Source organism: Flavobacterium arundinis, assembly GCF_038289855.1.
Lineage (GTDB): Bacteria > Bacteroidota > Bacteroidia > Flavobacteriales > Flavobacteriaceae > Flavobacterium > Flavobacterium arundinis.
Window position 1 is genome coordinate 56611 of the sequence record NZ_JBBYHR010000004.1, and the last position, 113665, is coordinate 170275.

The following is a 113665-nucleotide window of genomic DNA, read 5'->3' on the forward strand; positions in this document are numbered from 1 at the left end:
GTAGCTTCAGCCTATAAATTACAAGATAGTTTCTCTATAGTAAACACAGGATAATAGGAGCGTCATCAGCGCCTTTTTAAAATTCGGCAAGTTTTTCTTTTACATGATGCTGCATATCAATAAAGAATTCCCTGAATTCCTTTTCGTAATCATCATAAAATTCAAGCAATTCTTTAATGGATTTCCCCATGCCTGAACTGTTTTTGGTACGGTGGTCCATCTGGGTAAGTATCCTGGCAATGCCTTCGGTCGTGGCATAGCTTCCGAGCCAGTCATATTGTATCATGTGCGGCATCATGCCTTTTGCACGTTCGGTAAGGATGTCGTAATTATCTTCAAGCGACTTGTAAAAAGCGGCTGTAAATTTATGTAGTGGTTCTGTGCTGTATTCCTTCCAGTTCTTCGCCAGGAAATGGTCGTAAAAAATATCCATGATCACGCCTGCATAATGATGGTAAGCCGCATGCAGCCGCTTGGTGCCCTGGCGGAAAATCGGGTGGGCATCGGTGTACGTATCAATGGCACGATGAACGATAATACCCTTTCGCACATCCGGCGGAAAATCGTCCGGCTTCCCGTGAATGCCGTCTGCAATAAAGTTGCCTATCTTTATAAGGTCGTTTTCACCCGAAAGGTATATGTGCGCGAGGAAATTCATATCCCGAATTTAGGCATTACTTTTAAGGCGGCAAAATCTCCCGTCTTAAATCTTGAGGCAAATGTTAAAATCCTTATATTTGCCTCACCAAAAAATCAACCAAAATGACCTTAATTAAATCTATTTCAGGCATCCGCGGAACTATAGGCGGAAAGACAGGCGATAACCTTACACCTGTTGATGCCGTAAAATTCGCTTCGGCATACGGGACGTGGCTTAAAGGCCATGCCGGCAAGGAAAAACTGACTGTTGTAATAGGCCGCGATGCACGTATTTCGGGCCCTATGATACAAAACCTCGTGGTAAATACGCTTGTTGGGCTTGGCATCGATATCATCGACCTTGGACTTTCTACAACGCCTACTGTTGAAGTTGCCGTGCCGCTTGAAAAAGCCGATGGGGGAATCATTCTCACTGCGAGCCATAATCCAAAACAATGGAACGCACTGAAATTGCTTAATGAAAAAGGCGAATTCCTTAGCGGAGCTGATGGCGCAAAAATACTTGACATTGCCGAAAATGAAGCATTCGATTTTTCGGATGTGGACAGCCTTGGCGAAATCACCGTTAATGATGCTTACATGGATATCCATATCGATGAGGTACTGAACCTGCCGCTTGTTGATGCTGAGCTGGTTAAAAAGGCAGGCTTCAAAGTAGTGGTAGATGGCGTGAACTCATCAGGAGGCATTATCATCCCGAAACTGCTGGAGCAAATGGGAGTGGAGGTTGTCAAATTATACTGCGAGCCGAATGGCCATTTCCCGCACAACCCGGAGCCGCTGAAGGAACACCTTGGCGATATCTGTGAGCTTGTGGTTAAGGAAAAAGCGCACTTCGGTATCGTGGTTGACCCGGATGTAGACCGCCTTGCCTTTATATCCGAAGACGGCGAGATGTTCGGCGAAGAATATACGCTTGTGGCCTGCGCCGATTATGTGCTGAGTAAAACGCCGGGCAATGCGGTGAGCAATATGTCATCGTCACGCGCACTTCGTGATATTGCCCAAAAGCATGGCGGCAATTATGAAGCCAGCGCTGTAGGCGAGGTGAATGTTGTGGAACTAATGAAGAAGAACAATGCTATCATCGGTGGAGAAGGCAACGGCGGTATCATTTACCCTGAATTACATTACGGGCGCGACTCGCTCGTAGGTGTGGCCTTGTTCCTTACCTATTTGGCCGAAAACAATATCACCTCTGTAGCTGCATTGAGGGCTTCGTACCCGCAATACTACATGAGCAAAAATAAGATCGAGCTTACCCCGCAGATCGATGTAGATGCGATACTTGAAGGCATGGCTGCGAAATACAGCAATGAGCAGATCTCGACCATAGATGGCGTGAAGATCGATTTTGCTGAAGAGTGGGTACACCTTAGAAAATCGAATACCGAGCCGATCATCAGAATCTATACCGAAGCCCAAACGCAGGATAAAGCAGATGCGCTGGCTGTAAGGATCATCGATGAGATAAAAGCGGTGGCGGGAATATAATCTGCTACAGCATATTATTTATACTAATTCCTCCGTTATATAATGGAGGAATTTTTATTTTAGCCGGTATGAAAAACATTATTACTATACTTATTTGCTTTATAAGCCTTGCCGGCTTCTCGCAGGAATACAAATGCGGCTATTATGGAAAAAAAACGGTAGAACAGCGCAATAAAATGTTTCCTTTTAATAAAACTAAAAAGGCTGTACTTGTTTCTTATTCTAATCATGTTTTGCAAAACCCCGACGCAGAACTAACTGATGAGCTTACGCTGGATGAGGCTAAAGTAATCAATCCCAAAATTATTGGGAAATATGAATTTAAACTTGAAGGTTCAGAACGAACAAGGGTTTATTTTATTACTGAAGAAAAAGAACTGGATGTCAACGGGAAAAACGAAATAAGCAATATTTTGTGCAATTATACTATGGAGAAGCAACCAGGAAAATTTTCTGCGGTCGGTACTATGTGTTATTTTCCACGCAATTCGGTGTTGTTTTTCGATGCGAATGATACTATAATATGCTGCTTTGAGATATGTTTTGAGTGCCAAAATACCGCATTCTGGCCGGACCCTAACGGTATAAATAATTATTCTAAAGCTACAGCATGTGAGGGCCGTTTTGATGTATTAAAGCATTTTTTCGGTAAAATGGGTATTGTGTACGGAATAAAAGAATAGGATTGATGCACAACTTGAACCCCAACCCTGTACCTGAAACTTACTCCTCCTTAAACCACCTGTAATATAATCTCCCCACATATTCATGAAACGCTGTTTCAGTATACGTAAAATTCATGGACGAAGGCTTCCATGGGTACAGGCCGCTATCGGGTTCTTTTTGTATCAGATAGTTGGCAGGGGCGGGAACAGGCTTCAGGCCCAGTTTACGGAACGCCTCCACTGCCCGTGGCATGTGTGATGCGCTGGTTACTAAAATAAATTCCTTTTCCGTACCAAAGCGTTTCTTAAAGCAAAGCGCCTCTTGCCAGGTGGTCGCCGGTTTTACCATCATCATGGTGTCCTGTGCCGCTACACCCAACGAAAGCGCCGAACGCGCCATTATCACAGCACTGGGTGTTTTGCCCGATTCAGAATAACCAGATAAAATGATTTTACTGCCGGGATAGCGTTGGTAAAGCCGTACACCTTCTACCAGCCGCGACAGGGCAGGAGGGGAAAGGCGGTGTATATAGTTCATGGAGGGATCGTTTGTATGGCCCCCTCCCAAAATCAATATCGGCATGTGCTCATTATTGCCGGTGGGGTTATATGGGACATAATGCTGTTCCAGTTGCCGTACCATCCATATTGGAAGCGGTGTAACAGAAAAGAGGAAAAGAAAGATCAATGCGGTTGCTGTAAGTACCTGTGACATTTTTTTCCGCTTAAGCTTGTAGCATATAAAAGATAGTGCGAGTAAAAGCCAAAAAATGGAAACAGGATTCATAGGTGTGGTTTTAGGGGCTAATGTAAGAAGTTTTAACAAAAAAATCCTGCCTCTTTTGGGAGGCAGGATAAAAAAAATTAAAAAGTAAACAACTATTCAACGAGTAATTTCCGTGTAATGCCTTCAGCGGTTTTAATTAGGTAAATACCGGAAGCCATTTTTGAGGTGTCTATAGTAAGCGCCTGTTTTTGTGAAAGGATCAGCTTGCCGCTGTAATCGTATACTTCAATATCGGCAGCGCGGTTGAAGTAAGCAATGCCGCCAACCGACGGATTAGGGAACACACTGAAAGCTTTCGGGCTGTTATTGAATTCCCCAGTACTAAGATTTTCAGTATTTATTTCAAATATGGTAAGCGTTCCGCTGATCTCATTTGCTACAATAACATAAGGCTTGCTGTCAGGGCTATCGGTACCGTTAATGTAGATGATGCCTTCAGGGCCGTGGTCGCCTTCATAAGCCGATACGCTCCTGCTGTTTTTATAATCCACAAATTGTACATTATTAGGGTTGGTTACATCGTATACCATTATCCCACCAATACGCTCAAGGCCAATGAACGCAAATGTCCTGTCCATTATAGTAGCTGTTGTTACACCTTCCGGCTCAGGGCCTTTGGCACGGCTCCTTGACTTTGGTGTGTTGCTTTCACTATCGGCATTAAATAATGTTGGCAGGGCTGCTGAGGTGTACATCTCAAAATCGTCACCACTGTCATAAGCAATTGTTTGCGTATCGGCATTGAAGATAGAGAATGAACGTGTACCCACGCTGTAGATCTGCTCAAATTCGGCATCAGCATCGGTGTTACCGTTAAGGTTGGTTACCCTCATCCTTCCGGCATTGTAACTCTTTTTAAGCATTGCCGCCTGTGGGTAAGTAGCTGCGTCAAGCAGGTAACTTCCGGCACCGATGGTTGTCCTTTCTTCAAAGCCTGTATATTCTTTTTCGTCACCTTCGTTAGCAGTGATGATATAGTTGGTTCCGCCCACATTGTAAGTAGCAACGCCATCAGGTATAAAATACGACTGTATCGGCCAGTTGGCAATCAGTACTTCGTTATTATTATCCGAGATATCAAAACCATTGCCGGGCAGGCTCATGTCTTTGGTACCCAATGCCCAAACATCAGTAATGGTGTTGTTACTAAGGTTTATCTCTGCAATTGCGTTGTTTTCCTGAAGTGTAACCCATGCCTTTTGCGAATCGGCACTGGTTGAAATGTATTCCGGCTCAAAGTCTTGCGACATTGTGCTTGTAAGCTTCAGTTTCCTTACGCCCGAAGCGATAAGCGCCGCCTCCTGTGAATTATATGCGGTAAACAGCAATGTAGTCACATCATCCTGTGTAAGGGCATCTATACCGCCCGATATATCAATGATGCTCACAGAACCTTCCGGGTCTATGCTGTAATCGCTGTTCGGCTGGCCTTCATTAGCGGTAAGAACTTTTGTACCGTCCGGTGTAAAAGAAATATTGTCAGGAAGTGCACCAACAGTTACCTGCTTAAGGAAAGTACCCGATGTGTTGAAGAATACCACTTTACCGTCAAGGTGTTCCTCAGCATTTGGTGAAGCTACGGCAACAATACCGTTCTTAACCGCAACGCTTGTCACGCCGCCATAAACCGACATATCTATCGAACTGATCGTCACCGGCGCTTCAGGGTTGGCAAAGTTTATGATATCCAGCCTGTCTTCTATGGCGCTTGTAGAGAATAATTTTTTGCTTGCCGGGTCATATACCACAATTTCGCAAGTACTCTCGTTTACACCCGATGGGTCAAAGCTTGTAACGTATTCCAGCTGTATATCCTGGTTAGGCACCGGGGCAAGGCGGTCATTATCCTTAATATAGATCGTTGCAAGTGTTTCGCCTGTAATCGTCAAACCAACAGGGTTTTCAAGGCTTAGTACAAAATATTCAGCTTGTTGCTCTTCTGTTGTATCGTCGATAATCGGGATGCTGATGGTTTGCGTAAGCGCGCTTGTACCTGTAAAAGTCAGCGTCTGTGTTGCAAGGGTAAAGTCGATGCTGTCAGCTGTGCTGAACGGTGCGGCTTTTACCACAAGGTTTACCGAACCTGCCGCAGGGCTGGCAAGGTTGATCACAAAATCAAGTGTACCCGCATCTTCATTTACTACGATAAAATCATCTGCAAATGAAACGGTAGTTGAATAGGTGAAGTTGAAAGTATAAGCACATGCCATAGTAAGGCCGTTCTCATCTTCGATATTGTTTACTGTAAGAGCATAAGCCGTATTCGATGCAAACGGGGTAGTGTAGGTTAATGTCACCGTGTTTCCCGCAGCTACCGCAGTTCCAAGGCCGGTAATCCCGGTATAGTTGGCATTGGCTGCAGCCGAAACCGCATCAAGCTCGTTGTTGAAAACCAGTTGTATCGTAGTACTGTTCACAACAGTGGCGGTCTGTACATTTGGTGAGCTTGGGAAAGTCCATGCCGGCCATGTTTGCGGGGCAGTAGCAGCGGCAACACCTGTCCAGTTGGCAGGGTTTAGTATAGCAGTCCTTAGTACAGCAGGCGTACCTGTTTGCACTCCACTGTAGAAAGCGTTTACGGTATTTCCTGTAACGTTACCCGGTGCCGTGCTTGTGTTAAGGGCGCTTGTAACATCTGTAAGTGCGGCAGGAAGCATAGAGCTGCTTCCGCTGCAGCTTGTATTCGCAGCCACCCATCCGTTAGATGAAAGCGCTGTAATATAATTCGGTGAAGCAGCAGTACCTGTGTAAACAATTACCTGGTCACCGCTGGAGCTTAGGCCAAAACCACTTCCGGCTACGGTACCTGTATTGGCAACAAGCCCTTCGGTCTGGATGGTTATTACTGTTCCGGCAGGCACGCAGCTTGTGGCGGTCCATACAATTCCGTTAGGGCATTGTGGCTGTGCATTGGTAGTATATTTTGAATCGGTAAGGTTGATGAATGTTCCCGGTGCAATATCTACAAATGTAAGAAGCGCTACCTGGTCTTCTGCTCCTGTGGCATTCATCCTGTATCCTACAAAAACCATATCACCTGCGCCAATAGCTGTCTGCGTTGCAATAGTTGTAAAAGACGATGATTGTACCGTTGCTATCGCGTTATCACTCATGTCTTCTATAGTATTCTCTAAAAGCGCAACGTAATATTGCTGGCTGTTTAGCAGTGCCGTAGTTGGAATGATAGTTATCGTGTTATCAGCAAAAGTAGCATCGAAGGGAACTACTGTACCTGTTGCATTGGTAAGCCTTAATTCAACAAGCGCATCAACATTAGTATTATTAATAGGAGAATCATTAACAAGCCTTACATTTTCATTGAATGTGATGGTTGGGTTTATACCCGTTGTAATGTTTACACCATTAGCAGCAGGGGCAATCACAACGGTTGGAGCCGTGGTATCTTCTGTACCTTCCATAGCTTCGGCATGTACGGTAAAGTTGTCAAAGCGGTTATTGCCTTCCACGCCGCCTGCACCTTGTGTAAATTCTACCTTCAATTTAAAGTTAGGGTTGTTATCTGCGGCAGCAATATCCGAAAAATCAAGCGTAGCCAAAGCCGGGTCGCCACTAATAGGGTGGATGGTTGTGAAAGCAGTATAATTTGTCCCATCCGTAGAATACGACCACAACTGGTTTTCTGCGCCCTGTGCCGAACGGCGGGTAGCAAATTTTACAATGATATTTTCATATCCTGTAGTAGGCACTGTAAATACAAGCGCACCACCTATAGGGTTATTGAAACGCAAATGGTTGCCTGCTGGATCGCCATTTTGGGCATTCAGGTTCAATACATTAAAATTCTGGCCTGTTCCGGGAACCTCAATAGCGCTTGTTCCGCCGGCAATTGCAACAATAGAAGAACCTCCAACAATGGTTTCTGTTACTGCCAAAACATCCGGTATAGTAGTCCCTGCGTTAAAGTTCCAGTAGTGTATTAGGACAGGTTCTGCGATTTCGGTACCGTGTGCCGTAAAGTTGTCAAAGCGGTTGTTGCCTTCTACACCACCTGCGCCTTGGGCGAATTCTACTTTCAGTTTAAAGTTCGCGTTGTTATCAGCGGCTGCGATTTCAGAGAAATCAAGTGTTGCCAAAGCCGGGTCACCACTGATGGGGTTGATGGTGGTAAAAGCAACAAACGTTGTCCCGTCTGTAGAGTACGACCATAATTGGTTTGCCGCTCCCTGGGCCGAACGACGGGTAGCAAACCTCACGATAAGGTTTTCATAACCTGTAGTAGGCAATGCAAAAATCAACGCACCGCCAATAGGGTTGTTCAAACGCAAATGGTTGCCTGAAGGATCGCCGTTTTGGGCATTCAGGTTTTGTACGTTAAAATTCTGGCCTGTACCGGGAACCTCGATAACGCTTGTTCCGCCTGCAATCGCAGTTAGAGATGCACCGCCTACAGTTGATGTGGCGGTAGTAACTTCCGTTGCTGTGGCACCGTCATTAAAATTCCAGTAATGGAGCAGGGTCTGTGCTCCCGACAAGTGTGTTATCATGCAAATCGCAAATAACAACAACCCTTTTTTTGTGTAGTTGTGTAACATTGGTTGTAGTTGTTTAAGTAAGGCACAAAAGTCCGTGTTGTATTTTATGCTGGTATTATCGCAACGCCAAGGAACTGTTACCATGAAGATGATTTATGTTTTTTAATTGTTAATCTGTTAATAAAACCTTAATATTTAGTATGTTTGCGCCCTATGTAACTGAAAGTAGATGCCGTTACCACTGTAAAAAGCGGGACATTATCCGAAGAGCCTGAGTAAAAACTTAACCAACAAAGTATATGAACACTAATTTTTTTGATTCTAACAGCTATTTTATTGACGAGAAAGTAAATTTCTTAAAATTCGAAAATGCCTATACGCTTTATAATGATAAAGGCGAAAACATTGGCGCCATCAAGCAAAAGTTAAGCGGCGGACAAAAAGTGCTGCGCTTATTCTTAAACAAAGCGATGCTGCCTTTCCACCTTGAGATACGCAATGCCAACAACGGCCTGGAAGCTACCATTTCGAGAGGATGGACATTCTTTATGTCAAAAATTGTGATCCAGGATGGGAATGGCCTGCCTGTAGGCAACATTAAGCAGAAGTTCAAGTTGTTCAAGCCTACCTTCACAATAACTGATATGGCGGAAAATGTGGTTGGCCGTATATCGGGCGACTGGAAAGCATGGAACTTTGTAATTAAGGATGCCCGTGAGATGCAGATTGGCGCCATCTCTAAAAAATGGGCCGGGGCAGCAAGGGAGATATTCACTTCCGCCGATAAATACAACGTAATGATCAACCCTGATTATTCCGATAAAAAGAATAAAATGATCATACTGGCTGGCGCTATCACTATTGATATGGTACTTAAGGAGAGCAAATAATAGATGAAATATTCCCTATGGATTGTCTTTATAATTCTGCTTTTCCCTTTTACAGGAGAGGCGCAGGATATTGATTCCTTCAGGCAGAAATTTATTAGTGCTGATTCAATACAGATAGTGAGCCATGAAGATTTGGATCTTATGAATAAGAAAACCGGTACTATCGCTTACAGGAAAATTTTTCCGGGAAACAAACCCAACTATGCCATAGTAAAGGAAGTAGTAACGTTAGATAAACATAGATCGGATCAGCTTTATAAGCTGTTAGTGTCGGGCAAAACCGAAGAATACGACAGGGCATCGTGTTTTGTTCCGCACCACGCTATCTTTATATTTAAGGATGGTGTTTGCTATGGCCTTGATTTTTGCTTTGAGTGCCGGGGAACTGCCAGGACCGATAATTACACGATTGATGTCCCAATCTTCCACAATGAAAAAGTATGGACATCGGTTTGTGATTTTTTCAGGGAGCAGGGTATACAATATGAAATGCCACCAGCAGGCAGGTATGGATATTAAAAAAATGGCAACTCATTTGAGTTGCCATTTCTATTTAAAGACTATTGTTAGTAAAATTCAATATCCATCTGAGTGAAGCTCCTCCCTCTCCTTTGGAGAGGGCCGGGGTGAGGCCTATATCCCATTCACGATCTCAAGGAAATCATTCGCCTTAAGCGATGCACCACCAATAAGTCCTCCATCAACATCCGGCTTGGAGAATATCTCGTTTGCATTGTCAGGCTTAACACTTCCGCCGTATAATATAGAAGTTTCTTCTGCGATCTTGTTGCCAATGTTGTTGCGAAGCAGGGTGCGGATAAACGCGTGCATTTCCTGTGCCTGTTCCGGTGAAGCGGTTTCGCCTGTTCCTATAGCCCAGACCGGTTCGTAGGCCAGTACGACGCTTCCCCATTCGCTTTCGCTGATGTGGAACAAGCCTTCTTTCAGCTGCGATTCTACCACCGCAAAATGATTGCCCGACTGCCTGTCGGCCAACTCTTCGCCAAAACAGAAAATAATAGTAAGGTTGTGTGCCAATGCCGTATTTACCTTTTGGGCAAGAAGCGCGTTAGTTTCGCCAAAGTAAGCCCTTCTTTCCGAGTGGCCTAAAATAACGGTATTTACATTAATGCTTTTCAGCATCCCTACAGATACTTCACCGGTATACGCGCCGCTTTCAGCCTGGTGCATGTTTTGTGCTGCAACAATAATGCTGGTTCCGTGAGTTTGCTCAACGGCAGCCTGCAGGTTTATAAAACTTGGGGCGATAACAATTTTAGCAATGGTATTTTCCGGTTTTTTAGCCAGTAATTCCGCTATAAGCACTTCGGTCTGGGCACTGTCGTTATTCATCTTCCAGTTTCCTGCAACGATCTTTTTTCTCATTATTTAAGGTTTTTTAAAGTAGCAATAAGTTTTTCGTCATCGGCTTCAATAGCTTTAAACAGGGCAATCTTCCCGTTTTTATCTACCAACATGTAGCGAGGTATCCAGTCGAGTTTTATTGCGGGTGCGAAATCACCCTGCTTCATACTGGTTCCGGCGTGGTAGTGATGGTATTTTTGTATCCCATGTTTTTCGATGCCTTTTTTCCAGGCATCATCTGCACGGTCATAGGACAGGAACAAGTAAACCGCATCAGGGAATTGCTTTTGCAGGGCGTGCACTTTAGGCATGCCTTTCACGCAGTCCGGACACCACGAGGCCCATACGTCTATCACTATGGTTTTTCCTTTGTATTGCGCAAGTATATCTTTAAAAGCGATTTCTTTTCCGTCCAGTCCCGACATTTTTGCATTAAGCGCTTCCTTGGAAAAAGAGGTTTCCTGCGCTTCGGTACAGCCTATCATCCCGAAAAGTATAAGTGGCAGCAAGAGTAATTTTTTCATTTTTTTGGATTAAGAATATCAAATTTACAACAACTGCCTGAAACAATTATGCGATACCTTCTGTTTTTTAGGGTAAATTATGAATGATCCGCAGCTATTTCGTTATAGTTAGTAGCAGTAATCTATTCGCTTATTGCTACACGCCGTCCCGTGCTGCGCTACATCTGCCTTTCGTGCCTCAGGCAGGATGCCGCTTCGCCCGGGGCTAAAGGGCAGAGGCTCGTGTGTTTTTGCTTTCGCCATTCAGCGGTAAGTTTTTATTCACCCGAGGGCACCTTCTGAATTTTGTATACTTCCTTAAAATCAGTAAGCTCCCCATTTTCAATCGTAAACTCACCCGTTACCAAAAGCCCTTCATCTGACTTGAAATGCAACTTGTCTTCCGGGATATATTTTGCCAGCGATTCCGGGTCGGAACCCGAATCCATATAACTGTAGTTCACTTTATGCAGGGCGCTGTCATATTCTATTTTTCCAAGATCGGATGCCCACCACGGACTGAATATCGAGAACTGCGGCTGCTGGTAATCAACGAACCTTTGCAGGGCGGGTTCAGCCTCAGCAGCATAAATCAGGGGATGAAAGGTAAGGCTATTATTTTCAATGGAAAACAAACTTAAAGACAGGGTATTGCCTCCAATAGTTCCGCCTGACCAGCTGGAATCTATTGAAATATAAGTGTCCTTATCATATTTTTCAAGCGAAAGAATATCAGCAAAACCTACATCGTCAGACACTTTCCCTGAAGCGAATTGGACATACGACTCGAAAATATTGCTGCAATGCGCCCCGCAGCTATCACCAGTGAATACAAATATCTTAAAAAGCCCGTCAGGAGAGTAGTGCACATTTCCTTCATAATAGCCGCCGTTAATCGAACCGGATATCTTATTTTCCTCGTCAAAATAGTCGAGGGCCATTTCTCCGTTTAACTTGTCCAGCCCGCGTTGTATAATAATGCTGTCATACTTAGCAGAAAAATCGGTACCCTCAAAAACAGTAATATTGCTTTTTGTAGCTCTGTCAAGGCGAACGATGCGGTTATCCTCTGTTATGCCGGCCAGTTGGTTATCATAATTTTCACCAGAAGGTATAAGCAGGTTTTGACTGTCTTTAAATTGCAGCTGTTTCTTTTTAGTGAAAGCTTTTACGGTTAGTGTTGATGGCTTAACCAATGTATCTGTGTATATATTGTGTCCAAGGCCAGTGTCAAACGATTTTAAAACTACAGTATTAGCAAATGATAGCACGAGTGTCTCTTTGTTTAATACATACCTTCCGGATGCGAGGGTTTCAATGCGGTTGCAGCGGGTAGTAGAATAGAAAGTGCTGTCAGCATTAAAGAGTATGTGTTGGAGGCTGCATTCGGAAGTGGTGTTCTTTGCAGTAACCGCTTTTTTGTCCCCGAATTTGTAAACGGTATTGGCAAGTGGATTAAGTTCCTGGGCCGCTAGTGAAAGCGCGCTGATTAAAGATAATAGTATAAATAGCGCTTTCTTCATAGTTCTAAAAAATTACCCCAGTCTGATCTTAGGGTCGAGCCACGCATAGATTAGGTCAACAAGTATATTGATGATAACGAATGTTGCCGCAATGACCAGCACTGATCCCATAATAACAGGCAGGTCGAGCGTGTTAAGTGCTTCTACAACTTCCTTGCCAAGGCCGTTCCACCCAAAAATGTATTCTACAAAAACTGCCCCTGCGAGCATCGAGGCAAACCATCCCGATATGGCAGTAACCACAGGGTTGAGCGCATTTTTCAAGGCATGCTTACGAATGATGCGTACCTCACTAAGGCCTTTTGCCCTTGCGGTGCGGATGTAATCCTGACCCATAACCTCAAGCAGTGAGTTGCGCATGAGCTGTATCACTACGCCTAGCGGACGTATACCCAACACAATGGACGGTAGTATAATATTTTTCCATTTAATATACGACCCTTCGCCAAAATCGTCAACTTCATAAAGGCTTCCGGTCATGTCAAGATGTGTATATTTATGCAGCAGGAACCCAAACAGCCATGCAAAAAGGATGGCCGCAAAAAAGGAGGGGAGGCTCATGCCCAGCGTACTCACCAATGCAATAGTGCGGTCTATCCATGTGTCTTTATACAACGCCGAAACGATACCGAAAAATATCCCGACAACAATGGCGATAATTATTGCAAAGAAAGCCAGTACAACGGTATTAGGCAAAGTATCACCTATTACCTGTGTCACCTTCTTACCGCTTTTCTGGAAACTTTCACGAAGGTATGGTGCTTTGATCACTGTAGTTGTATTACCTATGGTAAACAGCTTCGCGGTAGTATATTTCCCTTCGGATAAAAAAGTATAATCGCCTTCAGTCGTACTGTGGAAGGAAATGGGGGAAAGGTCGTTCAGGTAATAAAAATACTGTGTGGAAACCGGTTGGTCGAACCCGTATTTTTTCTTGATAATGGCCAGCTGCTCTGAGTTCTCGTTCTGGTCGAGCATCATCCGCGCAGGATCGCCCGGCAATACCGTAAACAAAAAGAATATAACCGTAACCACACCAAAAAGCGTGAGCAGTGCATATCCTGTTTTGTATATAAAGTATTTTACCAATGGATTTCAGATTTTAGATTTCAGATTTTAGATTCCACTCTTACCCTTAAAAAGGATACTAAAAGTTATTCAGCATGAGTGAAGCTCAATCTGAAATCTGAAATCTACAATCTGAAATAATTAATTTAACGGAATATATTCAATATCTTTCCAGTGCGCCTTTTGTTTTATGGTACCGTTTTCAAGGATTACGATACTTGGGTTAGCCCTTTCAATGGTTTTGAGGGTAGTGGAATCACAGAAATAATAATCGAACGTCAGCCCGAATTGTTTTTTCTTCTGCTCGATAACAGTAGTGTCGGAAGCTGTCACGCCTATCACCATATAGCCTTTATCCTGTGCATCTTTAGAGAATTTTTCCAATTGTGCCAGGCCGTCATCGCTGGCTTTTGTGAGGTCGTAAGAGATCAACATAATGAGCTTTGGCTGCTCCAGTACCGAATCAGTATAGTCTTCTCCGTCTTTTTCTATCGTAAAATCATGTATTGGCGGTACATAGCCTTCAACGATAACTTTTTCTTTACGGTCTATATATTCCGCATTTGCTGGTATCTTATCAAGCTCCTTATCAGTGAATTCTTTTTCAACACCATTCACTTTATAAAGGAAAACAATTTCATATTCCGACTTAGGAGCGCCTTCCGGTACGCTCATACCTTCCTTAATATTAGTCCCCACTTTATACGTCCTGAAATCAATAGCCGGCAGATGGTTCAGTACATAATAACCGAAAAGGATACATAAAGCCAGGCTCGCATAAACGACCACATTTACGGCTACTTTTCCAAACAGGCGTTTGATGTGCTTCTTGTTGAAGAACAGGATAAGGATAAGCGCCAGCAGCACAACATCTTTTGTAAAGGACTGCCATGGTGTTAGTTTAAGCGCATCACCAAAACATCCGCAATCGGTTACTTTGTTAAAATAAGCCGAATAGAACGTGAGGAACGTAAAGAAAACGATCATGATGAGCAGGCTCCATAGCGTGAACTTTTTCTTGTATCCTACGAGCAGCATTACGCCCAGCACCGCTTCAAAAATAACAATGACTACCGCCAGTGCGAGTGCATAAGGTACCAAAAATTCAAGGTTCAGCACATTCGCGCTAAAATATTCTTCAAGCTTAAAAGAGAATCCTATAGGGTCATTGAGCTTGATAAGCCCTGAAATGATGAATAGTACCCCGACAAGAATCCGGCAAATATTTGTTATTATCTTCATTAGTTCTTTTTTGTAAGGTGTTACAATTTTTTTTCCAGTATCAGTGCGAATACTGCATAATTTATCATGTCCTGGTAATTGGCATCAATGCCTTCAGATACCAGGGTTTTTCCTTTATTGTCTTCAATTTGTTTTACACGGAGGAGTTTTTGCAGGATCAGGTCGGTTAGCGAACTCACCCGCATGTCGCGCCACGCCTCGCCATAATCGTGGTTCTTGGCTTCCATCAGTGTTTTGGTAAGGAGTACTTTCTCGTCATACAGCCTTGTTGCTTCTTCTACTTCAAGGTCGGGCTGGTCGGCAACACCCTTATCGAGCTGTATCAATGCCATGATGGAGTAGTTGATAATACCAATAAATTCCCCGGTTTCGTCCTCATCAATTTTGCGTACCTCGTTTTCCTGCAGGCTGCGGATGCGTTGTGCCTTAATAAAAATCTGGTCGGTAAGCGACGGCAGCCTTAGTATGCGCCAGGCACTTCCGTAATCTTTCATTTTATTGATGTATAGCTGCCTGCAAACTGCAATCACGCTGTCATATTCCCGGGAGGTAGAACTCATTTAAGTAGTATCTTTGTATTTTAATTTTTTCAAATGTACTAAAAAAGACCCCCAAAGGCAAGGGCGGTTTTAAAAAAGAATAACCATGTTTATCAACTGTAAAGGCACGCTGGTCGATTTGTCAAAACCCAAAGTAATGGGCATCCTCAATGTTACACCCGACTCTTTTTTTGATGGCGGAAAGTATAAAGACGAAGCGAAATTGCTGAACCACGCTGAGAAAATGCTTGCAGAAGGTGCCGACTTCATTGACATCGGTGCCTACTCGTCCAAACCCAATGCCGAATTCGTTAGTCAAACCGAAGAGCTACAACGGATAGTGCCTGTGGTTGAATTGATACGGAAGCATTTCCCTGCTACGCTTATTTCTATAGATACTTTTCGTGCGGTTGTAGCCAAAGCCTGCGTGGAGAGCGGCGCGGCAATAATAAACGATATCTCTGCCGGGATGCTCGATGATAAAATGCTGGAGACTGTCGGGCAGCTAAAAGTCCCATACATCATGATGCACATGCGTGGCACGCCGCAAACCATGGTAAAGCTGACGCAGTATGACGACATAGTAAAAGAAATGCTGTCCTATTTTGCCGAAAGGATCAACACTGCAAGAACCTTTGGCATCAACGATATTGTAATCGACCCGGGATTCGGGTTTGCCAAAACACTTCAGCAAAATTATGAAGTGCTCAGTAAAATGGAGCTTTTTAAAATAGCAGGCTTACCAGTACTCGCAGGAATGTCACGCAAGTCAATGATCTACAAACTACTTGGCACCACCCCGCAGGAAGCGCTGAATGGTACTACGGTATTGAATACTATTGCTTTAAGTAAAGGAGCGAATATACTTCGTGTACACGATGTTAAGGAAGCGAAAGAAACGGTAAAAATATTTCAGATTTCAGAATGTAGATTTGCTTCGCCTGTTCGGGCTTTGCCCTCGGGTCAGATTTAGCTTCACTCTTGCTGACGAAACTTCTATACCATTACTAAGTATGAGTGTAGCTCAATCTGAAATCTGAAATCTGAAATCAAAAATCTGAAATGGTTACTGATGATGATAAGGCTCATTCCTCAATATCGTAAATGCCCGGTACACCTGTTCGATAAAAAACAGGCGTACCATCTGATGGGAGAATGTCATAGCTGATAAGGAAATCTTGCCTTGTGCTTTATTATACACCTCCTGCGAGAAGCCGTATGGCCCGCCGATCACAAATACCAATGTCTTTATTCCCGAGTTCATCTTCTTCTGTAATTCTTCTGAAAAGCCTATGCTGCTGAACGACTTCCCATTCTCATCCAAAAGGATAAGCTGGTCGGCAGGGGAGAGCTTCGACAATATGAGTTCGCCTTCCTTTTCTTTTTGCTGGGCTTCGCTAAGGTTCTTTACATTCTTAATGTCGGGAATAATTTCAAGGTCGAATTTTATATAGAAAGACAGCCGCTTCATGTAGTCGTCCATGAGCTGCTGCAGTGCTTTGTTGTCGGTCTTTCCTATGGCGATGAGCTTGATGTTCATTTTAATTTTAAGTTTCAAAGTCGCAAAGTTACAAAGTAAAGAACAGGCTGCTACAAAAAAACTTTGCCACTTTAAAACTTTGCTACTCTGCCACTAATCCAATAAACTCCTCCTCACTAATGATCTTTACACCCAGCTGATTCGCCTTTTCAAGCTTGGCAGGTCCCATATTATCTCCTGCAACAACACAATCCGTTTTGGAAGAGATGGAACTTCCTACTTTTCCGCCGTTATCTTCAATGGCTTTTTTGAGGTCATCGCGGGAGAATTTTTCAAATACACCCGATACTACAAATATTTTTCCGGCCAGCTTGTTGCTTACGGTAGTATCGGCTTTAGCCAAAGCTTCCAGTTGCACCCCATAGCTTTTAAGGCGCTCTACAAGTTTTCTGTTTTCTTCATTCTCAAAAAACTCAATCACGCTTTGCGCAATGCGTTCGCCTATCTCATCTACTAAGACCAAGTCCATTAGCGAGGCATTCGCCAGATTGTCAATGTTTTTATAGTGCTTGGCGAGTTTTTTGGCAACGGTTTCGCCAACATAGCGTATCCCCAATGCATAAAGCACACGCTCGAACGGTATTTGTTTGGAAGCGGCAATGCCGTTAACAAGGTTCTCCGCCGATTTGTCAGCCATACGCTCCAACGGCACCACCTGTTCTTTTTTAAGTTCGTATAGGTCTGCGTAGTTGTGCACCAGGCCTGAATTATAAAGCAACGCAACGGTTTCGCCGCCAAGGCCTTCAATATCCATCGCTTTGCGCGAAATATAATGCTGTATGCGCCCAATGATCTGTGGCGGGCAGCCATAATAGTTAGGGCAGTAGTGCTGTGCCTCGCCTTCCTTGCGTTCCAGTTCGGTAAAGCACTCCGGGCATTTGTCAATATAAATGGTCGGTTTTGAATTTTCCGGCCTTTTCGTAAAATCAACCGCTATAATTTTCGGGATGATCTCCCCGCCTTTCTCTACAAATACCTCGTCGCCTTCGCGAATGTCCAGCTTTTCTATCTGGTCGGCATTGTGGAGGGAAGCACGTTTTACTGTAGTACCTCCAAGCTGAACCGGTTCCAGGTTGGCAACCGGGGTTATAGCTCCCGTGCGTCCCACCTGGTAGGTGATGGCTTTAAGGCGTGTTAATGCACGTTCTGCCTTGAATTTATAGGCTATGGCCCAGCGGGGCGATTTGGATGTAAAGCCTAGTTCTTCCTGCTGGTGGATGTCGTTTACTTTTATCACTACGCCATCAGTTTCATAGGGCAGGTCATGGCGGTGCGTGTCCCAATGATCAATGAACTGCATCACTTCTTCCATACTATTGGCTAGACGGGCTTCCTTAGGGACTTTAAAGCCCCAATGGCGCGCCTTGCCCAGGCCTTCAAACTGTGTTTTTACCGGGAGGTTATTCCCAATGAGGGAATACAATAAACAGTCCAGCGGACGTTTGGCCACTTCAGCACTGTCCTGTAGCTTTAGTGAACCTGATGCAGTATTGCGTGGATTAGCATAAGCCGTACCTCCATTTGCCAGTATTTCCTGGTTCATTTTCGCAAAACCTTCAAGAGGCAGGATGATCTCGCCGCGTATCTCGAATTTTTCAGGATAATCGCCTTTTAGCTTAAGCGGTACCGCACGAATGGTTTTTATATTGGTAGTCACTTCATCGCCCTGGAAACCGTCGCCACGTGTTACGGCCCTGCTCAGTTTACCATTCTCGTAAGTGATGCTTATTGAGGCGCCGTCGTATTTTAATTCGCAGGTATATTGTATATCAGTAGTGCCGATGCCTTTCTGTACACGCTTTTCCCATTCTAAAAGTTCTTCTTTAGAATAGCTGTTGTCCAGTGAATACATCCGGTATTCATGCGGTATTGTATTGAAGTTTTTGGTAACGGCACCGCCTACACGCAGCGTAGGGGAGTCGGCATCGAAAAATTCAGGGTGCTTTGCCTCCAGCTCCTGTAGTTCCTTCAGTTTTATGTCAAAATCAAAGTCGGATATAGTCGGGGCATCAAGTACGTAGTAATTATGATTGTGCTGGTTGAGTTCTTCGCGAAGTGCGTTTATCTGCTGTTCGATGTTCATTGGCTGAAATTTGTTTGCTCCGCTAATTTAGCCAACTTTTTTGAAAAATTAAAAAGAACAGTTATAGTTTATAAGGGTTAATTATTTTTAATCCCTTGATATTTCTGAAATCTTTTTCATTAGAAGTGATAAGAGTGAAATTATTTGCCACTGCTGTTGCAGCTATAATAGCATCTGGAGTTTTGATGTTTTTCCTTCTTCGGATATTTACAGATATTTCAACAATTTCCGGTGTTATACCAAATACTATCCCGTCAGATACAAAGTCTCTTACAACATCTTCAACATCTGTAGATGTTTTCCAACTTAGTATTTCTATCTCAGTGATTACTGATATGTTTGGAATCAGATTAGTTACAATATCTAAAAAATCCAGTGAATTTTCACTGAACAATTCAGAGAAATAACCTGAAATGACATTAGTGTCAATTAGATATTCCTGTCCCATTCGTTCCGGCTGTCTTCAATGTGTTTATTAAGTTTTTCTCCTTCTTCTTTACTGATGCTTCCCCGATATTTATCAGAAAGCTTTTGTTTTGGGGCAATATTTTCCTTTATGACTTTGATGATTTTAAGATCTTCAAGGTCACGCAACAGCTTTGCAGCTTTTTTATCTGTCAATTGTATCAGCATTGTATCTTCCATGGCAGTATTTATTATAAAACGATATAAAGATATTAAATATTGTTGTAAGTAGCTAAGGTTCTTAGTCCCTAAGTCCCTATGCAACTCAGCCCCTTCTTCTAAAACATATCTTCCAACTGCTTATACAACGTCCCGTCACTCAAAATTGCGCCCTGCTCGATGAGGCTGAATATCTCGTCATTCCTTTCCTGGCTGAAAGGCTTGGCACCGCGTTGGATCTGCACTTCGTCCGAAAAGATATTTTCATTGAGCCATTGCAGTCCGCCTTCGGTAAGGAAATCAGCTACAGGCGTATGCGCATGGATAACAATGCTTTCCATTTTCTCCTGGTCGAGCTTAAAAAGGAAAATGTGGTTTTTAGAATAATGTTCCAGCCATTCCGCTTTAGAGACTACATTTTCCCATATCAGGTCGGAGAAGATATCAATCTCCTGTTCGGCTACTTCGGGCTTCTCCTGCTTCAGGGTATCCCATTCCTTTTTATCTATAGACTGTGATGCGAGGAAGTTTATAAATTCCGGGTGCAGTTCCTCAAGTTGTTCTTTGGTAAGTCTTGCGTATTTCATTGTAAGTTCTAAAGTTTCAAAGTGGCAAAGTTACAAAGTTGTGTGGGTATGTAAAACAAAAAAAGCCTTCCGTTTGGAAGGCTTTCTAGATATTTCAGAAAATTATTTTTCCTGCTCAGCAACGATCTCGTAAGGAAGGTCTACGATCACATCCCTGTGAAGCCTGATGCTTGCAGAGTATTTACCGGTACGTTTAACGATACCGCTTGTGATGAATTTCCTGTCGATAGTTTGTCCTGCTTTTTCAAGCGCTTCAGCGATATCAGCATTGGTTACAGAACCAAATAGTTTTTCGCCGCCTGCTTTTGCAGTTAGTTTTATTTCAAGTGCTTTAAGCGCTTCAGCAGTTGCTTTAGCTTCGTTTACCACTTTTTGCTCTTTAAAAGCCCTTTGTTTAAGGTTTTCAGCCAAAACTTTTTTAGCTGTAGGAGTTGCCATATGTGCAAAACCTTGTGGAATCAGGAAGTTACGGCCATATCCGGCTTTCACGGTAACTACATCATCTTTAAAACCTAAATTCTGTACGTCTTGTTTAAGTATAAGTTCCATAATATTGACTCCTTTTTATTTTAATAAATCAGCCACATATGGCATTAATGCTAAATGACGTGCCCTTTTTACAGCTACAGATACTTTCCTTTGGTATTTAAGGGAAGTTCCTGTTAAACGGCGCGGAAGCAATTTTCCCTGCTCGTTTACGAATTTCAGTAAGAAATCAGGATCTTTGTAATCTACATATTTGATACCTGATTTTTTGAAACGGCAATACTTTTTAGTCTTGTTCGTCTCTATGTTCAAAGGCGTAAGATACCTGATATCCCCGTCTTTTTTTCCTTTAGCTGACTGCTCTATTGTTGACATAATTAGTTCGCTGCTTTAGTTTTTAGTTTTTCTCTTCTTCTTTCTGCCCATGAGATGGCATGTTTGTCAAGGCTTACGGTTAAGAAACGCATAACCCTCTCGTCGCGGCGGAATTCGGTTTCAAAGCCGATTAGCACCTCGCCCGGAGCCTGGAATTGCAATAGTGTGTAAAATCCGCTTTTCTTGTGCTGGATCTCGTAAGCTAATTTTTTCAATCCCCAGTCTTCTTTAGACACGATCTGGGCACCTCTTGAAGTAAGATAATCTTCAAACTTGCTTACTGTTTCCTTTACCTGGGTTTCAGATAAAACGGGATTCAAGATGAAAACAGTTTCATAGTGATTCATAATAAAAAATATTTATTTGTTATAAAATTGGGTGCAAATTTAGTGATTTATATTTAATGCGCAAGGGATAAAATTGCTTTTTTTCGAATTGTTAAAAGTGTTTTTTTTATTTATATTTGTCTTATCCCAAACTAAAAAAACGAAATAAAATTACTGAACATTATAACAGAGCATGACAAATGAAACTTAACTGTGTTGTTGTTGATGATAGCACAATACATAGGATTACTGTAGCCAAACTTGTTAATGAGCACCCGGAACTGACACTTGTTGGAGATTTTTCAAATGCGTCAGATGCCCGTAATTGTATTCTTAACAAAACTGTCGACCTTCTGTTCCTGGATATCGAAATGCCGGTGCAAACAGGTTTTGACCTGCTTGACGGACTTAAATCCAGGCCGCAGATCATCTTTGTGTCGTCAAAATCAGATTATGCCCTTAAAGCTTTTGATTATGCTGCGGTTGACTATTTGCATAAACCCGTCAACAAAGAGCGTTTTTATAAGGCGGTGCAAAAAGCCATAGAAATGCACCAGATGAAAAATGAAGGTTCCGAAGAGGAAGCCGAATTTATTTTTGTAAAAAGCAACCTCAAAAATTTTAAGGTCTACATAGCAAAAATAAAATGGATCGAGGCTTTTGGCGACTATGTAAAGATCAATACCGAAGACGATACACACCTAGTACTTTCTACTATGAAATCTTTTGAAAACGACCTGCCTGCCGATAAATTCCTGAGGGTGCATAAATCCTTTATAATAAATATTGACAAAGTGCAGCGCTTCAACAGTAAATTCGCTGAAATAGGGAAGACCCAAATTCCCCTGAGCCGAAATAAAAAAGAGGATTTGGCCAAAGTGCTAAACAAGCCTTCTTAATAGTCTGAATAAAAATTACATTGGAAAATGTCATATTGAGCGCAGTCGAAATGCGGCATTTTCCAATGTAATTTTTGCTTCCCGACTTCCAGCCAAAGCAACTGTTATTCCTGGAATTATCAATACGGATCCGCGTTTAGCGTTACCCTTACAGCCCTGTATTGTGGTACGGCATCAAAGCTTGCCAGTATTCTCTCTATAGCTTTTTTCGTGCCCCCCAGCGCAGCCCCCTGTGGTATCTTTATCATTATAGTACGGATATACTCATTGCGTATCCTGTTGATGCCCGGCTCTTCCGGCCCCAGCACTGTTACGCCCAACTGCTGCGATAGTACATTGAACAGCCAGATAGCCGCATCCTTTACCTTTTCATAATCCTTGTGCCGCAATGTTACCCGCACCAGCCTGAAGAAAGGAGGGTACTTAAAATTATGTCTTTCATACAGCTGCTCTTTATACATTCCTTCGTAATCATTGTCCGTTACCTGGCGGATGATGTTGTGCAGTGGGTTGTACGTCTGTATCAATACTTTTCCGCGCTGGTCTTTCCTGCCTGCACGCCCTGCAACCTGAACCATCATTTGGTAAGCACGCTCAAACGCCCTGAAATCAGGCTGGTAGAGCATGTTGTCGGCATTGAGTATCCCAACAAGGGCCACATTGTCAAAGTGCAGCCCCTTGGCGAGCATTTGTGTACCTACTAAAATATCGATCTCCCTGTTTTTAAAGGAATCTATTATCTTTTCGTATCCATGCTTGCCGCGGGTAGTGTCCTGATCCATACGCCAGGAATGCTTATCAGGAAATAATGTTTTCAATTCCAGCTCTATCTGTTCTGTGCCAAAGCCTTTGGTGTCAAGGTCGGGCGACTGGCACTGATGGCAGTGTGTTGGCTTCGCAATATGGTGCCCGCAATAATGGCAACGCAATTGGTTTTTATATTTGTAATAGGTGAGGCTCACATCGCATTGCGGGCATTGCGGTACATGGCCGCACGTTAAGCACTCTACCCATGGCGAGTACCCCCGGCGGTTCTGGAACAGGATGACCTGCTTGCCATTAGCCAGTGTTTCGGTAATGGCCTCAATCATCATGTCGCTGAAATGCCCGGTCATCTGCTTACGCTTGTATTTGTCCTTCAGGTCGATAAGAAGGATTTCGGGAGGCATTACGTTGCCGTAACGTTCTTTAAGTTCTACATAGCCGTACTTGCCGCCCGATGCGTTGTAATACGTCTCAATTGCCGGTGTAGCCGATCCCAACAGCACCTTAGCTTTATGGGCATTCGCCAAAACGATCGCCGCATCACGCGCATGATAGCGGGGCGCCGGATCCTGCTGCTTGAAGGTAGGCTCGTGCTCTTCGTCAATGATAATGAGGCCGAGATGTTGATAGGGAAGGAACAGGGCAGAGCGCGCGCCAATAACTACTTTTGCTTTTTCAGAAGCAGAAAGCACCTGGTTCCAAACCTCCACACGTTCGTTGTTCGAATATTTGGAATGGAATACCGCCACCTGATTGCCAAAGTAGGCAGTCAGCCTCACGACAAGCTGTGTCGTCAGTGCGATTTCCGGCAGGAGGTAAAGCACCTGCTGTCCGGAATTGATATATTCTTCAATGAGCTTTATGTAGATCTCGGTCTTGCCGCTGGAGGTAATGCCATGCAGCAATGTAACGTCTTTCTGTTCAAAGCTCGTTTTTATTTCGTCAAAGGCTTCTTTTTGTTTCGGGCTGAGGCCAAAGCCGGCATCGTCATTGCCTTCAAACTTTACCCGGTCTTCATCAATGTAATATTCCTCAAAAATGCCTTTATCTACAAGGGATTTTATAATAGTCGAATTTATTCCCGCATCATTCAGCTTTTTGGCTGTAACAGGTTTCTTTTCCGAAGCCTGCAGTTGGAAATACTGCATCACTGCTTCGCGCTGCTTTTGCGCACGGGACAATACTTCAATTAATTCGGACAGTTGTTCCTCGCGCATGAATTCTTCCGGCAGGCGGATGTAGCGGATGCTCTTCGGCTTGTACTTTTCGGACATTTCCTCCTGCAGCATCACTGCGTTCTTGGTAATTAATCTGTTGATAACCGGAAGGATGGTTTTTTTATTGAGTATCGCCGCTACTTCCTGCACCTTGAGTGCCGACTGTTTTTGCAAGGCTTCGTAAACCAGGTATTCATCGTCTGTAAGGTCGCCGGTTTCGCTGTTGAAATCCTTGTGCTGTGTAATGATGGTTTCGCTCTCCAGCAAAAAACCGCTGGGCATTGCCGACCTGTATACTTCGCCAATGCTGCACATATAATAATTCGCCACCCATTGCCAATGGGAAAGCTGGATAGCTGTCACCAAAGGATCATCATCCAGTATCTGGTGAATTTCCCTGGCTTCATAAAGCTGTGGAGGGTTTTCATGCAATGCTATTACCAATCCCGTATAGATCTTATTCCGACCAAAAGGAACCGCTACCCGCATTCCTGGCTTCAGGAAGGCATATTCTGCCTGTGTGACGGAGTAGGTGAAGGGCTTTGGAAGCGCAAGGGGAAGGATAACTTCGATGAAGAATGGCATATAGTTTTTGCTGATGGGTTATATACCACAAAGATACTAAAATTCTTAAGTCTGTGATTTAGCGGTAAATTCCAAAGATCATCAAGATAGGTTGTGTAGAGATGCATTGAATGCGTCTCGCGTATAAGTAAGCTAACAGCATGTGAGACCCAGGCACTGCATTTCTATTGAATCATCACTATGATATTTAGCAGTAGAAACGATCCTCATTCCATTTGTGCCAGGTTTTTTATTTCTTCAACTTTTCAGCAAGGCTGATCTTTTCTTTCAGCTTGTCGCGTGAGTAGGTGTCATCTATTATTTCAACCCTTTTGCGGGCTTTATCAAACTCTTTGGATTTTATTAATTCCGTTATTTCTATAGTGAGGATTTTTTCAATCTGAGTGTCGCGTTCAATAACGCTGGGTTCAAGATTTACAACTTCTAAAGCCCCATCATAATCTTTCGCTCCTATCAGGCTGTCAAGTTCCATTTGTTGGAGTGTTGCCTGAAAATTGGTTTTTTCTGCAAAGCCGGTAATGTCAGGGAGCAGGGCTTTCGCTTTACCTATATTTTTTTCCTTAATATATTGTTCGATTTTTTCCGAGGTTGTAGGCGCTTTATCAGGGCGCTGCATAATGTAAGTTGTAATTCCAAGTATAGTGAAAATAAGTAATCCTTTACTTAAAATGCCGGACATTTGCTTTTTAGACTTGTGTGCTTTTACAATCGTTTCTTTTTCTTTCGCATGGCTCTGTAGCATTGACTTTATTTCCGGATTATTCCCGTAGCTCATAGTGATAGTTTCTATTTGGGAATCTATATCCGTTAAAAGCTCATTATAATCATCGGGGGTACCTTTCCTGAAATTTTTAAGCTCAGTGATCAGTCCACGCAATTCCTCAAGTTGGCTTTTCAGCAAATCTGACTCAAAAATATATTGGCACGAATCGCAGATATTGCTAATGCCCGATTTGATATTGCCACAGCGCGGGCATTTTACCGGCCCGTCATCATCGTCATCATCAGAATCATTGTCGTTAAGATTCATCCTCTTTCCGTTCACTGTAACTTTTATTTGCTGCCGCGAAATATTCCCGCCGCCCGCGAGCGCATCGTCGATGATCTTCTGTATGTCCAGGTTCATAACATAATTATTGGTTTTCCAAATATACGCATAGGATTGAAATGTGCAAGTACTGCAAGCTAACGGTTAAAAAATATATGAACACTGCCGCATAATTCCTATTTTTGCACCAACAACACAACAACAATGTACAAATCAGTCATCAGGCCATTGCTTTTTCGCTTCGACCCCGAAAAAGTGCACCACTTTACTTTTTCTTTAATACGTTTCCTCAACAAGATCCCGGGCATGCCGTCCGCATTAAACTCGGTTTACGAAGTTTCCGACCCAAGGCTCGAGCGCGAAGTTTTCGGGCTGAAATTCAAAAATCCCGTTGGCCTCGCTGCAGGAATGGATAAGGATGCCAAATTATACAAAGAACTTTCCGGGCTGGGCTTTGGATTTATCGAAATTGGTACACTTACGCCAAAACCCCAGGAAGGCAACCCGAAAAAAAGATTGTTCCGCCTTCGCGAAGACAGCGCCATTATCAATCGGATGGGGTTTAATAATGGGGGCGTAGCCGCTGCTGTAGAACGGCTTAAGAAAAATCCGAAAGGCAAAGGCCATGTATTGATAGGCGGAAACATCGGGAAAAACAAGGTAACGCAGAATGAAGATGCAGTCAGCGATTATGAAATTTGCTTTGATGCCTTATACGATCATGTAGATTATTTTGTGGTGAATGTGAGCTCACCCAATACACCGAACCTCCGCGAATTACAGGACAAGGAACCGCTTACAAAACTGCTTCAAACGCTGCAGGACAAGAACAATAACATGCCTAAAGCAAAACCCATACTTTTAAAAATCGCACCCGACCTGACCGATGAGCAACTGCTCGATATAATCGATATTGTGAAAACGACAAAGATCGCTGGGGTTATTGCTACGAATACCACCATTTCCCGCGAAGGATTGCAATCGGAAAACAAATCGGAAATGGGTGGCCTGAGCGGTAAGCCACTGGCAAAACGCTCGACCGAGGTTATCCGCTTCCTATCGGAAAAGAGCAACAAGGCATTCCCTATCATTGGCGTAGGCGGAATCCATACCGCCGAAGATGCACTGGAAAAACTGGAAGCCGGGGCAAGCCTGGTGCAGCTCTATACAGGCTTTATATATGAAGGCCCTGGGCTTATTAAGGATATTTGTAAAAGGCTATTAGTTGCAAAGTAGCAGAGTGTCAAAGTAGCAAAGTTGCAGATTTTTTCACCAGTCTGATGAAGCTAAACTTTGAAACTTTGACACTCTGCAACTTTGTAACTTAAAATAAAGAAATCGATTTCGTAAACACTAATTCTTTTTTATCTTTGGGGTTCTATGAATAAAGTCAAACTTATCGAATGTCCGAGGGATGCTATGCAGGGCATTAAGGCATTTATAGCTACCGAAAAGAAAGCAGCTTACATACAATCCATTCTGAGGGTTGGGTTTGATACGATTGATTTCGGCAGTTTCGTTTCGCCAAAGGCCATCCCACAAATGCAGGATACTGCTGAAGTTTTAGCAATGCTCGACCTCTCGGCTACCGAAAGCAAGCTGCTCGCTATTATCGCCAATACACAGGGTGCAGCCGCCGCGGCACAGCATGCCCAGATACAATACCTGGGTTATCCGTTCTCTATTTCGGAAAACTTCCAAATGCGGAATACCCACAAGACCATAGCAGAATCGATTGTGACCTTGCAGGAGATACTAAACATTGCTGATAAGTCAAATAAAGAGGTCGTTGCCTATCTTTCCATGGGGTTCGGCAATCCCTACGGCGACCCGTGGAATGTAGATGTGGTAGGGGAGTGGACCGAAAAGCTGGCCGGGATGGGCGTAAAAATATTGTCATTGTCCGATACCATAGGCAGTTCTACGCCTGAAGTTATTAGCTATTTATTCTCCAACCTTATAACGAAATATCCCAACATAGAATTTGGAGCACACCTGCATACCACACCCGATAAATGGCATGAAAAAGTAAATGCGGCCTACAAAGCCGGCTGCCTTCGTTTTGATGGTGCGATACAGGGCTTTGGTGGATGCCCAATGGCAAAGGATGACCTCACCGGCAATATGCCTACCGAAAAAATGCTGTCCTACTTTACAGCCCAAAAAGCCGACCACAACCTCCGCGCCATGAGCTTCGAGAGCGCTTATAATGAAGCTACGAAACTATTTGGGGAGTATCATTAGTGATTGTTGATAAGTTGATTTGGTACTTTTTCAATCAAATGCAACGGGAGAATAACACATTCTATATTGTAAAATGCAGGAGACTCAAAATAAACCGAATTGGCTAATTACCTGGTTCTTAAAATTTAAGTTGCCTGTCATAGTGTCTGTTTTGTTTTTTATATTACAGATCATAATGGGTTATGGAGTATTTGAATCCATAACCAAGATATTCTTCATTTTACTTATACTGTGGGTGTATAAAAAGATTTAAATTCAAAGGATAACCCAAAAACATTTCATTCTTTCGTCCCGATACTATTTTTTCGCTAAAAACAAAAAATTAATTTTCCTGTAAATTTATTTATCGTAATATTGCAATATATAAATAAAGATAATGGGAACTACCAAGACCGATCTTTTCACCGATGCGCAAAACCAGATCGCCACAATAGCAAAAGCACTTGGGCATCCCGCACGAGTGGCGATACTCGAATACCTGCTGAAGGTAAATGAATGCATCTGCGGGGACATCGTGAACGAACTTCCATTAGCACAGCCAACCGTTTCGCAGCACCTTAAAGAGCTTAAGAATGCAGGGCTTATTAAAGGCAATGTGGAAGGCACAGCCATCTGCTATTGTATTGATGAGGCAGCGATAGAAAGACTGCAAGCGTACTTTGCAGGAATAGCCTCCAAACTTAGTGAGAAGAAAAAAGATTGCTGTTAATTAAAAACTACACTACCATGAAACTATCTGAAATTAAAACGATTTTACCGCAACTTGATACTGTTGCTTTCCAATTGGAGAATGGAAATTTTGTGCCGGAACATTTTCATGTAACAGAGGTCGGTATTATTGACAAACGATTTATCGATTGTGGCGGGACCGTACGCCACGAGCAGAACGTGAATTTCCAGCTATGGGATGCCAATGATTTTGATCACCGCCTTAAACCCTGGAAACTACTTAACATCATAAAGCTTTCGGAAGAAAAGCTGGATATCGGCGATTTTGAAATCGAGGTAGAATACCAGGGAACTACTATAGGGAAATATGACCTTGATTTTAACGGTACAAATTTCATCCTGAAAAATAAGGCTACAGCCTGTCTGGCTCAGGATGCCTGCGGCGTACCAACCAGCAAGCAAAAGCTCGCACTGTCTGACATAGGTACCAATAGTTGTGCTCCCGGGGGAGGCTGCTGTTAAATAAGAGTTATGTCAGTAAATAATTGCACCCCTGCGGCTAACCGGAAAAAATTAGGCTTTCTTGACAGATTCCTGACCTTATGGATATTTCTTGCTATGGCTATAGGAGTAGGATTAGGCTATTTCATTCCATCCAGTAGCGATTTTATCAACTCCTTTTCAAGTGGCACGACTAACATTCCCCTCGCAATAGGACTAATCCTTATGATGTATCCGCCGCTTGCAAAAGTGAAATATGAGGAAATGGGAGAGGTGCTGAAAAACACCAAAATATTGGGTGCTTCACTTTTTCTTAACTGGATAGTAGGGCCATTGCTGATGTTTTTTTTGGCACTCCTGTTTTTGCACAGCTATCCTGAGTACATGGTCGGGCTGATACTTATAGGCCTTGCCCGCTGCATTGCCATGGTTGTAGTATGGAACGACCTTGCAGAAGGCAACCGTGAGTATGCTGCGGGGCTGATCGCTCTCAACAGCATCTTCCAGGTGCTGCTTTACAGCGTTTACGCCTACCTTTTTATAACGGTACTTCCGCCTTACTTTGGGTACGATGGCTTTGTTGTGGATATCAGCATTGTACAAATAGCCGAAAGCGTGGGTATTTATCTCGGCATTCCCTTTGCATTGGGTATTATCACTCGTTATGTGCTCATAAAGATGAAAGGGGAGGAGTGGTTCGCCAAAAAATTCATTCCGTTCATTTCGCCTGTAACGCTTATAGCATTACTGTTTACGATAATCATTATGTTTAGCCTTAAGGGCGAACTCATAGTGCAGATCCCGATGGACGTTATCCGCATCGCTATACCGTTGGTCATTTACTTTGCCGTAATGTTTATAGCCAGTTTTTTTACGGGCAAATACTTTGGGGCCGATTATTCAAAAAGCGCTTCCATTGCCTTTACGGCAACCGGCAATAATTTCGAGCTTGCCATAGCCGTTGCCATCGGTGTCTTTGGCATCAACAGCGGACAGGCTTTCGCGGGCGTTATAGGCCCTTTGGTAGAAGTGCCTGCGCTTATAGCATTGGTAAACGTAGCCTTCTGGTTCCGGAGAAAATATTTTGCAGTCAAAACTTAAAGATACTACCGGTTCAACGCCGACCTATATCAAACCTAAAACTAAAACAAATTATGGAAACAAAGAAAATTTTAGTGCTGTGTACCGGCAATAGCTGCCGCAGCCAGATCGCAGAAGGCTACCTGCGCCTTTTTGCAGGGGAGAAATCGGAAGTATACAGCGCGGGTATAGAAACGCATGGTGTCAACCCGAAAGCTATTGCGGTGATGAAGGAAGACGGCATCGACATATCCGGCCATACATCCAACAATATCGACGAATATGGCGATATTACGTTTGATTATGTCATTACCGTTTGCGACAACGCAAAGGAGCATTGCCCGTACTTTCCCGGCAAGGCGCAAAAATTCCACTATAACTTTCCGGATCCTGCCAAAGCAACCGGAACCGAAGAGGAGGTTATGGAGGAGTTCAGGCGGGTGAGGGGAATGATAAAAGAGTATTGTAAAGATTTTGTGATGGAGCGAAACGATTTAATCAATTAAAGCGCGATTTATTCGATTAATTCTTTTGCTGATGCGTATACATTGTCTAAAGGTATTATCGATTGAATTTTGAACATTCAAATCGGTCCCTAAAATTTATTATTCCTTCAAGGCTACCAAGTCTAAATTTCATTTCAATTTTTTCACCCCACAATAAGTCCCCAATTTCATTTGCATAGATGATTAATAATTTGATATAATTGTCATACTCCAAAAATTCGTCAATTCTTAAATCTTCAAGATAATTCAAATGTGCGATTCTTATATTTCGATGTTTTGTCTTTAGATTATTAATTTTTTTACGATATATACCAACTCTATTTGTTATCATTTTCTTTTCTTTGACATTCAGTGTACCTTTATTTATCTCTTTTAAAACCGCCTTAAAAGAGAAATCAGAACTGTCATCATCAAGATTTGTAAGATGAAGAATAATTCCATTTTCCATATATCGTAAAGCAATAAATTCTTCCATGACCTTTTGTCTTGTAGATTTCTGAAAAAGATTTGCGAGATTATTTAATTTTTCAGTATAAAAATATGCAAGTATATTTAAGTCGATGATTTCGACACATAAACTCATAAATTTAGATTTTTGCTCACTTGATAACATACTTAAAATAATTATATATTAGAATTATGATTTTAGTATTTCAGCCGATTGATATCATTCAAATGCTGTTAGTATACTTTAGGCATCATATAAGGGCAAATTTATAGCTTCTCGGGCATCATAAATTAGTTTTAAGTATTTCATCTAACTCATTTTGAAATTCATTCTCACTATTTATATTAAAAAGTAATTTTCTACTAGTTACTAAGTCTTCTAAAATTTTAAATTCTTTTAATAGTTTTTTCAAAATTGGACTACTTTCATTAGATGTACAGTAATAGAATATTAAAATTTTTTCGAAGACGGTCATATTGCTTTTTAGATAATCAAAATAAAAATCATTTTCTTTATGTTGTTTTATAAATTTTAGTAAATATTCAATATTAATAATATAACTATTAATGAATCCTCCAAAATCTTCAAATATTCTATTATATATGTCATTGTAAATATTTCGACGATTTTCAAAAGATAAAAAGTAAAATTCACTTTTCCCAATATTTTTGTAAACATCACCCATTTTGAATCTTAGTTCATTCAGTGCAATTCGTCTATCATTTTCTAATTCAAAAGACTCTATGTGTAATTTTAAGTCATTGCCAGTTGAAAAACTGCTCAATGATAAATCTTCAACTATCATGTCAAAATACTCATTTTTTAAATCTTGCGGATTTGTTACTAATAAATTAAATCCAATATTTTGACAAGCTCCGCTTAAATGACTACGAAATCTTTTACTTAATAAGGTAAGTACCTGATGCCCTGTTTGCTCATTTCCTTTTATGTCGGATATGACAGCACTCCTAATCCTGTCATATAACCCATCCATTAATTTAAAAAATAAAAAATCTTCACTTTGTTGTTGAAATTGATTTTTTATATCTTGGTTCGCCCTGTATTGAGCTTTAAATGCAATATATACAAGTATGCTGCTTAATAACCCAATAAAAGGTGCTGTAATGCCGCCAATTGAATCACCAATTTTTGCAGAGGTATCATTGTCTAACGAAAACCAAAACGAGGTTTGGATAAAAATATATGGGCTTGTCAAGATTGCTACTGTTAGTACTAAAAGCCAAATAATTTCTTTAGATGATAACAAATTGTTTTTCTTTCGATTCATGGATTATAATTAAAAACTAAATTTAATAATAAAGTTCACTAAGTTTATTTTACTACTCATAATTTAAAAGGCATTACGTGTAAATTTTGAAATTTGGTATTTGCCTTTTGTAATTTAAAAATGCTTATATTTGCATGCAATTTAACTACAAATTGCAACATGAAAGCACACACAGCTAAAATCATCGGCGAAGGCCTTACCTACGATGATGTTCTACTTGTTCCTAACTACTCTGAAGTTTTACCCCGCGACGTAAGCATACAGTCGAAATTTTCACGCAATATTACCCTTAACGTGCCAATCGTTTCCGCAGCAATGGATACCGTTACCGAAAGCGCTATGGCAATCGCTATGGCCCGCGAAGGCGGCATTGGCGTTCTCCACAAAAACATGACCATTGAGCAGCAGGCTACTGAGGTGCGCAAAGTGAAAAGGGCGGAGTCAGGAATGATAATCGACCCGGTTACGCTTCCGCTTACGTCTGTCGTAGGTGATGCCAAAAATGTTATGAAAGAATACGGCATTGGCGGTATCCCTGTGGTTGACGAAAACGGCACCCTGAAAGGCATTGTTACCAACCGTGACCTGCGTTTTGAGAAAGACAACAGCCGTTCGATCCTTGAGGTAATGACATCGGAAAACCTTGTTACTGCCGGCGAAGGAACGACCCTTACGGTAGCAGAAGGCATCCTCCAGAAAAATAAGATCGAAAAACTTCCGGTAGTAAACGGCGATTATAAGCTCGTTGGCCTCATCACATTCAGGGACATTACAAAACTGACACAAAAACCTATAGCGAATAAAGATAAATTTGGCCGCCTACGCGTTGCCGCTGCCCTTGGCGTTACTGCCGATGCGGTGCAAAGGGCCGAAGCGCTCGTAAACGCGGGTGTTGACGCAGTTATTATAGATACTGCGCATGGCCATACTAAAGGCGTGGTTGATGTGTTAAAGTTGGTAAAAGCCAAATTCCCGAACCTTGATGTGGTCGTTGGCAACATCGCCACACCGGAAGCCGCACTATACCTTGCCGAGAATGGCGCTGATGCCGTGAAAGTAGGTATAGGGCCGGGTTCCATCTGTACTACACGTGTGGTGGCAGGTGTGGGCTTCCCGCAATTCTCAGCTGTGCTCGAGGTTGCTGCTGCATTGCGCGGCACCGGCGTACCGGTTATTGCCGATGGCGGTATCCGTTATACAGGCGACATTCCGAAAGCCATTGCTGCAGGAGCTGATTGCGTGATGCTTGGCTCGCTACTAGCGGGTACGATGGAATCGCCGGGTGAAACTATTATTTTCGAGGGCAGGAAATTCAAATCCTATCGTGGCATGGGATCAGTGGAGGCTATGAAAGAAGGATCGAAAGACCGTTATTTCCAGGATGTGGAAGACGATGTTAAAAAACTGGTACCGGAAGGTATCGTAGGCCGCGTACCTTACAAAGGCGAACTGTTCGAGAGCATGCTCCAGTTCGTGGGCGGACTTCGTGCCGGTATGGGCTATTGCGGATCTAAAGACATCCCGACCTTGCAGGAAACAGGAAGGTTCGTGCGTATTACGTCAAGCGGAATTTCAGAAAGTCATCCGCACAATGTGACCATCACACAGGAATCACCGAATTATTCGAGATAAAATCAGGTTATTATTGTAGCCCCGAATTACGCAAATTTCACCAATTCAATATTGGAGAATTTAGATAATTCGGGGCTATTTTTATTTAAGTTCTTCTTCAAACTTTTCATCCATCAGGTTGGCGAAAGCATTTTTGATCGTGCCGCCGGGATTGAGGATAATGGTACGGCTTATTTTGGTAATTACCCACTTGTCACGCAAAGCGGTAAAGTCAGCAGCACGGAGTTGCAGCACTTTTTCTGCACTGAATTGCGGCACTGTTTTTTTCCACTCACGATCCTCATCTACATTAACAGCTATGAAATCAGTAGCAGGATGCGTTTTTTTCAGGCTGTTTATTTTTTCGTAAATCATTTCGGCCTGGGCCATGGCACAACCCGTCCAGAAGAAGATGACAGTCTCCTTTTTTATAGTATTACTATCAAAGGGCTTGTTATTGCTGTCTACTAATTTCACATCGGGTAATTTGCTGCCTTCCTTAAGCAACTGTATGGCATTTCCTATTTTACGGATCTCGTTATCTTCACTGTCATCAGTAGAGAGTTGCAGGTAGCGGTCAAGGAATTTTTTGTTGTTGGCTATGTTTTGGTCTTCAAGCAGGTAACTAAAAGCGATGTTGTTTAGGACTACATTTTTCACCTTATTGTTAGAAAAAATGGAATCGGCAATGTTAAGTTTTTCGATGTTATCCCTGTATAATTGTTCCTGTAAGCTGCTGCTTTTATGATCTTTGGTAATTGCCATATTGTTGAGCATGGCCGATAAATAGCGCAGATAGGGCGAATAGTGCAGCAGTTTGGTATCATTGTAATCAATGGTTTTCCTGAAGTCATAGAAACCTTTCGGAAGCTGCGACCTTACTTCTTTTCCTGTCCGCCTGGCATGTATGTATGGGTAGTATTCTTTTTTAGTGTAATAGTTAAGGTTAACCCGGGATAATGCATAAAAATCAAACTCATTGCTCCATTTTATTGCTGCCTTGTTTTTTTCATAAAAAGCTTTCCTGAGCCGGTAGGTTGAGTCTATTGATTTTATGAACTTGCTGTATTCGAGATCATATACATTATATGTCTTGTTCCTGTCGGCATCATGAAGGAGATAAAGCTCCATCATAAAATTATTTTTCTTTTCACCCCGTCCGCTGAATACTATCGACTCATCAAAATCCGAAGGGTCAATAGAAACCATTATGCTGTCATTTTTCTCGAAATAAACATATTGATAATCAGGCTCGTTCTTGAAACTGTAGAGCCCGGGGGTAAGGGAGTCGAATTTTATAAAAAAGCGGTTGTCTTTATCCAGGCGGAGGGTATCGATAACTTTATCGTCTTTGCTGAATACAATATAGTTGTTACGCGGGTTTATAACCTGTCCTCCAAAATAGGCCGTAAAATCGTCATCTTTTTTACAAGATGTGATCAGGAGCAGAAAGCAAAATAGTAATCCGGTCTTGCTGAGGTATGACATTAGGTGATAATTGCGCAAAAGCAAAAATATTTTATTATGGCTTTAATAGTGTTAACACGGCGTTAAAATAAGAATTCATTATCCATTATGGTGCAATATACCTAATGATGCTTAAATTTTTGTATTTTTGCAAAAATTTTTTAAAATGCTATCAGTTTCTAATTTATCGGTACAATTCGGTAAAAGGATTTTATTTGACGAAGTAAATACATCGTTCACACAAGGCAATTGCTACGGAATCATCGGGGCTAACGGTGCCGGTAAATCGACATTCCTTAAAATACTGGCAGGCGATATCGACCCGACTTCAGGGCATGTATACCTTGAGCCGGGCAAAAGGATGTCGGTACTGAACCAGAACCACAATATGTTTGATGAGCATACCGTGCTCGAAACGATATTAATGGGCAACAAAACGCTCTATGCCGTAAAAAAAGAAATGGACGAGATTTACCTTAAGCCTGATTTCTCTGATAAAGATGGCGAAAGGGTAGGAGAGCTTCAGGTAATCTTTGAAGAAATGAACGGCTGGAATGCTGATTCTGACGCTGCTTCCATGCTTTCTAACCTTGGTATCTCTGAAGACTACCATTATACATTGATGGGCGATCTTGACAGCAAGCTGAAAGTACGTGTACTATTGGCGCAGGCCTTATTTGGCAACCCGGATGTGCTAATTATGGATGAGCCTACCAACGACCTGGATTTTGAAACCATTTCCTGGCTTGAAAATTTCCTGGCAAATTACGACAATACTGTAATTGTTGTATCGCACGACAGGCACTTCCTTGATGCGGTATGTACACATATATCCGATATTGATTTTAGCAAGATAAACCAGTATTCAGGCAACTATACGTTCTGGTACGAATCAAGCCAATTGGCTGCAAGGCAAAGGGCCCAGCAGAACAAGAAAGCGGATGAGAAGAAAAAAGAGCTCCAGGATTTCATCATGCGTTTCAGCGCCAACGTAGCCAAATCGAAACAGGCTACCAGCCGTAAAAAAATGCTTGAAAAACTTAAAGTAGATGATATCAAGCCATCGAGCAGGAGGTATCCGGCCATTATTTTCGAGCAGGAGCGTGAGGCGGGCGACCAGATACTTAACGTAAAAGACCTTAGCGCATCTGTAGATGGCGAAGTGTTGTTTAAGAACGTTGACCTTAATATGGCCAAAGGCGATAAGATCGTTATTTTCTCAAGGGATTCCCGTGCTACATCTGCTTTTTATGAGATACTTAACGGTAACATACAACCGGAGAGCGGTACTTTCGATTGGGGTATTACAACCATACAGTCCTACCTTCCGGCAGATAACCACTCATTTTTTGAGAACGACCTTACCCTTGTTGACTGGCTTCGCCAATGGGCCAAGACAGAAGAGGAACGCGATGAGGTATATATCCGTGGCTTCCTTGGTAAGATGATCTTCAGCGGCGAAGAGGCGCTGAAAACGGGCAGGGTATTATCGGGAGGCGAGAAAGTGCGTTGTATGCTTTCGCGTATGATGATGATGCGTGCAAATGTGCTGATGCTTGACGAGCCTACAAACCACCTTGACCTTGAGTCGATCACCGCATTTAATAATTCGTTGAAGAACTTTAAAGGCTCAGTGCTCTTCACAACCCATGACCACGAGTTTGCACAAACCGTTGCCAACCGTGTGCTGGAAATCACACCAAAAGGGGTTATCGACCGCTACATGACGTTCGATGACTACCTTGATGATGACAAAGTAAAAGAGCTGCGCTCGAAAATGTATAATTAATGGACTAGCTTATAATTGAGCAAAATTTATAAAGAACAAAGGGCCTTAACGGCCCTTTTATTATTTCCTGAAACGGCTGATGAGCCAAATGATCAGTCCTACTACAGCAATTACTATAATAACACCGACCCACATACCGGCTTTAAAAATATCGCCTACCACTTCGCAGCTTGTCACTAATGATAACAGCATTGCAAATAAGCTGAGTTTGATTACCCTGTTTTGCATGATTTTTTGTTTTTTAGGTTATTACTATAAAATTAAGTCAGTTAAAAGATGTTTTTGTTAAAATTGAATTAATTGGCTCCACATTAGCATTTTTGAAATGTCGGTCAGGTTTTAATTTTTTGAAATTTTTACCTACTTTTACAAACCAAACACAACACCGCATTATGAGCCAGAAAATATTGCTCACTTCAACGGAAGTCAATATCATCCTCCACCGTTTGGCCTGCCAGTTAATTGAAAAGCATCTCGATTTTTCCGATACCGTACTCATTGGGCTACAGCCCCGCGGGCGCTTCCTTGCGGCTCGTATTAAGCAGATACTTGAGGACGAATACAATGTTCCCGAAATAAAGCTTGGGTTCCTGGACATAACTTTCTTCAGGGACGATTTCCGCAGGTCGGATAAGCCATTGGAGGCCAACCGTACCGAGATTGACTTTTTAGTGGAAAACAAGAAAGTCATCTTTATAGATGATGTGCTTTACACCGGGCGAAGCATCCGCGCCGCGCTTACCGCGATACAATCGTTCGGACGCCCTGCAGAGATCGAACTGATGGTGCTCATAGACCGCCGTTTCAGCCGCCACCTGCCCATACAGCCCGATTACCGCGGCCGCCAGGTAGATGCCATCAACGATGAGAAAGTAAAGGTGTCCTGGAAAGAGAATGACGGCGATGACAGTGTTTTTTTAATATAAGCCCTAACTACAAACAACACAATGAAAGAACTAAGCGTGAATCATTTACTCGGGATAAAATATATCAACAAAAGCGATATAGACCTGATATTTGAAACTGCCGACCAGTTTAAGGAAGTGATCAACCGCCCCATAAAGAAAGTCCCTTCACTACGCGATATAACCATAGCCAACATATTTTTCGAGAACAGTACGCGAACCAAGCTCTCCTTTGAGCTGGCGCAGAAAAGGCTTTCTGCCGATGTGATAAGTTTCTCTGCGGCACAGTCGTCGGTAAAGAAAGGAGAAACGCTGATCGATACCGTAAACAATATCCTTTCGATGAAAGTGGATATGGTGGTAATGCGCCATGAAAGGCCGGGAGCTGCCCATTTCCTTTCGAGAAATGTGTCAGCAAGCATCGTAAATGCAGGTGATGGTGCGCACGAACACCCGACTCAGGGATTGCTTGACTCCTATACCATTCGCGAAAAGCTGGGTGGTGTAGAAGGTAAGAAGGTAGTGATAGTAGGTGATATTCTCCACTCAAGGGTGGCTTTATCCAATATATATGCGTTGCAGATGCAGGGTGCCGAAGTGAAAGTATGCGGCCCGAAAACCCTTATACCACGATACATAGAGTCGCTTGGTGTGACTGTTGAGACAAACCTGCGCAAAGCACTCGAATGGGCTGATGTGGCCAACATGCTGCGGGTACAGAATGAAAGGCTGGATGTGAATTACTTCCCGTCAACACGCGAATATGCCCAACAGTATGGTGTAGATAAGGAACTACTCGATTCATTAAATAAAGAGATAGTCATCATGCACCCGGGCCCGATAAACCGCGGGGTTGAGATTACCAGCGATGTAGCCGATTCACAGCAGTCCGTAATACTGGAGCAAGTAGAGAATGGCGTTGCCATACGGATGGCAGTGATATACCTGCTGGCATCGAAAATAAAGCAGTAAACAGTCGCGGTCTCAGTTTTCAGCGGATATAAAATATTGTAAATAGCATTTGAATTATCGTTCAACTTTGTACCTTAGCTAATAAGAGTCTAAGACACTCAGTTCCTAAGAACCTAAGCACCTCAAAAAAATGAAAGTAGAAGAAAAAGGACATACCATAACCATTAAGGACACACAGGGAGACGTAGCTTCTTTCCTTGGCAAAGTAACCGCCGAATACAAAAGCTACAAAGAGCATAATATTATCCTCGACCTGAGTCAGGACGCAACCATAACCCTCGATGCCATCCTTACGTTCCTGCCGTTGTCAAACACACACAGGGAAGCAAAGAAATCCTTTGTGCTTGTGGCAAAAGACATCGACTTTAATGATCTACCGGACGAGATGGTGGTTGTCCCTACGCCGCTTGAAGCCAATGATATCATAGAGATGGAGGAGATAGAGCGCGACCTCGGCTTTTAATTTTATAATTTTTATTTTCTAAGGTTTAACTGTTCCCAAGAGCAACCTGAAACCTTAAACCTGGAACAAATGCACTTAACCATTCTTGGCTGTTATGCCGCCACGCCACGCACGATGACCAACCCGACATCGCAGGTATTGGAAATGAAGAACAGGATGTTCCTCATAGACTGTGGCGAGGGTACGCAGGTACAGCTCAGGAAAAACAAACTGCGGTTCTCTAAAATAAACCACGTATTTATATCCCACCTGCACGGCGACCATTTTTACGGACTTATCGGGCTTATATCGACATTTTCGCTGCTTAACAGGAAAACCGACCTTCATGTGTACGGCCCGAAAGGCACGAAAGAGATTACGCTGTTGCAATTAAAGCTCTCCAACTCCTGGACAGGATATAACCTGTATTTTCAAGAGCTTGACAGCAAAGAGCCTGAAGTGATATTTGAGGACGATAAGGTTATAGTTTCGACGATACCACTAAAACACAGGGTATACACCAATGGCTTTTTATTCAGGGAAAAACCGGGTGAACGAAAGCTGAACATTGATGTAGTACAAAGCTATGGCATTCATACAGCGTATTACCAAAAGATAAAAAACGGCAGCGATATCACCCTTGATGATGGCAGGACAATACCTAACGCTGAACTGACCTTCGACCCGCCACCGCCAAAGAGCTATGCATTTTGTTCGGATACGGTTTATGATGAAACCATAGTGCCGTTGATCAGGGATGTGGATGTTGTTTACCATGAAAGCACTTTCCTGGATTCCGAGGCACACCTTTGCGAAAAGACAATGCATACCACCGCTAAACAGGCCGCTGCAATAGCCAAGATGGCTAACGTGAAACAATTGATACTGGGGCATTTTTCGACGCGTTACAGCTCAATAGAATTATTTAAAGAAGAGGCACAGACTATTTTCGAAAACGTGCTGCTGGCAGATGATAGGAAGGTTTTTGAGTTTTAGTATTTCAGGTTACTAGATATTGAATTATTAGACTTTCAGAGTGATCAAAATTCAATATATTTAATATTCGTTTCATGCCTTGCTGTCTAACATCTAATAATCTAACAGTCTAATAAAAATGACCGACTTAAGCAACTATAGAAAATCCTACGAAAAAAACCAGCTAACCGAAGACAACCTGCCTGAAGACCCCATAACGCTTTTCAGGAACTGGTTTCTTGAAGTGGAAGAATTTGGCAGCACCGCAGAAGTAAATGCCATGACAGTCTCCACTCTTGGGCTGGATGGCTTCCCGAAGTCACGAGTTGTATTATTAAAGCAATTCACTTATGAGGGTTTTATTTTCTATACCAATTATAATTCTGAGAAGGGCAGGGCTATCGCTGCGAACCCGAACGTATGCCTTTCATTTTTCTGGCATGAACTCGAAAGGCAGGTCATAATTAAAGGTGTGGCCGAAAAGGTAGCTGAAAATATCTCAGACGGCTATTTTGAAAGCCGCCCTGAAGGCAGCAGGCTGGGTGCTATAGTATCACCCCAAAGTGAGGTAATACCCTCAAGGGAATTTTTAGAGGGAAATCTTACAGCGTTGGAAAAAAAATACTCAGGTAAAGAAATAACCCGTCCAAATAACTGGGGAGGCTATATCGTAAAACCTGTGGAGATAGAATTCTGGCAGGGAAGGCCAAACCGCCTGCATGACCGCATCCGATATAAAATTCAGGAGGATTTTTCCTGGCAGACCGACAGGCTTGCGCCATAAAAAGAAACATTAATAGCGAATTAACATTTTCTAGGGAGTGAAGCTGTCTGTTTTTTTAGATATTTAAATTTCTGATACACAAAATGTAAACCTAAAAAGTATGAAAAATTTAATCCTGATCCGTCATGCCAAATCAAGTTGGGATGCACCGCTTGTCGATAAAGACCGCCCGCTATCCAATCGCGGTATTAATGATGCGCACCTTATGGCGGCCGGGGTAGATGAGTTTTTACCCAAATCGTTTATCGTGTGGAGCAGCACGGCGCAGAGGGCTAAGAACACCGCTTATATTTTTGCAGAAACCCTTTCTATTCCTATTGATACTATAGTTTTTAAGGAGGATCTCTATACGTTTGATGAAAATAAGCTTGCGAATATCATAAAAACCTGCGATAACCAATTTGATAACCTAATTCTTTTTGGACATAACGACGCTATTACTAATTTTGTTAATACCTTTGGAAACCACGCTGTGGACCATGTGCCAACGGCGGGTTTCGTATCGCTGTCATTTGACGAAAATGACTGGAAAGCGATCACGAAAGGAAAAATAAAAAAAACGTTATTTCCAAGAGAATTAAAAAAGCATGATTCACCACTCACCGGTAAACAGATACATTGACAGGGAAAAAAGCTGGCTGGCATTTAATGCAAGAGTACTGCAGGAAGCAGGAGACGAGAAAGTTCCGCTTTTGGACAGGCTTCGGTTTTTAGGAATATTTTCAAACAACTTCGACGAATTTTTCAGGGTGCGGTATGCCGCTATCCGCCGCCTTAGCCTTGAAGGAAAGACCGGCGAAAAAATTCTTGGGGGCATAAGCGCCCAAAAGCTCCTCAAAGAAATTACAGAAATTGTTATTGAACAACAATCGGACAGTCTTCGCATTTTGAGCGTTATTGAAAAGGAGCTCGAAAAAGAGAACATCTTCATGGTCAATGAGACCCAGATCAATAAGGAGCAGGAGATATTCATTAAAGATTTTTTCATACAAAAGGTAAGCCCTGAACTTGTCACGATCATCCTTAACGACCTCGACGAATTCCCCTTGCTGAAAGACACATCCGGATATCTGGCAGTAAGGCTTGCCCTTAAAGATGAAGGGGTTCGGTATGCAGTAATTGAGATCCCTAAAACCGTTAACCGGTTTGTGCAGCTTCCGTCAGGTACAGAAAAAAAGTATATCATTATGCTTGATGATGTTATACGTCTTAACCTCGACAATATATTTAATATTTTTGAATATGAAAGTATCTGCGCGCACATGATCAAGATCACACGCGATGCGCAGCTCGAGATTGATAGCGACCAAAGTAAAAGTCTTATGGAGAAAATCTCCACAAGCGTTAAAGAACGCCGTATAGGGGAGCCTGTACGGTTCGTATACGATCAGGCCATTGGCAGCGATACGCTCGAATTTTTCCTTACACACATGGAAATCGATTCCTCCGACAGTATCATACCGGGAGGGCGCTACCATAACCGCAGGGACTATATGGATTTTCCAAGCCTTGGCAGGCAGGACCTCTTATACCAGCAAAACACTCCGCTTCCGGTTACGGGGCTAAGCCTGGAAGGCAGTATATTGCAAAAGCTTAAACATAAGGATTACCTTTTGAATGCGCCTTACCAGTCTTTTTCCTATATCATTAAGTTTTTAAGAGAGGCCGCACTGGACCCAAAAGTGGTTACCATAAAAATAACACTCTACAGACTTGCACGGAATTCACAGATCGTGAGCTCTCTCATAAATGCTGCGAAGAACGGGAAAAAAGTTACGGTACAAATAGAGCTCCAGGCACGTTTTGACGAAGCCAGCAATATTTCTTATGCAGAGCAGATGCAGACGGAAGGCATTAACCTGATATTTGGGGTAAAAGGGCTGAAAGTGCACAGCAAAATATGTGTTGTGGAACGGCTTGAAGAAGGGAAAATAAAACGCTACGGCATTATCTCAACAGGGAATTTTAACGAATCTACCGCTAAAATATATACCGATGTGACACTGTTTACCAGCCATCCGCAGATAATGAAAGAGGTAAGCAAGGTGTTCGAATTTTTCGATGTCAATTATCGTGTACATCGTTACAGGCACCTTTTTGTGTCGCCGCATTATACCAGGAGTAAGTTTTACAAGCTGATCGACAGGGAAATACTTAATGCCATAGGCGGCAAGGAAGCTTATATAAAACTGAAAATGAATAGCCTCACTGATTTCAGGATGATAGATAAGCTCTATGAGGCCAGCAGGGAAGGCGTTAAGATACAGCTGATTATCCGTGGTATATGCTGCCTTATACCGGGGGTTGAAGGCATGAGTGAAAATATTGAGGCAATTAGTATAGTTGATAATTACCTGGAGCATTCGAGGGTTTATATTTTTGCCAATTGCGGCGACCCGGAAGTGTATATCTCATCGGCCGATTTTATGACGCGAAACCTTGACGCAAGGGTGGAAGTTACCTGTCCTATTTATGAGGAGGATATAAAACAGGAATTGATCGAAACATTTGAAATTGGATGGAAGGCCAATGTAAAAGCCCGGCTACACAGCGAAACGCTCGAAAACAAATACAGGAAAAAGCCGGACGAAAAGCCTTTCCGGGCCCAGCTGGAAACCTACAACTATTACAGGAACAAACTCGAAGTTATTTACGAACAATTATAAAGCGCAAGGCACTTAGGATCTTAGTTGCTTAGGGCCTAAGAACCTAAGTGCCTCAGTACCTTCCTCAGAAAAATGATTACAATAAAGAAATATGCTGCTATAGATATAGGGTCCAATGCCATGAGGCTTTTGGTATCTAATATTGTAGAGCAGCCCGGAAAAGACCCCCAGTTCAATAAAGGCTCGCTTGTACGTGTGCCCATACGCCTTGGACAGGATGCTTTTACCGTAGGCGAAATTACCGAAGAGAATATCGAACGAATGATAGATGCCATGAAGGCCTACAAACTGCTAATGAAGGTACATGGAGTGGAGCGCTATATGGCCTGCGCTACATCAGCAATGCGGGAGGCTTATAATGGTAAAGAAGTTGCAGACCTCATAGAGCAGGAAGCAGGTATAAAAATCGATATTATTGATGGCAAGAAGGAAGCAGCTATTATCGCATCTACGGACCTGCACCATCTTTTGAAAACCGACCAGACCTACCTGTACGTAGATGTAGGAGGCGGCAGTACCGAATTCTCGTTATTCGCAGAAGGCAAGATCGTGGCCTCAAGGTCATTTAAGAACGGGACTGTGCGCCTGCTGAATAATATGGTAAATGAAGTGGTGTGGCAGGAAATCGAGAAATGGATCAAGCACGCAGTTGAGCCTTATGAAAACGTGACCCTGATAGGTTCGGGCGGGAACATCAATAAGCTATTCAAAATGTCAGGTAAGCAGCAGGAAAAGCCATTGTCATATTTCTATGTGAATTCACAATACCAGTTCCTTAACAGTCTTACTTATGAGCAACGTATTACCGATCTGGGACTAAACCCTGATCGTGCCGACGTTATAATTTACGCGACCCGCATTTACCTCAATGCCATGAAGTGGAGCGGTGCGCGCAATATTTATGTTCCTAAGATAGGCCTTTCAGATGGTATTGTAAAAGCGATGTATTACGGTAAAATATAAGCTATGAAATCAGGAATAGAAGTTGTTAAGGGGGATATTACAAAAATTGAAGCCGATGCTATTGTTAATGCGGCCAACTCGTCGCTTCTGGGGGGTGGCGGTGTAGATGGTGCAATACATAGTGCTGGCGGCAAAGCCATATTAGATGAGTGCGTTGCAATACGCAACAGGCAGGGCGGCTGCCGGACCGGGGAAGCGGTAATAACTACTGGAGGTAAGCTTAAGGCCAAATATGTCATCCATACCGTTGGGCCTGTATGGAATGGCGGGAAAAGTGGTGAAGAACAACTGCTTGGAGATGCGTACCGTAACAGCCTGAAAATTGCCGTAGACAATGGAATACAAACGATAGCCTTCCCCAATATCAGTACGGGTATTTATCATTTCCCGAAAAGTAAAGCCGCTGAAATTGCGATAGCAACGGTATCCGATTTCCTTGCAGAAAATGACAGTATAAACAAAGTGGTTTTCGTTTGCTTTGATGATGAGAATTATAAATTGTATCAGGATTTGCTGAAAGAGTGATGAAGGGCTTATAACCTTTCGCAAGACAAATGCATTGAGTAAATACCAATTTTATTGCTGCTGACGTTAATTTTGATGTGCTAGTATCATTATCGTATTCTTCATCACTTAAAACTATAGCCTAGTCGATCCTGGTTACTGTCCCTTTTTGCTTGTTTGAATCTCCTACCAGGGAAAACTCAAAAGTATAGGAATTTTCATTTGTCGTGAGTATTTTTATATCCACTGCTTTTCTTTCCTGCATATTTTTCGGATTGATCTTTTGTCCGATATATTCACAGTCACTGAGCCATCGAATAGAAGTCGAGTCTGTCTTTCCTCCAAAAGTCTCGATTTCCAGATTTTCAGTGCGCTCAAATACAGAAACCTGCTTCTTCCCGTCAATCGCATATTCGGCCCTGAATTTTCCGGTTTTAAAATCTTTGCAGTTGCGTTCCTGCTGATAGCATGCCGTAAACAGGAAACTTAAAAGTAGAAGGTAAGTGTAATTTTTCATGAGTCAAAAAGGCTTTTCATTATAGTGCGCAATCCCAGGAACATAAGTAAGATAGCCAGGGCACAGAAGATAATCCCCAATCCTAATACCGGTATAAAAAACGGATGCCCCTGATTTTTAAAGGAACTGTGTATCACTACCGGTCCCATAAGGATTAAAGGCAGTGCGCCTCCCATATATTTAAGGCCTTTTACAAGTACTTTTTTATCGGTTCCCATACGCGTCTATTGCTTTTCTTACGTTTTCATGTTCTTCAAGGAGCAATGCCGCTTCTTCCTGTGGTATACCAAGCTCATCCATGATCATTTGAACTCCACGTGCTATAAGCTTGTGGTTGCTCAGTTGCATATCAACCATTCTGTTGCCCTTTACGCGGCCAAGTTGTATCATCGTGGCGGTAGATAGCATATTAAGTACCAGTTTTTGCGCAGTACCTGCTTTCATGCGCGAACTCCCCGTAACAAATTCCGGCCCTGTAACAACTTCTACAGGGTAGTGCGCCACTGCTGCCAGCGGGCTTCCTGCATTGCAGGTAATGCAACCTGTAGGGATATTATTTTCATTGCATTTTTCGATGCCGCTTATAACATACGGGGTGGTACCCGAAGCAGCTATTCCCACTACAATATCATTTTCATTGAGGTTCCATACAGAAAGGTCGGCCCATGCCTGCTCATCATCGTCTTCCGCAAACTCTACTGCTTTGCGTATGGCCATGTCGCCACCTGCAATAATCCCAATAACGAGGTCGAAAGGTACGCCAAAGGTAGGAGGACACTCGGAAGCATCAACTATCCCAAGCCTTCCGCTGGTGCCGGCTCCTATGTAAAACAAACGCCCGCCTGCCTTTAGTTGCTCTATGGTTTTTTCTACCAGCTTTTCTATCTGCGGAAGCGCCTTTTCAACAGCGAGCGGAACGGTTTTATCTTCGTTGTTGATATTGCTGAGCAATTCGGCTACCGGCATTTTTTCAAGATGCCCATACTTTGAAGGTTGCTCTGTTGTTCTTATAAACGGCATAGGTTTTTTAGGTAAAATTAAAGAAAATAAGCCATGATTACGCCTAATATTATAACCAACAGCTTGGCAAGGTTGAACTTGTGCCCCTCGCTGCTCTCAAAAATTATAGTCGATGAAATATGGAATAATATACCAACTACTATGGCTGAGAGTTCGGTATAATAGTCACCTATGAAATGCAGCTGCCCGGATGCCAGTGTGCCCAGCGGTGTCATGGCGGCAAACACCATCATGAACAGGAATATAGCTGTTTTATTAAGCCCTGAATTAACAAAGAACGCAGTGAGTATAATTGCGATAGGAAAGTGGTGTACCGCAATTCCCCACGCCAGGTCATTGTGGTGGCTTACCGGCATACCTTCCAGCAGCGCATGGATGCAAAGGCTAAGAAAAAGCAGCCAGGGCATTGCATTGGAATGTGCATGGTCGTGGCCGTGCGGGCTCGCATGTACATGGCCGTGCTCGGCACCTTTGGAAAAATATTCGAGTATGATCTGGAAAACGATACCAGCCATGATATAAATCCCGACGATACCATTATGTGAATGTTCATGACCGTGGTCATGCCCTTCATGGCCCTGTATACTGCTTTCATATACTTCCGGAAGTAAATGCATTACTGTGAGGGACAACAGGAAAGACCCACTAAATGCAAGCAGGAGTTTAAGGCTCTTTTTGTTACTTGGCTTTAAGATAAGGGCAATTATGTAACCAAAAATAACCGATAGTAGGGGTAATATGTATATCATTATTTAAAGATCATTATTAAACGCTCGGAATCATTCTTAAAGAATTTCCTTAGCTTGTAGTCACCAAAAATATCGAGAAGGTAAATACCGGCCTCTTCCATCATCCGCTCAAAATCCTCCAGTGTCAGCGCCTGTACTTTTTCGGTAAAATGGTAGTGCTCACCACAGGCATCAAAGTCTATTTCCTTGAATATATGGCCGTCTTCTACATACCTTTTTATATGGAAATCAATGCCCTCCACGGTTTTTACCTCTTCAGGCACAAGATTATTGATCACATGATTCACATTCATGAAGTCAATAACCCCAAATCCATATTCCGCGAGGCTTTCACAAATAGCTTTTAGCGTTTTTACATTATCGGCATCATCTTCAAAGTAGCCAAAACTGGTGAAAAGATTGAATATTGCATCAAATTTCTCATCGAAAGGCTCCCGCATATCGTGCACTGTAAAATGCAGTTTTTCATTGCTGTATTTAGAAGCTTCATCAATACTGTTTTCTGAAAGGTCGGCGCCGGTAACATCGTATCCGAGCTGGTTCAGGTACACCGAATGGCGGCCTTTGCCACAGGCAAGATCCAGTATTTTGGCATCCTCGGGAAGGTTAAGGTAATTGGTTAGATTATCCATAAAGAGTTGTGCTTCTCCATAGTCCCGGTCCTTATAAAGTATATGGTAGTAAGGCGTATCAAACCACGAAGCGAACCATTTTTTTTTCTCTTGATGCATAGACTGTGTACGATATCTCGTTTACGGTTAAAGGGCAAATTTACTATAATTTCAGTGGTGTTACTATTAAATTGAACATAAAAAACTTTCGGATTATTACTAAACTGACATGAATAAAAAAACTAAATACGTTTGCCCGATATTTTAAATTAGCAGCTATTTACCAAATCTTTTACCCTTTTTTCTCATAATTCGTGGTAAAAATCCGCAGAAAAATTACTATAATTACTAAAGGATTGTATCTTTACAACTCCAAAAAAACACGCGCAAAATGAGTTATTACCAGGTAAAAAGCCTTGAGCAGTATTTTAAGCATTATAATAAATCCATCCGCGAGCCCCGGAAATTCTGGGATAAAATTGCTGATGAGAACTTTACATGGTACCAGAAATGGGATAAAGTTGTAGAGTTCGATATGCAGGAAGCCGATGTAAAATGGTTCCTGAATGCCAAAGTGAATATCACGAAGAACTGTATTGACAGGCATTTGGCGAAAAGAGGAGAGAAAACGGCCATCATTTTCGAACCGAATGACCCTAAAGAAGAGTCACTTCATATTACTTATAATGAATTATACGACCGTGTTGCCAAAATGGCAAATGTGCTGAGAGACCAGGGCATTAAAAAAGGCGACAGGATATGCATTTACCTTCCGATGATTCCCGAACTGGCAATTGCGGTATTGGCATGCGCGCGTATCGGTGCGATACATTCTGTGGTATTTGCAGGTTTTTCTGCGTCTGCTGTAGCGGCGAGGATAATGGATTCGCAATGCAAAATGGTGATAACATCCGATGGCGGCTTCCGCGGTAATAAAACCATAGAACTGAAAAGTATTGTAGATGAAGCACTAGAGAAATGCCTTTCTGTAACGCAGGTTTTAGTCGTAAAACGCACGGGTAGCCAGGTGAATATGAAAGAAGGGCGCGACCTGTGGCTGCAGCCATTACTGGATGATGCTGTTCCTAATAACGTGGCTGAGATCATGGATGCTGAAGACCCGCTATTCATACTTTATACTTCAGGTTCTACCGGCAAACCAAAAGGGATGCTGCACACCACAGCCGGCTACATGGTCCATACCGCCTATACATTCAAGAATATATTTGCTTACGAAGAGAATGACGTGTTTTGGTGTACTGCCGATATTGGCTGGATAACCGGCCACTCCTATATATTATACGGCCCGTTATTGAACGGTGCTACAACAATTATTTTCGAAGGCGTTCCTTCATACCCTGACTTCGGGCGTTTCTGGGAAGTTATCGACAAGCATAAGGTTACCCAATTCTATACTGCGCCTACAGCTATACGCTCGCTCGCAAAAGAGAACTGGGAGTGGGTAGACAAGCACGACCTTTCGACACTGAAAGTCATTGGGTCGGTAGGCGAGCCTATTAACGAAGAGGCATGGCACTGGTACAACGACCACGTTGGCAAGAAGAAATCGCCTATTGTAGATACCTGGTGGCAGACAGAGACCGGCGGCATCATGATATCACCGATACCATTCGTCACACCAACAAAACCAACCTACGCAACACTTCCGTTACCGGGAATACAGCCTGTACTGATGGACGAAAAACGCAACGAGATAGAGGGCAACCAGGTAGTGGGAAGCCTTTGCATCAAGTTCCCTTGGCCGGGAATGGCGCGCACAATATGGGGCGACCACCAGCGCTTTAAAGAAACCTATTTTTCAACTTTCCCCGGCAAGTATTTTACAGGAGATGGCGCGCTTCGTGACGAAGTGGGTTATTACAGAATTACCGGAAGGGTAGATGATGTAGTGATCGTTTCGGGCCATAACCTTGGTACAGCGCCTATTGAAGACGCTATTAACGAACACCCGGCTGTAGCAGAATCGGCTATTGTGGGATATCCGCACGATATAAAAGGCAACGCGCTTTATGGCTTCATCATATTAAAAGAGATAGGCGAAGGCCGCGACAGGGATAACCTTAGCCGCGAAATCAACGAGCATATTTCGAGCCACATCGGGCCTATTGCCAAACTGGATAAGATACAATTCGTATCCGGTTTACCAAAGACACGCTCCGGTAAAATCATGCGAAGAATACTGCGCAAAATAGCAGAAGGGGACTTCTCAAATTTTGGTGATACGAGTACACTCCTGAATCCGGAAATTGTTGAGGAAATAAAGAACGAGAGAGTATAAAGACAAACATTGATGTAAAAGGCAGCCTGTGGGTTGCCTTTTTTTGTTAAAAATATTGGCAAAACTATAACATCAACATCCTAACCCTTTGCCTAAATTAGTTTCATGGAAAGAAACCCCGATGTGCTCATTATTGGCGGTGGCCTTGCAGGGCTTACGGCAGGTATTCACCTGTCTAAAAAGGGGCTTTCGGTTACACTGATTGAGAAGTCGGGTTATCCTAAGCACAAGGTTTGCGGGGAGTATATTTCCAATGAAATACTGCCCTACCTCAAATGGCTTGGCGCCGATGTAGCCGGGCTTAACCCTATATCCATAAGCAAATTCGAATTTTCATCTGTTTCAGGCCACCCGGTTACTGCACAGCTTCCGTTGGGAGGTTTTGGCGTAAGCCGGTATGCGCTGGATAATTATTTGTGTGAAAAAGCAAGGGAAAGCGGCTGTAAAGTGATTTCTGCAGAAGTAACCGGCATTAATTTTATTGACGATAAATTTTATGTTGAAACTTCCGGTGCGATCTACACCTCAAAAATAGTATTGGGCGCTTTTGGAAAACGATCGAATCTCGACAAGGAAATGAACCGGGAATTTATCCAAAAGAAATCGCCATGGTTAGCCGTTAAAGCACATTATAAAGGAAAATTCCCTGATGATACCGTGGGGCTGCATAATTTTCCGGGCGGCTATTGCGGGGTTTCTAAAGTAGAGAACGGCGCCATCAACATTTGCTACCTTGCGAGTTATACGACTTTTAAAAAATATAAGAGCATCGAGGAATACCAAAAAGGGCAGGTATATAAAAACCCGCGCCTGAAAGAAATCTTTGAAAATGCTAAAATTCTTTTCGAAAAACCGCTGACCATAAGCCAGGTATCTTTCGATAAAAAACTCCCTGTTGAAAATAATATTCTTATGATGGGCGATACGGCCGGCCTCATCCATCCGCTATGCGGCAATGGCATGGCAATGGCTATACACAGCGCTAAAATAGCTTCTGAACTCGTAATGCTTTATGCTGAAGGAGCCATATCAAGGGAAGAACTTGAAAAACGCTATGCGGCAGCATGGAAAACCCAGTTCAGCAAAAGGATACGGACGGGAAGATTACTAGGAAAGGCTTTGGAAAACAAAATGCTTACGAGACCGCTTATGGATATGATGGCATTGTTTCCCTCGCTGCTGCCAAAGATCATAAAGCAGACGCACGGCAAACCTGTAAACATAGCCTCGGAATGGGAATAGATACTACACACCGCACGCAGGAGCCGGAAATAATGGATGATTTTTTGCTGGAAGGCGAGGAGCTGCGCGATGCACTGGATAAAATAGCCTCCATAAACCAATTGCTGGGTGGCAACAAGCTCACACTGGAAGGTGTGGAAGAATTGCTCCAAAAAGCGGATAAGACCAAAACGATAACTATAGCCGATGTAGGTTGCGGCAACGGCGACATGCTGCGGATGCTTTCGGCGTATGCCAAAAAGAAGGGTTATAGCTTTAGGCTAATTGGCGTTGATGCCAACCGATTTACAGTCACGTATGCCGAAAAGCTGTCAAAAGATTTTCCGGATATTGAATATAAATGCATCGACATTTTTAAGGAAGAATTCGAAAGCCTGAAATACGATATTGTATTATGTACGCTGACACTCCATCATTTTAAAGATGATGAAATATTGAAAATAATAACGACCTTTAACAGGAATGCATCGGTAGGGGTGGTAATAAACGACCTGCACCGGAGCAAGATGGCTTATAGGCTTTTCGAAATGCTTTGCCGGATTTTTGCCCTGAACCGAATGTCCCGTGAAGATGGATTGGTATCGATACTAAGAGGATTTAAAAAAGAAGAGCTTGAGGCGTTCGCCAAAAAATTAAACATAAAAAACAGCCGCATCCGCTGGAGGTGGGCGTTCCGCTACCAATGGATACTATCAAAACTATGAGTGTAAAGATCATTACGGTTGCAAAGCAGCTGCCCAATTATTCCCGTTCTACAAAAGAAATACTCCCACTGCTCGACGGCTGGCTTGACGGGCAGGACGAGCGCTTCATCCGGAAAGTGAAAAAGATTTTTGAGGGCGCTGCTGTGGACAAACGCTATTCTATTATGGAGCCTAAAGAGGTTTTTACCGCCACATCTTTTGAAGAAAAGAACGACATTTATACGCGGGAAGTAATAGAGCTAGGGGAAAAAGTCCTGCAAAATGCATTGGACAAATCAGGATGGAAGCCGCAATCCTTAGATTATATCATCACGGTAAGCTGTACCGGCATTATGATCCCCTCGCTGGATGCTTATTTGGTAAACCGCATGAAGCTGAAGCAGGATATTGTACGCCTGCCGGTAACCGAAATGGGCTGTGCCGCAGGAATTTCGGGAATTATCTATGCGAAGAATTTCCTGAAAGCCAACCCCAATAAAAGGGCTGCCGTTATTGCGGTGGAAGCTCCTACAGCTACATTCCAGTTGAATGACTTCTCGATGCCAAATATCATTAGCGCGGCCATTTTTGGCGATGGCGCCGCGTGCTGCCTTTTGTCATCCTACGAAGAAGATAAAGGCCCGGAAATACTGGATGAGCAGATGTATCATTTTTATGATGCCGAGCACATGATGGGCTTTAAGCTCACTAATGGCGGCCTGCAGATGGTGCTGGATATTGAAGTGCCTGAAACGATCGCTTCACATTTTCCTGATATAATACACCCATTTCTGGAACGGAATAAGTTGAAGATTGAAGATATAGACCACCTCATTTTCCATCCCGGCGGCAGGAAGATAGTGAGTACGGTTGAGGAATTATTCTCCGGATTGGGAAAGAACATTGACGCAACTAAGGAAGTACTGAAACAATACGGCAATATGTCGAGCGCCACGGTACTGTATGTATTGGAACAGATTATGGATAGCAACCCGCAGCCGGGCGACAAAGGCGTAATGCTGAGTTTTGGCCCGGGATTCTCGGCGCAACGGGTTTTATTACAATGGTAATGAATTCAAAACAGATCATAACCCAACTCCCATACGAAAAGCCCTTCCTCTTTGTGGATGAGCTGCTGCATGTAGATGAAAATGGCGTAACAGGAACGTACACTTTTGATGAAAACCTTGACTTTTACAAAGGGCATTTCAAAGGACATCCGGTAACGCCGGGCGTGATATTAGCGGAGTGCATGGCACAGATAGGGGTGGTGTGCCTTGGGATTTTTTTATTAAATAATGAATTGAATAAAGATGTTGCAATTGCTTTAACATCAACGGATATTGAATTTTTAAAACCGATATATCCGAATGAAAAGGTAACAGTAATTTCAGAGAAAATATATTTCAGGTTTGGAAAGCTGAAGTGCAAAGTTGTTATGAAAAACGAAGCAGGGGAGGATGTGTGTACAGGCACAATTGCAGGCATGATAACAAATAGTAAATGAGCAGAAGGGTTGTAATAACAGGGCTTGGCATTGCCGCTCCGAACGGGGTGGGCATTCCTGCGTTTACACACGCTATAAAAAACGGCATCTCCGGTATAAAACATGATACCGAACTGGAAAGGTTGCAGTTCTCCTGTCAGATAGCCGGAAAACCGGATATAACAGATGAAATGAAGCAGCGCTATTTTTCGGAACTGGAGCTGAGGGGATTCAATAGTACTGGCATTCTTTACGGTGTTATTGCCGGGATGGAAGCCTGGGCCGATGCCAAACTGGACGTTAATAATAGTGACCAGCCCGACTGGGACAGCGGTATTATTTTCGGGTCAGGTACGTCCGGCATTGATAAATTTCGCGAAAGCATTTATAAGATAGATGACTTGCAAACCCGCAGACTGGGCAGCACTGTTGTGGTACAAACCATGAACAGCGGCATCAGCGCCTACCTTGGCGGTAAGCTGGGACTTGGCAACCAGATAACCACCAATTCGTCGGCGTGCGTTACCGGAACCGAAAGCATCCTGATGGCGTATGAGCGCATAAAAAATGGGCAGGCCAAACGAATGCTTGCCGGCAGCACAGGCGACAGCGGCCCCTACATCTGGGCGGGATTTGATGCCATGCGCGTATGTACTTTTAAACACAACGATTCGCCCGAACAAGGCTCAAGGCCAATGAGTGCCTCGGCATCGGGATTTGTACCCGGTAGTGGAGCAGGGGCAATGGTGTTGGAAGAATTGGAAAGTGCCCTGGAACGCGGTGCAACAATATATGGTGAGGTACTGGGAGGTCATGTAAATTCAGGAGGGCAAAGGGGAGAAGGCACTATGACCGCACCCAACAGTATTGCTGTACAGCGGTGCATTAAAGGGGCGATAAAAGATTCGGGAATAACAGCAAATGATATTGACGCTATCAACGGACACCTTACAGCCACATCAAAAGACAGCCTTGAGATAAAAAACTGGGCAGAAGCATTGGGAAGGAGCGGCAGTAATTTCCCGTACATCAATTCATTAAAGTCGATGACCGGGCATTGCCTGAGCGGGGCGGGAAGCGTGGAAAGCGTGGCAGCAGTGCTGCAACTGCATGAAGGGTTTGTGTTCCCGAACATTAATTGTGAGGATATTCATCCTGAAATCGTATCTTTGGTTGATCTTTTAAAGATTCCGCAACAAAAAATTAACACAGAAATAAATATTCTGGCGAAAGCCAGTTTCGGTTTTGGCGATGTGAATGCCTGCATTATATTTAAGAAATTCACATAAAAACGATATGGATAAAGAACAAATTACCGGCAAGCTGAAAGCCATCATAAAGCCCTACACTGCTGAAGTGGAGGCTTTTGACAGGCTAACAGAAGATACCGATTTTATAAATGATCTCAAAATCAATTCGGCTAACCTGGTTGATATCATTTTGGATATAGAAACCGCGTTTGATATCAGGATAGAAAATGAAGAAATGGAGCGCATGCTGAATGTTAAAGCCGCCCTTGACATCATTGAAATTAAGCTTACGGAAAAATGATAGGCAATGATGTAATTGATCTTGCTGCCGCAAAAACGCAGAGTAACTGGCGGAGGCAAGGTTTCCTGCAAAGGCTGTTCTCTGAGGACGAACAGCACTGCATCATGAGCCATACCGAACAGGAAACAATGGTTTGGGTGTTGTGGAGCATGAAGGAAGCGGCCTATAAAGCATGGAACCGACAAACGGGAACAAGGGCCTTTATCCCGCACCTGCTGCATTGTTCTGTAAAGGTTTTGGATTCGGATAATTTTATGGGAAAAGTAGTTTGCGGGGATTTTAAATACCATACGCAAACTTCTATCTCAGATGAAGCGCTTCATACCGTAGCCGTTGCCGACAGCTCACAAAAAATATATGAGCCGGAAAACCCCGACATTATAAAAGATGAAGGAGGGCTGCCGTTTATCCAAAACAATAGGAAGCTTTTACCCGCTTCTGTAAGCCACCACGGCAGGTACCGGAGGGTTGTTTCTGTATGCGATTAATTCTTATTCAAAGATCGCGATTATCCTCCAAAACCTCCCACATACGCGTTCCTTATTACCTATTATAAATTTAAACCCGATTTTCCTTTTTAATTTATCCCTTAAAAATTAAATTAGCGCATATTTAATTTACAATGGACAATAACGCTATCGATAGCCTGCGGGAGGCACTTAAATTCTCGCCTACCAACATTCCCCTGAGGCTGCACTTAGCAGAAAGCCTGCTGAACCTGAACAGGCTTGACGAAGCCGAAAAAGAATATAAAGAGGTATTGGCACAACAGGAACATCCAGGAGCTAAATACGGACTGGCGCAAACCTATTTCAGGCAGGGACAATACGCCACCTGTAGCGTAATCCTTGAAGACGCACTCCACAATGATCCTGACAATATAAATTTTTTGGTACTTTATTCCAAAACACTTCTCAGGGAAAACCTGTACCAACAGGCTGTTGAAACCTACAGGAAAGTACTGGAAATGGTTCCCGGATACACCGATGAGGAACTGGATGCCCAACTGCGTGTAGGCATGGGCCCGCAGCCGCAATTTCAGGAAGAAGAGAACAACGTATTCCTTACCAAGCCCAAGACCAACTTCGCGGATGTGGGCGGTATGGAAAAGATAAAAAAAGAGATAGAGCTAAAGATCATTCACCCGCTGAACCATGCCGACCTGTACAAGGCGTATGGGAAAAAGACAGGTGGGGGTATATTGCTTTATGGCCCTCCCGGGTGCGGCAAGACTTTTATTGCCAAAGCAACGGCAGGTGAGATCAATGCTAATTTTATAAGTGTAGGGTTGAACGATATCCTCGATATGTGGATAGGCAACAGTGAGAAAAACCTGCACGAAGTATTTGAAACTGCAAGAAGAAATAAACCCTGCGTATTGTTCTTTGATGAAATAGACGCGCTGGGGGCGAGCAGGAGCGACATGAAGAACTCAGGTTCCCGCCACCTTATTAACCAGTTTTTGCAGGAGCTTAATGGACTGGATTCAGATAACGATGGCATACTGGTATTGGGCGCAACTAACGCACCGTGGCATCTGGATACTGCTTTCAGGAGGCCGGGCAGGTTCGACAGGATCATTTTTATTCCGCCGCCAGACGAAGAAGCGAGGGAATCTATACTCAATATAAAACTTAAAGGGAAGCCTGTTGGCAGCATTAATTTGGGCAAACTGGCCAAACAAACCGATAACTATTCAGGTGCTGATATAGAGGCTATTATCGATATTGCCATTGAAAGCAAGCTGGAAGAATCGTTTAAAACAGGTATTCCTGAACCCATACAGGAAAAGGATTTGGCAAATGCTATAAAAAAACACAATGCCAGTACAAAGGAATGGTTTGTCTCGGCGAAGAATTTTGCGCTTTATGCCAATGAATCGGGACTATACAACGATGTGCTGTCCTATCTAAAAATAAAGAAATAATGACGGAAGGCCTTTTGGAAAGAGCCACGCTGCTCCTGCAGCAGCAACGCTATAATGATGCCGAAAAAATACTGGGCGAACTCTTAAGTATAAACCCAAATGACGACCATGTGCTGTACCTGCTGAGTGAAATTAGCCTGCATAAGGAAAATTATGCAAAAGCAGAGGAACTCATTAACAGCGCGATAGCATTACACCCCACTGCAAGCCACTATTTTTTTCTTAAGTCAAGGCTTTATCTGGCAAAGGAAAAAATAAACGAAGCCGAAAAATACATAACCGAAGCCATTAGTATGGACCCTTACCAGGCAGAATACTTTGCTTTTTGGGGCCATATCAAGCTGATGCAAAAAAAATACAGTGAAGCGCTGGATATTGCGAACCAGGCACTGGCGCTGGATTCTTCCCATCTTTTTGCTTTGAACGTGCGAAGTACAGCCCTGCTAAAGCTTGACAGGAAAGAGGAATCCTTCGATACTATTGCTGAGGCATTGCATGAAAACCCCAATAATGCCTACACACATTCTAATTATGGTTGGGGGCTTTTGGAAAAAGGCGAAACCAAAAAGGCACTGGACCATTTTAGCCAGGCATTGAGCAATGACCCGAATTCGCTTCATGCACAGTCCGGAATGACAGAGGCGTTAAAGGCACGTTTTTTACTTTACCGGTGGTTCCTGCAATACTCATTTTGGATGTCGAATATGGCATCTAAGTATCAATGGCTGTTCATTCTCGGTTTTTATTTTGGTTCAAAAACATTATCAAAGATCGCTGAATCAAACGAAACATTGCGCCCTTTCCTTTACCCGTTGGTAATGCTGCTCTTCATCTTTGCATTTTCGACCTGGATAATTATGCCGTTGAGCAACCTGTTCCTGCTGATTAATCCTTATGGCAAGCACCTTTTGGATAAAGAGCAGAAGATAAGCTCATCGGCGATCGGAATCTTCCTGCTTGTATCCCTATTGAGCGGAATTACTTATTTTATGACAGGGTATGACCAATACATTGTCCTTGCTGTTTTTGCCTTTACCATGATGATCCCGTTAAGTAAATTGTTTGCAAAACCACAGGCGTTGTTCATGAGTTATAATGCGATAATGTTTCTTGCAGGCGTTACAGTTGTAGCGATGGTTTTTGCAAATGGTATTTTGATAGAAGGCCTTGCTACTGTTTATATTATCGGGCTTGTTGCTTTCCAGTTTTTAGCGAACTTCTTTATTACAAGGCGATGAAAGCGCTGGTGCAAATAGCATTTTTGTTGCTGATTAGCCTTACGGGTTACAGCCAGAAAAGCTATTTATTTGATTATGTTATGGAATATGAGGTGGTTAATGCAATCGAAAAAGGCAGCCCAAAACTAAGATATTACTGTTTTATAAGCTCTACCGATAGCCGCTATATGATGATAGTTACAGAAAATGATAAAGAGGTTAGGATGAGGCTGGTACTCGAAGGAGGCAGATATTACTACGGAACCATTGCCAAAGAGGATTTCTTTGTTGAGGCGATCAGCCTGAAATGCCCCCGAAGCGGGACAATTTCTGAAACGGAAAAATTGCGGAACTTTCAGCTGGAAACGAAAAGTGATACAGTAATAAATTCGGGATCTTTTAGCCATGTGGTCGTGCAGCCTGTCAGCAGGAAGAAAGCAGAGAACCGTAAGCTATTTACCACACATTATATCATGGATAACAGCCTTTACCTTAATTTTCCTTCGCTGTCGCCAGACGATATAGGCTACCGTTTTTGGAAAGATAAACAGACAATGCCGAATGGTTTTTTAAAAGAATGTATTGTAACGGATAACAAAGGCAATGTTACTACCCACACACGCCTGGTGCAATTCATTAAGTTAAAAAAGCTTATAATGATCGATAAAAACTGCAAATAACGCCATTTCAATTCTATTTAATTCGCGTTAAAGCTTTCTTAATATTTACAGTGCTGTAAAAATAATAAGCGGGTTTTAATTAAATTTGATATTCATCGCCTTACTTGCATTGCATTTTTTATAATTTTAAAACGACTGGATATGAAGAGCGGATTGACAATTTTTTACACGGATGATGACCAGGACGATTTGGATTTCTTCAAAGAAATAGTAGACATGATAGATGCAGGGGTGATTGTGGTAACACAAAAGAACGGCAATCAGCTTATTGATGCGTTAAATAATCCTCCGCCACATCCGCACGTTTTATTCCTGGATATAAACATGCCCGGGATGACAGGCTTTGATATACTGAAAAAAGTGAGGCAGTCGGATAAAAAGCTTCCTATCGTAATGTTTTCTACATCTGGCGATGAGCAGACAATTAAAAGAAGCAGGGAACTTGGGGCGAGTTATTATGTGCCTAAATCAGGGGTTTTCGAACAGTTGAAAAAATCTATTGAGTATGCCCTTGGAATAAATTGGGGAAGCTTTGTCCCTACTGATAAAAATTTTGTTTACTGCTACTAATTTATAAAATGAACGAGACGACTAACGCCCCCTTCTTAGAAAATTTACGCCAGGCTACAGCACAATCACATAAAGACCTTGAAGACCTGCCACTTTCAGCCTCAATAATGAACCCCGATGTTAGCAATAGCGAATATGCCGCTTACCTTGGCCTGATGCACGATGTAACAGCCGATACTGAAGAGAATATTTTTCCGCTTCTTGAAGGCATTATTCCTGACCTGAAACAGCGCGCCAAAGCGCATTGTATTGATACAGATCTCCGGGTATTGCATATTGATAATACTGCGACACACAGCAGGCCGATAACCCGCAACCTGAAAGAAATATCTACGGGTTTTGCTTTGGGTATTATGTATGTAGTAGAAGGCTCGTCACTGGGCGGAAGGGTTATCCTTAAGAATATCACTGCAGCATTAGGCTACGACGCTGATAATGGCGCTTCCTATTTTGCGGGATACGGTGGCCAGACCGGCAGTTACTGGAAAAATTTTCTTTCGGCGTTATCACAATATGAAACCGATAACCAATGCGCCTCCGAAATAATTAAAGGAGCCAACTTTACATTTGATGCAATAAACGCACATTTCAGGTCAAACGCCCCTCAAGCGATATGAAGATAAAGGATATTGTAAACCGTGAGATCGTTAACCTCACTAATTGCGAACAGGAACCCATACACATACCCGGCAGCATACAGCCCCACGGCTTCTTGCTTGGGCTTAAGGAACATTCATTTACCATAGATTTTTGCAGTGAAAATTGTGCGGCTTTTATAGGCCACACACATTCCAAATTATTAGGAAATTCTTTTGCAGCTGTTTTTGGCGACGATGCTTTAAGGCAATTAAAAGAATATATAGCCAATGGACATATGCTTTCGTCAGCATTGTTGAGGCTCCATCTCAATAATAATGATTTTTTATGCACAGTACATTATAATAAAGCTGTTTATATCCTTGAAGCAGAGCCTGTAAGCAGCGAAATAAGGGAAGCAAGTGTGGTGTACGACCATACTTCGCAATTCCTTACTTACATGCATGACACCCATACCCTAAAGGAACTCTGCGGACTTGTTGCTAAAGGTACCCGTGAAATTACCGGCTATGACAGGGTAATGGTATACCGCTTTGACAAGGATTATAATGGTGAAGTTTTTGCAGAAAGCGTGCGGGAAGACCTCGAGCCATTCCTCGGCCTGCATTACCCGCATACTGACATTCCGCCGCAGGCACGCGAACTGTACATGCAAAACCTGTTACGGCTTATTACAGATATCAATTATACGCCTGTACCGATTTACACTGTGGATGACGTTGAAAATAAAAACCTTGACCTGAGTCTTTCCATTTTACGCAGCACATCGCCCATGCATGTGCAATACCTTCACAATATGTGTGTAGGGGCAACACTAACGATATCGCTCATTTATAAAAAGAAACTCTGGGGACTGATAGCGTGCCACCATTATTCGGCTAAAAATATCAGCCCGGAAATACGCCTTGCCGCGCAGTTACAAGGCCACTTCATCACATCGCAAATTGATGTAAGGCAGGCTTCTGAAGAATATGAGGAAGCCAGGAGGGCGACTATTTCACTGGAAAAAATGAATACCTTTACGCTGAATAGTGCCGCCGCGCTGCAGGAAATTGCCAATGCTCCGGACATACTCAAACTTTGTAATGCCACAGGGGTGTCAATAGTATTCAACGATAAGGTTTACAAAAATGGTAATACGCCCGAAGACGATGAAGTAAAACAGATGGCCAACTGGCTGGCAACGTATACTGAAAATGGCAGCTTCCATACAGATAAGCTTGTTAATTACTTATCTGAGATGAAAAGTGTTTGCGATAAGACTTCAGGCATCATTTATCACTCGCTCGATATGGACAGCAACAACTGTATTATCTGGTACAGGCCGGAAACCATTACGGAAGTGAATTGGGCCGGTGATCCTGCAAAATCTATTATCAAAGACAAGAAAGGGCTTTCCCCAAGGAATTCTTTTTCCCTTTGGAAAGAAATTGTAAGTTGCACGAGCAAACCCTGGCTGCAACCCGAAATAGACACGGCCGCGGCCTATGCATTTAGCCTGCAGCGCCATATCAACCTGCTTATCATTTCGCTGGAAGAAGAAAAATACCGCAGGCTGAGCGAATTGCTTAAGCAAACTAACTCAGAGCTGGAGAACATCAACTGGATAAGTACGCATGACCTTCAGGAGCCTTTGCGAAAAATACAGCTGATATCGTCACGCATATTAACCAAAGAAGAAGATATGTCGCCTGGTGTGCATGATTCGCTTACCCGTATGAATTCGTCGGCGCAGCGCATGCAGACACTGCTTATCGATATCCTGAAATACACGCGGCTGAAACACACCGATGAATCGTTTGAAATGGTCGACCTGGACAACCTTATAGAAAATGTAAGGGAAGATATGACCGAAACAATTGCAGAGAAATCGACTGAATTTATTATGGGTAACCTGCCATCAGTAAATGGTATCCCTTTCCTGTTAAGGCAATTGTTCTCTAACCTTATTGCCAATTCTATCAAATATGCATCGCCGGAGCGACTCCCGGTTATAAAGATAACAGCAGAACAGCAGCCGATAGCTTATTCTCCGGATGACAAAGAGGTATACCAGGTGATATATGTTGCTGATAATGGGATAGGGTTTGAACAGCAATATGCCGAATCAATTTTTAATATATTTACAAAGCTGCATGCTTCTTCAGATTTTAAGGGATCCGGGGTAGGCCTGGCGCTTTGCAGAAAGATCATGCAGAACCATAATGGCTATATTACAGCTTCGGGAGAATTAGGGAAAGGGGCCGTTATAAGCTTATATTTCCCCGTAAACGAAATATAATATCCGTTTAAAAACAAATTTCGAATAATATCGAGCTAATCTGAAATTATCAGAATGGGAACATTGCATGAAGTATATCAATTAAAACCATGGGTTTTAATGCCCGGAGCTATCCTTAAGGTTAGTAAAGACAGGGAAGATTTATTTTTAGAAAAATATCCGGCAAGCAAAGATATTTTTAATGAGGCACGAGGTTTTTCTTCAGACACCTTTATAACAAATTCTACCGATGGAAAAATTGAAAGGTTTGCGATGTATGCTACTGAAAGAAAAATTGATTTTGGGGAATCCGGTATATATATTTCTGTTCAGGATGGCAGTAAGCATGGGTTTATAAATTTCGAGAATTTTCTGGAGGAGTTGGCACCTTATTTACATGACGCTTTATTCTATGTAATTTGGGATCATATAATAAGCAGGTATGAGATTAAAGATGAAAAATTATTTTTCGAAACTAAGAAGAATTTTGCCGACTGGGATTACGATTTTGAAGAATATATACTTGCCAACTACGTATCTTCCAAACAACTTATTGCCGAATTTTATATAGAAAAAGTCACTGAAATGATGTTGCACCATGTTGAAATAATTAACGATGGCGAAGATCCTAAAGAAAGATTTTATGAAGAGGAAGATTATGAAAACCTACTGCTAAAACTGCGAGACTACAAGGAATTCATTTCACAGGAAAAATTCCGGGAATTAGAAGGATGGCTCAAGCTTCAGATGATAGATTGAATAATAATAATCAAAACTATACTATGCAGTCATTGCGTGCATAGCAGGAAATTTTTGGTCAGTTATATTCCCAACTTCCGCTTCAATTTTAAAAAAACAAGCGCTGTAGTATATGCGTTCCCCGACGCAGTATGGCGGTCGCTTTTGCCTATCCTCATGGCATCGCACAAATCGTCGAGGCTGGATTGGCTGTCTTCGGGAAGGCCTTTCAGGCGCTGGTAAAGAGTATTGGTATCCATTACAGGATTTTTGATACGGCCCAGGTCAAGCCTTTTCAAAGCCTGGTTGATCATTTCGATATCAAGGTTCACATTATGGCCAACAAGCGTTGCATCCTTTATAAAATTCAGGAACTGTATCATTGCTTCGGCCTCTACAAATTTTTCCTGTTTCGGTTCTTTCAGCACACCACTCAATGCCACTGACTGTGGACTGAATTTATCCTGCTGCACGAAAACCTGCAAAAAATCGCCTACCTCAATAGCGTTGCCTAAAACACCAATTGCCCCGATAGACAATATAACGTCTTCCTTCCAGTCGAGGCCGGAAGCTTCCATATCAAAAACCACATAACGCCTGTGCTCTTTGTCGTCACCGTCAAAAAGGGCAATATAATTTTTCCAGAATTGGGGCGTACTGCCACCTGTCAGCCAGTCAAATGCCATGGTTACTTAATAGAGGTTATGGAAAATCGGTTTTTTATCATGTCCTGAATGTCGCTTATGGGCTGGAAACAGTTCTTAAGCTTTACTTTATCGGACTTTGATAACTCATTTAAATTTAAATACTTACCATTTGAGTTGTTCAATAATCCTTCTTCCGTCCTGAAGCGCATCAATGTATTAAAGGCCTCAGCACATTCTTCATAAAGATCAGCATTCTTCGGCTCTAATTCAGCTAATTTTTTGAAGCGATGGTAGGTATTTGTAATCTCAATAAGGTTCATGCTTAAAGCCAATAGCCTTGCAGCATCGGTTAACGGCTCAAGTGCACGGCTCTTTATATCAAAATAATCTTTGTGTTCGCCATCGCTTTCTACCAAAAATTGCCTGAAAAAGCCTAGCGGTGGCGGATTTTGCAAGGTATCGGAAGCAAGATAGGCAAAGAATTTTTTGTTCCTTGCAATGTTCATTTCTATATGTGATGCCAACGCATCTTCTATTGCCGGCGCGCCGTAGATAAAGTCAAAATCAAAGAAAATAGTACTCACCTCTACATTTTTCTCTGCCGGTGTATTGATCCAGGAATCATATTGTTTCATCCAGTCTGTCAATGATTTGCACCACAGTGTATTGCTTGCCAGTAATTTATTTTGAGATGGTTCGTAGCCCACTTTTCCCAGGTATTCAATCACCATTTCTGCAAGTTCAAGAAAATACCGCTTCACATTGTTGTATTGCTCCGGTTCTACATCTTCAAAAATAAGGGCGTTATCCTGGTCGGTAAGCAATAGTTGTTCTTTACGGCCCTGACTGCCAATGTTCATCCACACAAAGCGGACAGGAGGGGGGGAGCCTATTTTTTCAACGGCCAGCTCAATTGAACGGCGGGTTATCGCAATATTTATCTCGGCTACAATGTTTGAAATGTGCGAAATAGGGATGAGTGTATCAATCGAATTCTGGATTAGGTCAGTAAGTTTTTCACGGACATATTTGAGCTCTTTGGCGTTAGAAGCCCTCCGGGTTTGTTTCAGCAGCACACCTGGGGTGTTGGTCTGTGCCGCTACTACATCATGCTCAGAAATAATACCGCTTACAGGCGATTTGTCGCTGCCGTCCCTTGTTACGCAAAGGTGGCCCACATCGTGCTTCAGCATCAGCATTTGGGCTTCGGCAACCGAAATATTTTCAGGAACAGTAATTACAGGGGTTGTCATCACTTCACGCGCCTCAACATCAATGGATAACAATCCGGTAGCGATCTTGGTACGCAGGTCTTTATCAGTGATAATGCCTATAGGCAATTGATCTTTTTGTATAATGACGCTGCCTACAGCGCTATTTGCCATTGTTTTAGCAATAAATTTCAATATATCTTCGGCATTGGCAGTGATAGGATTGCGCGTATATTTTATGGGCTGAAAATATTGGATATCAGCCACCTGGTCGCTAAACACTACATTTTCGGCCATTAGCTTACCGCTCCGTTCTTTATCATAAGGATTTCGCGTCTGTGAGGCAAAGCTCTCCAAAAGAAATTCCAATACTTTGGAATTGCCTGTGATATAAGGCCTAAACACTTCGATAGGTATACCATATATAATTGATTCCTCACGGGCGCGGGCCGTCATGAGGTAATCATTTTTTGCAAAGAAAGGGCGGAGGCCAAGTATATCGCCTTCGTCGCATTTGTCTATAAGGGTCTCTTCAGCATCTGAGGTGAGCGAAAGGCCTACAGCTCCGTCTTTTACAATATAAAAATCGGCATGTGTTGCATCGCCTCCTTTAAATAATACCTGGTTTTTTTCCAGGTAAATTACTTTCGATTGCGAGGCAATATGCATCAGGTCGGCATATTCCAGGCTGCTGAAAGGGGGGAAGTGCATTAAAAAATCGGCAATGCCTTGGGCAACAGGGTTTTTCATAGTAGGCCAATTGAAATCTAAATATACAGTTTTTTAATGTTTCGCAAAAAAAATGCTTACAGGAAAAGCATAAAGGTTTGTTAAAATACCATTATGATCAAACAAACACTAAGCCAATAACAACGCAATCATTAAATTTACGGTACAAATAAATATTTACAACCATGAAATTAATGACCAAAACCGTATTGCTGTTTGTCGCAATACTCACAACAGCATTCGCAACAGCACAGGACAAAAAACCGGCAAGCCCTCCGGCGACAGCGACAGGTAAGATCAATGGCGCAACTATTACAATTAACTACAGCAGCCCATTTGTTAAAGGAAGAGTTATCTGGGGAGAACTTGTTCCGTACGGAAAAGTTTGGCGCGCAGGCGCTAACAAGCCAACAACCTTTGAAACCGATAAAGCGCTTATGGTTGAAGGAAAAGAATTGCCGGCAGGAAAATATGCCGTATATGTGATTCCTGAAAAAGATAATGCTACAGTAATTTTTGGAAAAGATCCTGCAATTGGCTTTAACAATTATGACGAGTCAAAAGACCAGATCCGAGTAAATGTTAAACCAAAAAAATCGGCAAAGATGAACGAAAGCCTGGTTTATACAATTAATAAAGATAACGTGACCCTGAGCTGGGAAAATTGGGATATCCCTGTGAAGATAAAATAAATTGTAACTTATGATTTAAGCACATTATCTGATAATAGGGTAATGTGCTTTTTTATTATATACAACTATAATAAAGATATAAAGAAGAGGAACGTTTTACATTTATTATTTTACATAATATAAATTATATGTCAAATATAAGATGTTGAAAAGCGGGCAGAACCCGCTAATCATATTGTTATTGTGTTTATTTCTTGATATCACCAGTATAAACAAACTTCTCGCCCTGGTAAACAGTAACCTGTACAACGCCTGTTTTAAGCGTATGCATCACATAGCCAAAAACCTGGTTATTTGGGAAACGTATATAATAAGTACTGTCGGTCATACTTGGCGCCGGTTTTTTCATTTTAAAACGGAACTCACCATCTGCCATGATCTGTAGCGTAAATTTATCTGTTTCAGCAGCTGTGTAAAGTAATTGTCCGCCAACGTAATGTTCGGTAACTGTTTCCGGCAATGATGGGAAATCCTTAAATGAATTTGATTTTTTTAGTATCGAATACAATTCAAAGTTTCTGATCGACAACGGCACCTGCTTATCCTGTGCTGCCATATTCATTGCAAAAGCCATCAGTAAGCAAACAAGTAATTTTTTCATTTTTGAAATTTTTTAGTTTAAGAACGTAAATATAAAAAGATTTTCAATAGCGTTACAAATTGGCCTGTACATACATTAAAAATATACTTACGGTAATTTCTGATTAAAATAATAGCCGGATATTTGCGTTCATAAGGCAAAAAATAATAAACTATTATGTCTGACAATGTAAAGATCATAGCGTCAACAGTGCTTTCTGAAAACTGGGGGAAACTCAACAAGGTTAAATATGAAAACCGGCTGAAAGACGGCACCTGGCAAACACACGAACGCGAAGTTTATAACCGTGGTAACGGCGCTGTAATCCTATTATATAATAAAGAAAAAGGCACCGTAATACTCACACGGCAGTTCCGGATACCGACATGGTTCAATGGCAATACCGATGGAATGATGATCGAGGCTCCTGCCGGGTTATTGGATGAGAACGATCCGGAAGAATGCATCCGTCGTGAAACTGAAGAAGAAACGGGATACACTGTAACCGATGTAAAAAAAGTTATGGAAGTATATATGTCTCCTGGATCTGTCACAGAGATACTTTATTTCTTTATTGCTGCTTATTCCGATGCCATGAAAACCGGTGAAGGCGGCGGCGTTGAAAAAGAACAGGAAAATATAGAAGTACTCGAAACATCATTTACCAGGGCACTAGAAATGGTGACTTCGGGCGAAATTAAAGATGCCAAAACTATAATGCTGCTCCAATACGCGCAGATTAACAGGCTCTTAGAGGCTTAGTTGTTTAGTTTTATAAGCATCTCAGTATCTAAGAACCTAAGCAGCTTTTTTTAACTCTATTTTAAATCCATTCTGTAGGTAATTGCTTATTTTTAAGTTTAAAAAATTTACAGAATGGATATTACTTTTAATAACGATCCCAAACTTACTATACTTCTTCCGTTTATCTATTTCGCATGGCACGACGATGTGCTTACCAAAAAAGAGATAAATGTCATAAATGATTTTATCGGTGCCCAGGAATGGCTTACCAAAGCTGAAAAAGAATTCCTGAAATCAAAAATGGATGCCGGCTCCCCTCCTTCCAGATCAGACCTTTTTCATTGGAAAGAAAAAATAGATGCAGCACTTGCAAACAAAACAACGCCCACCAGCCTGACGGAGCTTGGCCTTTTGATAGCAAATGCCGAAAGAGAATCGTTTAAGAAAGAGGATATTAAAAAGATCGCGCCTGCTTTTGCAGTATTCGAATCGGGCCTTGGCATCATGAGCCGTGAGGTGATTTCCGGCTTTCGCCAAAACAGGGATACCATTACCGATAAATATAAGACCGCTGAAAGCTTTAATGTTGGGCAAATGACCGCTTTCCTTGACGGAAGCCAGGCAGATATTATTAATAAAGTAAAACAATTAATCGGCAGCCCTGAATTTGCGTTAAATACTTCAACAGATGCAGCAGAATACCGGGAAAAAGTGCTGGAATGGTCGAAATTACTGGCAAAAAATGGCTTAGGCTCTTATGCATATCCTAAAGCACAAGGCGGGAAAGACGACATCGAAGGGTACTTTTCGATTATGGAAACCCTTAGCTACCATGACCTGAGCCTTGTTATTAAGTTTGGCGTACAGTTCGGGTTGTGGGGCATGAGTATTTTATCGCTCGGTACAGAAAAGCATTATAAGAAATACCTTCAGGCTATAGGCAAAATGGAACTTATAGGCTGTTTTGCCATGACCGAAACGCATCATGGATCGAATGTAAAAGGTATCCAGACTACAGCGACTTACGACAATAAAACCAAGTCATTCACAATCCATACTCCGGAAAAATATGCCCGTAAAGAATATATAGGGAATGCTGCCAACCACGGCGAAATGGCGACTGTTTTTGCCAAGCTTATCATCAACGGCAAGGATTATGGTGTAAATGCTTTTATTGTCCCGATACGTGATAATGAAAATAACACACTGCCCGGCATTACTATTGAAGACTGCGGCCACAAGATGGGCCTGAACGGTGTGGATAATGGTATTATCTCTTTTGATAACATCGAAATACCTTATGAAAACATGCTCGACCGTTTTGCTCAAGTGAGTGAATCCGGAGAATTCGAAAGCCCGATACCAAGCGATAACAGGCGTTTCTTTACCATGTTGGGGACGCTTGTTGGTGGACGTATAGGCATACCACGATCGGCATTGGCAGCAGCCAAAACGGGACTGGCCATTGCTATAAAATACGGCGATAAGCGCAGGCAGTTTGGTCCCGAAGGCGGTAGCGAAGTACCGATACTCAATTACAGGATGCACCAGCGCAGGCTTATGCCCTACCTCGCCAATGCGTACGCCATACATTTTGGGCTTCAATACCTCACAAAACGTTTCATAGAACGCACCGAAGACCAAATGCAGGAAATTGAAGCACTTGCAGCGGGGATGAAAGCCTACTCCACCTGGAACACGCGCGATACATTGCAGGAATGCCGTGAGGCATGTGGCGGCAAGGGTTACCTGAGCGAAAACCGCATCGGTGACCTGAAGAACGATACCGAAATATATACCACCTTTGAAGGCGATAATACAGTGCTGATGCAACTTACCGCAAAGAACAGGCTGGGCGAATTCCGGAAAGAGTTTGGCGAAATGAATGTCGCTACTATATTTAACTACGTTGTTGATCAGGCGAAAACAGCTGTTGTTGAGAAGAACCCGTTTACAACCCGCAATACGGATGAAGAGCATTTGAAAAGCCGTGATTTTCATCTCCAGGCATTTCAGTACCGCGAAAAAGAAATTGTAAGCACTGGTGCACGACGTTTTAAGAAGCTTATTGACGATGGCCTGGATGCTTTTGATGCCGCCAACGTTATGCACCCGCACATGCTGCAGATTGCTGATGCCTACCTGGACCGGGTATTTTTAGAACAATTCCAATTACAGCTTGATACTATAACCGATGAAGGGCTAAAGCAGGTGCTGGAAAAACTATACAGCCTTTTCGCCCTGAATAAAATTGAGGAGCATAAAGCGTGGTACCTTGAGCAGGGCTATATGGAAGGCAGCAAAACCAAGGCTATACGAAAGTTAGTGAGCCAACTTTGCTGGGAGATACGGCAGGATGCTGTGCCGTTGGTTGATGCGTTCAATATCCCTGAAAGCTGCCTGGCACCTATTGTCACTACAAAGAGCGCTGAGGCGTAACATTATTTTTGTCCTTATTGCTATTTGGAGAAGACAAAACGCAACCTGTGATAACCAGTATGAGCGCAGCAATAGCGGCTATTGTACGGATGCTGTGGAACATATTCCATGACGATTCAAACACTCTTCTTTGCTCAGCTATTTCATTGACGGAATTTGAATTAATATCGAAAGCATCAAGTGTTTCATTAAGCGGTACATTGCCTGCCATCGTAATTACAAACGTACCTGCAGCATAGAGAATGGTTGCAGCCAAAAGCAGCCAGAATGCAATCGTATCACCGCTTTTATATTTTAAAAATGTACTGACGGGGAGCATAACCAGCGTTCCCATAAAGCTCAGGAAGAACACAGGATTCAGTATTTCCTTATTGATGGACTGCATTGCCAGCAGGTATTCTTTGTCTGCAAGTTTACCCAATCCAGGATTTACAGAGCAACTATAGGAATAAAACAGGCCGGCTATGAGGGCCGTTAGTGTGGCGGTAATGATGAGTACCAGGTTTTGTGTGTTCATAGTTTATCGATTTTAGATATATAACACGAAGCCTTCTACAAATTTATTTTCCAGTCTGTTGCAGGATTATAACCAAGTTCGCCATTTTTAACTTCAAGCGGCGAATCAAAATTATTGGTATATAGCGCTCCTGTACCTAATCCCTGGGGCATCGGGTTGTTTTGCAGAAAGGTCCATTGCGCAATAGCATTTAGCCCGACATTGCTTTCCAGTGCAGAGGTAACCCACCAACCGATATTGTAATTGTCCGCAATATCGATCCATTCCTTTGTACCACGAAAACCACCGACCAGGCTTGGCTTCAGAATAATGTATTGCGGCTGGATTTTTTGCAGGAGTTCTACCTTTTTTTCTTTACCGAATACACCTATAAGCTCTTCATCCAAAGCAATAGGAAAAGGAGTGTTTCTGCATAGCTCTGCCATACTGTCAGGTTGGTTTTTTTGAATCGGCTGCTCAATGCTATGTAATTGAAATTCTGACAATTTAATTAATTTACTTAAAGCATTATTTACATCAAAAGCACCATTAGCATCAACCCTTATTTCTATTTCTTCCGGGCTGAAATTCGTCCTTATAAACCGTAATAAGTCCAGTTCTTTGTCGAAATCTATTGCCCCGATTTTTAGCTTTATACACGTAAATCCCTGCTGCAATTTCTCTTCGATCTGCTGCTTCATGTAATGCTCCTCTCCCATCCAAACCAGTCCGTTTATCGGGATATTCTCCTGCCCTTTTGTAAATGCAGAAGGAAATAAAAGATACGGACTTTCACCTTCAAGCGACCGGAAAGCAGTTTCTAATCCAAATTGTATCGAAGGGAATTCAATAAGTTCTTCCCAAAGATTTTCTTCTCCTAAATGGATATTTTCGCACGCCCATTTTAATTTCTCTTCATAGCCGGGACGGTCATCAATGCTAAGGCCTTTTAGAAGCCCGCACTCCCCTATTCCTCGTTTGCCATCTTTTTCAAGGATGATAAACCAGGTTTCTTTTTCAGTCATCACACCACGGGAAGTACCGCTTGGGCGTTTGAAGTTAAGGATGTATTTTTTATAAATTGCTTTCATAAAAAAAATTACGAATTACGAATTACGAATTACGCAGGGTTTTTTGAATACTGCCAATGATTTTTAATAGTTCTTCCGAATCTTGCAGTAAACTATTAGCCTGCTCTTCAGTTAAATAATTTGTATCCCTCAGCAATCGAAGCCAATATTTACTTTCCCTGGCTTCTTTGTAAGCTATAGTAAGCTTTGCGAAGAAATCTTTCTGACTTTGTCCGCCCAGAGCTTCTTCGATATTGGCACCTACAGATGTTCCGCATCTCAAAAGTTGCTTTGAAAGAACATATTCTTTGCGTTCCTCAATAAGATACTTATATGCGTTTATAATTCTTATTGCGAAAGCATAGCTTTTTTGCTGAACGACATTATCCGTCTTCATCAATTCATAATTCGTAATTTCACATTCATAATTCTATAGACTCACCTATTGGCAACAGCATTAAATCTTTTCCTTTATCAAAGAATTTTTTGATTGATTCCTCATGGTTAATCTTTATGTATCCAAAAGTATCATAGTGGTAACCCAGTATCTTATCACATTCCAGGAAGTCGGACGCAATAATGGCATCTTCCACATCCATAGTAAAATTGCTGCCTATAGGAAGGATAGCAAGGTCAAGCTTAGTGCGTAATGGAATCAGTTTCATATCATACGTAAGCGCAGTGTCACCGGCAATATAAATGTTCTTATGCTCGCTTTCAATAACAAAACCGCCCTGGTTGCCGCCATAACTTCCATCAGGGAATGAACTTGAGTGTACTGCTGTCACATATTTAACTTTCCCGAAATCAAACTGCCAGCTGCCGCCATGGTTCATTGGATGTACATTGAAGCCTTTTTTGTCATAATAGCCGGTAATTTCAGCATTAGAAACTATGGTCGCACCTGTGTTATTGGCAATAGTCTCGACATCCAGGATATGGTCGCCATGTGCGTGCGTGATCAGTATGTAATCTGCTTTAAGGTCCTGTATATTTACGTGCGAAGCCATTTCATTGGCTGTAATATAAGGGTCTACAATAATGTTTTTGCCACCTACCTCTATCCCGAGGCTCGCGTGGCCGTAAAAAGTAATTTTCATAATTATAGTTTATTTGTTGATACGTTGATTTGTTTATTTGCTTTAATATGTGTTTAAAACTGAAGTACTATACATAGCAGTACCGACAGGAAAAATGTACCGAGAGCCACCTTCTTCAGTTCAGGGTCAAGACTGCGCGGCACTGTATTTTTGGCAACCGTCCTTAAATGCATGATAAAAGGCACGTAAGCAATTAAAAATAAATACTGCAATGGCTTAAAGTTAGAGAGTATAGCGAATAAAAGCACCAATCCCAATGCCGATACTATAATTGTATAATGATACATTTTGGCATTTTCTGCGCCCATTTTTACCACCAATGTGTTTTTGCCCGACATCGCATCCGATACCTGGTCGCGCATGTTGTTCAAATTAAGAACAGCAACGCTTAATAATCCTATGGAAATAGCAGGCAGCACGATCAGCGGATCAATTTCCTTAGCAAAAAGGAAATAGCAGCCTATTACGCTTACCAAACCGAAAAATATAAAAACAAATATATCGCCCAATCCTCTATAACCATAGGCGGAACCGCCCACGGTGTATTTTATAGCAGCTGCAATCGCGGCCAATCCTAAAAAGAAAAAGAGCAACGAATAGGTGAAATTATCTTTTCCGAAAGAAAGATAGATCAGCGTAATGGCTGTCGCTAATGTCAGCAGCGCTGTGATAATAATGCCTTTTTTCATGGCGCTAACCGTAATGGCACCACTCTGGATCGCGCGCTGTGGCCCAATGCGGTTTTCGTTATCCGTACCTTTTACGCCATCGCCATAATCATTGGCAAAATTAGACAGCACCTGCAATCCAAGCGTTGTAAGTAGTGCAAAACCGAGTATCCAGCCATTAAATAGAATTTCTGGTTTGGAATAAGCATAAAAGCTTCCCACTAATATCCCCGAAACCGATAATGGCAGCGTCCTTAAACGTGCGGCTTGCAGCCATGCTTTTGTATTTGACATAAATACTGTTGATTCGTTTATTTGTTGATGTGTTTATTTGTTCACCAAGTCTAAAAATCCAATAATCTAATATCTAAAAATCTTCCCGATTACATCCAATTCTTTTTCCCCGTTTCCACTTGGTAAAGCCAGTAATTTACGAACTGCTTGAGACGTGTATAATTGGCAAGGCCAAACGAAATAGTCCCCCCCGCCGTATGAAGCGAAACGATACCAATATCCGACCCTTTTTGCCAAAAGTACTGTGTAACTGAAATGGTCTGTATTCTGTGCGGGGCAATAAAGTCATTATCAATATCCCAGGCACCGCTTTGCCTGATGATGAAATCGTTATTGACAAACAACCTGCTGTGCCTGAAGGCGAAATAAATCATTATCCCGACAAGTAGCACGTATACAGGTACAAACAATATAAAGTTATATACTTCGGGGCCAACAGTATTGCCAACCCAGAAATAGGCTGATAACGGAATAATCAGGAACATAACTGTCGGCACCAGCATCTTGCGTATGTTGGGCTTTAGCATCACACCCCGTACGGGAACTTCGCCAAGCAAGAATTCGAGCAATATATCTTTTTCCGAATTGTTACACCCTGGTATCTCGATAGCAGTTTTTTTTTGGTCCTGGTTATTAGCTTCCTTATTAGAAGCCTGCCGAATCTTAAGGTCCTGTATGTCCAGCTTTTTTTGGAAGTAATTACGGGTTACGGTAACGATCTGGACTTTATCAGGCCGCAGAATGGTACTTTTTGTATTAATCAAACCGTAAGATAACAATAATGAATCCCGCTGTTTGGTTATCTTATATCCGAAATATTTGAATATTGTCCTCACCAGATTGATTACCAAAATAAGCGCCATGACACCGATAACGATGAAGGCAAGAAACTTAAGCATTACTGCCCCGGTAATATAATTATCTAAAGAGCCACTGTTAAAACCAACAAGATTGCCATACTCATCGATGTGCTGGAACGTTGTAATTACAAAAGCCAGCAGCAGCGCAAATGTGCGTACATAATTTGAGGTGAGGCCGGTTTTGATCAGGCTCAAAAGGCTTATTTTTATAAAAGGATGGCCTTTTGTACTATCTTGTGGCGCTATGTAAAAATCCGTATCCTCAATAGCAACACTTTTGCTGTCGCGCGACCCATCGAGCAATCGTTCTTTTAGTGAAGTGGCAAGATCATGTGAAATAGCTTTAATAGATACCTCTTTTTTTCCTGTACCTGCAGTATCCACTTCGAGCGCATGGACACCGATAATTCTTTGCAATAGCGACTGGTTGATGTTTACCTGCTGTATTTTATCTAATGGAATAGCAAGCCGGCTTTTATTGAATATACCTTCTTTTATAACAAATTCTTCGTTTTCCTCATCCAACTGGAAGGTAAAATTCAGGTACCTGAAATAGGCTATGACAGCGACTAAAATAAATACAGCCAATGCGCCCAGTCCAAGATAAGCCTTGTTGAATTCATTGATCTTCAAAACCCAGATAATCAGTATCGGCCAAAGTGCGCGCACCGTTTTCTGGAAAGTATTCCCGAACATAATGACGACCCCTACAAGGGATTGCCGCTGCGGCTGGCTGAAATCATTATTCATCCGTATCCTGTTTTAGGATTTTGCCCATCAGCAGCTGCTTGATGTTTTCGGCATGCTCTTTTTCAAGCCCCGGAATTTTTATATCGCTTTTGTCTCCGCCGGCGGTAAATATTTCAACTTCCGCAAGCCCGAGCCTTCGCGAAAGCCAGCCCTCATGCATAGCAACGTGCTGTGCCCTGTTGTAGGGTATTATCGCTGTAGTTATCGCAATGGCACCACTGCGGTATATCACATCATGCGCCCGGAAAGCGAATCCACGATTCCTGAAATTGATGAACGATATCAGTATGGTGAGTAGCAATATAACAACATATACTATAGTAACAGGAATCCAGTATGGCTGTACTTCTTCTGCAAGATAAAAAACAGCCCCGGCTGCTATTGCTATAATTCCAAACACAATGGCAAGGTTAAGCCAAACAACGTTTAAATACGATGGATGTAACGGCGTAAGCTTTACCTCCTCAAATTTTGGAAGTGTTGTTGTATCAATAGTCTCGTTGGTAAATTCGTTCATAGTTTTTAATCATTACCAAAGGTTAGTCTTAGTAGTGAGCCAGTTTCAAGTTGTACTATAATTGTAATGTAATAATCGTAAACATTAACTTCAAATAGACTTGATTCAGGAAAATTATCTGCATTCAAATAATAAAAAGAAGCCCCTTCAATTCCATCGTCCCTCAACTTATCCAGAGTTGCATAAAATAATTTTCGAAATGAAATCAATACGTAATCTTCCGGATCATTTGCAATGTAAGTCTCGATTTCTACTAATAAATCATCATAATTTAATTTTTTAAAGTCAGATGTTGAAATCTTATCAGTATAAATTGGACCCGTAAGATAATTTATTGCTTGCTCTTCTCTGGGAATAAATTTTTCTACATCCTCTAAACTATAAATAGCCGTAAATCTGTCATTAAGAATGTCTGTTTTTAAAATATCATCTAGTTGTGCATTTCCATCAGTTGTGAAAATATTTACAATTGAAAAACTTTCACCAAATATTCTATCAAAATAAGTTTTATTATAATTAAAAGTCATAATTAAGGAATCCACTTTATATCCTTAAAGTTAGGCTTCCTCTTTTCAAGAAAAGCATCACGGCCTTCTTTAGCTTCATCGGTCATGTAGGTAAGGCGGGTAGCTTCGCCGGCAAATACCTGCTGGCCCACCATACCATCGTCGGTAAGGTTGAATGCAAACTTAAGCATCTTGATAGATGTCGGCGATTTGGCCAGTATTTCCTGTGCCCATTCGTAGGCAGTATCTTCAAGGTCATTATGAGGGATAACAGCATTTACCATTCCCATATCATAAGCATCCTGTGCAGAATAGTTGCGTCCCAAAAAGAAAATTTCGCGTGCACGTTTTTGTCCTACCATTTTGGCAAGATAAGCCGATCCGTAGCCACCGTCAAAGCTGGTTACATCGGCATCAGTTTGTTTAAAAATGGCGTGCTCTTTACTGGCAAGGGTAAGGTCGCAAACCACATGCAGGCTATGCCCTCCCCCTACGGCCCATCCGGGAACCACGGCAATTACTACTTTAGGCATAAAACGGATAAGGCGCTGTACCTCAAGAATGTTGAGCCTGTGCATTCCGTCATCGCCCACATACCCCTGCTGGCCACGCGCTTTCTGGTCGCCGCCGCTGCAAAATGAATAAATACCATCTTTAGACGATGGCCCTTCGGCAGAAAGCAGCACCACTCCTATCGATGTGTCTTCCCTTGCATCAAGGAAAGCCTCAAAAAGTTCGGCTGTCGTTTTCGGGCGGAAGGCATTGCGCACATCAGGCCTGTTGAAGGCAATACGTGCTACACCATCACATTTTTTATACGTTATATCTTCAAACTCCTTTACGGTTTTCCAGTTTATCTTGTCCATTACAAATAGTATATTTACTGTAAAAATAAGGGATTTTTTGCATAAACCAATAAAAATTAAAATTGGTAAAATTTGATATCCTACAGTCATTAATTGTAAAATGTTTGGAGTCAAAACATTAACTTTTACAGCGCAATAAATCACTTTTTTTAGTGTTAACCTTCTTTTAAAAGGCATTTCAAAAAGCATTGTTTAGCTATATTTGCCGTTTTACGTATTCACAAATGAGATTTTTACGACCATTACCCTATATAGTCCTGCTCTTGCTGGTATCTTGCAAAAAGGAGGACAAACATATTGCCGAAAATACAGCCTCAGCAACCGATTCACCGTTTTACGTGGCATTTAATAAGCTTAGCAAAGGCTATACAAAGGAAAAGCAAAACAGCATTTCCCGATTTTATGACAAGATATGGCCAAAAGATGACCTCAGTGGTGGTTTTTTGGTTGCAAAAAATGGAGAAATAATTTTTGAGCATTACGGAGGATTTTCCAACAGTAAAGCTAAAACGGAGATCAGTTCGGATACTCCTATTCACCTTGCTTCAGTAAGCAAAGTGCTTACGGCTGCACTTGTGTTGAAGCTTATCGACGGCAAGCAACTTGACCTTGACCAGAAAGTAAATATGGTACTGCCCGAATTTCCCTATGAGGCTATAACGATAAAGATGCTGCTGAACCATCGCAGCGGGCTTCCTAATTATGCCTATTTTAGCGATGATCGTGCTATTTGGGACAGGAGTATGCTGCACAACCAAGATATACTTAACCTGTTGGCAGAACACAAATTCAACCTTTATTTCCAGCCCGACAAGAAATTCGGCTATTGCAACACCAATTATGCCATACTTGCCCTTGTTATAGAAAAAGTCACCCAATTGAATTATCGTGAGGCGATGAAGAAGATGATCTTTGAGCCATTAGGAATGAAAAATACTTTTGTATTTGATTACGAAAAAGATAAAAGTAAGGTGAGTCTGTCCTATAAAGGCAACGGCGTCCTGTATGATTTTGATTTCCTCGATGATATATATGGGGATAAGAACATCTATTCTACCCCGCGTGACCTGTTAAAATTCGACCTTGCCACCTACTCCAAAAGCTTCCTTGACCCTAAACTTTATAAGCAGGTTTTCCAGGGATACAGCTATGAGCATAAGGGCGAAAAGAATTATGGCCTCGGTATCCGCATGCACGAATGGGAAACCGGCGAGAAACTGTTTTACCACAACGGCTGGTGGCATGGTAATACATCGTCGTATGTAACATTAAAAAGAGACACTGTCACGATGATCGCTTTATCTAATAAATTCTCCTATAAGCCTTATAAGATATGGAAGATGTCGCCTTTGTTCGGGAAATATCCGATCAAAGAAGATAAGGACGATGTGCCTGAATAGCAATTTTTTGTAAATTAGTAAAAATTTCTGCCATGGACATCGAAAAATTACGACAGGAGATAATAAAAAAAATAGAGGAAACAGACGATATGGAATTGCTTTTAAAGATAAGGGCTATTATTGATGATTATTGGATGGTCAATGAGCCTTCTGTACAATACGGTATTGAAAGCGATGAAGACATAGTTGCTTACACCGTTGACGGAAAGCCATTGACAAAAGCTGAATATATTGCTGATATTGATTCGATTATCAATAGTAATGAGAAAGGCATTCCACATCACGAAGTTAAAGCTCAAATGGATAAATGGATACAAGACCGGTTAAGTGGCACCCTGTAGCTATTGACAGTTTGAAGGATATTTTCGACTTTATTTTTGAAGATAGCCCTCAAAATGCCGTGATGGTATATAAAACGCTATTCGAATTAGCTGAAACTGCAAACCTTTTTCCTGAAAAATATCCAATTGAAAAAAGCTATAAGAACTCTTATGTACGATTTATACCTAAATGGAATTTTAAAATTGTATACCAAATCCTGGAGGATAAAATTCTTATTCTAAAAATATTCCCCACTCATCAAAACCCTAAAAAAATTAGGCGCTAATCACCCTATTTTTACCGATGTCATGTTCAGCGACCCGCCTACCATCCTGTCGTTGAAAAAGCTTACACTGTCTTTATTATCCTGCAATCCTAGGCTATAAAGCAATGGATAATAATGGTCAGGCGTGGGAATGGCGAGCGTTGCGGCTTTATTGAGATTTTGGTAATCAACAAGGGCTTTATGGTCGCCATTGCCTATCTTTTCCTTAAAAATAGAATTCATTTCAATAGCCCAATCAAAGCCATAGTCCGGTTCGTTAAGCTTACGCCAGTCAACCATTCTTAAATTATGCACCATGTTGCCGCTGCCAATAATCAGCACGCCTTTTTTTCGGAGCGCTGCAATCTCTTTTGCCAGATTGTAATGGTATTGTGGTGGCATTCCATAATCGATACTCAGCTGTAACACCGGAATATCCGCATCGGGGTACATGTGCCTTACAACTGTCCACGTGCCATGATCCAAGCCCCAGTCGTGGTCAAGGCCAACATTTGTTGAAGTAATTAATTTTGAAACATCTTCCGCCAGTTCAGGGCTGCCCTTAGCGGGATATTGCACATCGAACAATGCCTGAGGAAAGCCGCCAAAATCGTGAATAGTCTTTGGCGCTTCCATCGCGGTAATGTGTGTTCCGCGGGTAAGCCAATGTGCCGAAATAACGAGTACCGCTTTCGGGCGGGCTATCTCCTTCCCCATCTTAGCCCATGTTTGAGAGAATTCGTTGTCCTCGATACCATTCATTGGCGAACCATGCCCTATAAAAAGCACCGGATGCTTTTCATCTTCTTCGCTAAGGTCATCTGTCCAGTTTTTGAAGTTGTGTAATGACATGTGCAGTCGGGTTTTTGGTTAAGGATATGGGTTGCTCAACAGTACTGGAAAACGGAGACCGGGACTGAAAACTATTCTCTCACCAAATATATCCCATCTTCCTTAATTTCAATAAGCTTTTGTTTGTAAAGAGTGCCTATTGCTTTTTTGAAAGTCTTCTTGCTCATTTTCAGGACGGTCTTGATGTCTTCGGGATGGCTGTCATCATTAAGACGCAGGAAGCCCCGGCTGGCACGGAGTTCATCAAGCACTTTTTCGGCATTCGGTTCAATGTTTTCAAATCCTTTTTTCTGTAGTGATACATCGATCTTGTTATCAGGACGTATGGTTTTGATGTAACCCTTTACCCTGTCTCCGGTACGCAGGTCTTCGTAGACTTCGTCCTTATACATCAGGCCTTTGTGCTGCTCATTGATGATTACGTTGATACCCATTTCGGTAATGTGAGAAACAATAAGGTCCACCTCATCGCCTTCTTCTACCGTAAGCTCATCATTTTTCAGGAATTGGTTGATCTTACTCGTACCTACCAACCTGTTCGACTTTTCATCCATATACATATATATGAGATAGCGCTTGCCTTTTTCCATAGGCCTTGCCTGCTCCCGGAACGGAACGAAAAGATCTTTTTCAAGTCCCCAATCCAAAAAAGCACCGAATTTATTGGTAAAGTTAACGCGGAGAAGCGCAAATTCATTAAGATAAATATACGGCTCTAGTGTAGTCGCAACTGGACGTTCCTCATGGTCAAGGTAAACGAAGACAATGATCTCTTCCTCAAGATCCCACTCACGCGGCACATATTTATTAGGCAGCAGTATATCTTCATTTCCGTCGCTAAGGTAAAGGCCTACCTGTGTATCCCTTACTATCTTAAGCGTATTGTATTTTCCTATCTCGATCATTTCTGTAATTTTCAGGCGTAAAGGTACGAAGATATATAGTATAATTCAGGCTGTACAGCGCAAAGCCACACAGCCTGAAATTATATTTGCTTTAAATTACTTCGCAGCATACAACAGCCCCGCCAGCCTGCCGTCGCGCTCGTAGATATCATCATAGAAGGCAACGTTGCCATCTTCATCGGCAAGGGCGGTAAAATATGTAAGGTAAACAGGTATCTTATGTTTCAGGCTAAAGTTTGTTTCCTTGTCGCCGTTCATGGCTTTGTCTACCTTACTTTCGTTCCAGCCTGCCTGGTCTTTGGTAATTGCAATAGCCAGCTCACGTGCTTTTTCCACTCTCACACAACCGTGGCTGAACGCCCTGTCATCGGCATTGAAAAGGCTTTTTGCAGGCGTATCGTGCAGGTAAATGTTGTTGGAATTAGGGAACATGAATTTCACTTTTCCTAAAGAATTTTGGCCCCCGGGTTTTTGCCTTACACTTTTACCATTCCATTCCATATTATGCTCTGCAAGATAATTGGGGTTTTTCGCTATTCCCGGCTTGATCTCTTTTTCAAGAATGCTCGTTGGAACATTCCAGTACGGGCTAAACACCAGGTAACTCATCTGCCCGCTGAATACTACCGTTTTATTAAGGTCTTTACCCACAACTACATTAGACGTAAGGAATGGCTTCCCATCGCGCACGTAGCGCATCCTGTAGGATGGTATGTTCACAACAATATATTCCTTTTGCGTATTGATAGTTGGCGGCACCCAGCGGCAACGTTCCATGTTTACGGTTAGCTTCTTAATAAGGTCTCCTACCGGGACATTAAGGTCTTTCACCATAGCAGGCCCTATTTTTCCGTCAAAGGTACGGTTGTGTTTTTCTTCATACAGTTTTAGTGCACTGGCAAGGTCAGTATCATATATTGCACTTTTAGAATCGCTTTTCAGGTAGCCTTCCAATGCAAGGCGTTTGCGTATCTGTACAATTGCAGCGGCAGAATCACCCTTTTTAAGTGATTTCACACCTTTATCAAGCGCTATAGCACCCCAACCTCCTTTTTTTTCTATATCACGATATTTTTGAAGGCCTTTTTTCAGGTTAAAATACTGTGCGAATAGCTCTGTTTTATCACCTTTTATAAGTTTTGGGTCCTGCATTAGTGTATCAAGGTAAGCCACATAATCCATTTTTTCACGTGGAAGGTACCATCCTGTCTCACGGCTCTTTTGCGTATCGAGGCCATTGAGCACTTTTTTAGCATAATAAAAATACATCGAGCTTATTAGCAATTCCGATTCCATATTTGGCTTCTCACCCCTTCCGGAATCATCAAAAAGCGCATCGAGGTTCTTTTTATATGGTATTTTTAAAGGCAGGCCTTCGTCATCCAATTGGTTGACACGGTTGTACAATACCTCTGCAAATTCTATCAGTCCCCTCTTTTCATGCCATACATAATGGTTATGCTTTTGATATAATTCGCGAATGTCTTTTTCAAATTCTTTGTATTGAGGGAATTTAGCGAAGAACGGATCAAAACCCGCAGCATCCAGTGGTATATCTTCCCCGTCATGGTCATGGACTTCGGTGGCAGATGTTGCGTCTCCCTTGTCTTTCTTACAGGAAACAGTTGTAAGGGCGAACCCAAAAATAATTGCTATCAGTAAACTTGCTTTTCTCATGGCGTTAAATTTCTTTTCAATAAAAGTAGCTATTTTAACATATAGCGGTGATGAATATTGTCAGATTTAACTAACAATTATGAGGTTATGGCGTGTAATCACAATTTTATGCTAACGCGATAATGTGTCAACAAAATTGTTTAGTAAATTTAGGGCTTAATTGCACGATTATGGATAATTTCAACACACTTATTAATAGTAAGGAACCTGTATTGGTTGACTTTTTTGCGACATGGTGCGGCCCTTGCCAAATGCTGGCACCGATACTCAAAGAAGTAAAGGAAACGCTCGGAGACGGTATAAGGATCATTAAGATCGATGTTGACAAAAACCAGGCGCTGATGAGCAACCCTCAGTTCCAGGTAAAGGGCGTGCCCACGCTGATGCTGTTCCAAAATGGGAAAATGCTGTGGCGGCAATCGGGTGTTCTTCCTAAAGAAGAGATCATAAAAACAATAAACACCCTGAGACAATAATATATAAGCCCCAAAAGATTTTAAACTTCGGGGCTTATTATTTACTATTCCGGTTTTGACTAGTCGGTCATTAATTCTGTATCAGGCATATCTTTAGTTACCTTCTTGTCAAGCTCTTCAATATATTTTTCTGAAAAGGCGTTATCAAAAAGTATCAGCTCTTTTAACTGTTTCAGCTTAAATAACCCCTCGGGCAATTTTTTAAGGGCATTTCCGGCAAGGCTGAGGGTTTTAAGTTTCGTAAGGCTGCCAATCTCTTTTGGCACTGAAGTGAGGCCGTGGTCTGTCAGCATCAGTTCCTCAAGGTTAGTAAACTGCTTAATGCTGGCCGGGATTTCTTTCAGTTGTTTGTCCTGGGCAGCATTAATAATGATCGATTTTACTTTAGCAGGATCTTTTGCAGCTTCTTCAAATGAGCGGCATTTTACGCATTGGCCAAAAGAGGCAAAGGATAGCGATAGTGCGGCAATTACAAGTAGTGACTTCATAAATATTGGTTTGGTTAGATTTCAAATATACTATTTTCCGAAACGTGAATAATTTTAATTTCATTTGATTATGCGTACTTTTTCAATCATAATAAAATTTATGGCTATAGTCTTAATCTAATTATATCCTGTTGCGGCCTAATTTACCAAATCAACAATTTTAAAGCTACATCGTTATAGTATTATCAATTTATTTACCTTTACGCGCACAAAATAAAGTACCTTTACAATAAATCGCGTAAGTTGCTATGAATGAATGTATCTCCGTTTTCGACATGCTTAAAATTGGTGTCGGCCCTTCAAGTTCGCACACCCTTGGCCCATGGCGCGGGGCAGAACGCTTCCTTAAAGAACTCCGTACAGAAGGTATATTTGAAAACGTTACCCGTGTAAAGGTGGACCTTTATGGATCGTTGTCGCTTACAGGAAAAGGCCACGCGACAGACCTCGCAGTAATGCTGGGCCTTAGCGGTGCCGATCCGGAGTATGTACCAATTGACGAGATTGCGAACATTATAGATGACATTAACCTGAACAGGCATATTTTCCTGGGAGGGCTTCGTTACATTCCTTTTGATATTGCTACTGATATTGTTTTCAATAAAAATTTCCTTCCTTTCCATGCCAACGGATTCACATTTACTGCTTACACGGATACCGGAGAATACGGCTCTACTTTCTACTCCATTGGTGGCGGTTTTGTCGTAAAAGAAGAACGTACAGTGGCACAGGAAAAGGAAAAGATAAAATGCGCGTTTCCCTTCCCTATCGACCTTGCCGATGAGTTGCTGAACTATACAATTAATGAAAAAAAGCAGATATCTGAGATCGTTTATGAAAACGAAAAATCCATACGCAGCGAAGAGGACATTCATAAAGAGCTGATGCGGGTTTGGAACACGATGCTGGAATGTATGTATATCGGTTGCCACAGCGAAGGGATACTTCCCGGCGGGCTCAATGTACGGCGACGTGCTTTCGATATGCATAAAGGCCTTATTGGCGATGCGGTTTATGAAACACCCCAGGAATGGCTACAGGTAATCCGTAAAACAGAAGTGAAGTTCAGGCAGATACTGAAATGGGTTAGCTGTTTTGCACTTGCCGTAAATGAAGTGAATGCAGCATTAGGCCGCGTTGTTACTGCACCTACCAATGGTAGTGCGGGCGTTATCCCTGCTGTGCTAATGTATTATATGGTTATTGAAAATCACCAGGCTGACGAAAGTCACATAAAGCAATTCCTTATGGTTGCCGGCGAAATAGGCAGCATCTTTAAAAAAGGCGCAACCATATCGGCAGCGATGGGCGGATGCCAGGCGGAGATTGGCGTATCGTCGGCAATGGCGGCAGCAGCGCTATGCGAAGTTATGAGCGGTACACCGGCACAATGCCTTATGGCAGCCGAGATCGCTATGGAGCACCACCTTGGCATGACCTGCGACCCTATAGGCGGACTGGTACAAATACCTTGTATCGAGCGCAATACCATGGGAGCGATTAAGTCTATTAATGCTGCAGAACTCGCCCTGGAAACTGACCCTGAAAATGCTAAAGTACCTTTGGATCAGGTAGTGAATACCATGTGGCGGACAGCACAGGATATGAATAATAAATATAAAGAGACTTCCGAAGGCGGGCTTGCCGTTACGGTGAATAATGCGGATTGCTAAGCCCCCTTGCCCCCGAAGGGGGGAAGTACGGATAGGATTTTCCGCTTACTCCCCCTTCGGGGGTCGGGGGGCTCTCCTCGTATCAATAATATAAACGATCTTCCAGGCACCATTGTCTTTATAAAACTGGAACGAGTTTACGCCGCTATGGCTCAGCTTTCCGTTTACATAAAAGTCATAGGGTGTCCAGGCATGCGCCATGCTTCCGTCAATCAGAATTTTATAATCAAGCAGCCTCTCCTCTATCGTGATATCTTTAGGGATAGATGCAATGGATTTATAGAATTCAGAAATAGGCTCATTCGAGAATTTGCTGCCTTTATCAGTTTCCATAACCGATTGCAGTATCATTTTATCGGCGCAAACGGATTTAATCTTTAACGTATCTCCGCTGTGCAACCCTTCAAAAAAGGTGGTTATTGATTTTTTAACGTCGGCCTCCTGTGCCTGGAGCTGCATTGCTAATAGAGAAATGGCTAATAAGGCTATTTTTTTCACTGGTTGTAGATTAGTGTTGAAGCATTAGTAACTGTCCCGGTGAGAAAGTTACAATTAATCCTAATAAAATTAGAACGATTCCGCTATTCTTAACGCAATTTAGTACATTTACCAGCTAAAATTCCACTTATGTCAGTTGCAAAAAAAGATTATAAAAGGATCACTACCAAATCGCTGATAGAGATGAAAGCCAATGGCGAAAAGATCTCCATGCTTACCTCATATGATTATACGATGGCAAAAATCGTAGATACTGCCGGGGTTGACGTAATACTTGTAGGCGATTCGGCTTCGAATGTAATGGCAGGCCACGAAACTACACTTCCTATCACCCTCGACCAGATGATATACCATGCCTCGAGTGTCGTAAGGGCGATCAACAGGGCGCTGGTTGTGGTTGACCTTCCTTTTGGCAGCTACCAGAGCGACCCCAAAGAGGCGTTGCGTTCGTCGATCAGGATTATGAAGGAAAGCGGAGGCCACGCGGTAAAGCTGGAAGGCGGAAGCGAGATCAAGGACTCAATCAAAAAAATACTGAATGCAGGCATACCGGTTATGGGCCACCTTGGCCTTACACCACAATCTATATATAAATTCGGTACGTATACCGTGCGTGCCCGTGAAGAAGAAGAGGCGGACAAGCTCCTTGAAGATGCCAAAATGCTTGAGAGAATCGGCTGTTTTGCCATAGTGCTCGAAAAAATCCCGGCACAACTGGCGCAAAAAGTTGCAGAAAGCATTTCCATACCTGTTATAGGGATTGGTGCGGGCGGCGGCGTTGACGGACAGGTTTTGGTAATCCATGATATGCTTGGTATGAACAACGAATTCAGTCCGCGCTTCCTGCGCAGGTATATGGACTTATACGACGGCATGACCAAGGCCATAGGCCAATATGTAACTGATGTAAAATCTAAGGATTTTCCTAATGAGAAGGAACAATACTAATTTCAGATTTCAGATTATAGATTTCAGATTGCCACTCATTCCCTAAACATGAAAATCCTTTCTAATAAAGAAAATTTACAAGTCCTTTATGAGGATAATCATGTAATCGCCGTCAATAAACGCGTTGGCGATATTGTGCAGGGCGACAAAACAGGAGATAAGCCCCTTAGTGATGTGGTTAAAGAGTATCTTAAAGACAAATATAACAAACCGGGAGAAGTGTTTTTGGGCGTTGTACACCGGCTCGACCGGCCCACTACCGGCATAGTCATCTTTGCGCGTACATCAAAGGCTCTTACCCGTTTAAATGATTTGTTTAAAAACCGGGAAACACAAAAAAACTATTGGGCAGTTGTAAAAAACAAACCGCAAAAGGATAATGATACCTTGGTGCATTACCTGAAGCGCAACGAAAAAACCAACACCTCTAAAGCGCACATAAAAGAAGTGCCTGACAGCAAATTGGCCAGTCTGGAATATACAGTTATTAAAGAACTCAACAACTACTCAGTGCTCGAGATTGGGTTGCATACCGGGCGGCACCACCAGATACGGGCACAACTGTCTGCAATAGGGTCTCCAATCAAGGGCGACCTTAAATATGGGTTCGATCGCAGCAACCCTGACGGAGGTATACACCTGCATGCGCGAAAGCTTGAATTTATCCATCCCGTTACAAAAGAAAAGATTGAAATTACTGCTCCTGTTCCGGATGATGTGATCTGGAAGGCAATTTAATAAGCGATATACGGCATATAATAAATGGCTGTTTGAATTTGTCTAATAAAGCCGAACTTTGCAATAAAAATAGAAAGCATTTTCGTATTATATTTATGTTAAAAGATAATGTATTTATTTGTAAATTACTAAATTAGTATGTAAACAATATCCAATTATGAAAAAAACTTTACTATTTACTTTCGGGCTTCTCAGCTCAGCGACGTTTGCACAGGAACACTTTTCCGGGATCAATATCTCACGCAGGACGGGGCTTCTTAACGCCTCCATTAATCCCGCGGAACTCACCAACCTTAAAAATGATTATGAAGTCAATGTATTCAGTTTTAGCGGTAACATTGCAAATAACAAAATGACTTTTGGCGACCTTGTTGGCAGCAATGATAATTTTGATGATATGCTTTTTGCGGGTAATGAGCCCGTGAATATGCGTGCCGATGTTGAGATATTAGGACCTGCTTTTGGTTTTAAGATGAAGAAATGGGCATTTGCAATAACTACCGGAGCAAAAATAAAAGCTGACATTATTGATGTAAATCCGGCGTTAGGACGGGCGCTGACAAATGGCGTTAACTCAATTGACCAGGCTACTGCTATTATTGCAAATTACAACCAGAAGACATCCGCTACCACCTGGGGCGAAATAGGGCTTTCTGCAGCACGGGAACTTTACAATTCTGAAGAGCATAAATTTTCAGCCGGTGTAACATTTAAGATGCTTTTCCCTGGATCGTATGCCAATATCGCTGCCGGTAATTTCAGGGGGACTATTCAAAGCAATCTGGGTGATGTAAACCTCACCGATGCCAGCGCTATGGTGAACGTTGCCTACTCAGGATCCCTCGCCGATGATTTTACGGACAGTGGCAATTTTAATGACTTTTTTGGTGGAGGGCTTAACGGTTTCGCTACAGATATCGGTGTAGATTACCAATGGAAAGATACAGAGAGCACAGGCTACAAGCTAAATGCCGGACTTGCGGTGCGTAACATTGGCAGCATGACGTTTAAGGACAGTAACAACGTTAGCAGAAACTATAGCCTTGTTGTGCCTCAGGGCCAGTCGCTGGATCTGAACCAGTTTGAAAATGTGAGTGACCTGAAAGAACTGGAGCAGATCCTCCTGAACAATCCCCAATTCTTTACGGCGCAGCAAGCCGAAAAGAATTTTAAAGTAAGCCTGCCGACAATGCTATCTGCCTATACAGATGTAAAGCTTTACATGAAATGGTTTGCCAGCTTTTATATGCAGCAAAAAATGAATAAGGACAACGACAACCAACAGATAGCAATACAAAACATATTCACTATTACCCCAAGGTATTCTGCCAACTCTTTTGAAGTATATACACCGCTATCAAACAATGAGATATCAGGATTTACTGCAGGTGTAGGTTTAAGGCTTGGCGGTTTCTTTATCGGTTCCGGCTCAATACTTTCGGCAGCACTCGGAGATACAGATCAGGCAGATGCCTATATGGGATTCCGTTTTGGATTTTAACCTTAAGTACGTATTCTCGCTGAACTCTTAAGACAAAAAATCTAATCCACATGGCAATTACTATCAGTAAATGAGAACTCCTAACAACAAAAATAATGGCTGGATACTGCATTTACTTATAGTAATTGCGATGTATGCTTATTACCTGTATTTGTGGTTTGGTTTTATTTTTTATCATGGCAAGGCCGGCTGGAACGGTTTTGAAATATTTATGATGACGCTGTTTACTGCGCCGTTTTACATTATTTTCCATATAATAGCTTTTTTAATTTCACGCTCGGTTGGGGCAAATAAAGTCACAGTGGTTAGCCTGGTGGGGGTTGTTGTATGCATAGTACACAGTTGTGCAGTTGCAGCATTTTTATAGTATATGCTAAATTGTTGGTAAAATGTTTCTGTTAAAACTTATATTTTATAACTTCATTACTTAAAATTTTAGCTTATGAAATGGGGAGGCAGAAGATCAAGTGGCAATTTAGATGACCGCCGTGGCGTATCGGGTGGCCAGGTAGCCGTGGGTGGTGGTATAATTGGTGTAATTATACTTGTTATAAATATGTTTATGGGTGGTGACAGCGGTGCCGTACTCAGCGGCATAGAGAACCAGATACAAACCCAGGGCGGCGATCCGGTTGAGCTTACCGAAAAAGACAAAGAACTCGGAAAAATGGTAGATGCCATATTGGTAGATACCGAAGATGTGTGGCATAAGCTATTTGAAGAAAACGGCCTTACTTATGAAGAGCCAACACTGGTGCTGTTCCGTAATTCCGTACAGACAGAATGTGGCGGAGCGACATCTGCTTCCGGTCCGTTCTATTGTCCTGCTGATCGTAAAGTGTATATGGACCTCGCTTTTTTTGATGAACTCCAATCGCGTTACGGCGCTAAAGGCGGAGATTTCGCTATTGCGTATGTGATTGCGCACGAAATAGGCCACCATGTGCAGACACTGCTAGGAACATCGGAAAAGGTGACACAGATGCAGCAGCAAACCGATGAAGCCGGGGCTAACAGGTTATCGGTCGCGTTAGAACTTCAGGCCGATTTTTACGCAGGAGTATGGACCTACCACAACCAAAAAACGAAAAATTTTCTGGAAGAAGGCGATATTGAAGAAGGACTGAGTGCAGCTAATGCTGTAGGCGATGATGCCATACAAAAAAGGTCATCGGGCCATGTAGTACCGGATTCGTTTACACACGGTACTTCTGCACAGCGTATGTACTGGTTTAAAAAGGGTTTCGAAACAGGAGATATGAAACAGGGCGATACTTTTAAAGAACTACAGTAACAGAAATATCGAATAATTTTTGAGGCCACTGATTTTAGTGGCCTCTTATTTTTTAATTATTTTTCTTTGCATTCATGATCTGCCATTGGTCGTTAAGGTATTTCACCTTATGGACTTCCTTCATAATATCTTCCCGCTCCTCTTCATAATAATCAGGGTCTTTTGAGCCATGCTCGTCAAGCTCCCCTGCCCTTTCCAGCAGGTTGTCCATAACCGGCTGTAATTTATCTTTTACTATTTGCGGCATAGCGGTAAATAGCGTTTCAAGTTCTTGTTTTAACATTGATGATTTTTTTAGATGTCATTTAAAGATAAGAAAAAACGAATAAATATCCAATCATTACGCAAGCATGACATTCATAATTCTTGATTTAAAATTCACAATTTTATCCCAGCCACCCTTCGCGGTCAAGGCTCCTGTATTGTATGGCTTCGGATATATGCTGCGGCCCGACATTTTCGGCGCCATCAAGGTCGGCAATAGTGCGGGACACTTTCAGTATCCTGTCATACGCACGCGCAGAAAGGTTGAGACGCTCCATAGCAGTCTTTAAAAGCTGTAAGGAGGTTTCGTCAAGCTGACAGTATTCCCGAATCTGCTTGGTGCTCATCTGGGCGTTGTAATGTACGTTCTCCAGGTGTTCGAAACGCTGCGTCTGTATTTCCCGTGCTTTCGTTACGCGCTCACGAATCTCAACACTACTTTCTGCTTTTTGATTGTCCGATAATTTTTCAAAAGGCACAGGCGTAACTTCGATATGGATATCAATACGGTCCAGTAGCGGGCCGGATATTTTACTCAGGTAACGCTGCATTTCGTGGGGCGATGAACTTACCGGAGCGTCGGGGTCATTAAAGTAACCACCCGGGCTTGGGTTCATACTTGCCACCAGCATAAAAGATGATGGATAGGTTATGGTGAACTTAGCGCGGCTAATGGTTACCTCGCGGTCTTCCAAAGGCTGGCGCATTACCTCAAGAACTTCCCGCTTAAATTCGGGTAATTCATCAAGAAAAAGGACTCCATTGTGTGCCATTGAAATTTCACCGGGCTGCGGGTAGCTCCCACCACCGACCAGGGCGACGTTCGAAATTGTGTGGTGCGGACTTCTGAACGGACGTTGGTTCATCAGTCCGGCATTTTTTAGCTTGCCTGCAACACTGTGTATCTTTGTGGTTTCGAGCGCTTCACGCAGCGTCATTGGCGGCAATATACTTGGTATTCGTTTGGCAAGCATGGTTTTACCTGCCCCGGGAGGGCCGATAAGTATAACGTTATGCCCCCCGGATGCGGCAATTTCCATGCACCGCTTGATGCTCTCCTGCCCTTTTACATCGCTAAAGTCAAATTCGGGAAAGTCGAGTGTTTTATAAAATTCCTCACGGGTATTGAAGATAGTTGGCTCTAATGTTCCGCGGCCTTCAAAAAAGTCGATGATCTCGCTGATATTTTCCAGTCCGTAAACATCAAGCCCCGATACGATTGCAGCCTCTTTTGCATTTTGCTTCGGGAGGAAAAATCCTTTAAAGCCTTCTTCCTTTGCTTTTATGGCTATAGGAAGCACACCCTTTATAGGTTGCAGGCCTCCGTCAAGCGAAAGCTCGCCCATAATTATGTACTTGTCAATCTCATCCGATTTTATCTGTCCCGAAGCGGCGAGTATCCCTATAGCAAGCGTAAGGTCGTAAGCAGAACCTTCTTTCCTGAGGTCAGCAGGCGCCATGTTGATGGTGATTTTCTTTATAGGAAGCGAATAGCCATTATTCTTCAGTGCGGCAGCAATGCGGTAACTGCTTTCCTTTATGGCGTTATCGGGAAGGCCTACAAGGTGGTACCCCACTCCCTTATCGATATTAACTTCAACGGTAATGGTAGTGGCCTCTACCCCAAAAACGGCGCTCCCGAATATTTTTATCAGCATATAGAAAATTTAGAGAGTGAAAATAAGGAAAATTATGGGAAGTCATAAATTCCCCTTAAAAATAAACATATAAATTTTGGTGTTAAAAAACAATCCTTAATTTTAATATCTTTAAAATAAAACAAGACAAATGGGACTATTTAATGCCATACTCGGCAACGCATCAGAAGTATCTATAGACAAAATAAGGACTGAATTCCAGCCAATGCTCATACAGGGCGAGAACATCGAGAAAGCATTTAAGGTGATACGGGATATGTTCGTCTTCACTAATAAAAGGCTGATACTTGTTGACAAGCAGGGAATAACCGGCTCAAAGGTGGATTATATATCAATCCCTTACAGCAGCATCATTAAATTCTCAAAGGAAAGCGCAGGGCTTTTAGACCTTGACGCGGAACTTAAAATATGGGTGCGTGGGGAAAGTATGCCAATCAAAAAGCAATTTGGCAAAGACAACAACATCAATGAAGTGTACCAGATTCTCAGCCAGTACATATTAAAATAAATTTCCTAAGCCTGATCTTAATTTTCTTTAGCCAAAACACGCAACGTTTTGGCTAATTTTTTAACTTATAGCTATGTCAGAATTTTTCAAAATAGATGCACACCTGTTATTGATTGCCATTGCCGGCATAATGGCGCTGCTCGCAGCCGTAGTTCCTGAAATGCTTAAAAAGCTCCACCTTTCCGCACCTATAATTTACTTAATTCTTGGAGGAATTGCTTTCTGGATATCGGGGGCGGGTGTCATAAAGCCGCTCCGGCAGCTTGAAGAAATTAAGTACATAACCGAATTTGTTGTTCTGGTAGCGCTTACAAACGCCGGGCTGCGTATAAAAGACCCGTTTAAATGGTCTACATGGAAGTACTCCTTCCGGTTATTGATCATCGCGATGCCTGTTACCATTGCCGCAGCAACTTTTCTCGGATGGTGGGTAGTGGGCTTTGCCCCTGCAACAGCGTTGCTGTTTGGGGCGTTAATATCGCCTACAGACCCCGTATTGGCCAGCGAACTGCAGACCTCCGAGCCGGGAAAAGAAGACACTTCAAAGGTTAAACTTGGGCTTACGGCAGAAGCGGGTATCAATGACGGGCTGGCGTTTCCTTTTACCTGGTTTGCCATACTTTTTATAACGAAAGGCCCTGACTACCAAAATTGGCTGGGAGAATGGTTCCTGTATTATTTTCTGCTCAAGATCGCCATTGGCGTTGTAGTGGGGCTTTTATGCGGATGGTTGCTTTACAAGCTCATCTTCAGCATTAGCAATAAAGATACTATCGGAAAGATAAGCCGCGGGATATTATCGCTCGCACTAATATTACTGCCCTACGCCCTCAGCGAAATAATTGGGGGTTACGGCTTTTTGGCCGTCTTTTTCGCGGCCTGCATCTTCAGCGATTACGAAAAGCATATAGAGCACATGAACAATCTGCACGATTTTAACGAAGAGCTTGAGAGTTTTGTTGTTGCAGTAATTTTTATCGGAACGGGTGTATTCATTGCCATGCATTATGAGTTATTGTTCGACCTGCAAATACTGGCAGTTGCATTACTGATGGTGCTGGTTGTAAGGCCGTTGGCAGGCTACATCTCATTCATTAATACAGGCCTTAATCACTTCCAGAGGTTCGCGCTATCTTTCTACGGAATGAGAGGCATAGGCTCAATGTTTTATCTTGCTTATGCTCTTACCTCTGCTGAATTTGACGAACCTAAAAAATTGATGGCAGTAACTACTGCAACGATCTTTTTTTCGGTGCTGATACACGGTGTTTCGGCACGATCGGTTCAAAAACGTATTAAAAAATATGACGCAACAAATGAAGATGCAAAATAACAGACTCGTAATAGTAGGCGGAGATGCGGCAGGGATGTCGGCAGCTTCTAAAGTGCGCCGCGAACAGCCGGACAGGGAAATTGTTGTATTCGAAAAATCGCAATATACCTCCTACTCGGCTTGTGGCATCCCGTACTTTATTTCCGAAACGGTAAAGGAAGTTGAAGAGCTCATTGTGCGCTCTCCTGAGGAATTCAGGGAGAAATACCATATCGATGTCCGCACCATGCATCTTGTACTCGAAGTGGATACTGATAAAAAGCGCATCCGGGTACTGGATAAAGAAAAAAAAGAAGAATCGTGGGAGGAATACGGGCAGCTGCTGATAGCAACGGGCGGAACAGCTTTTTGCCCTGATATTGAAGGCCATGATGCGGAGAATGTATTTGGCATCTCTACTCTAAAAAGCGGTATTAATCTTGAAAATTATATTGAATGGGAAAGTCCTAAAACAGCCGTAATCATTGGCGGTGGGTATATTGGGCTTGAAATGGCAGAAGCACTGCTGATGCGGGGATTAAAAGTAGCGCTCGTCAACCGTGGCCCACAGGTAATGAACACGCTTGACCCTGATATGGGCGAGATAGTTTCGGAAGCTATGCGTAACCTCGGTGTCACGCTCTATCTGGAAGAGGAACTTGTTTCTTTTGAAATGAATAATAAGCGTGTCAGCGCTGTGGTTACTAAGAAGCAATCGATTCCCACAGATATCGTAGTCTTGGGAATGGGAACTTCGCCTAATACAAAATTTTTAAAAGGTTCGAAAATTGCGCTTGGCGCGAAAGATGCTATAAAAGCTGATGCGCATATGCAGACCAACATTAAAGATGTATGGGCTGCCGGAGACTGCACCGAAACCCTGAACCTAGTCAGCAAACAGCATATTTATATCGCTATGGGAACGCTGGCCAACAAAACAGGGCTTGTTGCCGGGAGTAACATTGCAGGTGAAAACCTCATGTTTCCCGGTGGCGTGGGCACGGCAGTTTGCAAAATATGTAAATATGAAGTCGCGCGGACCGGCCTTTTGGAGAAAGACCTAAAAAAACTGGGGATTGATTATGTGAGCGCTGTCATCGTGAGCAAAACACGGGCTCATTATTATCCCAATGCCAAAAATATCACTGTAAAGCTTATTGCCGAAAAAAATAGCGGAAGGCTGCTTGGCGGACAGATCATCGGTGAAGAAGATGCGGCAAAACGCATCGATGTACTGGCAACCGCATTGACACACAACCTGACTTTACAGAATATCATTGACCTTGACCTGTCTTACGCTCCGCCCTTCTCCCCTGTTTGGGATCCGGTACAGACTGCTGCGAGAAAGCTAATAAATGAGATATAAAAAAGGGCGCTAAATGCGCCCCGATTCTATTTATTGAATTTTGAAACCCCTTCTTTCAGCCATTGTGCATACTCTTCTATGTTTGGCGTATAACCTACAGGTTCGTTAAGATTCTCTTCCTGCAAATTCATCAATACATAATAAGGTTGAGCGTTTATTTTGTACCGGCTAAGTTGCAGGTCACTCCATTTGTTTCCTATGGTCTTTACTTTCCGGCCTGTAACTTCCGAAATATATTGTTCTTTTTCAGGTAATTCCTTTTTGTAATCTACGTAAAGCGAAATAAGAACAACTTCCTCTTTTAATATTGGCAATATACGTCCATCATTCCATACGTTGTCCTCCATTTTACGGCAGTTAACGCAGGCGTAGCCTGTAAAATCCAACAATACAGGTTTATTAACTTCTTTTGCATAGGCAAGGCCCTTATCATAATCTTCAAAAGCTACAATACCGTGTGCAGCGAGTTTGGCTCCCTCAGGTAGTTCTCCCTTACCGGCCACTGAAGTTCCTCCAACCCCAAACGGGGATTCGCTATAGGTAGATGGAGGCGGAAAACCGCTGACCAATTTTAGAGGCGCCCCCCATAGTCCCGGAACTAAATAGATTGTAAACGCAAGGGTCAGCAATCCTAATGAAAGCCTTCCTACTGATATATAACCTCCCGGCGTGTCATGGGGCAATGTTATTTTTCCAAAGAGATATAATGCTAAGCCTCCAAAAACAGCTATCCATATAGCCAGGAATGTTTCCCTTTCCAGTATGTGCATTTGCAGTACGAGGTCGGCATTCGATAAAAATTTAAAGGCAAAAGCAAGCTCCAGAAAACCTAAAAATACTTTAACGGTATTAAGCCATCCGCCTGATTTTGGCAGCGAGTTAAGCCATCCGGGGAACATTGCAAACAACATGAAAGGCAAAGCTAATGCACTTGAAAAGCCCAACATTCCCACTACAGGTGCTATACCGCCTTTTGAAGCTGCTGCAAAAATTATGTTTCCAACAATAGGCCCTGTACATGAAAAAGATACTATTGCTAATGCCATAGCCATGAACAATATTCCTATCACTCCACCCCTGTCAGCCTGCCTGTCAACTTTATTTGCCCAGGAATTAGGCAGCATGATTTCAAAAGCCCCTAAAAATGAAAAGGCGAAAACTATTAAAATAATGAAGAATGCAAGATTGAACCAAACGTTTGTGGAGAGAGCATTTAGAGCATCGGCTCCAAAAATTGCCGTGACCACGATGCCAAGAACTACGTATATAACAATAATGGAGATACCATAAAATATAGAATTCCTAATGCCTGCTGACTTTGTTTTACTTTGCTTTGTGAAAAAGCTTACAGTCATTGGGATCATCGGAAATACGCATGGTGTAAGCAGTGCCGCAAAACCACCAAGGGCTGCTAAAAAAAATGTAGCTAAAAGACCTCTGTCTTCTTCACCTTTTGATGGAGCCGTTTCTACCGTCTTTACATCATTTTTTTTTTCAGGAGCAGGTTGAGCCGCAGCCTCAAAACTTTTTACTTCCTTTGATGTTAAGTCTTTGATATTGAATTCAAAATTATTTTCTTCCTGTATACACACTTCCTTACACACCTGGTAATACAGCTGCAGCTGAGCAACAGTGTTAGCAGGATTGGTTATTTTAATCGTCTGCTTTAACTGCACCGTGTGGCTGAAAAAGTACTCATCAACACCAAAAACCTTATTGAAAGCTTTTTCATAAGTACTTTCTTCTGCCTTGCCGACCGCTTCAAAATTGCCTTTATCGTTATTAAAAGTAATTTCAAGGGGTAATGCGCCGCCATCCGGTGTAAACTGCGAATAAACATGCCAGTTTTCTTCTATGGTACCGTCAAGAATGAGCACATACTCGGTATCCGACTTCTTTTCTATTTTTGAGGTCCATTTTACAGGATGCTGGATATTCTGCGCGTGTGAAGCTAAAAAAGCGAATAAAAGAAAGAATGTATAAGTGAACTTTTTCATTATTATAAGACTTCTATTTTTAAAATTGTGTTTGTTGTTTCGGTTACTTTAAATCGCTCATCGGCACGGTGCCCAATTATCCATACAATGTCGCTGCCGGAGCATAACAGCCATGTATTTTCTTTTTCTCCTAATGAGAATTTTTCATCCTTGAAATATTTGGAAACTTTCTTTTTCAGGCCGTTCATTCCGATAGGGCAAAAATAATCACCTTCCTGCCATCTACGAAGTATTAACGGGAATTTTATTAATTGATTATCAACAAAAATAATCTTTTTTGTTGCATTTTTATTAATTGTTTGTGTAATTCCCAATGTGAGTTTTATAGGTTCCTCAATAGCCAGGCTTCCTTCTGAAATTTCAAAAGCAGCATTATCTTCACTTTGAACCCGTTCTAATATCAAAACCTCCCTATCTTTCAACAGCCTGAAATTACCCGCCAAAATATACTTACCCGATTGTGCATCTGCTAATGCATAGATATCCTCCCAAGCCGTAAATCCAAACGGGTTCAGCCATTGGTACAGGTAGGCCCTATAATTAGGCAGCCTTTTCAGATGCGCTATATCAAAATGTTTCTGGTTATCCTTTTCTGTCACAACTTGTTTATATATCAATACAGAAGCATCTTCCATCATCGACTTAGCCTGTTGCAGGTTTTCGAGTGTCTGCTGGAACGATTCAGCAAAAGCAGGGTTTAGTGTTTTTAGCAGAGGGACAACATCGTGTCGTAGTCTATTCCGCAGGTATTTATCTGATGCATTGCTGCTGTCTTCCCGCCACTGGATATCGTTTTCTTTGGCATACGCCAGAATTTCATCACGGGTAAAGGGTAATAGTGGACGCACTATTTTCCCGTTTTGCTGTGGGATGCCTGTAAGCCCTTCCAGCCCTGTACCGCGTGTAAAGTTGATGAGGAATGTTTCAAGCGAATCATCCAGGTGGTGGGCAGTCAGGAGGAAGTCAAGATTATTTTCCTGCAATAATTCATCAAACCAAAGGTAGCGCAACTGGCGCGCCGCTACCTGAATCGATAGTTTATTATCGGATGCAAAAAGTGCTGTATTAAAATTAGTTACAAATAATTGTAATTTGTTTTCTTTAGCATAAGTGGTAATAAAATCCTCATCTCCATCGCTCTCCTCTCCGCGAAGGTTGAAGTTGCAGTGTGCTATCGAAATGTCGTAATTTAATTGATGTAGCAGGTGAACTAAAACCATGCTGTCCAATCCTCCACTTACCGCAACGAGAAGTTTCCTTTCTTTAAGGAAAGCCAGGTCATTATTTAGGTGTTCGGGTAATTTCGAAAGCATCCCCAAAAGTAAGGAATTTTCGTGAAAGCTACTCCTCCAGCACAGTTCTCATCGCCCTGGCTTTTAATAAACATTCCTCATACTCCTGCTCAGGGGTTGCCTTTGAAGTTATAGCGCTTCCCACCGAGAAGGAAACATATTTATTTTCAGCATTATAAAGAATGCTGCGAATAACAACATTAAAATCAAAATCTCCGGCAGGAGTAAAATACCCGACTGCCCCACTGTACAGCCCGCGTTTGGTTTCCTCTAGCTTTTCGATGATCTGCATAGCCGATATTTTTGGCGCGCCCGTCATGCTCCCCATGGGGAAAGTTGTCCTGATAATGTCCACTGGCGAATGCCCTTCCGCAACCTGAGAAACCACGGTGGAAATAAGATGGTGTACCTGCTTAAAGGAGTACGCACCGCAAAGTTCCTCAACTTCCACCGAGCCTTTAGCAGCAGTACGTGACAGGTCATTGCGCACGAGGTCGACGATCATGATATTTTCCGACCGCTCCTTTTCATTAGCGGAAAGCTCTTGCTTAATAGCATTATCCTCATCTCCATCGGTGCTTCGTCTTGCAGTACCTTTTATAGGTTGGGAAATAATCTTATCGCCTTCCTTCCGTATATACCTTTCCGGAGAAGCGCACATCAAATATTGCTTGTAGTTCTTAAAATAAACAGCAAACGGCGGTTCTGAAATGAAATTGAGCTTTTCATATATAGAAGGCGGATCAATTACAGCATTCTCAGCGTAAAACTCCATGCAGAAATTGGCTTCATAAATATCCCCCCGATGGATATGCTCCAGCATTTGCCCGACTTTCTCCAGATAGCTGTCTTTGGAAATACGCTGGTTTATGGTTGGCAGTTGTTGGTTGCTGGTTGTCGACGTGATTCGTAATTGATAATTCGTAATTTCCTCAAAATCTGCTTCAATTTCATCATCGCACATCCTGAGGTATTGCATTTCCAATTGATCTCCTTTTAATAAAAATAGTTTTTTCGGCTGGAAGAAAAACAGGTCAGGAAATTCAAGCCCATCGAAATTACTAGATTGCAGTTCTTCGGTATCATTCTTCAGGTCATAAGAAAGGTAGCCAAATAGCCAATCTTTAGTGATTCGCTGGTATTCGTTAAGCTTATCAAACGCGTTATGGTAATCGGTTTTAATAGAAGTGAGTGCATCCACAGCCAGCACGGCCTCATAGGAAGTATAGCGTTGCTCATAACTATTGCTATCCAAAAACACTACTTCACGAAATTGCTGTGCCCATTGCAGGAGTTGCTTTTTAAAGGCAGCCGGATTTTGTATGGTAAAAGTTGCTGTAGTTCTCAATTTAGTTGGTTTAGATTGCGAAAATACTAAAGATTAAATACTCTTGTTATATACATGAAAAATAAGTATCTTCGAATAAATACATTGCCATGATAACTAAAACAAAAGTAAAAGAGACTCTTGAAAAATTTCCGGAAGAATTTTCAATTGATGAGTTGGTTGAAAAACTTATTATAATTGATAAAGTTGAGAGAGCCAGGCAACAATCCAGGAATGGAGAGGTGATTTCTGAAGAAGAACTTGATGCTGATGTTGAAAAATGGTTCGAATAAGCTGGACTATACTTGCACGGAATGATTTGAAGGGCATTGCTGAATATATTGCACGAGATTCTGCGTACTATGCAAAAATACAAGTACAAAGAATTATTCTCAAAACAAAAATTTTGAAATTACAGCCTTATTCAGGAAGGATGGTTCCTGAAGTTAATGAAGAAAGTGTAAGGGAACTAATTGAAGGTAATTACAGAATTATTTATGAGATTATAAACAATAATCACCTTGAAATTTTAACAATACATCATTCTTCAAGAGATTTAAACCAAAGGAAATTTCTATAAACACAAAACCCATCCTTGAAGATGGGTTTCATTATTCTAAAAGCTATAATTATATATGTATCGGCCTGTTATCAGTCGCTGCCAGTGCCGCTTCCTTAACTGCTTCCGCATACGTTGGGTGCGCGTGGCTCATCCTTGAGATATCCTCGGCAGATGCCTTAAATTCCATAGCCGTTACTGCCTCAGCAATAAGGTCGGCGGTACGGGCCCCTATCATGTGGACACCCAGTACTTCGTCCGTTTTGGCATCAGCAAGTATCTTTACAAAACCATCGGTATCCATACTTGCACGGCTGCGTCCCAAGGCTTTGAACGGAAAGCTGCCTGATTTATAAGCTACACCGGCTTCTTTAAGTTGCTCTTCGGTTTTACCAACTGCTGCAACCTCAGGCCATGTGTACACAACTCCCGGTATCAGGTTATAGTCAATATGCGGCTTTTGACCAGCTATGGTTTCGGCTACAAATACGCCTTCTTCCTCCGCTTTATGAGCAAGCATTGCACCTTTGATAACATCACCGATCGCATAAATGTTCGATGCAGCTGTTTGCAGGTGATCGTTTACTTCCACCTGTCCCCTTTCGGTAATTTTTACTCCGGCGGTTTCAGCGTTGAGTCCTTCGGTAAAAGGACGGCGGCCCACCGATACCAATGCGTAATCGCCATCAAGTGTTATAGTCTCGCCTTTGGCATTCTCAGCCTGAACCTGTACGCCTTCGCCCGCACGCTCTACCGACTTCACTTTGTGCGACGTGTAGAACTTCATGCCTTGCTTTTTAAGCACTTTGGTAAGCTCTTTAGAAAGGCCTGCGTCCATACCCGGGATAATGCGGTCAAGATATTCTACCACCGATACCTGGGCGCCAAGGCGAAGGTACACCTGGCCCAGCTCAAGACCGATAACGCCACCTCCTATAACGATAAGGTGTTTCGGGACTTCTTTCAGCTTAAGGGCTTCGGTAGAGGTGATTATTTTTTCTTTGTCTATTGTGATGAAAGGCAATGATGATGGTTTTGAACCGGTAGCGATAATAGTGTATTTCGCTTCAATGGTTTCTGATGCTCCGTCAGCTTTGGTTACCTTGATATGTTTCGCATCTTCAAACGATCCTGTACCTTCCAGTACCGTGATCTTATTTTTGTCCATAAGGTATTTGATGCCACTCACGTTTTGGTCCACAACACCCTGCTTGCGCGCGATCATCTGCTCAAAATTGACTTTTATCTCGCCGGCAATGTCGATACCGTGCTCTTTAAAATGCGATATGGCATCATGGTAATGGTGCGACGAATCAAGCAATGCTTTTGAAGGGATACAGCCCACGTTAAGGCAGGTGCCGCCAAGGGTTGGATATTTTTCGATGATTGCGGTATTGAAACCCAACTGTGCGCAACGGATGGCTGCCACATAACCGCCGGGACCGGAACCTATAACGACTACATCAAATGAACTCATGGTATATTTTTTTGTTGTTTGAAAATTTGTCACGCAAATTTAGTCAATATGATTTATATGGTGCCAATAAAAAAAGAGGAATTTGCATGCTGGTTATTTGAGCGTGTCCCCTGCCTGCCTAACGCCAACGCACGGGTCGGGCTCTCGGCTTTATCTGCTCCGTGCCTCCGCAGGATATCGCCTCTATCCCTCACGCAAGCTTCACTCGGGTGCAAGTAATCCGCGAAATCTGGAGAATTCGCAAAGGGTATTTTTATTCGAAGTATAGAGTTCCAAGTCTGCATATGAAACCGCCTTACGCAAAACTTGTTAGCAATAGCTTGATTATTTTTTAAAAAAAATCAGTATTGTAAAAATAATTTGAATGGAATTTTTATATTTGTATAAGGTGTTTTTGGAATGCCTGCTCGTTCGTGCGAAGATTTCATCATCCAATAACTAGATAATATAACCTTCAGAGCTTATTATCCAACAATAGCATACGGACGCATAATATCAGGATAATAATCTTTGAACTTAAGGATTATATTATGAACACTATTGATTACTTCAAACTTCAAGCAAAAAATTTACACAGAGATTTCAAGACCCAAACTCCTCTTATTAACAAAACGACAGGTGGTTTTCAGTACGAGTATTCGCCAAAGTATTTTCAAATTTATGATATCATTTCAGATTTTGATATCGATGAGGAAAATTTTACTCTAATGAACGCACAACATGTAATAGCCAATATTGCAGGCTTTGATAAATGGAATATTCTGATAAAAGTATCGGAATCAGAATTACAACTTGCGAAATTATTATTTGAGAATCAAGATAAAATTGATTTGATTTCGTGGAATTTCTATATTGCCGACGCACAATCTATGAATGAAAACGAACTAGACGCAGAGATTCAAGTAGAAATATTCAAACAAGTTGTAATTGAAGATAATATTTTTAACATGGTAATAGATAGTTATCTTATAAAAGAATACTATTAATATCTTCCCTAAATAGCGCGGATTTACAATTCGTGCATGTAAGAAAGAGTAATCACGATAATAAAAGCTCTTACAGCATCTGATGATTGTTATTTGGCAAGGATTACAAATCCACTCCAAATAACAATCATAAAATTACTTCTTCCCACCAAAATACCCATCCAAAAACAAATACCTTTCCCTATACTGCTCTTTATGAGCCTTGGGCTGCACATTGATATCCATAATACTCATCTCTCCTTCCGGCTTACTTACAGGCCATTTGGGGAGGCTTTTGCCGTTGGGATCGCCCGTTTTTATAAAATTAGCAAAATAATCTTCCCCTGTTTGGGAAACCCTGTAATCATCAGGCCGCCATTTATAGACTTTATTGGTAGCCAGGTTGCCCAATAAGTATTCAATATCGGCAGAATGGTTGGCTCCGGGAAGCGCAGGCGGCATATTATCCTTTGCCTTTTCGCCCGGTACTGTTGGGCGGGCTTTGGAGAAAACATAAGCATATACGGGCTGCCCTGAAGTCCTGCGATGGGTATCGAGCCATTTCCAGGTACCGAAGACGATGAACCCGTCACTTGCAAGCGCTGAGGCCGATGCAATTACTTCTACCTGTGTGCTGCCGGGATATAGCTTCATTATTTCTTCGGCCTTATCGCCAAAGACCGTTTTTACCCTTGCAGCATAATTTTCAGGATTGGGATATTGACCTTCCATAAAGCCCATGTAAGATGATTCGGCAGATGTCCACCCCGCAAGCAAAGGCACTTTGGCCTGTTCGCCTGCGGCAAATACATCAACAGGAGATTTCTTCAGGAAGTATCCGTCGATAGTTGCCTCGGTATTGAAAACACCCTCTTTCCAGGCTTCATCCTGTAGTTTATCGGCCGGCATGGCGCGCAGTTCCGCCAGTGATCCTTTCTTTATTTTTTCGGCGAAAGCAACGCCTATTTTCTCATGCTCAGCTAAAGGCACAACACGCTCGGTAGGCGCTATCATTGCACCGCTCTGCCCAATGGCCCCTGCTATAAGGTTTTTCGACAAAGGTGATGCCATCTGCGCTGATACTGATATTGACCCGGCCGATTCGCCAGCAATAGTTATCCTGTTTGGGTCGCCGCCAAAGGCGGAAATATTTTTCTTTACCCAAAGCAATGCGGCATTCTGGTCGAGCAGGCCATAGTTGCCCGAAGCATGGTTAGGCGATTCTTTTGTAAGTTCAGGGTGAGAGAAGAACCCAAAGATCCCCAACCTGTAATTTACAGTTATCGTTATAATACCCTTTTTTGCAAGGCTCTCGCCGTCATAACGGTATTCCGATGCATCTCCTGCTATAAATCCGCCACCATAAAAATAGACCAGCACCGGCATTTTCTCATTCTCTTTCTTGTCAGGGGCCCATATATTCAGGTAAAGGCAGTCTTCGCTCACCTGTGCGCTTCGAAAGTTCATATCACTGAAGATAGGTTTCTGCATGGGCCTGTTTCCGAATTCGGTAGCTTTGCGTACGCCCGTCCAGCTTTGTGGAGGCTGCGGGGCTTTCCAGCGCAGGCTGCCGACAGGCGGTGCGGCAAACGGAACACCTTTGTAATTCTGGATGCCTGAAGGGAGTACTACACCTTCCAGTATTCCCTGCTCCACTTTTACCTGCGGGCCTTTTTGCTGTGCATAGGAAATAGCTGTAAAGGATAAGATAATGGCGATTGCAATGTTTTTCATAAGATGTCTGTTTGGTATCTCAAATATAACAATTAGAAGAGTAAATTTTAGCCACAAATTACACGAATTTCACAAATCCTGTTCTTTATATTTTAATTCTTAAATAAAGAAATTCGGGAAATTCGTGTAATTCGTGGCTAAAACTAAACCGTTATCACATTCGTGTTCTTCACCTCGCTGATCATGAAAGTGCTGTGCGTGCTGCCAATGTGTTGTAGCGTTGTCAGTTTGGTTACCATGAATTCGCGGTATTCTTCCATATTGGCGACATATATCTTTAAAATATAATCGTAATCGCCGCTCACGTGGTAGCATTCCAGCACTTCGTCAAGCTGTACTACCTGCTGTTCAAATTTGGTAAGGTATTCCTTGGTATGCTGAATCAGCTTCAGGTGACAGAAAACCACGAAGCCACGATTGACCTTGTTGCGGTCAACCAATGCGACATATTTACTGATAATACCTTCACGCTCGAGTTTTTTGACCCGCTCGTAAACCGCCGTAACAGACAGGTTCAGCTTTAGCGAAAGCTGTTTAGTAGTTTGGGTACTGTCTTCCTGTAAAAGAAGGAGCAGTTTTTTATCGATTGCATCTAAAGCCATGTGAAAAATTTTCAGGATTAGTTCTAATTTCTAATTGTATTTAAAACAGTAATCTAATTAATTTCAAATTTATAGAAAATAAAACTAAATAATTTACATGTAGTTGATTTTAAGTTTAAAAAAACTTCTCTTTGACCTTATAAACACATGAAAACTATAGTATGAAAACATTCAACCCCGCCGACAATATCCAGGATCTCCAGTATTTTGGGGAATTTGGAGGCGTAAACCCATCAATATCCGATTCATCTACCTATACTTTCCTTTCGGCAAAGACTATGTTCGATGCTTTTGAAGGCAATGCCGAAGGATGCTACCTTTACTCCCGCCATGCCTCTCCAAGCAACCTGTACCTGGGCCAGGCCCTTGCCGCAATGGAAGGCACCGAGACCGCCAATGTAGCCGCATCCGGTATGGGAGCTATTACTCCTGTATTATTACAGTTATGCGGTATGGGCGACCATATCGTATCCAGCCGCACTATTTATGGAGGTACTTATGCATTCATGAAAAACTTTATGCCAAAGCTGGGTATTACTACATCTTTCGTAGATATTACAAAACTGGATGTTGTAGAGGCAGCCATAACGCCAGAGACTAAAATATTATACTGCGAAACGGTAAGCAACCCGCTGCTTGAAGTAGCCGATATTGAAAGCCTGGCCAAAATAGCTAAAAAACACAACCTGAAACTGGTGGTGGACAACACCTTCTCCCCGCTTTCGGTATCACCAGCCAAAATGGGCGCCGATGTGGTGATCCACAGCCTTACCAAATTCATAAATGGAAGTAGCGATACTGTGGGCGGCGTTACCTGCGGAACACAGGAATTTATCGACCAGTTGCGTAACGTGAATAACGGCGCGAGCATGCTTTTAGGCCCAACAATGGACAGCCTCCGTGCGGCGAGCGTCCTGAAAAACCTTCGTACACTGCACATCAGGATGAAGCAGCACAGCCACAATGCTTTGTACCTCGCACAACGTTTCGAGCAGGATGGACTGAAAACCGTATATCCAGGACTTGAAAGCCACCCAAGCCATGAGTTGTACAAAAACATGATCAATCCTGAATACGGATTTGGAGGCATGATGACTATTGATGTTGGCGACCTGCACAAGGCCAATGAACTTATGGAACTGATGCAGGACCGTAACCTTGGCTATCTTGCAGTGAGCCTTGGTTTCTATAAAACACTGTTCAGCGCGCCGGGAACATCGACATCAAGCGAAATACCTTTGGAAGAGCAAATGGAAATGGGCCTAACTGACGGGCTTATCCGATTCTCTATAGGACTTGACAACGATATTGAAAGGACGTACAGGATAATGAAAGAATGTATGGAGCAAGTTGGCGTTTTGGCGAAGGCCGAGGCTGTTTAATAAACTTCTAAATTATACTATAACCGGGGCAATCGCTCCGGTTTTTTATTTTAGATTTAAGGCAATAATAATTGTGCTTATATTGTTAGCAAAGAAATCACCATTTTATGAAACCGTTCGCTATTACCTTGTTATTTTGTTTTTTAGGCTGCCAAAAGTCGGAAAAGATAGTCATCAATGAACCACAACAAGTAAAGCCTCAAAAACCCGCTCCTGAGTATCTTGTTGATTCGATAGCTATTAATGGGAAAATGTATACTGTAATGCAGGGGCATCCGGCTAATAATAACAACTGCCCTTTATGTATCCTCCACGAAGGCGATACCATTTATAAGCATACTAATTGGGCCGTAAATGGTTTTGAATTTGAAGATCTTGATAGAGATGGAAATGCGGATATTCGTTTGAATCAACTTAGTAATGTTGGCGGTGTAAAAGAATGGATCATGTTTGATAGCAAAACAGGCGTGTTCAAAGAAATAAAAAACTTCAGCGAATTTCCGGCATCTAAAAAACTGGAAGACACAAAATATTTTTACAGCGACCATAAAATGGGATGCGCCGGAGGGATGTGGGGCAGCGAATTGTTTTACATTGATAAATTTGAAGTAAAGCCAATTGGCCGGATTTTTATTGTGACTTGTCGTGATGCCGATTATGCAATGGGTGTTACCATTTATAAAATTGAAGGTAAAAATGAACGTAAGATAGAACAGATGCTCAAAGTACCTGAAAAATATATGGACGAAACAGTGTTCTTTAAAGACTACTGGCTAAAAAACTATAAGAAGTTTGAGTAAAGTTATTGCGTAACGATTACAATGTACGGATAAGATATACAATGAGTAAAGCGCTTACCAGCAATACACCCAGAGTTATCATAGCCAGCATAGCCGAAGAATGGTGATAAATGCCCTGTCTCAGCTGCTTTTTGGTTTGCCTGTACCGGAGATAGGATACACTTGAAATAACGGATCCGGCCATTACAAGTATGATCCCTACAATTGCAGTAAACATTTCTCCGGGGATCATCGTTTCCTCGGTATTCGAAACTACAGGTTCACTAACGAATATTGTTGATTTAACCACTACGAACCCAAATGCCATCATTGCTATTCCGGTACGTACCCATGCCAGGAACGTCCTTTCGTTGGCTAAATGTTCCCTGGCGAGGGTCTGGTCATCAAGATTTTCCATAGGCGTGTAAAAAAGTTTCCTTATTATGAAACGAATTTACAAAAACGGCTACTAATTACCATTATAATGTCCGGCACATTTATACATTCCTTAAATTCGCCCGACAAACAACAAACAAACGTATGAGAAAACTTTTACTGTTGTTCCTTTTTACGGGAATAGCCGCAACCGCACAAAAAAATCTTACCCTTCAGCAGGCCACATCGGGTAAGTACCAGGAATTTGCTCCCAAAAGCCTCGTTTCCCCGCTATGGCGGAAGGATGACAGAGCAATAACCTACATGAGTGACAACTATGCAAGCCTCATGCAACGCAGCGAGGCCGCAAACTGGGCTGAGACGACACTTGTTACAAAAACAGAATTGGCGGCAGCCATGAAAGCCAAATTCCCTGATGATGCTTTCATGCTTCAGATCTTTCCTTACAATTATCAATGGAAAGACAAAGGCACCCTTCAGCTTGAGGTTTCAGGTAAAAACAAAATGTACCTTGTGCTTTTTGATGCCGATAAAAAGGAAGTGAAAAATGCAATTGCTATTTCTGCTGATGCCAAAAACCAGGTGCTTTCACCGGACGGAAGCACTGTTGCATGGCTAAATGATAATAATATAATGTTATCGGGTAAAAGTGATAAAACTGTTACAAACGACATCGATAAAGGTATCGTGAATGGCAGCGACTACACGCACCGCCAGGAATTCGGTATCAATAAAGGGATGTGGTGGAGCCCGGACAGCGGTAAGCTGCTGTACTATCGTAAAGACGAAACCATGGTAGCCGATTACCCGCTTATACAATGGGATAGCCGTATTGCAGAAACTAAGAACATAAAGTACCCGATGGCAGGTATGAAAAGCGAGGAAGTGACACTAGTTGCTTATGATGTTGCTTCAGGCAATAAAGTAACGCTAAAAACAGAAGGCCCTAAAGAGCAGTTCCTTACCTGTGTTACCTGGTCACCTGATAGTAAATATGTGTTTGTAGGTGTCCTGAACCGTGAGCAGAACCACCTGAAACTGAATAAATATGATGCTGCTACTGGAAATTTCATAAAAACATTATTCGAGGAAAAAGCCACAACCTATGTAGAGCCGCTGCACGACTTTACTTTTGTGCCGGGACATAGTGACCAGTTTTTATACCGCACGGAGAAAGAAGGGTATGAGCAGTTGTATCTGTATACTACTGAGGGGAAACAATTGAAAAAACTCGGCTACCTTAATGTGGTCATACAGGATTTCCTTGGCTTTGATGCGAGTGGGAAAAATGCTTTCTATATTGGGGCAACCAATAATGGCCTCGACAGGCAGCTCTATAAAGTAGATCTGGGTTCAGGTAAAACCATTGCTGTTACTACTGCCAATGGTACACATAATACGATCGTAAGCACAGATGGTGGATTGGTACTGGATAGCTACAGCAGCATTACAACACCTAACAGGGTATCTATAACCGACCTCAAAAGCAAAAAAGTGACGGAGATACTGAATGCGGAAGACCCTTATAAAGGCAAAACCGTATTGCCTAAAATGGAACTTGTTACTGTAACGGCGGCCGATGGCAAAACCCCGCTGAACGGCAGGCTTATTTATCCGGCGAATTTTGATGCTAATAAAAAATATCCTGTAATGGTGTACGTTTACGGTGGGCCGCATGCACAGCTTGTTACGAATGAATGGCTTTGCGGTGCCGGGCTGTTCGATTATTATATGGCACAGCAGGGCTATGTTGTATTTACGCTGGATAACCGTGGCAGCGATGCACGCGGGCGTGATTTTGAGCACGTGGTACACCGCAATTTGGGCGTAAACGAAATGGCCGACCAAATGAAAGGCGTCGACTTCCTGAAAAGCAAATCATTTGTGGATGCCGACAGGATCGGGGTTTACGGCTGGAGCTTTGGCGGCTTTATGACGACTTCTCTAATGCTTGACCATGGCGATGTATTTAAAGTAGGTGTTGCGGGCGGGCCTGTGTGCGACTGGAAATACTATGAAGTAATGTATGGCGAGCGCTATATGGATATGCCGCAGGAAAACCCGGAAGGCTATGCCGGTAACAGCGTGATAAGCAAAGCAGCGAAACTGAAAGGCAGGCTGCTCGTGATTCACGGCGCGCAGGATCCGGTTGTGGTACAGCAAAACAGTATGGAATTCATACAGGCATGCATAGCAGCAGGAAAACAGGTCGACTACTTCCTCTACCCTACGCACGAGCACAATGTACGCGGCAAGGACAGGGTGCACCTGAACCAGAAGATAGAGGAATATTTTGATACGTATTTGAAGAAATAATTTTGAGGAGGCTACGGCCTCTTTTTTTTATTTTCTTACAACACCAAAAAATTCACCCCAACATTCAGGGCATTCCTGATATTCGTCACATCCGGGATAGTGCTATCCTTATAAATGTTGTTAAGGCCGCCCTGGCAGTCGTACTCAATATATATCTTAAGGTATTTCGTAACCGGTATCTTTGCCCCTATGCCAAAAGTTATCCCGAAATCTGTACTACGGAAAGCTTCCTTTACATCGGCATTAGAGGTTTCTTCACCGGCAGCCAACAAGAAGCCCCAGTAGGTTCCAAAATTAAGATACCAATTACGCTTACCTCCAAAATGCCAGTTGAGCATTAGCGGCACGGTTATATAATGCAAGTCCACATCGGCATTCCTTAGCTGCCCACCACGAAAGTAAAGTGTACCGCCATCCCACCCTTTGGTGTCGTAAATCAATTTTGTTTTTACGCTCCAGCGATTGGCAAAATTATAATCTGCCGATCCAATAATACTAAGGCTGCTGTTAGTGTCAGCATCATTAAAATTTTCACTATAGTTTACATTGCCGCCATTAGACCCAATGCCGATGCCAACTTCAAGTTCGCCTTTTACCTGCCCATAAGACAGTGCTGAAAATAAGAATAGAAAGAGGAGTATATAATAATTTTTCATAGGGTATGTTGCGACGTTAATCCTCCAGCATGTCTTTTAAGGCTTTAACGACGTCCGGGCTTAAATATTTATAAAGGGCTGTAGGGGTTTCATCAATTGGGATAACAATCAGCTTAAAATATTCTGCCGGATACAGAAAGTTATCTTTGTCATTAAGGTAATCCTGCATTTTTACGACCGTAATGTGAAGGGCCTGCTCTCCCGGTTCGGGGTTGTGCGCCTCGGTCATTTCGTCCTCGCCGTAAGCAGGAAGCTTCTCAATTTTTTCGCCTTCAATAAATTTTGTAAAGCCAGCTGTAACAGCATTCATATCAAGCTGCCTGAAATTCTCTTCGCCATTAAAGGTAACGCTGCCATCCGCGTTAATAAGGACTATCTTATCGGTAAGCTCACCTTCAGAATTCTCCGCCCACCTGAAGATATTTACGTTATAGAGCTGCTTATCCGCAGGTATCTTTTGTGCTGTGCTAACAATGCTAAATACCATTGCTATAACAAGTAGGATGGTTTTCATAGAAAATATATTTATTCCAAATATATAGGTTTTACGGGCATAATTTAAGTTTCTTAAAAATATTTCGTCATTTTATTTGTATACATTGTAATAAAATGTATATTTGTCCTATGTATAGTAAAGAACTTACCAAAGGAACCCTTCAGCCCATCATATTGAAGCTGCTTAGCCAAAGCGATAAGATGTATGGCTATGAGATAACGCAAAAAGTAAAAGAACTTACCCGTGGAAAGATAGACATTAGTGAGGGGGCCCTGTACCCCATACTCCACAAGCTGGAAGCCGATGGCATACTGGATACCGAAAAAGTGTATCTTGGCAAGCGTGTAAGGAAATATTATACGGTTACCGGCAGCGGTAAAAAAGCTGCACAGGAAATAACGGATGAGCTCAATGATTTTATAGCAACACTGTCGCTGATCTTTAACGAAAAACAACTTGCCAAATGATACTGACCGAAGAACAAGTGGATTATATTGACACGAACCTTGAGTTTTATGGGATAGCATCTGCCGGGCTTCGGGCCGATGTTCTGGACCATATCTGTACGCATATTGAAACAGGTAATTTTGAAGATTTTGATACTGCATACAATAGCGCAATCCAACAGTTTGGAGGCTATCATGCTATGAAAGGTATTGAAAGGGATACCTACCTTATGGTCAGTTTTAAGAACAACCTCAGAAGGCAGAAATTGGTAAATATCCTGGGTTGCTTATCTATTGCTGGCATAGTTACCGGTATATTATTTAAGGCTATGCACTGGCCGGGTGCCAACCTGAGTTTTTTCATTGGTTGTGTCCTATTCGTCATTGCATTCCTGCCGCTCTTTTTTTACCAACGGTATCAGAATTTTTATAAAAAGGCAATTTCGCAATAGAAATGATATTTTATACATTTTTAAAGGCTTCGGCCTTTATTTTTTAAAGTAAATACATTTTAATAAAATGCATTCTAATAAACACCTATAATATTAACCGCCTTGAAAGGCATAAATCAATTACATTATGAAACGAAGTATTTATTTGTTCGGCTTTTTAGCCTCATTTCTTCTAAGTTCAGGCTTCATTTTTAAAATGATGCATTGGCCTGCAGCTAACTTGCTGATATTTTCAGGCTTCCTGGTTTTAAACTTCGCATTCCTGCCTGTTTACTTTTTCGAAAAGTTCAGGTCTGCAAAATAGTTTGCTTTTTTGAGTTAGTTAGAGTAAGGGAGCCATGGCTCCCTTACTTATTTTTAGCATTAACCGGCTTTATTTTACCTCTTTCACACCTTTCACAAAGAGCCATCTCATAAATATCTTTTCTTCTCCCATATATTTTACCACCTGGAATTTTGGAGCCAGTATGGTTGTTGCTACCGCAGAAGTAACCGGTATCCAAAAACCTGTAAGCCCTGTAAATTTCTCAATGAGGTAACACAGTAGCATAAAAAATGGCGCAAAGCCAAGGAAGTTATATAAAAATGCTTTTACTTTTTTGTTCATGGTATAATTACAATTTACAGATCGACATCTGCACTTTTACTATTTAAGTAATTGAGCGTTTTATCCGGTTTGAGTGACGCTCAATATAAAATCTACATTCTGAAATCTGAAATTATGATTCTTCCTCCCGTTGAAATTTCGTCC

At 42.3% G+C, this 113665-nt stretch carries 120 protein-coding genes (1 of these 120 cut by a window edge); 61 read left to right on the plus strand and 59 right to left on the minus strand.

The window, feature by feature from the left end; all coding sequences use genetic code 11:
• Positions 1 to 76: 76 nt before the first annotated feature.
• Positions 77 to 658, minus strand: coding sequence for an acyl carrier protein phosphodiesterase (locus tag AAEO56_RS08400; RefSeq protein WP_341696593.1), 582 nt, complete (start codon positions 656 to 658; stop codon positions 77 to 79).
• Positions 659 to 762: 104 nt separating this feature from the next.
• Between AAEO56_RS08400 and glmM the strand changes: the two genes are divergently transcribed.
• Both glmM and AAEO56_RS08410 read left to right on the plus strand, forming a co-directional pair.
• Positions 763 to 2154, plus strand: a complete 1392-nt coding sequence (glmM, locus tag AAEO56_RS08405; protein ID WP_341696594.1) for a phosphoglucosamine mutase — start codon at positions 763 to 765, stop codon at positions 2152 to 2154.
• Between the two features lie 68 nt (positions 2155 to 2222).
• On the plus strand, positions 2223 to 2837 hold the full coding sequence (locus AAEO56_RS08410) for a hypothetical protein (RefSeq protein WP_341696595.1): 615 nt from the start codon (positions 2223 to 2225) through the stop codon (positions 2835 to 2837).
• Between the two features lie 40 nt (positions 2838 to 2877).
• Here AAEO56_RS08410 and AAEO56_RS08415 read toward each other — a convergent pair whose 3' ends face one another.
• Both AAEO56_RS08415 and AAEO56_RS08420 read right to left on the minus strand, forming a co-directional pair.
• Complete coding sequence (locus AAEO56_RS08415; protein ID WP_341696596.1) at positions 2878 to 3534, minus strand: YdcF family protein; 657 nt, start codon at positions 3532 to 3534, stop codon at positions 2878 to 2880.
• A gap of 164 nt (positions 3535 to 3698) precedes the next feature.
• Positions 3699 to 8111, minus strand: coding sequence for a choice-of-anchor I family protein (locus tag AAEO56_RS08420; RefSeq protein WP_341696597.1), 4413 nt, complete (start codon positions 8109 to 8111; stop codon positions 3699 to 3701).
• A 287-nt stretch (positions 8112 to 8398) separates the two neighbouring features.
• Here AAEO56_RS08420 and AAEO56_RS08425 point away from each other — a divergent pair, with 287 nt between their 5' ends.
• Both AAEO56_RS08425 and AAEO56_RS08430 read left to right on the plus strand, forming a co-directional pair.
• A complete protein-coding gene (locus AAEO56_RS08425; protein ID WP_341696598.1) occupies positions 8399 to 8989 on the plus strand; it encodes an LURP-one-related/scramblase family protein in 591 nt (196 codons plus the stop codon).
• Between the two features lie 3 nt (positions 8990 to 8992).
• Positions 8993 to 9508: a hypothetical protein gene (locus AAEO56_RS08430; RefSeq protein ID WP_341696599.1), complete on the plus strand. Its 516-nt coding sequence runs from the start codon at positions 8993 to 8995 to the stop codon at positions 9506 to 9508.
• A 114-nt stretch (positions 9509 to 9622) separates the two neighbouring features.
• Here AAEO56_RS08430 and tpiA read toward each other — a convergent pair whose 3' ends face one another.
• The 7 genes from tpiA to AAEO56_RS08465 all read right to left on the minus strand — a co-directional run bounded on the left by tpiA (position 9623) and on the right by AAEO56_RS08465 (position 15250).
• The gene (gene tpiA / locus AAEO56_RS08435) at positions 9623 to 10375 is read right to left on the minus strand and encodes a triose-phosphate isomerase (RefSeq protein WP_341696600.1); all 753 of its coding nucleotides are present in this window, start codon (positions 10373 to 10375) and stop codon (positions 9623 to 9625) included.
• A complete protein-coding gene (locus tag AAEO56_RS08440; RefSeq protein ID WP_341696601.1) occupies positions 10375 to 10878 on the minus strand; it encodes a TlpA family protein disulfide reductase in 504 nt (167 codons plus the stop codon). The genes tpiA and AAEO56_RS08440 overlap by 1 nt, the downstream gene beginning before the upstream one ends.
• A 108-nt stretch (positions 10879 to 10986) precedes the next feature.
• On the minus strand, positions 10987 to 11121 hold the full coding sequence (locus AAEO56_RS08445; protein WP_341696602.1) for a hypothetical protein: 135 nt from the start codon (positions 11119 to 11121) through the stop codon (positions 10987 to 10989).
• A 14-nt stretch (positions 11122 to 11135) separates the two neighbouring features.
• Positions 11136 to 12380 (minus strand): hypothetical protein, encoded by a 1245-nt coding sequence (locus AAEO56_RS08450; protein ID WP_341696603.1) that lies wholly within the window; start codon positions 12378 to 12380, stop codon positions 11136 to 11138.
• A 12-nt stretch (positions 12381 to 12392) separates the two neighbouring features.
• Entirely contained in the window at positions 12393 to 13469 is a 1077-nt protein-coding gene (locus tag AAEO56_RS08455; protein WP_341696604.1) for an ABC transporter permease, read from the minus strand.
• 120 nt (positions 13470 to 13589) lie between these two features.
• The gene (locus AAEO56_RS08460; RefSeq protein WP_341696605.1) at positions 13590 to 14690 is read right to left on the minus strand and encodes a BT_3928 family protein; all 1101 of its coding nucleotides are present in this window, start codon (positions 14688 to 14690) and stop codon (positions 13590 to 13592) included.
• A gap of 20 nt (positions 14691 to 14710) precedes the next feature.
• Positions 14711 to 15250: a DUF1599 domain-containing protein gene (locus tag AAEO56_RS08465; RefSeq protein ID WP_341696606.1), complete on the minus strand. Its 540-nt coding sequence runs from the start codon at positions 15248 to 15250 to the stop codon at positions 14711 to 14713.
• Between the two features lie 85 nt (positions 15251 to 15335).
• On the opposite strand from AAEO56_RS08465, the gene folP reads away from it, so the two are divergent.
• Positions 15336 to 16202: a dihydropteroate synthase gene (gene folP / locus AAEO56_RS08470; protein WP_341696607.1), complete on the plus strand. Its 867-nt coding sequence runs from the start codon at positions 15336 to 15338 to the stop codon at positions 16200 to 16202.
• Positions 16203 to 16295: 93 nt separating this feature from the next.
• On the opposite strand, the gene rlmH is transcribed toward folP, so the two are convergent.
• From rlmH to rpsF, 8 genes are all read right to left on the minus strand, one after another.
• Positions 16296 to 16769: a 23S rRNA (pseudouridine(1915)-N(3))-methyltransferase RlmH gene (rlmH, locus tag AAEO56_RS08475; RefSeq protein ID WP_341696608.1), complete on the minus strand. Its 474-nt coding sequence runs from the start codon at positions 16767 to 16769 to the stop codon at positions 16296 to 16298.
• A gap of 82 nt (positions 16770 to 16851) precedes the next feature.
• A complete protein-coding gene (gene ligA / locus AAEO56_RS08480) occupies positions 16852 to 18852 on the minus strand; it encodes an NAD-dependent DNA ligase LigA (protein WP_341696609.1) in 2001 nt (666 codons plus the stop codon).
• Between the two features lie 61 nt (positions 18853 to 18913).
• Positions 18914 to 19300, minus strand: a complete 387-nt coding sequence (locus AAEO56_RS08485) for a type II toxin-antitoxin system VapC family toxin (protein WP_341696610.1) — start codon at positions 19298 to 19300, stop codon at positions 18914 to 18916.
• On the minus strand, positions 19282 to 19497 hold the full coding sequence (locus AAEO56_RS08490) for a hypothetical protein (RefSeq protein WP_341696611.1): 216 nt from the start codon (positions 19495 to 19497) through the stop codon (positions 19282 to 19284). The genes AAEO56_RS08485 and AAEO56_RS08490 overlap by 19 nt, the downstream gene beginning before the upstream one ends.
• A gap of 98 nt (positions 19498 to 19595) precedes the next feature.
• Positions 19596 to 20063 (minus strand): DUF6495 family protein, encoded by a 468-nt coding sequence (locus AAEO56_RS08495; RefSeq protein WP_341696612.1) that lies wholly within the window; start codon positions 20061 to 20063, stop codon positions 19596 to 19598.
• A gap of 102 nt (positions 20064 to 20165) precedes the next feature.
• Entirely contained in the window at positions 20166 to 20612 is a 447-nt protein-coding gene (rplI, locus tag AAEO56_RS08500) for a 50S ribosomal protein L9 (RefSeq protein ID WP_341696613.1), read from the minus strand.
• 15 nt (positions 20613 to 20627) lie between these two features.
• Complete coding sequence (gene rpsR / locus AAEO56_RS08505; RefSeq protein ID WP_341696614.1) at positions 20628 to 20924, minus strand: 30S ribosomal protein S18; 297 nt, start codon at positions 20922 to 20924, stop codon at positions 20628 to 20630.
• Between the two features lie 2 nt (positions 20925 to 20926).
• On the minus strand, positions 20927 to 21271 hold the full coding sequence (gene rpsF / locus AAEO56_RS08510; protein WP_341696615.1) for a 30S ribosomal protein S6: 345 nt from the start codon (positions 21269 to 21271) through the stop codon (positions 20927 to 20929).
• A 179-nt stretch (positions 21272 to 21450) separates the two neighbouring features.
• On the opposite strand from rpsF, the gene AAEO56_RS08515 reads away from it, so the two are divergent.
• Complete coding sequence (locus tag AAEO56_RS08515) at positions 21451 to 22149, plus strand: LytR/AlgR family response regulator transcription factor (protein ID WP_341696616.1); 699 nt, start codon at positions 21451 to 21453, stop codon at positions 22147 to 22149.
• A gap of 119 nt (positions 22150 to 22268) precedes the next feature.
• On the opposite strand, the gene priA is transcribed toward AAEO56_RS08515, so the two are convergent.
• Together priA and AAEO56_RS08525 are read right to left on the minus strand one after the other, a co-directional pair.
• Entirely contained in the window at positions 22269 to 24716 is a 2448-nt protein-coding gene (gene priA, locus AAEO56_RS08520; RefSeq protein ID WP_341696617.1) for a replication restart helicase PriA, read from the minus strand.
• Positions 24717 to 24945: 229 nt separating this feature from the next.
• Positions 24946 to 25842, minus strand: coding sequence for a hypothetical protein (locus AAEO56_RS08525; protein ID WP_341696618.1), 897 nt, complete (start codon positions 25840 to 25842; stop codon positions 24946 to 24948).
• A gap of 126 nt (positions 25843 to 25968) precedes the next feature.
• Here AAEO56_RS08525 and AAEO56_RS08530 point away from each other — a divergent pair, with 126 nt between their 5' ends.
• The 6 genes from AAEO56_RS08530 to AAEO56_RS08555 all read left to right on the plus strand — a co-directional run bounded on the left by AAEO56_RS08530 (position 25969) and on the right by AAEO56_RS08555 (position 30764).
• On the plus strand, positions 25969 to 27000 hold the full coding sequence (locus AAEO56_RS08530; RefSeq protein WP_341696619.1) for a quinone-dependent dihydroorotate dehydrogenase: 1032 nt from the start codon (positions 25969 to 25971) through the stop codon (positions 26998 to 27000).
• A gap of 144 nt (positions 27001 to 27144) precedes the next feature.
• Positions 27145 to 28008, plus strand: a complete 864-nt coding sequence (locus tag AAEO56_RS08535) for a beta/alpha barrel domain-containing protein (RefSeq protein ID WP_341696620.1) — start codon at positions 27145 to 27147, stop codon at positions 28006 to 28008.
• Between the two features lie 376 nt (positions 28009 to 28384).
• The gene (locus AAEO56_RS08540; protein ID WP_341696621.1) at positions 28385 to 28717 is read left to right on the plus strand and encodes an ArsR/SmtB family transcription factor; all 333 of its coding nucleotides are present in this window, start codon (positions 28385 to 28387) and stop codon (positions 28715 to 28717) included.
• 17 nt (positions 28718 to 28734) lie between these two features.
• A complete protein-coding gene (locus AAEO56_RS08545) occupies positions 28735 to 29199 on the plus strand; it encodes a DUF6428 family protein (RefSeq protein ID WP_341696622.1) in 465 nt (154 codons plus the stop codon).
• Between the two features lie 9 nt (positions 29200 to 29208).
• Entirely contained in the window at positions 29209 to 30279 is a 1071-nt protein-coding gene (arsB, locus tag AAEO56_RS08550) for an ACR3 family arsenite efflux transporter (RefSeq protein ID WP_341696623.1), read from the plus strand.
• A gap of 53 nt (positions 30280 to 30332) precedes the next feature.
• Complete coding sequence (locus AAEO56_RS08555; RefSeq protein WP_341696624.1) at positions 30333 to 30764, plus strand: arsenate reductase ArsC; 432 nt, start codon at positions 30333 to 30335, stop codon at positions 30762 to 30764.
• Positions 30765 to 30819: 55 nt separating this feature from the next.
• On the opposite strand, the gene AAEO56_RS08560 is transcribed toward AAEO56_RS08555, so the two are convergent.
• Both AAEO56_RS08560 and AAEO56_RS08565 read right to left on the minus strand, forming a co-directional pair.
• The gene (locus tag AAEO56_RS08560; protein ID WP_341696625.1) at positions 30820 to 31377 is read right to left on the minus strand and encodes a hypothetical protein; all 558 of its coding nucleotides are present in this window, start codon (positions 31375 to 31377) and stop codon (positions 30820 to 30822) included.
• 118 nt (positions 31378 to 31495) lie between these two features.
• A complete protein-coding gene (locus AAEO56_RS08565; protein ID WP_341696626.1) occupies positions 31496 to 32500 on the minus strand; it encodes a putative phage abortive infection protein in 1005 nt (334 codons plus the stop codon).
• 159 nt (positions 32501 to 32659) lie between these two features.
• Here AAEO56_RS08565 and guaB point away from each other — a divergent pair, with 159 nt between their 5' ends.
• Positions 32660 to 34132: an IMP dehydrogenase gene (gene guaB, locus AAEO56_RS08570; RefSeq protein ID WP_341696627.1), complete on the plus strand. Its 1473-nt coding sequence runs from the start codon at positions 32660 to 32662 to the stop codon at positions 34130 to 34132.
• A gap of 81 nt (positions 34133 to 34213) precedes the next feature.
• Here the strand turns inward: guaB and AAEO56_RS08575 are convergent, their stop codons facing one another.
• On the minus strand, positions 34214 to 35599 hold the full coding sequence (locus tag AAEO56_RS08575) for a TlpA family protein disulfide reductase (protein WP_341696628.1): 1386 nt from the start codon (positions 35597 to 35599) through the stop codon (positions 34214 to 34216).
• Positions 35600 to 35744: 145 nt separating this feature from the next.
• Between AAEO56_RS08575 and AAEO56_RS08580 the strand changes: the two genes are divergently transcribed.
• Complete coding sequence (locus AAEO56_RS08580; RefSeq protein WP_341696629.1) at positions 35745 to 37367, plus strand: ABC-F family ATP-binding cassette domain-containing protein; 1623 nt, start codon at positions 35745 to 35747, stop codon at positions 37365 to 37367.
• Positions 37368 to 37427: 60 nt separating this feature from the next.
• On the opposite strand, the gene AAEO56_RS08585 is transcribed toward AAEO56_RS08580, so the two are convergent.
• Complete coding sequence (locus AAEO56_RS08585) at positions 37428 to 37595, minus strand: hypothetical protein (protein WP_341696630.1); 168 nt, start codon at positions 37593 to 37595, stop codon at positions 37428 to 37430.
• Between the two features lie 164 nt (positions 37596 to 37759).
• Between AAEO56_RS08585 and pyrR the strand changes: the two genes are divergently transcribed.
• From pyrR to AAEO56_RS08630, 9 genes are all read left to right on the plus strand, one after another.
• On the plus strand, positions 37760 to 38293 hold the full coding sequence (pyrR, locus tag AAEO56_RS08590) for a bifunctional pyr operon transcriptional regulator/uracil phosphoribosyltransferase PyrR (protein WP_341696631.1): 534 nt from the start codon (positions 37760 to 37762) through the stop codon (positions 38291 to 38293).
• A gap of 21 nt (positions 38294 to 38314) precedes the next feature.
• On the plus strand, positions 38315 to 39244 hold the full coding sequence (locus AAEO56_RS08595; protein ID WP_341696632.1) for an aspartate carbamoyltransferase catalytic subunit: 930 nt from the start codon (positions 38315 to 38317) through the stop codon (positions 39242 to 39244).
• Positions 39245 to 39374: 130 nt separating this feature from the next.
• A complete protein-coding gene (locus AAEO56_RS08600) occupies positions 39375 to 39707 on the plus strand; it encodes a ribonuclease Z (protein ID WP_341696633.1) in 333 nt (110 codons plus the stop codon).
• Positions 39708 to 39776: 69 nt separating this feature from the next.
• Positions 39777 to 40682 (plus strand): ribonuclease Z, encoded by a 906-nt coding sequence (locus AAEO56_RS08605; RefSeq protein ID WP_341696634.1) that lies wholly within the window; start codon positions 39777 to 39779, stop codon positions 40680 to 40682.
• A gap of 118 nt (positions 40683 to 40800) precedes the next feature.
• A complete protein-coding gene (pdxH, locus tag AAEO56_RS08610; RefSeq protein ID WP_341696635.1) occupies positions 40801 to 41445 on the plus strand; it encodes a pyridoxamine 5'-phosphate oxidase in 645 nt (214 codons plus the stop codon).
• A gap of 100 nt (positions 41446 to 41545) precedes the next feature.
• Positions 41546 to 42067 (plus strand): SixA phosphatase family protein, encoded by a 522-nt coding sequence (locus AAEO56_RS08615; protein ID WP_341696636.1) that lies wholly within the window; start codon positions 41546 to 41548, stop codon positions 42065 to 42067.
• Positions 42033 to 44111 (plus strand): polyphosphate kinase 1, encoded by a 2079-nt coding sequence (gene ppk1 / locus AAEO56_RS08620; protein WP_341696637.1) that lies wholly within the window; start codon positions 42033 to 42035, stop codon positions 44109 to 44111. The genes AAEO56_RS08615 and ppk1 overlap by 35 nt, the downstream gene beginning before the upstream one ends.
• 72 nt (positions 44112 to 44183) lie before the next feature.
• Positions 44184 to 45074 (plus strand): Ppx/GppA phosphatase family protein, encoded by an 891-nt coding sequence (locus AAEO56_RS08625; RefSeq protein ID WP_341696638.1) that lies wholly within the window; start codon positions 44184 to 44186, stop codon positions 45072 to 45074.
• A gap of 3 nt (positions 45075 to 45077) precedes the next feature.
• A complete protein-coding gene (locus AAEO56_RS08630) occupies positions 45078 to 45599 on the plus strand; it encodes an O-acetyl-ADP-ribose deacetylase (protein ID WP_341696639.1) in 522 nt (173 codons plus the stop codon).
• A 121-nt stretch (positions 45600 to 45720) separates the two neighbouring features.
• On the opposite strand, the gene AAEO56_RS08635 is transcribed toward AAEO56_RS08630, so the two are convergent.
• Genes AAEO56_RS08635 through AAEO56_RS08655 form a run of 5 tightly spaced genes read right to left on the minus strand, consistent with a single transcriptional unit; the run spans position 45721 to position 48595 of the window.
• Entirely contained in the window at positions 45721 to 46095 is a 375-nt protein-coding gene (locus tag AAEO56_RS08635) for a DNA topoisomerase IV (RefSeq protein ID WP_341696640.1), read from the minus strand.
• A complete protein-coding gene (locus AAEO56_RS08640; protein ID WP_341696641.1) occupies positions 46092 to 46313 on the minus strand; it encodes a DUF6095 family protein in 222 nt (73 codons plus the stop codon). Before AAEO56_RS08640 ends, AAEO56_RS08635 begins: the two co-directional genes overlap by 4 nt.
• Positions 46300 to 47115, minus strand: a complete 816-nt coding sequence (gene murQ, locus AAEO56_RS08645) for an N-acetylmuramic acid 6-phosphate etherase (RefSeq protein ID WP_341696642.1) — start codon at positions 47113 to 47115, stop codon at positions 46300 to 46302. Before murQ ends, AAEO56_RS08640 begins: the two co-directional genes overlap by 14 nt.
• A gap of 17 nt (positions 47116 to 47132) precedes the next feature.
• On the minus strand, positions 47133 to 47864 hold the full coding sequence (locus AAEO56_RS08650; protein WP_341696643.1) for a ZIP family metal transporter: 732 nt from the start codon (positions 47862 to 47864) through the stop codon (positions 47133 to 47135).
• Positions 47864 to 48595, minus strand: coding sequence for a class I SAM-dependent methyltransferase (locus AAEO56_RS08655; RefSeq protein ID WP_341696644.1), 732 nt, complete (start codon positions 48593 to 48595; stop codon positions 47864 to 47866). Before AAEO56_RS08655 ends, AAEO56_RS08650 begins: the two co-directional genes overlap by 1 nt.
• Positions 48596 to 48866: 271 nt before the next feature.
• Between AAEO56_RS08655 and acs the strand changes: the two genes are divergently transcribed.
• From acs to AAEO56_RS08730, 15 genes are all read left to right on the plus strand, one after another.
• Complete coding sequence (gene acs / locus AAEO56_RS08660) at positions 48867 to 50774, plus strand: acetate--CoA ligase (protein WP_341696645.1); 1908 nt, start codon at positions 48867 to 48869, stop codon at positions 50772 to 50774.
• A gap of 105 nt (positions 50775 to 50879) precedes the next feature.
• Positions 50880 to 52016, plus strand: a complete 1137-nt coding sequence (locus AAEO56_RS08665) for an NAD(P)/FAD-dependent oxidoreductase (RefSeq protein WP_341696646.1) — start codon at positions 50880 to 50882, stop codon at positions 52014 to 52016.
• The gene (locus AAEO56_RS08670) at positions 52007 to 52720 is read left to right on the plus strand and encodes a methyltransferase domain-containing protein (protein WP_341696647.1); all 714 of its coding nucleotides are present in this window, start codon (positions 52007 to 52009) and stop codon (positions 52718 to 52720) included. Before AAEO56_RS08665 ends, AAEO56_RS08670 begins: the two co-directional genes overlap by 10 nt.
• Positions 52717 to 53769 (plus strand): type III polyketide synthase, encoded by a 1053-nt coding sequence (locus AAEO56_RS08675; RefSeq protein WP_341696961.1) that lies wholly within the window; start codon positions 52717 to 52719, stop codon positions 53767 to 53769. The genes AAEO56_RS08670 and AAEO56_RS08675 overlap by 4 nt, the downstream gene beginning before the upstream one ends.
• Complete coding sequence (locus AAEO56_RS08680; RefSeq protein WP_341696648.1) at positions 53769 to 54206, plus strand: 3-hydroxyacyl-ACP dehydratase FabZ family protein; 438 nt, start codon at positions 53769 to 53771, stop codon at positions 54204 to 54206. Before AAEO56_RS08675 ends, AAEO56_RS08680 begins: the two co-directional genes overlap by 1 nt.
• Positions 54203 to 55474, plus strand: coding sequence for a beta-ketoacyl-[acyl-carrier-protein] synthase family protein (locus AAEO56_RS08685; protein ID WP_341696649.1), 1272 nt, complete (start codon positions 54203 to 54205; stop codon positions 55472 to 55474). The genes AAEO56_RS08680 and AAEO56_RS08685 overlap by 4 nt, the downstream gene beginning before the upstream one ends.
• 7 nt (positions 55475 to 55481) lie before the next feature.
• Complete coding sequence (locus tag AAEO56_RS08690; RefSeq protein ID WP_341696650.1) at positions 55482 to 55736, plus strand: acyl carrier protein; 255 nt, start codon at positions 55482 to 55484, stop codon at positions 55734 to 55736.
• Entirely contained in the window at positions 55733 to 56224 is a 492-nt protein-coding gene (locus AAEO56_RS08695; RefSeq protein WP_341696651.1) for a 4'-phosphopantetheinyl transferase family protein, read from the plus strand. The genes AAEO56_RS08690 and AAEO56_RS08695 overlap by 4 nt, the downstream gene beginning before the upstream one ends.
• A 134-nt stretch (positions 56225 to 56358) precedes the next feature.
• On the plus strand, positions 56359 to 57663 hold the full coding sequence (locus AAEO56_RS08700) for an AAA family ATPase (RefSeq protein ID WP_341696652.1): 1305 nt from the start codon (positions 56359 to 56361) through the stop codon (positions 57661 to 57663).
• A complete protein-coding gene (locus AAEO56_RS08705; protein ID WP_341696653.1) occupies positions 57663 to 58901 on the plus strand; it encodes a tetratricopeptide repeat protein in 1239 nt (412 codons plus the stop codon). Before AAEO56_RS08700 ends, AAEO56_RS08705 begins: the two co-directional genes overlap by 1 nt.
• Complete coding sequence (locus AAEO56_RS08710) at positions 58898 to 59560, plus strand: hypothetical protein (protein ID WP_341696654.1); 663 nt, start codon at positions 58898 to 58900, stop codon at positions 59558 to 59560. The genes AAEO56_RS08705 and AAEO56_RS08710 overlap by 4 nt, the downstream gene beginning before the upstream one ends.
• A gap of 141 nt (positions 59561 to 59701) precedes the next feature.
• Positions 59702 to 60130 carry a response regulator gene (locus tag AAEO56_RS08715; protein WP_341696655.1) on the plus strand — a complete coding sequence of 143 codons (429 nt, stop codon included), beginning with the start codon at positions 59702 to 59704 and terminating at the stop codon, positions 60128 to 60130.
• A gap of 8 nt (positions 60131 to 60138) precedes the next feature.
• Positions 60139 to 60747, plus strand: coding sequence for a biliverdin-producing heme oxygenase (locus tag AAEO56_RS08720; RefSeq protein WP_341696656.1), 609 nt, complete (start codon positions 60139 to 60141; stop codon positions 60745 to 60747).
• Positions 60744 to 63008: an ATP-binding protein gene (locus tag AAEO56_RS08725; RefSeq protein ID WP_341696657.1), complete on the plus strand. Its 2265-nt coding sequence runs from the start codon at positions 60744 to 60746 to the stop codon at positions 63006 to 63008. Before AAEO56_RS08720 ends, AAEO56_RS08725 begins: the two co-directional genes overlap by 4 nt.
• Positions 63009 to 63062: 54 nt before the next feature.
• Complete coding sequence (locus AAEO56_RS08730; protein ID WP_341696658.1) at positions 63063 to 63746, plus strand: hypothetical protein; 684 nt, start codon at positions 63063 to 63065, stop codon at positions 63744 to 63746.
• 62 nt (positions 63747 to 63808) lie between these two features.
• On the opposite strand, the gene AAEO56_RS08735 is transcribed toward AAEO56_RS08730, so the two are convergent.
• Positions 63809 to 64411, minus strand: coding sequence for a 3'-5' exonuclease (locus AAEO56_RS08735; RefSeq protein ID WP_341696659.1), 603 nt, complete (start codon positions 64409 to 64411; stop codon positions 63809 to 63811).
• Positions 64412 to 64413: 2 nt separating this feature from the next.
• Positions 64414 to 66333, minus strand: a complete 1920-nt coding sequence (locus AAEO56_RS08740; RefSeq protein WP_341696660.1) for a DUF294 nucleotidyltransferase-like domain-containing protein — start codon at positions 66331 to 66333, stop codon at positions 64414 to 64416.
• A 164-nt stretch (positions 66334 to 66497) separates the two neighbouring features.
• On the opposite strand from AAEO56_RS08740, the gene AAEO56_RS08745 reads away from it, so the two are divergent.
• Positions 66498 to 67004 carry a DUF2911 domain-containing protein gene (locus AAEO56_RS08745; RefSeq protein ID WP_341696661.1) on the plus strand — a complete coding sequence of 169 codons (507 nt, stop codon included), beginning with the start codon at positions 66498 to 66500 and terminating at the stop codon, positions 67002 to 67004.
• 187 nt (positions 67005 to 67191) lie between these two features.
• Here AAEO56_RS08745 and AAEO56_RS08750 read toward each other — a convergent pair whose 3' ends face one another.
• The gene (locus AAEO56_RS08750) at positions 67192 to 67605 is read right to left on the minus strand and encodes a hypothetical protein (RefSeq protein ID WP_341696662.1); all 414 of its coding nucleotides are present in this window, start codon (positions 67603 to 67605) and stop codon (positions 67192 to 67194) included.
• A 156-nt stretch (positions 67606 to 67761) separates the two neighbouring features.
• Between AAEO56_RS08750 and nudK the strand changes: the two genes are divergently transcribed.
• Both nudK and AAEO56_RS08760 read left to right on the plus strand, forming a co-directional pair.
• The gene (gene nudK, locus AAEO56_RS08755) at positions 67762 to 68346 is read left to right on the plus strand and encodes a GDP-mannose pyrophosphatase NudK (RefSeq protein ID WP_341696663.1); all 585 of its coding nucleotides are present in this window, start codon (positions 67762 to 67764) and stop codon (positions 68344 to 68346) included.
• A 114-nt stretch (positions 68347 to 68460) separates the two neighbouring features.
• A complete protein-coding gene (locus AAEO56_RS08760) occupies positions 68461 to 70767 on the plus strand; it encodes an acyl-CoA dehydrogenase family protein (protein ID WP_341696664.1) in 2307 nt (768 codons plus the stop codon).
• Here AAEO56_RS08760 and AAEO56_RS08765 read toward each other — a convergent pair.
• From AAEO56_RS08765 to AAEO56_RS08805, 9 genes are all read right to left on the minus strand, one after another.
• A complete protein-coding gene (locus AAEO56_RS08765) occupies positions 70745 to 71284 on the minus strand; it encodes an anthrone oxygenase family protein (protein ID WP_341696665.1) in 540 nt (179 codons plus the stop codon). The two genes, AAEO56_RS08760 and AAEO56_RS08765, sit on opposite strands and share 23 nt — an antisense overlap.
• Before the next feature lie 35 nt (positions 71285 to 71319).
• On the minus strand, positions 71320 to 72354 hold the full coding sequence (locus tag AAEO56_RS08770) for an o-succinylbenzoate synthase (protein WP_341696666.1): 1035 nt from the start codon (positions 72352 to 72354) through the stop codon (positions 71320 to 71322).
• Between the two features lie 22 nt (positions 72355 to 72376).
• Complete coding sequence (locus AAEO56_RS08775; RefSeq protein WP_341696667.1) at positions 72377 to 72730, minus strand: four helix bundle protein; 354 nt, start codon at positions 72728 to 72730, stop codon at positions 72377 to 72379.
• Positions 72731 to 72755: 25 nt separating this feature from the next.
• Entirely contained in the window at positions 72756 to 73433 is a 678-nt protein-coding gene (locus AAEO56_RS08780) for a metal-dependent hydrolase (protein ID WP_341696668.1), read from the minus strand.
• A 53-nt stretch (positions 73434 to 73486) separates the two neighbouring features.
• Positions 73487 to 74395, minus strand: a complete 909-nt coding sequence (menA, locus tag AAEO56_RS08785; RefSeq protein ID WP_341696669.1) for a 1,4-dihydroxy-2-naphthoate octaprenyltransferase — start codon at positions 74393 to 74395, stop codon at positions 73487 to 73489.
• 89 nt (positions 74396 to 74484) lie between these two features.
• Entirely contained in the window at positions 74485 to 76005 is a 1521-nt protein-coding gene (locus tag AAEO56_RS08790; RefSeq protein ID WP_341696670.1) for a PH domain-containing protein, read from the minus strand.
• Complete coding sequence (locus tag AAEO56_RS08795) at positions 75998 to 76522, minus strand: PH domain-containing protein (protein WP_341696671.1); 525 nt, start codon at positions 76520 to 76522, stop codon at positions 75998 to 76000. The genes AAEO56_RS08790 and AAEO56_RS08795 overlap by 8 nt, the downstream gene beginning before the upstream one ends.
• A 5-nt stretch (positions 76523 to 76527) precedes the next feature.
• Complete coding sequence (locus tag AAEO56_RS08800; protein ID WP_341696672.1) at positions 76528 to 77049, minus strand: hypothetical protein; 522 nt, start codon at positions 77047 to 77049, stop codon at positions 76528 to 76530.
• A 2-nt stretch (positions 77050 to 77051) separates the two neighbouring features.
• The gene (locus tag AAEO56_RS08805; protein WP_341696673.1) at positions 77052 to 77894 is read right to left on the minus strand and encodes a 1,4-dihydroxy-2-naphthoyl-CoA synthase; all 843 of its coding nucleotides are present in this window, start codon (positions 77892 to 77894) and stop codon (positions 77052 to 77054) included.
• A 224-nt stretch (positions 77895 to 78118) separates the two neighbouring features.
• Between AAEO56_RS08805 and AAEO56_RS08810 the strand changes: the two genes are divergently transcribed.
• Genes AAEO56_RS08810 through AAEO56_RS08820 form a run of 3 tightly spaced genes read left to right on the plus strand, consistent with a single transcriptional unit; the run spans position 78119 to position 79901 of the window.
• Positions 78119 to 79294: a serine hydrolase domain-containing protein gene (locus AAEO56_RS08810; RefSeq protein ID WP_341696674.1), complete on the plus strand. Its 1176-nt coding sequence runs from the start codon at positions 78119 to 78121 to the stop codon at positions 79292 to 79294.
• Positions 79295 to 79326: 32 nt separating this feature from the next.
• On the plus strand, positions 79327 to 79635 hold the full coding sequence (locus AAEO56_RS08815; protein ID WP_341696675.1) for a hypothetical protein: 309 nt from the start codon (positions 79327 to 79329) through the stop codon (positions 79633 to 79635).
• Complete coding sequence (locus AAEO56_RS08820) at positions 79602 to 79901, plus strand: type II toxin-antitoxin system RelE/ParE family toxin (RefSeq protein WP_341696676.1); 300 nt, start codon at positions 79602 to 79604, stop codon at positions 79899 to 79901. The genes AAEO56_RS08815 and AAEO56_RS08820 overlap by 34 nt, the downstream gene beginning before the upstream one ends.
• Here the strand turns inward: AAEO56_RS08820 and ygiD are convergent, their stop codons facing one another.
• The 3 genes from ygiD to AAEO56_RS08835 all read right to left on the minus strand — a co-directional run bounded on the left by ygiD (position 79902) and on the right by AAEO56_RS08835 (position 83314).
• Positions 79902 to 80732, minus strand: coding sequence for a 4,5-DOPA-extradiol-dioxygenase (gene ygiD / locus AAEO56_RS08825; protein ID WP_341696677.1), 831 nt, complete (start codon positions 80730 to 80732; stop codon positions 79902 to 79904). It lies immediately after the preceding gene.
• A 71-nt stretch (positions 80733 to 80803) separates the two neighbouring features.
• A complete protein-coding gene (locus tag AAEO56_RS08830) occupies positions 80804 to 81637 on the minus strand; it encodes a CvfB family protein (RefSeq protein WP_341696678.1) in 834 nt (277 codons plus the stop codon).
• 96 nt (positions 81638 to 81733) lie between these two features.
• Positions 81734 to 83314, minus strand: coding sequence for a L,D-transpeptidase family protein (locus tag AAEO56_RS08835; protein ID WP_341696679.1), 1581 nt, complete (start codon positions 83312 to 83314; stop codon positions 81734 to 81736).
• A 170-nt stretch (positions 83315 to 83484) separates the two neighbouring features.
• Here AAEO56_RS08835 and trxA point away from each other — a divergent pair, with 170 nt between their 5' ends.
• Positions 83485 to 83790 (plus strand): thioredoxin, encoded by a 306-nt coding sequence (gene trxA / locus AAEO56_RS08840; RefSeq protein ID WP_341696680.1) that lies wholly within the window; start codon positions 83485 to 83487, stop codon positions 83788 to 83790.
• A gap of 59 nt (positions 83791 to 83849) precedes the next feature.
• Here the strand turns inward: trxA and AAEO56_RS08845 are convergent, their stop codons facing one another.
• Positions 83850 to 84278 (minus strand): leucine-rich repeat domain-containing protein, encoded by a 429-nt coding sequence (locus tag AAEO56_RS08845; RefSeq protein WP_341696681.1) that lies wholly within the window; start codon positions 84276 to 84278, stop codon positions 83850 to 83852.
• Between the two features lie 248 nt (positions 84279 to 84526).
• Here AAEO56_RS08845 and AAEO56_RS08850 point away from each other — a divergent pair, with 248 nt between their 5' ends.
• Complete coding sequence (locus tag AAEO56_RS08850) at positions 84527 to 85951, plus strand: L-serine ammonia-lyase (protein WP_341696682.1); 1425 nt, start codon at positions 84527 to 84529, stop codon at positions 85949 to 85951.
• A gap of 45 nt (positions 85952 to 85996) precedes the next feature.
• On the opposite strand, the gene AAEO56_RS08855 is transcribed toward AAEO56_RS08850, so the two are convergent.
• Positions 85997 to 86449, minus strand: a complete 453-nt coding sequence (locus AAEO56_RS08855) for a nuclear transport factor 2 family protein (protein WP_341696683.1) — start codon at positions 86447 to 86449, stop codon at positions 85997 to 85999.
• Between the two features lie 129 nt (positions 86450 to 86578).
• Between AAEO56_RS08855 and panB the strand changes: the two genes are divergently transcribed.
• The 4 genes from panB (at position 86579) to ypfJ (ending at position 90930) form a co-directional block, all read left to right on the plus strand.
• Positions 86579 to 87397: a 3-methyl-2-oxobutanoate hydroxymethyltransferase gene (panB, locus tag AAEO56_RS08860; protein WP_341696684.1), complete on the plus strand. Its 819-nt coding sequence runs from the start codon at positions 86579 to 86581 to the stop codon at positions 87395 to 87397.
• A 48-nt stretch (positions 87398 to 87445) separates the two neighbouring features.
• Positions 87446 to 88135 carry an RluA family pseudouridine synthase gene (locus tag AAEO56_RS08865; RefSeq protein WP_341696685.1) on the plus strand — a complete coding sequence of 230 codons (690 nt, stop codon included), beginning with the start codon at positions 87446 to 87448 and terminating at the stop codon, positions 88133 to 88135.
• A 157-nt stretch (positions 88136 to 88292) separates the two neighbouring features.
• Positions 88293 to 89636 carry a hypothetical protein gene (locus AAEO56_RS08870; RefSeq protein WP_341696686.1) on the plus strand — a complete coding sequence of 448 codons (1344 nt, stop codon included), beginning with the start codon at positions 88293 to 88295 and terminating at the stop codon, positions 89634 to 89636.
• Between the two features lie 442 nt (positions 89637 to 90078).
• Positions 90079 to 90930: a KPN_02809 family neutral zinc metallopeptidase gene (ypfJ, locus tag AAEO56_RS08875; RefSeq protein ID WP_341696687.1), complete on the plus strand. Its 852-nt coding sequence runs from the start codon at positions 90079 to 90081 to the stop codon at positions 90928 to 90930.
• Positions 90931 to 90982: 52 nt separating this feature from the next.
• Here ypfJ and AAEO56_RS08880 read toward each other — a convergent pair whose 3' ends face one another.
• Positions 90983 to 91213 carry a hypothetical protein gene (locus AAEO56_RS08880; RefSeq protein ID WP_341696688.1) on the minus strand — a complete coding sequence of 77 codons (231 nt, stop codon included), beginning with the start codon at positions 91211 to 91213 and terminating at the stop codon, positions 90983 to 90985.
• 103 nt (positions 91214 to 91316) lie between these two features.
• Positions 91317 to 92852 carry a YifB family Mg chelatase-like AAA ATPase gene (locus AAEO56_RS08885; RefSeq protein ID WP_341696689.1) on the minus strand — a complete coding sequence of 512 codons (1536 nt, stop codon included), beginning with the start codon at positions 92850 to 92852 and terminating at the stop codon, positions 91317 to 91319.
• A gap of 130 nt (positions 92853 to 92982) precedes the next feature.
• Between AAEO56_RS08885 and AAEO56_RS08890 the strand changes: the two genes are divergently transcribed.
• The 3 genes from AAEO56_RS08890 (at position 92983) to AAEO56_RS08900 (ending at position 96038) form a co-directional block, all read left to right on the plus strand.
• Complete coding sequence (locus tag AAEO56_RS08890; RefSeq protein ID WP_341696690.1) at positions 92983 to 93360, plus strand: PH domain-containing protein; 378 nt, start codon at positions 92983 to 92985, stop codon at positions 93358 to 93360.
• A gap of 73 nt (positions 93361 to 93433) precedes the next feature.
• Entirely contained in the window at positions 93434 to 94693 is a 1260-nt protein-coding gene (locus tag AAEO56_RS08895) for a cation:proton antiporter (RefSeq protein ID WP_341696691.1), read from the plus strand.
• A complete protein-coding gene (locus AAEO56_RS08900) occupies positions 94683 to 96038 on the plus strand; it encodes an FAD-dependent oxidoreductase (protein ID WP_341696692.1) in 1356 nt (451 codons plus the stop codon). Before AAEO56_RS08895 ends, AAEO56_RS08900 begins: the two co-directional genes overlap by 11 nt.
• A gap of 26 nt (positions 96039 to 96064) precedes the next feature.
• Here AAEO56_RS08900 and AAEO56_RS08905 read toward each other — a convergent pair whose 3' ends face one another.
• The 3 genes from AAEO56_RS08905 to AAEO56_RS08915 are packed head-to-tail and all read right to left on the minus strand — an operon-like array spanning position 96065 to position 100675.
• Entirely contained in the window at positions 96065 to 98035 is a 1971-nt protein-coding gene (locus tag AAEO56_RS08905; protein WP_341696693.1) for a protein-disulfide reductase DsbD family protein, read from the minus strand.
• A gap of 2 nt (positions 98036 to 98037) precedes the next feature.
• Positions 98038 to 99348 carry a tRNA lysidine(34) synthetase TilS gene (gene tilS / locus AAEO56_RS08910; protein WP_341696694.1) on the minus strand — a complete coding sequence of 437 codons (1311 nt, stop codon included), beginning with the start codon at positions 99346 to 99348 and terminating at the stop codon, positions 98038 to 98040.
• 28 nt (positions 99349 to 99376) lie between these two features.
• Complete coding sequence (locus AAEO56_RS08915) at positions 99377 to 100675, minus strand: anthranilate synthase component I family protein (RefSeq protein ID WP_341696695.1); 1299 nt, start codon at positions 100673 to 100675, stop codon at positions 99377 to 99379.
• 89 nt (positions 100676 to 100764) lie between these two features.
• On the opposite strand from AAEO56_RS08915, the gene AAEO56_RS08920 reads away from it, so the two are divergent.
• On the plus strand, positions 100765 to 100947 hold the full coding sequence (locus AAEO56_RS08920) for a hypothetical protein (RefSeq protein ID WP_341696696.1): 183 nt from the start codon (positions 100765 to 100767) through the stop codon (positions 100945 to 100947).
• On the plus strand, positions 100935 to 101234 hold the full coding sequence (locus AAEO56_RS08925; protein WP_341696697.1) for a type II toxin-antitoxin system RelE/ParE family toxin: 300 nt from the start codon (positions 100935 to 100937) through the stop codon (positions 101232 to 101234). The genes AAEO56_RS08920 and AAEO56_RS08925 overlap by 13 nt, the downstream gene beginning before the upstream one ends.
• 49 nt (positions 101235 to 101283) lie before the next feature.
• Here the strand turns inward: AAEO56_RS08925 and lpdA are convergent, their stop codons facing one another.
• Positions 101284 to 102690 carry a dihydrolipoyl dehydrogenase gene (lpdA, locus tag AAEO56_RS08930; protein ID WP_341696698.1) on the minus strand — a complete coding sequence of 469 codons (1407 nt, stop codon included), beginning with the start codon at positions 102688 to 102690 and terminating at the stop codon, positions 101284 to 101286.
• Between the two features lie 530 nt (positions 102691 to 103220).
• On the opposite strand from lpdA, the gene AAEO56_RS08935 reads away from it, so the two are divergent.
• Complete coding sequence (locus tag AAEO56_RS08935) at positions 103221 to 103676, plus strand: hypothetical protein (RefSeq protein ID WP_341696699.1); 456 nt, start codon at positions 103221 to 103223, stop codon at positions 103674 to 103676.
• 135 nt (positions 103677 to 103811) lie between these two features.
• Here the strand turns inward: AAEO56_RS08935 and AAEO56_RS08940 are convergent, their stop codons facing one another.
• Together AAEO56_RS08940 and AAEO56_RS08945 are read right to left on the minus strand one after the other, a co-directional pair.
• Positions 103812 to 105389 carry a carboxylesterase/lipase family protein gene (locus AAEO56_RS08940; protein WP_341696700.1) on the minus strand — a complete coding sequence of 526 codons (1578 nt, stop codon included), beginning with the start codon at positions 105387 to 105389 and terminating at the stop codon, positions 103812 to 103814.
• A gap of 143 nt (positions 105390 to 105532) precedes the next feature.
• A complete protein-coding gene (locus AAEO56_RS08945; RefSeq protein WP_341696701.1) occupies positions 105533 to 105991 on the minus strand; it encodes an Lrp/AsnC family transcriptional regulator in 459 nt (152 codons plus the stop codon).
• A 161-nt stretch (positions 105992 to 106152) separates the two neighbouring features.
• On the opposite strand from AAEO56_RS08945, the gene AAEO56_RS08950 reads away from it, so the two are divergent.
• Both AAEO56_RS08950 and AAEO56_RS08955 read left to right on the plus strand, forming a co-directional pair.
• Positions 106153 to 107373: an aminotransferase class I/II-fold pyridoxal phosphate-dependent enzyme gene (locus tag AAEO56_RS08950; protein ID WP_341696702.1), complete on the plus strand. Its 1221-nt coding sequence runs from the start codon at positions 106153 to 106155 to the stop codon at positions 107371 to 107373.
• Positions 107374 to 107480: 107 nt separating this feature from the next.
• Positions 107481 to 108173, plus strand: a complete 693-nt coding sequence (locus AAEO56_RS08955) for a hypothetical protein (protein ID WP_341696703.1) — start codon at positions 107481 to 107483, stop codon at positions 108171 to 108173.
• 16 nt (positions 108174 to 108189) lie between these two features.
• Here AAEO56_RS08955 and AAEO56_RS08960 read toward each other — a convergent pair whose 3' ends face one another.
• On the minus strand, positions 108190 to 108570 hold the full coding sequence (locus tag AAEO56_RS08960) for a YidH family protein (protein ID WP_341696704.1): 381 nt from the start codon (positions 108568 to 108570) through the stop codon (positions 108190 to 108192).
• Between the two features lie 122 nt (positions 108571 to 108692).
• On the opposite strand from AAEO56_RS08960, the gene AAEO56_RS08965 reads away from it, so the two are divergent.
• Positions 108693 to 110864 (plus strand): S9 family peptidase, encoded by a 2172-nt coding sequence (locus AAEO56_RS08965; RefSeq protein ID WP_341696705.1) that lies wholly within the window; start codon positions 108693 to 108695, stop codon positions 110862 to 110864.
• A gap of 35 nt (positions 110865 to 110899) precedes the next feature.
• Here the strand turns inward: AAEO56_RS08965 and AAEO56_RS08970 are convergent, their stop codons facing one another.
• Together AAEO56_RS08970 and AAEO56_RS08975 are read right to left on the minus strand one after the other, a co-directional pair.
• A complete protein-coding gene (locus tag AAEO56_RS08970) occupies positions 110900 to 111520 on the minus strand; it encodes a porin family protein (protein WP_341696706.1) in 621 nt (206 codons plus the stop codon).
• A gap of 16 nt (positions 111521 to 111536) precedes the next feature.
• Entirely contained in the window at positions 111537 to 112034 is a 498-nt protein-coding gene (locus tag AAEO56_RS08975) for a hypothetical protein (RefSeq protein WP_341696707.1), read from the minus strand.
• A gap of 110 nt (positions 112035 to 112144) precedes the next feature.
• On the opposite strand from AAEO56_RS08975, the gene AAEO56_RS08980 reads away from it, so the two are divergent.
• Both AAEO56_RS08980 and AAEO56_RS08985 read left to right on the plus strand, forming a co-directional pair.
• Positions 112145 to 112483: a PadR family transcriptional regulator gene (locus tag AAEO56_RS08980; protein WP_341696708.1), complete on the plus strand. Its 339-nt coding sequence runs from the start codon at positions 112145 to 112147 to the stop codon at positions 112481 to 112483.
• Positions 112480 to 112914 (plus strand): hypothetical protein, encoded by a 435-nt coding sequence (locus AAEO56_RS08985; protein ID WP_341696709.1) that lies wholly within the window; start codon positions 112480 to 112482, stop codon positions 112912 to 112914. Before AAEO56_RS08980 ends, AAEO56_RS08985 begins: the two co-directional genes overlap by 4 nt.
• Positions 112915 to 113287: 373 nt before the next feature.
• Here the strand turns inward: AAEO56_RS08985 and AAEO56_RS08990 are convergent, their stop codons facing one another.
• Both AAEO56_RS08990 and AAEO56_RS08995 read right to left on the minus strand, forming a co-directional pair.
• Entirely contained in the window at positions 113288 to 113521 is a 234-nt protein-coding gene (locus AAEO56_RS08990) for a hypothetical protein (RefSeq protein WP_341696710.1), read from the minus strand.
• Positions 113522 to 113633: 112 nt separating this feature from the next.
• Positions 113634 to 113665, minus strand: the 3' portion of a protein-coding gene (locus AAEO56_RS08995; protein ID WP_341696711.1) for a THUMP domain-containing class I SAM-dependent RNA methyltransferase. 1138 nt of this gene lie beyond the right edge of the window; only the last 32 of its 1170 coding nucleotides appear in the window; its start codon lies beyond the right edge, outside the window; the stop codon is at positions 113634 to 113636.

Excerpts from the sequence above, each read along its gene's own strand:
- AAEO56_RS08400 (WP_341696593.1), bottom strand. The coding sequence starts at position 658 with ATGAATTTCCTCGCGCACATATACCTTTCGGGTGAAAACGACCTTATA.
- glmM (WP_341696594.1), top strand. The coding sequence starts at position 763 with ATGACCTTAATTAAATCTATTTCAGGCATCCGCGGAACTATAGGCGGA.
- AAEO56_RS08410 (WP_341696595.1), top strand. The coding sequence starts at position 2,223 with ATGAAAAACATTATTACTATACTTATTTGCTTTATAAGCCTTGCCGGC.
- AAEO56_RS08415 (WP_341696596.1), bottom strand. The coding sequence starts at position 3,534 with ATGTCACAGGTACTTACAGCAACCGCATTGATCTTTCTTTTCCTCTTT.
- AAEO56_RS08420 (WP_341696597.1), bottom strand. The coding sequence starts at position 8,111 with ATGATAACACACTTGTCGGGAGCACAGACCCTGCTCCATTACTGGAAT.
- AAEO56_RS08425 (WP_341696598.1), top strand. The coding sequence starts at position 8,399 with ATGAACACTAATTTTTTTGATTCTAACAGCTATTTTATTGACGAGAAA.
- AAEO56_RS08430 (WP_341696599.1), top strand. The coding sequence starts at position 8,993 with ATGAAATATTCCCTATGGATTGTCTTTATAATTCTGCTTTTCCCTTTT.
- tpiA (WP_341696600.1), bottom strand. The coding sequence starts at position 10,375 with ATGAGAAAAAAGATCGTTGCAGGAAACTGGAAGATGAATAACGACAGT.
- AAEO56_RS08440 (WP_341696601.1), bottom strand. The coding sequence starts at position 10,878 with ATGAAAAAATTACTCTTGCTGCCACTTATACTTTTCGGGATGATAGGC.
- AAEO56_RS08445 (WP_341696602.1), bottom strand. The coding sequence starts at position 11,121 with ATGGCGAAAGCAAAAACACACGAGCCTCTGCCCTTTAGCCCCGGGCGA.
- AAEO56_RS08450 (WP_341696603.1), bottom strand. The coding sequence starts at position 12,380 with ATGAAGAAAGCGCTATTTATACTATTATCTTTAATCAGCGCGCTTTCA.
- AAEO56_RS08460 (WP_341696605.1), bottom strand. The coding sequence starts at position 14,690 with ATGAAGATAATAACAAATATTTGCCGGATTCTTGTCGGGGTACTATTC.
- AAEO56_RS08465 (WP_341696606.1), bottom strand. The coding sequence starts at position 15,250 with ATGAGTTCTACCTCCCGGGAATATGACAGCGTGATTGCAGTTTGCAGG.
- folP (WP_341696607.1), top strand. The coding sequence starts at position 15,336 with ATGTTTATCAACTGTAAAGGCACGCTGGTCGATTTGTCAAAACCCAAA.
- rlmH (WP_341696608.1), bottom strand. The coding sequence starts at position 16,769 with ATGAACATCAAGCTCATCGCCATAGGAAAGACCGACAACAAAGCACTG.
- ligA (WP_341696609.1), bottom strand. The coding sequence starts at position 18,852 with ATGAACATCGAACAGCAGATAAACGCACTTCGCGAAGAACTCAACCAG.
- AAEO56_RS08485 (WP_341696610.1), bottom strand. The coding sequence starts at position 19,300 with ATGGGACAGGAATATCTAATTGACACTAATGTCATTTCAGGTTATTTC.
- AAEO56_RS08490 (WP_341696611.1), bottom strand. The coding sequence starts at position 19,497 with ATGGAAGATACAATGCTGATACAATTGACAGATAAAAAAGCTGCAAAG.
- AAEO56_RS08495 (WP_341696612.1), bottom strand. The coding sequence starts at position 20,063 with ATGAAATACGCAAGACTTACCAAAGAACAACTTGAGGAACTGCACCCG.
- rplI (WP_341696613.1), bottom strand. The coding sequence starts at position 20,612 with ATGGAACTTATACTTAAACAAGACGTACAGAATTTAGGTTTTAAAGAT.
- rpsR (WP_341696614.1), bottom strand. The coding sequence starts at position 20,924 with ATGTCAACAATAGAGCAGTCAGCTAAAGGAAAAAAAGACGGGGATATC.
- rpsF (WP_341696615.1), bottom strand. The coding sequence starts at position 21,271 with ATGAATCACTATGAAACTGTTTTCATCTTGAATCCCGTTTTATCTGAA.
- AAEO56_RS08515 (WP_341696616.1), top strand. The coding sequence starts at position 21,451 with ATGAAACTTAACTGTGTTGTTGTTGATGATAGCACAATACATAGGATT.
- priA (WP_341696617.1), bottom strand. The coding sequence starts at position 24,716 with ATGCCATTCTTCATCGAAGTTATCCTTCCCCTTGCGCTTCCAAAGCCC.
- AAEO56_RS08525 (WP_341696618.1), bottom strand. The coding sequence starts at position 25,842 with ATGAACCTGGACATACAGAAGATCATCGACGATGCGCTCGCGGGCGGC.
- AAEO56_RS08530 (WP_341696619.1), top strand. The coding sequence starts at position 25,969 with ATGTACAAATCAGTCATCAGGCCATTGCTTTTTCGCTTCGACCCCGAA.
- AAEO56_RS08535 (WP_341696620.1), top strand. The coding sequence starts at position 27,145 with ATGAATAAAGTCAAACTTATCGAATGTCCGAGGGATGCTATGCAGGGC.
- AAEO56_RS08540 (WP_341696621.1), top strand. The coding sequence starts at position 28,385 with ATGGGAACTACCAAGACCGATCTTTTCACCGATGCGCAAAACCAGATC.
- AAEO56_RS08545 (WP_341696622.1), top strand. The coding sequence starts at position 28,735 with ATGAAACTATCTGAAATTAAAACGATTTTACCGCAACTTGATACTGTT.
- arsB (WP_341696623.1), top strand. The coding sequence starts at position 29,209 with ATGTCAGTAAATAATTGCACCCCTGCGGCTAACCGGAAAAAATTAGGC.
- AAEO56_RS08555 (WP_341696624.1), top strand. The coding sequence starts at position 30,333 with ATGGAAACAAAGAAAATTTTAGTGCTGTGTACCGGCAATAGCTGCCGC.
- AAEO56_RS08560 (WP_341696625.1), bottom strand. The coding sequence starts at position 31,377 with ATGTTATCAAGTGAGCAAAAATCTAAATTTATGAGTTTATGTGTCGAA.
- AAEO56_RS08565 (WP_341696626.1), bottom strand. The coding sequence starts at position 32,500 with ATGAATCGAAAGAAAAACAATTTGTTATCATCTAAAGAAATTATTTGG.
- guaB (WP_341696627.1), top strand. The coding sequence starts at position 32,660 with ATGAAAGCACACACAGCTAAAATCATCGGCGAAGGCCTTACCTACGAT.
- AAEO56_RS08575 (WP_341696628.1), bottom strand. The coding sequence starts at position 35,599 with ATGTCATACCTCAGCAAGACCGGATTACTATTTTGCTTTCTGCTCCTG.
- AAEO56_RS08580 (WP_341696629.1), top strand. The coding sequence starts at position 35,745 with ATGCTATCAGTTTCTAATTTATCGGTACAATTCGGTAAAAGGATTTTA.
- AAEO56_RS08585 (WP_341696630.1), bottom strand. The coding sequence starts at position 37,595 with ATGCAAAACAGGGTAATCAAACTCAGCTTATTTGCAATGCTGTTATCA.
- pyrR (WP_341696631.1), top strand. The coding sequence starts at position 37,760 with ATGAGCCAGAAAATATTGCTCACTTCAACGGAAGTCAATATCATCCTC.
- AAEO56_RS08595 (WP_341696632.1), top strand. The coding sequence starts at position 38,315 with ATGAAAGAACTAAGCGTGAATCATTTACTCGGGATAAAATATATCAAC.
- AAEO56_RS08600 (WP_341696633.1), top strand. The coding sequence starts at position 39,375 with ATGAAAGTAGAAGAAAAAGGACATACCATAACCATTAAGGACACACAG.
- AAEO56_RS08605 (WP_341696634.1), top strand. The coding sequence starts at position 39,777 with ATGCACTTAACCATTCTTGGCTGTTATGCCGCCACGCCACGCACGATG.
- pdxH (WP_341696635.1), top strand. The coding sequence starts at position 40,801 with ATGACCGACTTAAGCAACTATAGAAAATCCTACGAAAAAAACCAGCTA.
- AAEO56_RS08615 (WP_341696636.1), top strand. The coding sequence starts at position 41,546 with ATGAAAAATTTAATCCTGATCCGTCATGCCAAATCAAGTTGGGATGCA.
- ppk1 (WP_341696637.1), top strand. The coding sequence starts at position 42,033 with ATGATTCACCACTCACCGGTAAACAGATACATTGACAGGGAAAAAAGC.
- AAEO56_RS08625 (WP_341696638.1), top strand. The coding sequence starts at position 44,184 with ATGATTACAATAAAGAAATATGCTGCTATAGATATAGGGTCCAATGCC.
- AAEO56_RS08630 (WP_341696639.1), top strand. The coding sequence starts at position 45,078 with ATGAAATCAGGAATAGAAGTTGTTAAGGGGGATATTACAAAAATTGAA.
- AAEO56_RS08635 (WP_341696640.1), bottom strand. The coding sequence starts at position 46,095 with ATGAAAAATTACACTTACCTTCTACTTTTAAGTTTCCTGTTTACGGCA.
- AAEO56_RS08640 (WP_341696641.1), bottom strand. The coding sequence starts at position 46,313 with ATGGGAACCGATAAAAAAGTACTTGTAAAAGGCCTTAAATATATGGGA.
- murQ (WP_341696642.1), bottom strand. The coding sequence starts at position 47,115 with ATGCCGTTTATAAGAACAACAGAGCAACCTTCAAAGTATGGGCATCTT.
- AAEO56_RS08650 (WP_341696643.1), bottom strand. The coding sequence starts at position 47,864 with ATGATATACATATTACCCCTACTATCGGTTATTTTTGGTTACATAATT.
- AAEO56_RS08655 (WP_341696644.1), bottom strand. The coding sequence starts at position 48,595 with ATGCATCAAGAGAAAAAAAAATGGTTCGCTTCGTGGTTTGATACGCCT.
- acs (WP_341696645.1), top strand. The coding sequence starts at position 48,867 with ATGAGTTATTACCAGGTAAAAAGCCTTGAGCAGTATTTTAAGCATTAT.
- AAEO56_RS08665 (WP_341696646.1), top strand. The coding sequence starts at position 50,880 with ATGGAAAGAAACCCCGATGTGCTCATTATTGGCGGTGGCCTTGCAGGG.
- AAEO56_RS08670 (WP_341696647.1), top strand. The coding sequence starts at position 52,007 with ATGGGAATAGATACTACACACCGCACGCAGGAGCCGGAAATAATGGAT.
- AAEO56_RS08675 (WP_341696961.1), top strand. The coding sequence starts at position 52,717 with ATGAGTGTAAAGATCATTACGGTTGCAAAGCAGCTGCCCAATTATTCC.
- AAEO56_RS08680 (WP_341696648.1), top strand. The coding sequence starts at position 53,769 with ATGAATTCAAAACAGATCATAACCCAACTCCCATACGAAAAGCCCTTC.
- AAEO56_RS08685 (WP_341696649.1), top strand. The coding sequence starts at position 54,203 with ATGAGCAGAAGGGTTGTAATAACAGGGCTTGGCATTGCCGCTCCGAAC.
- AAEO56_RS08690 (WP_341696650.1), top strand. The coding sequence starts at position 55,482 with ATGGATAAAGAACAAATTACCGGCAAGCTGAAAGCCATCATAAAGCCC.
- AAEO56_RS08695 (WP_341696651.1), top strand. The coding sequence starts at position 55,733 with ATGATAGGCAATGATGTAATTGATCTTGCTGCCGCAAAAACGCAGAGT.
- AAEO56_RS08700 (WP_341696652.1), top strand. The coding sequence starts at position 56,359 with ATGGACAATAACGCTATCGATAGCCTGCGGGAGGCACTTAAATTCTCG.
- AAEO56_RS08705 (WP_341696653.1), top strand. The coding sequence starts at position 57,663 with ATGACGGAAGGCCTTTTGGAAAGAGCCACGCTGCTCCTGCAGCAGCAA.
- AAEO56_RS08710 (WP_341696654.1), top strand. The coding sequence starts at position 58,898 with ATGAAAGCGCTGGTGCAAATAGCATTTTTGTTGCTGATTAGCCTTACG.
- AAEO56_RS08715 (WP_341696655.1), top strand. The coding sequence starts at position 59,702 with ATGAAGAGCGGATTGACAATTTTTTACACGGATGATGACCAGGACGAT.
- AAEO56_RS08720 (WP_341696656.1), top strand. The coding sequence starts at position 60,139 with ATGAACGAGACGACTAACGCCCCCTTCTTAGAAAATTTACGCCAGGCT.
- AAEO56_RS08725 (WP_341696657.1), top strand. The coding sequence starts at position 60,744 with ATGAAGATAAAGGATATTGTAAACCGTGAGATCGTTAACCTCACTAAT.
- AAEO56_RS08730 (WP_341696658.1), top strand. The coding sequence starts at position 63,063 with ATGGGAACATTGCATGAAGTATATCAATTAAAACCATGGGTTTTAATG.
- AAEO56_RS08735 (WP_341696659.1), bottom strand. The coding sequence starts at position 64,411 with ATGGCATTTGACTGGCTGACAGGTGGCAGTACGCCCCAATTCTGGAAA.
- AAEO56_RS08740 (WP_341696660.1), bottom strand. The coding sequence starts at position 66,333 with ATGAAAAACCCTGTTGCCCAAGGCATTGCCGATTTTTTAATGCACTTC.
- AAEO56_RS08745 (WP_341696661.1), top strand. The coding sequence starts at position 66,498 with ATGAAATTAATGACCAAAACCGTATTGCTGTTTGTCGCAATACTCACA.
- AAEO56_RS08750 (WP_341696662.1), bottom strand. The coding sequence starts at position 67,605 with ATGAAAAAATTACTTGTTTGCTTACTGATGGCTTTTGCAATGAATATG.
- nudK (WP_341696663.1), top strand. The coding sequence starts at position 67,762 with ATGTCTGACAATGTAAAGATCATAGCGTCAACAGTGCTTTCTGAAAAC.
- AAEO56_RS08760 (WP_341696664.1), top strand. The coding sequence starts at position 68,461 with ATGGATATTACTTTTAATAACGATCCCAAACTTACTATACTTCTTCCG.
- AAEO56_RS08765 (WP_341696665.1), bottom strand. The coding sequence starts at position 71,284 with ATGAACACACAAAACCTGGTACTCATCATTACCGCCACACTAACGGCC.
- AAEO56_RS08770 (WP_341696666.1), bottom strand. The coding sequence starts at position 72,354 with ATGAAAGCAATTTATAAAAAATACATCCTTAACTTCAAACGCCCAAGC.
- AAEO56_RS08775 (WP_341696667.1), bottom strand. The coding sequence starts at position 72,730 with ATGAAGACGGATAATGTCGTTCAGCAAAAAAGCTATGCTTTCGCAATA.
- AAEO56_RS08780 (WP_341696668.1), bottom strand. The coding sequence starts at position 73,433 with ATGAAAATTACTTTTTACGGCCACGCGAGCCTCGGGATAGAGGTAGGT.
- menA (WP_341696669.1), bottom strand. The coding sequence starts at position 74,395 with ATGTCAAATACAAAAGCATGGCTGCAAGCCGCACGTTTAAGGACGCTG.
- AAEO56_RS08790 (WP_341696670.1), bottom strand. The coding sequence starts at position 76,005 with ATGAATAATGATTTCAGCCAGCCGCAGCGGCAATCCCTTGTAGGGGTC.
- AAEO56_RS08795 (WP_341696671.1), bottom strand. The coding sequence starts at position 76,522 with ATGAACGAATTTACCAACGAGACTATTGATACAACAACACTTCCAAAA.
- AAEO56_RS08800 (WP_341696672.1), bottom strand. The coding sequence starts at position 77,049 with ATGACTTTTAATTATAATAAAACTTATTTTGATAGAATATTTGGTGAA.
- AAEO56_RS08805 (WP_341696673.1), bottom strand. The coding sequence starts at position 77,894 with ATGGACAAGATAAACTGGAAAACCGTAAAGGAGTTTGAAGATATAACG.
- AAEO56_RS08810 (WP_341696674.1), top strand. The coding sequence starts at position 78,119 with ATGAGATTTTTACGACCATTACCCTATATAGTCCTGCTCTTGCTGGTA.
- AAEO56_RS08815 (WP_341696675.1), top strand. The coding sequence starts at position 79,327 with ATGGACATCGAAAAATTACGACAGGAGATAATAAAAAAAATAGAGGAA.
- AAEO56_RS08820 (WP_341696676.1), top strand. The coding sequence starts at position 79,602 with ATGGATACAAGACCGGTTAAGTGGCACCCTGTAGCTATTGACAGTTTG.
- ygiD (WP_341696677.1), bottom strand. The coding sequence starts at position 80,732 with ATGTCATTACACAACTTCAAAAACTGGACAGATGACCTTAGCGAAGAA.
- AAEO56_RS08830 (WP_341696678.1), bottom strand. The coding sequence starts at position 81,637 with ATGATCGAGATAGGAAAATACAATACGCTTAAGATAGTAAGGGATACA.
- AAEO56_RS08835 (WP_341696679.1), bottom strand. The coding sequence starts at position 83,314 with ATGAGAAAAGCAAGTTTACTGATAGCAATTATTTTTGGGTTCGCCCTT.
- trxA (WP_341696680.1), top strand. The coding sequence starts at position 83,485 with ATGGATAATTTCAACACACTTATTAATAGTAAGGAACCTGTATTGGTT.
- AAEO56_RS08845 (WP_341696681.1), bottom strand. The coding sequence starts at position 84,278 with ATGAAGTCACTACTTGTAATTGCCGCACTATCGCTATCCTTTGCCTCT.
- AAEO56_RS08850 (WP_341696682.1), top strand. The coding sequence starts at position 84,527 with ATGAATGAATGTATCTCCGTTTTCGACATGCTTAAAATTGGTGTCGGC.
- panB (WP_341696684.1), top strand. The coding sequence starts at position 86,579 with ATGTCAGTTGCAAAAAAAGATTATAAAAGGATCACTACCAAATCGCTG.
- AAEO56_RS08865 (WP_341696685.1), top strand. The coding sequence starts at position 87,446 with ATGAAAATCCTTTCTAATAAAGAAAATTTACAAGTCCTTTATGAGGAT.
- AAEO56_RS08870 (WP_341696686.1), top strand. The coding sequence starts at position 88,293 with ATGAAAAAAACTTTACTATTTACTTTCGGGCTTCTCAGCTCAGCGACG.
- ypfJ (WP_341696687.1), top strand. The coding sequence starts at position 90,079 with ATGAAATGGGGAGGCAGAAGATCAAGTGGCAATTTAGATGACCGCCGT.
- AAEO56_RS08880 (WP_341696688.1), bottom strand. The coding sequence starts at position 91,213 with ATGTTAAAACAAGAACTTGAAACGCTATTTACCGCTATGCCGCAAATA.
- AAEO56_RS08885 (WP_341696689.1), bottom strand. The coding sequence starts at position 92,852 with ATGCTGATAAAAATATTCGGGAGCGCCGTTTTTGGGGTAGAGGCCACT.
- AAEO56_RS08890 (WP_341696690.1), top strand. The coding sequence starts at position 92,983 with ATGGGACTATTTAATGCCATACTCGGCAACGCATCAGAAGTATCTATA.
- AAEO56_RS08895 (WP_341696691.1), top strand. The coding sequence starts at position 93,434 with ATGTCAGAATTTTTCAAAATAGATGCACACCTGTTATTGATTGCCATT.
- AAEO56_RS08900 (WP_341696692.1), top strand. The coding sequence starts at position 94,683 with ATGCAAAATAACAGACTCGTAATAGTAGGCGGAGATGCGGCAGGGATG.
- AAEO56_RS08905 (WP_341696693.1), bottom strand. The coding sequence starts at position 98,035 with ATGAAAAAGTTCACTTATACATTCTTTCTTTTATTCGCTTTTTTAGCT.
- tilS (WP_341696694.1), bottom strand. The coding sequence starts at position 99,348 with ATGCTTTCGAAATTACCCGAACACCTAAATAATGACCTGGCTTTCCTT.
- AAEO56_RS08920 (WP_341696696.1), top strand. The coding sequence starts at position 100,765 with ATGATAACTAAAACAAAAGTAAAAGAGACTCTTGAAAAATTTCCGGAA.
- AAEO56_RS08925 (WP_341696697.1), top strand. The coding sequence starts at position 100,935 with ATGGTTCGAATAAGCTGGACTATACTTGCACGGAATGATTTGAAGGGC.
- lpdA (WP_341696698.1), bottom strand. The coding sequence starts at position 102,690 with ATGAGTTCATTTGATGTAGTCGTTATAGGTTCCGGTCCCGGCGGTTAT.
- AAEO56_RS08935 (WP_341696699.1), top strand. The coding sequence starts at position 103,221 with ATGAACACTATTGATTACTTCAAACTTCAAGCAAAAAATTTACACAGA.
- AAEO56_RS08940 (WP_341696700.1), bottom strand. The coding sequence starts at position 105,389 with ATGAAAAACATTGCAATCGCCATTATCTTATCCTTTACAGCTATTTCC.
- AAEO56_RS08945 (WP_341696701.1), bottom strand. The coding sequence starts at position 105,991 with ATGGCTTTAGATGCAATCGATAAAAAACTGCTCCTTCTTTTACAGGAA.
- AAEO56_RS08950 (WP_341696702.1), top strand. The coding sequence starts at position 106,153 with ATGAAAACATTCAACCCCGCCGACAATATCCAGGATCTCCAGTATTTT.
- AAEO56_RS08955 (WP_341696703.1), top strand. The coding sequence starts at position 107,481 with ATGAAACCGTTCGCTATTACCTTGTTATTTTGTTTTTTAGGCTGCCAA.
- AAEO56_RS08960 (WP_341696704.1), bottom strand. The coding sequence starts at position 108,570 with ATGGAAAATCTTGATGACCAGACCCTCGCCAGGGAACATTTAGCCAAC.
- AAEO56_RS08965 (WP_341696705.1), top strand. The coding sequence starts at position 108,693 with ATGAGAAAACTTTTACTGTTGTTCCTTTTTACGGGAATAGCCGCAACC.
- AAEO56_RS08970 (WP_341696706.1), bottom strand. The coding sequence starts at position 111,520 with ATGAAAAATTATTATATACTCCTCTTTCTATTCTTATTTTCAGCACTG.
- AAEO56_RS08975 (WP_341696707.1), bottom strand. The coding sequence starts at position 112,034 with ATGAAAACCATCCTACTTGTTATAGCAATGGTATTTAGCATTGTTAGC.
- AAEO56_RS08980 (WP_341696708.1), top strand. The coding sequence starts at position 112,145 with ATGTATAGTAAAGAACTTACCAAAGGAACCCTTCAGCCCATCATATTG.
- AAEO56_RS08985 (WP_341696709.1), top strand. The coding sequence starts at position 112,480 with ATGATACTGACCGAAGAACAAGTGGATTATATTGACACGAACCTTGAG.
- AAEO56_RS08990 (WP_341696710.1), bottom strand. The coding sequence starts at position 113,521 with ATGAACAAAAAAGTAAAAGCATTTTTATATAACTTCCTTGGCTTTGCG.